This is a genomic window from Plantactinospora sp. ZYX-F-223 (genome assembly GCF_039649625.1).
Classification (GTDB): Bacteria; Actinomycetota; Actinomycetes; order Mycobacteriales; family Micromonosporaceae; genus Plantactinospora.
Genome location: NZ_JBDJAV010000032.1, coordinates 1 through 110,487 on the forward strand (window position 1 = coordinate 1; position 110,487 = coordinate 110,487).

At 73.0% G+C, this 110,487-nt stretch carries 98 protein-coding genes and 4 pseudogenes; 61 read left to right on the forward strand and 41 right to left on the reverse strand.

Annotation, left to right across the window (positions count from 1 at the left end; all coding sequences use genetic code 11):
- Nucleotides 1-1,075 precede the first annotated feature (1,075 nt).
- The 3 genes from AAH979_RS28545 (at nt 1,076) to AAH979_RS28555 (ending at nt 3,824) form a co-directional block, all read left to right on the forward strand.
- Nucleotides 1,076-1,801 (forward strand): cutinase family protein, encoded by a 726-nt coding sequence (locus AAH979_RS28545; RefSeq protein ID WP_346261216.1) that lies wholly within the window; start codon nt 1,076-1,078, stop codon nt 1,799-1,801.
- A 204-nt stretch (nt 1,802-2,005) separates the two neighbouring features.
- Nucleotides 2,006-2,998, forward strand: a complete 993-nt coding sequence (locus tag AAH979_RS28550) for a MerR family transcriptional regulator (RefSeq protein WP_346261217.1) — start codon at nt 2,006-2,008, stop codon at nt 2,996-2,998.
- A 418-nt stretch (nt 2,999-3,416) separates the two neighbouring features.
- Complete coding sequence (locus AAH979_RS28555) at nt 3,417-3,824, forward strand: hypothetical protein (RefSeq protein ID WP_346261218.1); 408 nt, start codon at nt 3,417-3,419, stop codon at nt 3,822-3,824.
- Nucleotides 3,825-4,034: 210 nt separating this feature from the next.
- On the opposite strand, the gene AAH979_RS28560 is transcribed toward AAH979_RS28555, so the two are convergent.
- Complete coding sequence (locus tag AAH979_RS28560) at nt 4,035-4,433, reverse strand: helix-turn-helix domain-containing protein (protein ID WP_346261219.1); 399 nt, start codon at nt 4,431-4,433, stop codon at nt 4,035-4,037.
- A 106-nt stretch (nt 4,434-4,539) separates the two neighbouring features.
- Here AAH979_RS28560 and AAH979_RS28565 point away from each other — a divergent pair, with 106 nt between their 5' ends.
- The gene (locus AAH979_RS28565; RefSeq protein ID WP_346261220.1) at nt 4,540-5,442 is read left to right on the forward strand and encodes an NADP-dependent oxidoreductase; all 903 of its coding nucleotides are present in this window, start codon (nt 4,540-4,542) and stop codon (nt 5,440-5,442) included.
- A gap of 321 nt (nt 5,443-5,763) precedes the next feature.
- Here the strand turns inward: AAH979_RS28565 and AAH979_RS28570 are convergent.
- Nucleotides 5,764-5,943, reverse strand: a pseudogene (locus AAH979_RS28570) (hypothetical protein); the annotation flags it as partial.
- A gap of 609 nt (nt 5,944-6,552) precedes the next feature.
- On the opposite strand from AAH979_RS28570, the gene AAH979_RS28575 reads away from it, so the two are divergent.
- From AAH979_RS28575 to AAH979_RS28605, 7 genes are all read left to right on the forward strand, one after another.
- A complete protein-coding gene (locus tag AAH979_RS28575) occupies nt 6,553-8,151 on the forward strand; it encodes an ABC transporter substrate-binding protein (protein WP_346261221.1) in 1,599 nt (532 codons plus the stop codon).
- Complete coding sequence (locus tag AAH979_RS28580) at nt 8,121-9,149, forward strand: ABC transporter permease (RefSeq protein WP_346261222.1); 1,029 nt, start codon at nt 8,121-8,123, stop codon at nt 9,147-9,149. Before AAH979_RS28575 ends, AAH979_RS28580 begins: the two co-directional genes overlap by 31 nt.
- The gene (locus tag AAH979_RS28585) at nt 9,142-10,026 is read left to right on the forward strand and encodes an ABC transporter permease (protein ID WP_346261223.1); all 885 of its coding nucleotides are present in this window, start codon (nt 9,142-9,144) and stop codon (nt 10,024-10,026) included. Before AAH979_RS28580 ends, AAH979_RS28585 begins: the two co-directional genes overlap by 8 nt.
- Nucleotides 10,023-11,063: an ABC transporter ATP-binding protein gene (locus AAH979_RS28590; RefSeq protein ID WP_346261224.1), complete on the forward strand. Its 1,041-nt coding sequence runs from the start codon at nt 10,023-10,025 to the stop codon at nt 11,061-11,063. Before AAH979_RS28585 ends, AAH979_RS28590 begins: the two co-directional genes overlap by 4 nt.
- Nucleotides 11,060-11,782, forward strand: coding sequence for an ATP-binding cassette domain-containing protein (locus AAH979_RS28595; RefSeq protein WP_346261225.1), 723 nt, complete (start codon nt 11,060-11,062; stop codon nt 11,780-11,782). The genes AAH979_RS28590 and AAH979_RS28595 overlap by 4 nt, the downstream gene beginning before the upstream one ends.
- Before the next feature lie 71 nt (nt 11,783-11,853).
- Nucleotides 11,854-12,669, forward strand: a complete 816-nt coding sequence (locus tag AAH979_RS28600) for a helix-turn-helix domain-containing protein (RefSeq protein WP_346261226.1) — start codon at nt 11,854-11,856, stop codon at nt 12,667-12,669.
- 11 nt (nt 12,670-12,680) lie between these two features.
- Complete coding sequence (locus AAH979_RS28605; RefSeq protein ID WP_346261227.1) at nt 12,681-13,400, forward strand: SDR family oxidoreductase; 720 nt, start codon at nt 12,681-12,683, stop codon at nt 13,398-13,400.
- Nucleotides 13,401-13,427: 27 nt separating this feature from the next.
- Here the strand turns inward: AAH979_RS28605 and AAH979_RS28610 are convergent, their stop codons facing one another.
- Nucleotides 13,428-13,760: an MOSC domain-containing protein gene (locus tag AAH979_RS28610; RefSeq protein WP_346261228.1), complete on the reverse strand. Its 333-nt coding sequence runs from the start codon at nt 13,758-13,760 to the stop codon at nt 13,428-13,430.
- A 431-nt stretch (nt 13,761-14,191) separates the two neighbouring features.
- Here AAH979_RS28610 and AAH979_RS28615 point away from each other — a divergent pair, with 431 nt between their 5' ends.
- A complete protein-coding gene (locus AAH979_RS28615) occupies nt 14,192-15,394 on the forward strand; it encodes a low temperature requirement protein A (RefSeq protein ID WP_346261229.1) in 1,203 nt (400 codons plus the stop codon).
- Between the two features lie 150 nt (nt 15,395-15,544).
- On the forward strand, nt 15,545-16,723 hold the full coding sequence (locus AAH979_RS28620; protein WP_346261230.1) for a PQQ-binding-like beta-propeller repeat protein: 1,179 nt from the start codon (nt 15,545-15,547) through the stop codon (nt 16,721-16,723).
- A gap of 46 nt (nt 16,724-16,769) precedes the next feature.
- Here the strand turns inward: AAH979_RS28620 and AAH979_RS28625 are convergent, their stop codons facing one another.
- Nucleotides 16,770-18,152 (reverse strand): aminotransferase class I/II-fold pyridoxal phosphate-dependent enzyme, encoded by a 1,383-nt coding sequence (locus tag AAH979_RS28625; protein WP_346261231.1) that lies wholly within the window; start codon nt 18,150-18,152, stop codon nt 16,770-16,772.
- A 174-nt stretch (nt 18,153-18,326) separates the two neighbouring features.
- Here AAH979_RS28625 and AAH979_RS28630 point away from each other — a divergent pair, with 174 nt between their 5' ends.
- The 11 genes and pseudogenes from AAH979_RS28630 to AAH979_RS28680 all read left to right on the forward strand — a co-directional run.
- On the forward strand, nt 18,327-19,166 hold the full coding sequence (locus tag AAH979_RS28630; RefSeq protein WP_346261232.1) for a nitrilase-related carbon-nitrogen hydrolase: 840 nt from the start codon (nt 18,327-18,329) through the stop codon (nt 19,164-19,166).
- A gap of 14 nt (nt 19,167-19,180) precedes the next feature.
- Nucleotides 19,181-20,584 carry a dihydropyrimidinase gene (gene hydA, locus AAH979_RS28635; protein ID WP_346261233.1) on the forward strand — a complete coding sequence of 468 codons (1,404 nt, stop codon included), beginning with the start codon at nt 19,181-19,183 and terminating at the stop codon, nt 20,582-20,584.
- Nucleotides 20,585-20,593: 9 nt separating this feature from the next.
- Nucleotides 20,594-22,075: a CoA-acylating methylmalonate-semialdehyde dehydrogenase gene (locus AAH979_RS28640; protein WP_346261234.1), complete on the forward strand. Its 1,482-nt coding sequence runs from the start codon at nt 20,594-20,596 to the stop codon at nt 22,073-22,075.
- A gap of 7 nt (nt 22,076-22,082) precedes the next feature.
- Nucleotides 22,083-23,144, forward strand: coding sequence for a TIGR03842 family LLM class F420-dependent oxidoreductase (locus AAH979_RS28645; protein WP_346261235.1), 1,062 nt, complete (start codon nt 22,083-22,085; stop codon nt 23,142-23,144).
- 7 nt (nt 23,145-23,151) lie between these two features.
- A complete protein-coding gene (locus tag AAH979_RS28650; RefSeq protein WP_346261236.1) occupies nt 23,152-24,033 on the forward strand; it encodes an ABC transporter permease subunit in 882 nt (293 codons plus the stop codon).
- Between the two features lie 5 nt (nt 24,034-24,038).
- Entirely contained in the window at nt 24,039-25,037 is a 999-nt protein-coding gene (locus AAH979_RS28655; protein ID WP_346261305.1) for an ABC transporter ATP-binding protein, read from the forward strand.
- On the forward strand, nt 25,034-25,813 hold the full coding sequence (locus tag AAH979_RS28660; RefSeq protein ID WP_346261237.1) for an ABC transporter permease subunit: 780 nt from the start codon (nt 25,034-25,036) through the stop codon (nt 25,811-25,813). Before AAH979_RS28655 ends, AAH979_RS28660 begins: the two co-directional genes overlap by 4 nt.
- Before the next feature lie 87 nt (nt 25,814-25,900).
- Nucleotides 25,901-27,073 (forward strand): ABC transporter substrate-binding protein, encoded by a 1,173-nt coding sequence (locus AAH979_RS28665; protein ID WP_346261238.1) that lies wholly within the window; start codon nt 25,901-25,903, stop codon nt 27,071-27,073.
- 156 nt (nt 27,074-27,229) lie between these two features.
- A complete protein-coding gene (locus tag AAH979_RS28670; RefSeq protein ID WP_346261239.1) occupies nt 27,230-27,709 on the forward strand; it encodes a cysteine dioxygenase family protein in 480 nt (159 codons plus the stop codon).
- Nucleotides 27,710-27,836: 127 nt separating this feature from the next.
- The gene (locus tag AAH979_RS28675; RefSeq protein ID WP_346261306.1) at nt 27,837-28,268 is read left to right on the forward strand and encodes a rhodanese-like domain-containing protein; all 432 of its coding nucleotides are present in this window, start codon (nt 27,837-27,839) and stop codon (nt 28,266-28,268) included.
- Nucleotides 28,269-28,896: 628 nt separating this feature from the next.
- A pseudogene (locus AAH979_RS28680) lies at nt 28,897-29,172 on the forward strand (winged helix-turn-helix domain-containing protein); the annotation flags it as partial.
- A 97-nt stretch (nt 29,173-29,269) separates the two neighbouring features.
- Here the strand turns inward: AAH979_RS28680 and AAH979_RS28685 are convergent.
- Complete coding sequence (locus AAH979_RS28685) at nt 29,270-30,193, reverse strand: AEC family transporter (protein ID WP_346261240.1); 924 nt, start codon at nt 30,191-30,193, stop codon at nt 29,270-29,272.
- A 193-nt stretch (nt 30,194-30,386) separates the two neighbouring features.
- Here AAH979_RS28685 and AAH979_RS28690 point away from each other — a divergent pair, with 193 nt between their 5' ends.
- A complete protein-coding gene (locus AAH979_RS28690; protein ID WP_346261241.1) occupies nt 30,387-31,010 on the forward strand; it encodes a winged helix-turn-helix domain-containing protein in 624 nt (207 codons plus the stop codon).
- Between the two features lie 39 nt (nt 31,011-31,049).
- On the opposite strand, the gene AAH979_RS28695 is transcribed toward AAH979_RS28690, so the two are convergent.
- The gene (locus AAH979_RS28695; protein WP_346261242.1) at nt 31,050-31,706 is read right to left on the reverse strand and encodes a response regulator transcription factor; all 657 of its coding nucleotides are present in this window, start codon (nt 31,704-31,706) and stop codon (nt 31,050-31,052) included.
- A gap of 1 nt (nt 31,707) precedes the next feature.
- Nucleotides 31,708-33,039, reverse strand: a complete 1,332-nt coding sequence (locus AAH979_RS28700) for a histidine kinase (RefSeq protein ID WP_346261243.1) — start codon at nt 33,037-33,039, stop codon at nt 31,708-31,710.
- A gap of 159 nt (nt 33,040-33,198) precedes the next feature.
- Here AAH979_RS28700 and AAH979_RS28705 point away from each other — a divergent pair, with 159 nt between their 5' ends.
- From AAH979_RS28705 to AAH979_RS28730, 6 genes are all read left to right on the forward strand, one after another.
- On the forward strand, nt 33,199-34,221 hold the full coding sequence (locus AAH979_RS28705) for an ATP-binding cassette domain-containing protein (protein ID WP_346261244.1): 1,023 nt from the start codon (nt 33,199-33,201) through the stop codon (nt 34,219-34,221).
- Between the two features lie 5 nt (nt 34,222-34,226).
- Nucleotides 34,227-35,048, forward strand: coding sequence for an ABC transporter permease subunit (locus AAH979_RS28710; RefSeq protein WP_346261245.1), 822 nt, complete (start codon nt 34,227-34,229; stop codon nt 35,046-35,048).
- A 133-nt stretch (nt 35,049-35,181) separates the two neighbouring features.
- The gene (locus tag AAH979_RS28715) at nt 35,182-35,820 is read left to right on the forward strand and encodes a uridine kinase (protein WP_346261246.1); all 639 of its coding nucleotides are present in this window, start codon (nt 35,182-35,184) and stop codon (nt 35,818-35,820) included.
- Between the two features lie 156 nt (nt 35,821-35,976).
- Nucleotides 35,977-36,375: a TraR/DksA C4-type zinc finger protein gene (locus tag AAH979_RS28720; RefSeq protein ID WP_346261247.1), complete on the forward strand. Its 399-nt coding sequence runs from the start codon at nt 35,977-35,979 to the stop codon at nt 36,373-36,375.
- Nucleotides 36,376-36,472: 97 nt separating this feature from the next.
- Nucleotides 36,473-37,342 (forward strand): DUF72 domain-containing protein, encoded by an 870-nt coding sequence (locus tag AAH979_RS28725; protein ID WP_346261248.1) that lies wholly within the window; start codon nt 36,473-36,475, stop codon nt 37,340-37,342.
- 98 nt (nt 37,343-37,440) lie between these two features.
- Nucleotides 37,441-37,869: a DUF2267 domain-containing protein gene (locus tag AAH979_RS28730; protein ID WP_346261249.1), complete on the forward strand. Its 429-nt coding sequence runs from the start codon at nt 37,441-37,443 to the stop codon at nt 37,867-37,869.
- A gap of 63 nt (nt 37,870-37,932) precedes the next feature.
- Here the strand turns inward: AAH979_RS28730 and AAH979_RS28735 are convergent, their stop codons facing one another.
- Together AAH979_RS28735 and AAH979_RS28740 are read right to left on the reverse strand one after the other, a co-directional pair.
- Nucleotides 37,933-38,682 (reverse strand): DUF72 domain-containing protein, encoded by a 750-nt coding sequence (locus AAH979_RS28735; protein ID WP_346261250.1) that lies wholly within the window; start codon nt 38,680-38,682, stop codon nt 37,933-37,935.
- Nucleotides 38,683-38,875: 193 nt separating this feature from the next.
- Nucleotides 38,876-41,413 carry a glycoside hydrolase family 3 N-terminal domain-containing protein gene (locus AAH979_RS28740; RefSeq protein ID WP_346261251.1) on the reverse strand — a complete coding sequence of 846 codons (2,538 nt, stop codon included), beginning with the start codon at nt 41,411-41,413 and terminating at the stop codon, nt 38,876-38,878.
- Nucleotides 41,414-42,102: 689 nt separating this feature from the next.
- Here AAH979_RS28740 and AAH979_RS28745 point away from each other — a divergent pair.
- Nucleotides 42,103-43,593, forward strand: a complete 1,491-nt coding sequence (locus tag AAH979_RS28745; protein ID WP_346261252.1) for a PQQ-dependent sugar dehydrogenase — start codon at nt 42,103-42,105, stop codon at nt 43,591-43,593.
- A gap of 150 nt (nt 43,594-43,743) precedes the next feature.
- Here the strand turns inward: AAH979_RS28745 and AAH979_RS28750 are convergent, their stop codons facing one another.
- The 4 genes from AAH979_RS28750 to AAH979_RS28765 form a co-directional block, all read right to left on the reverse strand.
- Nucleotides 43,744-45,051, reverse strand: coding sequence for an MFS transporter (locus AAH979_RS28750; RefSeq protein WP_346261253.1), 1,308 nt, complete (start codon nt 45,049-45,051; stop codon nt 43,744-43,746).
- Complete coding sequence (locus tag AAH979_RS28755; protein ID WP_346261254.1) at nt 45,048-45,809, reverse strand: Clp protease N-terminal domain-containing protein; 762 nt, start codon at nt 45,807-45,809, stop codon at nt 45,048-45,050. The genes AAH979_RS28750 and AAH979_RS28755 overlap by 4 nt, the downstream gene beginning before the upstream one ends.
- Before the next feature lie 67 nt (nt 45,810-45,876).
- Nucleotides 45,877-46,353, reverse strand: a complete 477-nt coding sequence (gene rnhA, locus AAH979_RS28760; protein WP_346261255.1) for a ribonuclease HI — start codon at nt 46,351-46,353, stop codon at nt 45,877-45,879.
- A gap of 22 nt (nt 46,354-46,375) precedes the next feature.
- Complete coding sequence (locus tag AAH979_RS28765) at nt 46,376-47,314, reverse strand: ribose-phosphate pyrophosphokinase (RefSeq protein WP_346261256.1); 939 nt, start codon at nt 47,312-47,314, stop codon at nt 46,376-46,378.
- A 268-nt stretch (nt 47,315-47,582) separates the two neighbouring features.
- Between AAH979_RS28765 and AAH979_RS28770 the strand changes: the two genes are divergently transcribed.
- Together AAH979_RS28770 and AAH979_RS28775 are read left to right on the forward strand one after the other, a co-directional pair.
- Nucleotides 47,583-49,274: a cholesterol oxidase substrate-binding domain-containing protein gene (locus AAH979_RS28770; RefSeq protein ID WP_346261257.1), complete on the forward strand. Its 1,692-nt coding sequence runs from the start codon at nt 47,583-47,585 to the stop codon at nt 49,272-49,274.
- Between the two features lie 166 nt (nt 49,275-49,440).
- Entirely contained in the window at nt 49,441-50,112 is a 672-nt protein-coding gene (locus tag AAH979_RS28775; RefSeq protein WP_346261258.1) for a methyltransferase domain-containing protein, read from the forward strand.
- Here the strand turns inward: AAH979_RS28775 and AAH979_RS28780 are convergent.
- The 7 genes from AAH979_RS28780 to AAH979_RS28810 all read right to left on the reverse strand — a co-directional run bounded on the left by AAH979_RS28780 (nt 50,104) and on the right by AAH979_RS28810 (nt 57,344).
- Nucleotides 50,104-50,931 (reverse strand): inositol monophosphatase, encoded by an 828-nt coding sequence (locus tag AAH979_RS28780; RefSeq protein ID WP_346261259.1) that lies wholly within the window; start codon nt 50,929-50,931, stop codon nt 50,104-50,106. The two genes, AAH979_RS28775 and AAH979_RS28780, sit on opposite strands and share 9 nt — an antisense overlap.
- Nucleotides 50,932-51,016: 85 nt before the next feature.
- Nucleotides 51,017-52,486, reverse strand: coding sequence for an NADH-ubiquinone oxidoreductase-F iron-sulfur binding region domain-containing protein (locus tag AAH979_RS28785; protein ID WP_346261260.1), 1,470 nt, complete (start codon nt 52,484-52,486; stop codon nt 51,017-51,019).
- Nucleotides 52,483-54,243, reverse strand: coding sequence for a hypothetical protein (locus AAH979_RS28790; protein ID WP_346261261.1), 1,761 nt, complete (start codon nt 54,241-54,243; stop codon nt 52,483-52,485). The genes AAH979_RS28785 and AAH979_RS28790 overlap by 4 nt, the downstream gene beginning before the upstream one ends.
- Nucleotides 54,244-54,534: 291 nt before the next feature.
- Nucleotides 54,535-54,657 carry a hypothetical protein gene (locus AAH979_RS28795; RefSeq protein WP_318394143.1) on the reverse strand — a complete coding sequence of 41 codons (123 nt, stop codon included), beginning with the start codon at nt 54,655-54,657 and terminating at the stop codon, nt 54,535-54,537.
- Entirely contained in the window at nt 54,654-56,123 is a 1,470-nt protein-coding gene (locus tag AAH979_RS28800; RefSeq protein ID WP_346261307.1) for an OFA family MFS transporter, read from the reverse strand. The genes AAH979_RS28795 and AAH979_RS28800 overlap by 4 nt, the downstream gene beginning before the upstream one ends.
- Before the next feature lie 206 nt (nt 56,124-56,329).
- On the reverse strand, nt 56,330-57,100 hold the full coding sequence (locus AAH979_RS28805; RefSeq protein ID WP_346261262.1) for a Sir2 family NAD-dependent protein deacetylase: 771 nt from the start codon (nt 57,098-57,100) through the stop codon (nt 56,330-56,332).
- Between the two features lie 112 nt (nt 57,101-57,212).
- Nucleotides 57,213-57,344 carry a hypothetical protein gene (locus AAH979_RS28810; protein ID WP_346261263.1) on the reverse strand — a complete coding sequence of 44 codons (132 nt, stop codon included), beginning with the start codon at nt 57,342-57,344 and terminating at the stop codon, nt 57,213-57,215.
- A gap of 311 nt (nt 57,345-57,655) precedes the next feature.
- On the opposite strand from AAH979_RS28810, the gene AAH979_RS28815 reads away from it, so the two are divergent.
- From AAH979_RS28815 to AAH979_RS28850, 8 genes are all read left to right on the forward strand, one after another.
- Nucleotides 57,656-58,456 (forward strand): SDR family oxidoreductase, encoded by an 801-nt coding sequence (locus AAH979_RS28815; RefSeq protein ID WP_346261264.1) that lies wholly within the window; start codon nt 57,656-57,658, stop codon nt 58,454-58,456.
- Nucleotides 58,457-58,632: 176 nt separating this feature from the next.
- Nucleotides 58,633-59,244 carry a dihydrofolate reductase family protein gene (locus AAH979_RS28820; RefSeq protein WP_346261265.1) on the forward strand — a complete coding sequence of 204 codons (612 nt, stop codon included), beginning with the start codon at nt 58,633-58,635 and terminating at the stop codon, nt 59,242-59,244.
- 136 nt (nt 59,245-59,380) lie between these two features.
- Complete coding sequence (locus AAH979_RS28825) at nt 59,381-59,674, forward strand: antibiotic biosynthesis monooxygenase family protein (protein ID WP_346261266.1); 294 nt, start codon at nt 59,381-59,383, stop codon at nt 59,672-59,674.
- 403 nt (nt 59,675-60,077) lie between these two features.
- On the forward strand, nt 60,078-61,583 hold the full coding sequence (gene nagZ / locus AAH979_RS28830; RefSeq protein ID WP_346261267.1) for a beta-N-acetylhexosaminidase: 1,506 nt from the start codon (nt 60,078-60,080) through the stop codon (nt 61,581-61,583).
- Between the two features lie 20 nt (nt 61,584-61,603).
- Nucleotides 61,604-61,762: a hypothetical protein gene (locus AAH979_RS28835; RefSeq protein WP_346261268.1), complete on the forward strand. Its 159-nt coding sequence runs from the start codon at nt 61,604-61,606 to the stop codon at nt 61,760-61,762.
- Complete coding sequence (locus AAH979_RS28840) at nt 61,759-62,229, forward strand: DoxX family membrane protein (protein WP_346261269.1); 471 nt, start codon at nt 61,759-61,761, stop codon at nt 62,227-62,229. The genes AAH979_RS28835 and AAH979_RS28840 overlap by 4 nt, the downstream gene beginning before the upstream one ends.
- 91 nt (nt 62,230-62,320) lie before the next feature.
- A complete protein-coding gene (locus tag AAH979_RS28845; protein WP_346261270.1) occupies nt 62,321-62,815 on the forward strand; it encodes a YbhB/YbcL family Raf kinase inhibitor-like protein in 495 nt (164 codons plus the stop codon).
- A 63-nt stretch (nt 62,816-62,878) separates the two neighbouring features.
- Nucleotides 62,879-63,850 (forward strand): GNAT family N-acetyltransferase, encoded by a 972-nt coding sequence (locus AAH979_RS28850; protein ID WP_346261271.1) that lies wholly within the window; start codon nt 62,879-62,881, stop codon nt 63,848-63,850.
- Between the two features lie 13 nt (nt 63,851-63,863).
- Here the strand turns inward: AAH979_RS28850 and AAH979_RS28855 are convergent, their stop codons facing one another.
- Nucleotides 63,864-65,396 (reverse strand): glycoside hydrolase family 43 protein, encoded by a 1,533-nt coding sequence (locus tag AAH979_RS28855; protein WP_346261272.1) that lies wholly within the window; start codon nt 65,394-65,396, stop codon nt 63,864-63,866.
- A 257-nt stretch (nt 65,397-65,653) separates the two neighbouring features.
- On the opposite strand from AAH979_RS28855, the gene AAH979_RS28860 reads away from it, so the two are divergent.
- The 3 genes from AAH979_RS28860 (at nt 65,654) to AAH979_RS28870 (ending at nt 68,831) form a co-directional block, all read left to right on the forward strand.
- On the forward strand, nt 65,654-66,676 hold the full coding sequence (locus AAH979_RS28860; protein ID WP_346261273.1) for a LacI family DNA-binding transcriptional regulator: 1,023 nt from the start codon (nt 65,654-65,656) through the stop codon (nt 66,674-66,676).
- A gap of 322 nt (nt 66,677-66,998) precedes the next feature.
- Nucleotides 66,999-67,304: a hypothetical protein gene (locus AAH979_RS28865; protein WP_346261274.1), complete on the forward strand. Its 306-nt coding sequence runs from the start codon at nt 66,999-67,001 to the stop codon at nt 67,302-67,304.
- 15 nt (nt 67,305-67,319) lie between these two features.
- Nucleotides 67,320-68,831, forward strand: coding sequence for a cupin domain-containing protein (locus tag AAH979_RS28870; RefSeq protein ID WP_346261275.1), 1,512 nt, complete (start codon nt 67,320-67,322; stop codon nt 68,829-68,831).
- 221 nt (nt 68,832-69,052) lie between these two features.
- Here AAH979_RS28870 and AAH979_RS28875 read toward each other — a convergent pair whose 3' ends face one another.
- From AAH979_RS28875 to AAH979_RS28900, 6 genes and pseudogenes are all read right to left on the reverse strand, one after another.
- Entirely contained in the window at nt 69,053-69,721 is a 669-nt protein-coding gene (locus tag AAH979_RS28875; RefSeq protein ID WP_346261276.1) for a hypothetical protein, read from the reverse strand.
- Nucleotides 69,718-70,413, reverse strand: a pseudogene (locus AAH979_RS28880) (cell division protein FtsK); the annotation flags it as partial. The gene AAH979_RS28875 and the pseudogene AAH979_RS28880, both read right to left, overlap by 4 nt.
- A 216-nt stretch (nt 70,414-70,629) precedes the next feature.
- Nucleotides 70,630-72,582 (reverse strand): annotated as a pseudogene (locus tag AAH979_RS28885) (FtsK/SpoIIIE domain-containing protein); the annotation flags it as partial.
- Nucleotides 72,575-73,441 carry a hypothetical protein gene (locus AAH979_RS28890; RefSeq protein ID WP_346261277.1) on the reverse strand — a complete coding sequence of 289 codons (867 nt, stop codon included), beginning with the start codon at nt 73,439-73,441 and terminating at the stop codon, nt 72,575-72,577. The gene AAH979_RS28890 and the pseudogene AAH979_RS28885, both read right to left, overlap by 8 nt.
- 8 nt (nt 73,442-73,449) lie before the next feature.
- The gene (locus AAH979_RS28895) at nt 73,450-73,710 is read right to left on the reverse strand and encodes a hypothetical protein (RefSeq protein ID WP_107259179.1); all 261 of its coding nucleotides are present in this window, start codon (nt 73,708-73,710) and stop codon (nt 73,450-73,452) included.
- 240 nt (nt 73,711-73,950) lie between these two features.
- Nucleotides 73,951-74,352, reverse strand: coding sequence for a hypothetical protein (locus tag AAH979_RS28900; protein WP_346261278.1), 402 nt, complete (start codon nt 74,350-74,352; stop codon nt 73,951-73,953).
- 112 nt (nt 74,353-74,464) lie between these two features.
- Here AAH979_RS28900 and AAH979_RS28905 point away from each other — a divergent pair, with 112 nt between their 5' ends.
- The 3 genes from AAH979_RS28905 to AAH979_RS28915 all read left to right on the forward strand — a co-directional run bounded on the left by AAH979_RS28905 (nt 74,465) and on the right by AAH979_RS28915 (nt 77,738).
- Nucleotides 74,465-77,035, forward strand: coding sequence for an ATP-dependent Clp protease ATP-binding subunit (locus AAH979_RS28905; protein WP_346261279.1), 2,571 nt, complete (start codon nt 74,465-74,467; stop codon nt 77,033-77,035).
- A 185-nt stretch (nt 77,036-77,220) separates the two neighbouring features.
- Nucleotides 77,221-77,388, forward strand: a complete 168-nt coding sequence (locus AAH979_RS28910) for a hypothetical protein (protein ID WP_346261280.1) — start codon at nt 77,221-77,223, stop codon at nt 77,386-77,388.
- Complete coding sequence (locus AAH979_RS28915; RefSeq protein ID WP_346261281.1) at nt 77,388-77,738, forward strand: DUF3140 domain-containing protein; 351 nt, start codon at nt 77,388-77,390, stop codon at nt 77,736-77,738. Before AAH979_RS28910 ends, AAH979_RS28915 begins: the two co-directional genes overlap by 1 nt.
- Nucleotides 77,739-77,814: 76 nt before the next feature.
- Here AAH979_RS28915 and AAH979_RS28920 read toward each other — a convergent pair whose 3' ends face one another.
- Nucleotides 77,815-78,051 carry a hypothetical protein gene (locus tag AAH979_RS28920; protein ID WP_346261282.1) on the reverse strand — a complete coding sequence of 79 codons (237 nt, stop codon included), beginning with the start codon at nt 78,049-78,051 and terminating at the stop codon, nt 77,815-77,817.
- A 149-nt stretch (nt 78,052-78,200) separates the two neighbouring features.
- On the reverse strand, nt 78,201-79,694 hold the full coding sequence (locus AAH979_RS28925; protein ID WP_346261283.1) for a S1 family peptidase: 1,494 nt from the start codon (nt 79,692-79,694) through the stop codon (nt 78,201-78,203).
- Between the two features lie 443 nt (nt 79,695-80,137).
- Here AAH979_RS28925 and AAH979_RS28930 point away from each other — a divergent pair, with 443 nt between their 5' ends.
- Nucleotides 80,138-81,379, forward strand: a complete 1,242-nt coding sequence (locus AAH979_RS28930; RefSeq protein WP_346261284.1) for an MFS transporter — start codon at nt 80,138-80,140, stop codon at nt 81,377-81,379.
- Nucleotides 81,380-81,401: 22 nt separating this feature from the next.
- Here the strand turns inward: AAH979_RS28930 and AAH979_RS28935 are convergent, their stop codons facing one another.
- From AAH979_RS28935 to AAH979_RS28945, 3 genes are all read right to left on the reverse strand, one after another.
- Complete coding sequence (locus AAH979_RS28935; protein WP_346261285.1) at nt 81,402-82,373, reverse strand: LysR family transcriptional regulator; 972 nt, start codon at nt 82,371-82,373, stop codon at nt 81,402-81,404.
- Nucleotides 82,374-82,467: 94 nt separating this feature from the next.
- Entirely contained in the window at nt 82,468-83,154 is a 687-nt protein-coding gene (locus AAH979_RS28940) for a ThuA domain-containing protein (protein ID WP_346261286.1), read from the reverse strand.
- An 83-nt stretch (nt 83,155-83,237) separates the two neighbouring features.
- Nucleotides 83,238-83,900 carry a hemerythrin domain-containing protein gene (locus tag AAH979_RS28945; RefSeq protein WP_346261287.1) on the reverse strand — a complete coding sequence of 221 codons (663 nt, stop codon included), beginning with the start codon at nt 83,898-83,900 and terminating at the stop codon, nt 83,238-83,240.
- 154 nt (nt 83,901-84,054) lie between these two features.
- On the opposite strand from AAH979_RS28945, the gene AAH979_RS28950 reads away from it, so the two are divergent.
- Nucleotides 84,055-85,383 (forward strand): M20/M25/M40 family metallo-hydrolase, encoded by a 1,329-nt coding sequence (locus AAH979_RS28950; RefSeq protein ID WP_346261288.1) that lies wholly within the window; start codon nt 84,055-84,057, stop codon nt 85,381-85,383.
- Nucleotides 85,384-85,556: 173 nt separating this feature from the next.
- On the forward strand, nt 85,557-86,225 hold the full coding sequence (locus AAH979_RS28955; protein WP_346261289.1) for a hypothetical protein: 669 nt from the start codon (nt 85,557-85,559) through the stop codon (nt 86,223-86,225).
- Between the two features lie 5 nt (nt 86,226-86,230).
- On the opposite strand, the gene AAH979_RS28960 is transcribed toward AAH979_RS28955, so the two are convergent.
- Nucleotides 86,231-86,422: a DUF5703 family protein gene (locus AAH979_RS28960; protein ID WP_203866060.1), complete on the reverse strand. Its 192-nt coding sequence runs from the start codon at nt 86,420-86,422 to the stop codon at nt 86,231-86,233.
- A gap of 97 nt (nt 86,423-86,519) precedes the next feature.
- A complete protein-coding gene (locus AAH979_RS28965) occupies nt 86,520-87,491 on the reverse strand; it encodes an aldo/keto reductase (protein WP_346261290.1) in 972 nt (323 codons plus the stop codon).
- A 180-nt stretch (nt 87,492-87,671) separates the two neighbouring features.
- Between AAH979_RS28965 and AAH979_RS28970 the strand changes: the two genes are divergently transcribed.
- The 6 genes from AAH979_RS28970 (at nt 87,672) to mshC (ending at nt 93,614) form a co-directional block, all read left to right on the forward strand.
- Nucleotides 87,672-88,724 carry an LLM class F420-dependent oxidoreductase gene (locus AAH979_RS28970; protein ID WP_346261291.1) on the forward strand — a complete coding sequence of 351 codons (1,053 nt, stop codon included), beginning with the start codon at nt 87,672-87,674 and terminating at the stop codon, nt 88,722-88,724.
- A 157-nt stretch (nt 88,725-88,881) separates the two neighbouring features.
- Entirely contained in the window at nt 88,882-89,715 is an 834-nt protein-coding gene (locus AAH979_RS28975) for an undecaprenyl-diphosphate phosphatase (RefSeq protein WP_346261292.1), read from the forward strand.
- 111 nt (nt 89,716-89,826) lie between these two features.
- On the forward strand, nt 89,827-90,645 hold the full coding sequence (locus AAH979_RS28980) for a histidine phosphatase family protein (RefSeq protein WP_346261293.1): 819 nt from the start codon (nt 89,827-89,829) through the stop codon (nt 90,643-90,645).
- A 117-nt stretch (nt 90,646-90,762) separates the two neighbouring features.
- On the forward strand, nt 90,763-91,338 hold the full coding sequence (locus tag AAH979_RS28985) for a DUF3090 domain-containing protein (RefSeq protein ID WP_346261294.1): 576 nt from the start codon (nt 90,763-90,765) through the stop codon (nt 91,336-91,338).
- Nucleotides 91,339-91,384: 46 nt separating this feature from the next.
- Nucleotides 91,385-92,188 carry an SCO1664 family protein gene (locus AAH979_RS28990; RefSeq protein ID WP_346261308.1) on the forward strand — a complete coding sequence of 268 codons (804 nt, stop codon included), beginning with the start codon at nt 91,385-91,387 and terminating at the stop codon, nt 92,186-92,188.
- Nucleotides 92,189-92,375: 187 nt separating this feature from the next.
- On the forward strand, nt 92,376-93,614 hold the full coding sequence (mshC, locus tag AAH979_RS28995; RefSeq protein WP_346261295.1) for a cysteine--1-D-myo-inosityl 2-amino-2-deoxy-alpha-D-glucopyranoside ligase: 1,239 nt from the start codon (nt 92,376-92,378) through the stop codon (nt 93,612-93,614).
- 36 nt (nt 93,615-93,650) lie between these two features.
- Here mshC and AAH979_RS29000 read toward each other — a convergent pair whose 3' ends face one another.
- Complete coding sequence (locus AAH979_RS29000; RefSeq protein WP_346261296.1) at nt 93,651-94,442, reverse strand: GntR family transcriptional regulator; 792 nt, start codon at nt 94,440-94,442, stop codon at nt 93,651-93,653.
- Between the two features lie 432 nt (nt 94,443-94,874).
- Nucleotides 94,875-95,744: a PAC2 family protein gene (locus AAH979_RS29005; RefSeq protein ID WP_318397196.1), complete on the reverse strand. Its 870-nt coding sequence runs from the start codon at nt 95,742-95,744 to the stop codon at nt 94,875-94,877.
- A 315-nt stretch (nt 95,745-96,059) separates the two neighbouring features.
- Between AAH979_RS29005 and metH the strand changes: the two genes are divergently transcribed.
- Both metH and AAH979_RS29015 read left to right on the forward strand, forming a co-directional pair.
- Nucleotides 96,060-99,560, forward strand: coding sequence for a methionine synthase (metH, locus tag AAH979_RS29010; protein WP_346261309.1), 3,501 nt, complete (start codon nt 96,060-96,062; stop codon nt 99,558-99,560).
- Nucleotides 99,561-99,695: 135 nt separating this feature from the next.
- Nucleotides 99,696-101,798, forward strand: a complete 2,103-nt coding sequence (locus AAH979_RS29015; protein ID WP_346261297.1) for a LuxR C-terminal-related transcriptional regulator — start codon at nt 99,696-99,698, stop codon at nt 101,796-101,798.
- Nucleotides 101,799-101,844: 46 nt separating this feature from the next.
- On the opposite strand, the gene AAH979_RS29020 is transcribed toward AAH979_RS29015, so the two are convergent.
- Nucleotides 101,845-102,993 carry an oxalate decarboxylase family bicupin gene (locus AAH979_RS29020; RefSeq protein WP_346261298.1) on the reverse strand — a complete coding sequence of 383 codons (1,149 nt, stop codon included), beginning with the start codon at nt 102,991-102,993 and terminating at the stop codon, nt 101,845-101,847.
- Nucleotides 102,990-103,259, reverse strand: a complete 270-nt coding sequence (locus tag AAH979_RS29025; RefSeq protein ID WP_346261299.1) for a hypothetical protein — start codon at nt 103,257-103,259, stop codon at nt 102,990-102,992. The genes AAH979_RS29020 and AAH979_RS29025 overlap by 4 nt, the downstream gene beginning before the upstream one ends.
- A 472-nt stretch (nt 103,260-103,731) precedes the next feature.
- Here AAH979_RS29025 and AAH979_RS29030 point away from each other — a divergent pair, with 472 nt between their 5' ends.
- Nucleotides 103,732-104,475 (forward strand): neutral zinc metallopeptidase, encoded by a 744-nt coding sequence (locus AAH979_RS29030; RefSeq protein ID WP_346261300.1) that lies wholly within the window; start codon nt 103,732-103,734, stop codon nt 104,473-104,475.
- 170 nt (nt 104,476-104,645) lie between these two features.
- Nucleotides 104,646-105,299, forward strand: a complete 654-nt coding sequence (locus AAH979_RS29035) for an HAD family phosphatase (RefSeq protein WP_346261301.1) — start codon at nt 104,646-104,648, stop codon at nt 105,297-105,299.
- A gap of 261 nt (nt 105,300-105,560) precedes the next feature.
- On the opposite strand, the gene AAH979_RS29040 is transcribed toward AAH979_RS29035, so the two are convergent.
- The 3 genes from AAH979_RS29040 to AAH979_RS29050 form a co-directional block, all read right to left on the reverse strand.
- Nucleotides 105,561-108,107, reverse strand: coding sequence for an ABC transporter permease (locus AAH979_RS29040; RefSeq protein ID WP_346261302.1), 2,547 nt, complete (start codon nt 108,105-108,107; stop codon nt 105,561-105,563).
- On the reverse strand, nt 108,107-108,874 hold the full coding sequence (locus AAH979_RS29045; protein ID WP_346261303.1) for an ABC transporter ATP-binding protein: 768 nt from the start codon (nt 108,872-108,874) through the stop codon (nt 108,107-108,109). Before AAH979_RS29045 ends, AAH979_RS29040 begins: the two co-directional genes overlap by 1 nt.
- A 900-nt stretch (nt 108,875-109,774) precedes the next feature.
- A complete protein-coding gene (locus tag AAH979_RS29050; RefSeq protein WP_346261304.1) occupies nt 109,775-110,461 on the reverse strand; it encodes a response regulator transcription factor in 687 nt (228 codons plus the stop codon).
- Nucleotides 110,462-110,487 lie beyond the last annotated feature (26 nt).

Sequence of the window (110,487 nt, forward strand, 5' to 3'; positions counted from 1 at the left end):
GTGCGCCCACCACCGCGCTCCACAGGTCCGTATCCGCCATGGCACCCGCCAGCAACAGCAGCAACAGCGAGGTTGCACCGTGGGCCCCGGCGCAGCCCTGACGGCAGCAGGTTGGCCGGTTTCTCCGGCACCGCCAACGCACCAGCCGCGGACCGATCTCCCACGTCCGCGTCCCCCGCGCGCCGTACCGGCGCGGCGGCTGCGGCACGTCGCCCTCGGCCGGCCGACACCTCCGCGAGTACCCGCGCGACCTCATCCCGGTCCGGTGACCCGCTGAGCCATCGTCCTGTTCGCGCCGCCTCCCCCACGACCTCCTCCACGGCCCACTCCGCGTCGTGAGCGAACAGGGGAAATCGATTCTCACTCACGTTCGAACGCTGAGGCCAGCGAGGTACGGCGCCTCCCGCAACGCTGGTTGTGACAGCGATCGTTGATTGGCCGGCCCCGCGCTCTTGAGCGACAGCAGCGTCCTGATCTGCGAAGGTTCGTTGGCCATCGGCGCGAGGGTTGTTGGCCGTACGCGTCTGGGCGGGTGGCCTGGATGTGTGACGCTCACGATCCCGCGGTGGGCCTGCCATGTCTGATAGACCGGCACGGATCTCCGGTGCGGCTATGCCGGCAGCGAGGGTGGTGTCGTCGTCGTGCGGCGTCTCTCGTTTGTGTATGAATGGTCCGAATCTCGACGATGTGCAGAGCCAACTGCTGTTGGAGGCGGGCTGGTCCAGGCGGTGGACGACCGCACTCCTGGTTGTCCCGCCGATCAGCCCGATGTCGGTGACAGAGCGTGTTGCCGCCGCGACGATCCTGCTGGGACGGCGACTGGCGACCACGGTCGCGCGATCCGACCAGGGCGGAGTTGCGGTGACCCCCGATCCGGGAGTTGCCGGTGGTCGAGGCCGACCGTCCGGTGCGACTCCGGCCAGCCGCAAGGCACACAAAACGCCCGCCGGATGGCACACGACCAGCGCGGATTGTGAAAAGGACCATCGAAAGCGTCCACCCTCTACCCGGGCCTCTATCCTTCCTGCTCCCGGGCCCTTACCCTCATTGACCTGGGAGAAGGAGCTGAGAGAGCATGAACGGAAGCAGAACCCGAACACGCCGGCGGCGGCTGCTGGCGTTCGTGGTCGCCGGCGCGGCCACGGTAGCCGGGCTGGCGGTCGCGTCGCCGACCTACGCCGCCGAGGCGCCCGACAACACCTGCCCGCAAGTGGAGATCATCGGCGCCCGGGGCAGCCTCCAACCTCCCGGCCTCGGCATCATCCTCACGCCGCTGGCCCAGCAGATCACGCAGCAGTTGCCGCAAACCGTCCGTGCCACCGCACTGAACTACCCGGCAACATTGTTCAACTACGCCGCCAGCGTCCGGCAGGGCGTCGCCGAGATCCAGCGGGTCATGGCGGCCACCGCCGCGCAGTGCGCCGACACCCGCTTCGTCCTGATGGGCTACTCGCAGGGCGCCAACGTGATGGGCGATGCGCTGGTCGGCGGCGGTTTCGGTGGCAGCTCGGCACTCACCGCCGACCTCGCCTCCCGGATCTCCTCCGTGCTGCTCTTCGGCGACCCGACGTTCACCGCTGGCGAGTCGTTCAACGTCACCGATGGCCAGGCCTCCGGCATCTTCCCCCGCAGAGCAGGCCAGCTGAACGCGTTCGCCGACCGGATCCAGTCCTACTGCAACGCCAACGACCGGTTCTGCCAGAACGGGACCAGCCTCGCCGCGCACCTGGACTATCGGAGCTTCCTGGGCCAGGCCACCGAGTTCGTCGCAGACCAGGCGGGCGCCGACTTCGGCGGTTGACCCTGCTGGTGGTCGCGGCCCGGATGATCCACCGGCGGTACGTCGAGGTGGCCCCACCACGGTGAACCCCTCGTCACGCGCCGAAGAGCGGGTACGTGATCTTGGAATGGCCGGGCGACCTAGCCTGGGCCGTGACCCGAGATTGCCAGGCGACCTGATTAGGGGCTTGTATCTCAAGCCGCTTGAGATCGCATAGTGGGCGTCGTGGACATGAACGAGCTGTACGCCATCGGGGATGTCGCCCGGCGGACCGGCCTGAGCGTCAGCGCCGTCCGGTACTACGCGGACGCCGGTGTCGTCACGCCGGCCGCCAGCACCCCGGCCGGCCACCGCCGGTACGACGTGTCGGCCATCGCCCGGCTGGAACTGGTCAGGACGCTACGGGAACTCGACGCCAGCCTGGACGAGATCAGGCGGATGCTGGCCGGCGAGGCGACGCTGCGCGAGTTGGCCACCACCCACCTGGCCCTGCTGGACCGGCAGGAGGCACGGCTGCGCAGCCGTCGCGCGGTGCTGTCGGCCATCCTGCGGCAGGACTCCACGGCCGAGCAGGTCACGCTGATGCACAAGCTGGCCGGCATGCCGGACGAGGAGCGCGACCGGCTGATCGACGAGTTCTGGACCGAGGTCTCCACCGGCTGGGAGCCGCCGGAGCGGATGGTCGAGTGGTGGCGGGCGGCCCGGCCTGAGCTGCCCGAGCATCCCACCGCGGCGCAGCTGGAGGCGTGGATCGAGCTGGCCGAGCTGGTCCGGGACACCGAGGTCCGGCAGGCCCTGCGCCGTGAGCTGTACGAGGTGTGCACCACCGGGGCCGGGCCGCTGATGACCTCGTCGCCGATGCTGGACGCCCTGGAGGCGGCCACGCCGATCGGCCAGGCGGTGATGGACGCGGCGCGGGAGCGGGTGCCGCCGGACTCGCTGCGGGGGCGGGAGATCGCCGACCGGTGGATCGGGTGGCTGACCGGCATCTTCGCGACACCGGACAGCCCCGGGATTCCGGACACACCCGAGTTCCGGATCCAGGCGGCCGACCACATGCTGGCGGGCGCGGAGTGGGATCGCACGCCGCCGGAGCCGGAGGGACCGTTCGACCGGTACATGGCGCTGGTCACCGCCGTGAGCAACCTGCCGCCGGAGCGGTTCCCGTTCGAGTGGCTGGCCGCGGCACTGCGCGCGTCCGCCGTACCGGCTCCCTGATTAGCGATACGCGGCTCGGCCGGTTGGCCTACCTAGTCAACGTGGCGCATCGGGCGGACTTTCTGCGCATCGCAGAAGTGACCGGCGAGCATGAGGGCGCTTCGGATCCATCCCTGCTGAATCCGATACAGGGCTTGACTTGAACGACAGGCAGGGCGGCGATTGTGAATGCGAGACAGGGTGTCGGTCAGTGGAACTCGGCTGCGTGATCGGCGGCCCATCGTGCGAAGGTACCGGCTGGTCGCCCGGTGAGGCGTTCGACGTGATCGGTGATGAGGTTCGACTCGGGTCGGTGCAGCGAAGCGGAGATCAACGCTTCCACGAGTGCCGTGGGACGGCCGTCCGCGAGCATGTGTGCTTGCGCGAGCTCGGTGGGAACCGCGTCGAAGCATAGGCGGCGTCCGAGCGCGGACCCGAGTTGAGCGACCTGGTCGGCGCGGTTGAGGAGTTCTGGTCCGGTCAGCAGGTGCGGGCCGTGATCCAGTTGCGTCTGGGGCGCGAGAAGGACGGCGGCGGCCGCGGCCGCGACGTCCCGCTCGTCGACGACAGCTGTGCGCGGAAAGTCGGGGCCTGCGACAACGTCGCCTGCCCGCAGCTGCGCGGCCCAGCCCCGGGCGTTGTGGGGCTTTCCCTACCGGAAGTCGCAGCGGCCATGGCGCCAACGAAGACGGCGGCACAGGCGGTCGTCCGGGCGAAGATCGCCGCGCTCGAGAGCGAGGTCGGCCGTACACAGCAGGCCATCGTGTTTCTCCAGCACACTGTCGAGTGCCGGCATCGCTACCTCGACGACTGCCCGGAATGCGCCACGTTCGTCCGCGAGCCCTGACCAGCGCAGGTCTTCTGCAAAGCCGGCGCCACTCGTTCCCTCTTCTCACGCCGGTCAGCACGGCTCGGCGCATGATCACGTGCGCGGATCGGCCGCGGAGCACGCGCGGCGGCCGGCTGTGCACGGGTCACAGAGCGTGGCGGCGTAGGGCTGGCGCGCGGCGTCCGATCATGCCGACGGGCGGACATGCTGCGCCGTCTCTGAGGAGGTTTAGGGGCGTGCGTCGAATTGGATCCGGGCTTCGAAGACGCGGTCCATGTGCGTCTCCGCCCAGTTCTTGATCGCGATCATGACCGGGAACAGTTCATGGCCGAGCGGGGTGAGCGCGTAGTCGACACGGACCGGCACCGAGGCAGTGACTGTGCGGGTGACCAGGCCGTCGCGTTCCAGCGTCCGCAGGGTCTGGGTGAGCATCTTCTGGCTGACGCCGGCGATGCGGTTGGCGAGCTCGCCGTGCCGCTGCGGGCCGCCGGCGAGCGCTGGGATCACCAGGGCGACCCATTTGTCGGTGAGCCTGCTCAGCAGCTCACGGGTCGGGCAACCTTCCAGGAACGCGTCGTAGTCCCGTTTGGCCTGTTCGCGGCGCTGTGCCGCGGTCGTCGTCGCCATCCTGCCCTCCGCCCGGTGCCCTAGGCACTTCACGGTACCTACTTTCTCACAGTGCCGGTGATTCGTACGGTCATGGTGATCACGAGGTCTCACGAAGGAGACGGCGATGCGAGCAGTCAGCTATGCACAGTTCGGAGGGCCGGAGGTCCTGCACGTGGCCGACGTGCCGGTGCCCGAGCCGGGGCAAGGGCAGGTGCGGGTGCGGGTCGCGGCGTCAGTTGTACATCCGGTCGATCTGATGGTCCGCTCCGGCCGATTCCCGGCCCCGTTACCGACCGGTCTGCCGTACACGCCTGGCTGGGACGTTGCCGGCAGCGTCGACGCGGTCGGCCCATCGGTCGAGGAGCTCACGATCGGCGACGAGGTCATCGGCTTCTCGCCGTGGCTACAAACCACGGTCGGTGCCCACGCGGAGTACGTAGTCCTCGACGCCGCCTGGCTGACCTCCGCGCCTGCCGGCGTCCCCGCCACCGAGGCGGCGACCCTGCCGACCAACGGCCTCGCCGCCGCCCAGGCCCTCGACCTGCTAGCGCTCCCGGCGGGTTCGACCCTGCTCGTCACCGGCGCCGCCGGGCAGGTCGGCGGGTTCGTTCTGGCGCTGGCCCGGGCGACCGGTCTGCACGCCACGGGACTCGCCGGGGCCGACGACCGCGAGTTCGTCGAGTCGCTAGGCGCGGCGTTCCTGTCACGCGCCGACGATCCGACGGGGACGTTCGACGCGGTCATCGACCTGGCGGTGATCGGCCCCTCGCTGCTGGACCTCATCCGGGACAGCGGCGGCTACGTGGCCGCGTCACCCCCGCTTCGCCCGGAGCCGGTGCGGGGAATCCGGACCTTCGCGCTGGAGGTGCTACCGGACGGATCCCGGCTGGGCGAACTGGTCAAACTCGTCACCAGCGGCGACATCCCGCTCCGGGTCGCTGACGTGTACCCCTTCGCCGACGCCGCAGCCGCCCACGACCGGCTGGCCCAAGGCGGCGTCCGCGGCGGCGTGGTGATCGTCCCATGACCCCCAGCCAAACCTCTGTGCCGTCACGATCAACCGACGAGCCCCACGGTGAGTACGCCGCTCCCGCCACGCCTGCTGCACGGCGTGGCGTGGTATGGCGTGGTGTGGTGCGAGCACCTTCACCTGATCGACCGTGAAACACCTCTACTGAGCACATGAAAGCCGTCGCCGGGGTGGACGTTTGCCAGCAGCCTTTGCGCGGCCCGCGCGTCCGAACCCTGACCGGCATCGACGATCAGGCCGCTGTCGAACTCAGGGGAGCCCGTCCGGATCTGCCGCTGTCCGAGCGTTATGGCCACTCCGGCGGCGCGTTCGATTCGATCAGCTCACCGCAGGCCCGTCGAGATCGCCGACCTCCGTGGAGCCCGGCGCGACGTGGACGCGGTAGCCCCACCGCCGTAAGACCTGGGCAATCTTCGCGGCGCCGCCTGGGTTCGCGGAGTGGACATTGATGACGTCGATGTCGAAGGGGCGCTTCTCGAAGGCGGCCGCGGTGATCATGCACCGGGACCCTCATGATCCGCCATCCGGATCTAATGAGTTCTGGGAGTGAGCCATCCGGCAAACTCCTGGTGGGTAGGTAGCCGCCAGCCGGTGAGCACTCGTGCTTCCTGGACGTGGAGTCCTGACCAATCGGCTCGTCTACTTCAACGTGCCGGACGCCAGGCCAGCGCCTCGCCACACGTCACTCTCACGCGGACGGGACACACGCCCCGGACCGTTACCACCAGCCCGCAAGATGCCCACCGCAGACCAAGATGCGATCACCGCACCTGACAACTACGGACCATCGGATGTCTTGCTGCTGCCGCGTTGTGGCGATAGTGCCGGAGGCGTCCGGGTCACCCGCCGGTGCCGGGCTAACCGGGCCGGCAGTCGGCCAGCCGGTTACGCGGACAAGATCACAGGCTTAAAGCCAGTCCTAGGTTGTTGCCAAAGCTTTGCAACTCTGCCACCGTGATCAGCCAAGGGTGTTGCTGACCTGGCACTGCCCGAGCCAGCCGGCTCTGTCAGGTCGTCGGCGCCCGGTCCCAGGCTGTCCGGCGCCGGTGTCGACCACCGTGGCCGGTCGGCCGGTGCGTCCACGTCCGACCTCCGTGGGAGACCTCCGTGATCCGGATCCGTCCGACCGTCCGACGACTGGCGGCGGTGGCCGCCGCCGGTGGCCTGCTCGCCCTCGCGTCCTGCTCGTCATCGACGACGCCCGGCGCGCTCGCGGCCGGTGACACCTTCGTGGTCGCCACCGCCGGTGAACCGGACACGTTGAACCCGGTGCTCAACTACGGTGTCGACGGGGCGTCGCTGATCTTCGACGGGCTGGTCGCCCGGGACGCGCAGAACCGGCTGGTGCCGGGCCTCGCGGCGGAACTGCCGACGGTCTCGGCGGACGGCCGGACGGTGACGGCCAAGCTGCGTGACGGGGTGGTGTTCCACGACGGTACGGCGCTCACCGCCGCCGACGTGGTCTTCACCTACCGGACCGTGCTGGACCCGAAGGTCGACTCGACGCTCCGTTCCGACCTGGAGATGCTGGAGTCGGTCGAGGCACCGGACCCGGACACGGTGGTGTTCCGGCTCCGGTACGCGTACGCGCCGTTCCTGCAACGACTCGCCCTCGGCATCGTACCGGCCAGGGCACTGAGCGGGCAGGACGTCGACAGGGCCGAGTTCAACCGCAGGCCGGTCGGCACCGGCCCGTACCAGATGGAGTCCTGGACCCCCGGTGACCGGCTGGTGCTCACCGCCAACGACCGGTACTTCGACGGCCGGCCGACGAACCGGCGGCTGGTGGTGGCGTTCGTCGCCGACGACAACATCCGGGCCCAGCGGATGCGGGCCGGCGAGTTCGACGTCGCCGAGCTGGCCCCGAAGCTCGCCGCCGGGTTCGACGGCCGCGCCGGCTACCGGGTCGAGCGGGTGCCGACGGCCGACTACCGGGGCGTGATGCTGCCGATGGGCAACCCGGTCACCGCCGACCCGGCGATCCGCCGGGCGCTCAACCTCGCCGTCGACCGGGCCGCGATGGTCGCCGGGGTACTCGGCGGCGCCGGTGAACCGGCCTACGGCCCCGTCCCACCCACGTCGGAATATGCCGAACCGGCCGTCACCGGCAAGCCGACCGCTGATCCGGTTGCCGCCACCGCGCTGCTCGACGCGGCCGGCTGGAGGGCCGGTGCGGGCGGCATCCGGGCCAGGGACGGCCGCCCGGCCCGGTTCACCCTGATGTACCCGGCCAGCGACAGCCTGCGCAAGGAACTGGCGCTGGCGGTGACCGCCGACGCCAAGAAGGTCGGCATCGAGATCACCCCCGAGGGGCTGACCTGGGACGCGATCGACCCGCGGCTCAACTCGGACGCCCTGATCATGGGCTACGGCACCCCGTACGACCCGGACTTCGTCTCCTACAAACTGTTCGGGTCCCGGTTCGCCGGGCAGGGCTACTTCAACCCGGGACACTACAAGTCCACCGTGGTGGACCAGGCGTTGCAGCAGGGCCGGGACCAGTCCGACCCGGCCCAGCGCAAGGCGGCGTACTCGACGTTCCAGAAGCAGCTCGCCGCGGACGTCCCGTGGGTGTACCTCAGCTATCTCCAGCACACCTACGTGCTGCGGGACTCGATCGACGGCGTGGTGCCCCGGGTGGAGCCGCACGAGCACGACGTGGCGAACAGCCTCTGGTGGAACATCAACACCTGGACCCGGCGGTGACCCGGCAACCGACCCGGTGCCGGCTTGCCGGGGCGGGTGCCGTGGTCCGGCGCCGGTTGCTGGTCGCGGTACCGGTGCTCGTCGCCACCAGCATCGGCATGTTCGCGCTCGGCGCGGCCTCCCCGGTCGACCCCGCCAAGCAGTACGCCGGGTCAGCGGCGTTCACCACCACCGAGGAGAACCTGGCGCAGCTCCGGGCCAACTGGGGCGTCGACGCCCCGCTGCCGGTGCAGTACCTGCGCTGGGTCGGCAACCTGCTCCGGGGCGACCTGGGCTGGTCGACGAGCCGGCACGAGGCGGTCGGCTCGGTCATCGCGGCCCGGGCCGGCTGGACGCTGCTGCTGGTCGGTGCGGCGCTCGGCGTCGTACTCGTGGCGAGCCTGCTGCTCGGATCGCTGGCCGCGTACCGGCGCGGTGGGCTCTTCGACCGCGGCCTGCGGGCGGCCGCGTACGCCGTCGGGTCGATGCCGGTGTTCTGGCTCGGCCTGGCCGCGATCGCCCTCTTCGCCCTCGCCCTGGGCTGGTTGCCGGCCGGCGGCCTGACCGACGTGACCGCGACCGGCACCTCGTGGACCGACGTCGCCCACCACCTCGTGCTGCCGATCGGCGCCCTCGCGGTCTCCCAGCTCCCGTGGTTCGTGCTCTTCGTCCGGGACGCGGTCGCCGAGAGCCTCCGCGACGACCATGTGCTCGCCGCCCGGGCCCGGGGACTGCCCGGCCGGACGGTGCTGTTCGGGCACGCGCTACGGACCGCGTTGCTGCCGTTCCTCACCCTGGTCGGCACGCACCTGCCGGAACTCGTCGGCGGTGCGGTACTGGTCGAGACTGTCTTCTCGCTGCCCGGACTCGGCGCGGTCACCGTGCAGGCCGCGCTGGGCAGCGACTTCCCGCTGCTGGCCGCGATCACCCTGCTGACCACCGCCGTGGTGCTGGCCGCGAACCTCGCCGCCGACCTCGGCTACGCCGCCGCCGATCCCCGGGTGCGCCTCGATGGCTGAGCTGACCCGTGCCCGTTTCGGGCTCGCCGGCCGGCGGTCCCGGCTACGGCTGCGTCCCGGCCAGACCGGTGCGGCCGTGGCCGGCACGGTGCTCGTGCTGGCGATCGCCGCCTGCCTGCTCGCACCCCTGCTCTGGCCGCTCGACCAGAGCGCCGTCGCCCTGGACCGTACCCGGCTGGCCCCGTCCTGGACCCATCCGGCCGGCACCGACGACCTCGGCCGCGACGTCGCGCACCGCGCTCTCTACGGGCTGCGGGTCTCGCTGCTGGTCGGCGCGGTCGCCGCGCTGGTCGCCACCGTGATCGGCGGGATCGTCGGTGGGATCGCCGGCACCGTCGGCGGCCGCGTCGACCGGGTACTGATGCGGATCGTGGACACCGTCGCGGCCCTGCCACACCTGCTGCTGGGCATCTTCATCGTCGCGATGCTCCGCCCCAGCCTGGGCGCGGTGATCGCCTCGATCGGGCTCACCCACTGGCTCTCCACCGCCCGGATCGTCCGGTCCGAACTGCTGAGCCTCCGTACCCGGCCGTTCGTGGACGCGGCGATCACCGGGGGTGCGAGCCGGGGCCGGGTGCTGACCCGACACCTGCTGCCGCACGTGCTGCCCCGGCTGGCCCTGGCAATCACGCTGATGATCCCGCACGCCGTCTGGCACGAGACCGCGCTCTCCTTTCTCGGGCTCGGCCTGCCACCGCACCTCGCCTCGCTCGGCAACATGATCAACGACGGCCAGGGATCGCTGCTGGCCGGCGCCTGGTGGGCCAGCCTCGCCCCCGGAGCGGTCATCGTCGTGGTCACCCTGGCCATCGCCGTACTCGCCGCTCGTTGGCGGGACCGGCTCGATCCCCGCGTCCGAGCGGAGTTGCAGCTGTGAAGATCGATCAGAGCATCACCGCCACGCAGACCAAGCCGCCCGCCGACGCCACACGCTTCGCCGGTACCGGGCCGGTGCTCGATGTCGAGGGGCTCACCGTCCGGTTCCGGCTCCGGGACGCGACCGTGCACGCCGTCACCGACCTCACCCTCCGGGTCCACCCCGGCGAGCTGCTGGCCGTCGTCGGCGAGTCCGGCTGCGGCAAGTCCGTGCTCGCCCACGCCCTGCTCGGGCTGCTGCCCCGGAACGCCACCGTCACCGGCCAGGCCCGGCTGCGCCAGCCCGGCGGCGACCCGAGCGGCCCGATCGACCTGGTCGGCTGCGGCGAACGGGTACTCGCCGGACGGGTCCGGGGCCGGCTGGCCGGTCTGGTGCCGCAGAGCCCGGCCACCGCCCTCAACCCGGTGCGTACCGGCCGGCGGCTGATCGAGGAGACGCTCCGGGCCCACCGGCACAGTCGGGCCGAAGCCGCCGGAGCGGCCGAACGTGTCGCCGCCGAGGTCGGCCTCGACATCGCCGACCTGGACCGCTACCCGCACGAACTCTCCGGCGGCATGGCGCAACGCCTGGTCACCGCGCTCGCCCTCGTCCCGGACCCGACCCTGCTGATCGCCGACGAACCCACCAGCGGGCTGGACCGGCCCCTGGTTGACCACACCCTCGACCTGCTGCGCCGCAGGTGCGACAGCGGACAATCCGTCGTGCTGATCACCCACGACCTGGCCGCCGCCGAGCGGGTCGCCGACACCGTCGCGGTGATGTACGCCAGCCGGATCGTCGAACACCTGCCGGCCGGGCGGTTCTTCGCGGCACCCGCCCACCCGTACGGTGTCGCCCTGCTCGACGCGCTGCCGGATCGCGCCTTCCGGGCCGTACCCGGACATCCGCCGATGCTCACCGCCCTGCCGGACGGCTGCGCCTTCGCCGCTCGCTGCCCGTACGCCACCGACGCCTGCCAGCGGCAACCCGGGTTGACGGCGTACGACGCCGGGGCGGTCGCCTGCCACCACCCGCTCTCCGCCGGAGCTCCGTCGTGACCACCGCACCCGCACCCGTACCCGTACCCGCGCAACTCGCCGCGCACGAGGTCACCGCGAGCTACCGGCGGCAGGTGGTGCTCGACCGGGTCAGCCTGTGGATCGACCGAGCTGAGACGGTCGGGCTGCGCGGGCCGTCCGGCGGTGGCAAATCCACCCTGGTCCGGGTACTCGCCCTGCTGCACCGGCCGGATCGTGGACGGGTGACGGTCGACGGCACGCCGGTCACCGGCACCCGGTACGCCGTGCCGGTCGCCGTGCGTACCCGGATCGCCGTGCTCTTCCAGAGCCCGCGCGCCGCCGCCGACCCACGGCTGAGCCTGACCGACCTGATCGCCGAACCGCTCCGGGCCACCCGGCATCCCGACGACGAGATCCGCCGGCGGGTCGCCGAACTCGCCGACCTCGTCGGACTCACCCCCGACCTGCTCGGCCGGCGCCCGCACGCGGTCAGCGACGGGCAGCTCCAGCGCGCCTGCCTCGCCCGCGCCCTCACCCACCGCCCCGACTATCTGCTCTGCGACGAGGCCACCGCCATGCTGGACGCCTCCACCCAGGCACACGTCGCCGCCGTGATCACCGACTACCAGCGGACCCACCGGGCCGGGGTCCTGCTCGTCACACACGACCCGGCGCTGATGAGCCGCTGGGCGGATCGGGTCGTCGAGCTTCCGACGGCGGCGGCCGGAGCCGGCGGGGCGGGGAGGTCCGCCGGCTAGCTGGGGCGGCAGCGGGCAGCATCGACCGGCCCGCAGCAGGTGGTGTGCCCGGTCGGCCATGATGGTGGCTGATGGCCCGGCTGACGCAGATCCATTCGATACCGGCGGAACCACAGTCCGTGGCGTGCGAGACGATCGTCCGGCTCCCGCACCCACGGCTGCGGCACCATGTGCTCGGCTATGCGGGATTCCGGGCCGGAGCGCGGGTCCGGATTCCGCACCGGCTGCTGCCGTTGAGCTACGCCATCCTGTTGGTCGACTTCGCGGAGCCGTACGCCCTGGTCACCGGGGCGCGCCGCACGGCGACGGTGGCCGGGCGGACCGACTGGGCGTACGGGGTGAGCGTCGGGATGACGCCGGCCGGGGTGTCGGCGCTGCTCGGCGTACCGATGCCGGAGCTGGCCGAGGCCACGGTACCGCTGTCGGAGCTGGTCGGCCGGCGCGCCGCCGGGTTGGCCGAGCGGCTGGGCGCGGCACCGGACTGGCCGAGCCGGTTCGCACTCCTCGACCAGGTGCTCACCGGCTGGCTGGCCGGTGCACCGCCCGGGCCGGCGGGCGGGTTGGTCACCGCAGCCTGGTGGCGGCTCTCGCACAGCCCCGAGCGGCTCCGGATCGGCGCGCTGGCCGACCGGCTCGGAGTCAGCCGCCGTTATCTCGAACTCGGCTTCCGCCGCCAGATCGGCCTGTCACCGGCTGCCGTGGCCCGGACCGCTCGGTTCCAACACGCGATCGGGCTCCTCGTCGAGGGTGCGGACCTGGCGGGAACGGCGGCCATCACCGGGTACGCCGACCAGCCGCACTTCACCCGCGAGGTACGCGCGCTCTCCGGCCTCACCCCGACCGCGCTGTGCGCATTTCTTCAAGACCACGCACCTGGATCCGGATAGCGTCCCGACCCATGAGACTGGACGGCAGGACGGCACTGGTCACCGGCGGTTCCCGGGGCATCGGCCGGGCGATCGTGCAACGGCTCGCCGAGGCCGGTGCCCGGGTGGTCTTCACCTACCGGAGCGACCAGGCGGCGGCCGACGACCTCGTCTCCCGGTACGGCGACGTGGTTGCCGTCCGCGCGGACCAGGCGGACCCGGCCAGCCTCGGGTCGATGTTCGTTCCGGTCCGCGATGGCCTGGACATCCTGGTCAACAACGCTGCGATCGTCGCTTCGACGCCGATCGCCGGGATCACGGCCGAGGAGTTCGACCGGGTGATGGCGGTCAACGCGAAGTTTCCGCTGCTGGCGATGCGCGAGGCGGCCACGGTGCTGCGGGACGGCGGCCGGATCGTCAACATCTCCACCCTGAACACCGTGCTGCCGGCACCGGGGCTCGCCCTCTACTGCGCCAGCAAGGCGGCGCTCGAACAGTTCACGGCGGTGGCCGCCCGGGAACTCGGCCCCCGGGGCATCACCGTCAACACCGTCTCGCCCGGCGCCACCGACACCGACATGCTCCGGGCGTCGAACCCGGCCGAGGCGCTGACCCGGACCGCGACCCTCACCGCGCTGGGCCGGCTCGGGCAACCGGAGGACATCGCCGCCGTCGTCGCGTACCTCGCCGGACCGGACGCGCAGTGGATCACCGGGCAGAACATCCGCGCGACCGGCGGCCTGCTGGTCTGAGACCGGCTCTGGCGTGGCCGCGCCAGCTCAGACCCGGTCGAGGGGGCGGTGCGGCTCGGGCGGCAGCTCGACGCTGATCTCGTCGCCGGGGCGGATCTCGCCGCCCTCGCGTACCACGCCCATGATGCCGGCGAGCCGGACCAGGTTGCCGGCCTCGTCACGGTGGACGACCCGCTTGAGCAGCCCGGGCTGGAAGTTGTCGATCTGCGCGCACGGGTTGCGCAGCCCGGTCACCTCGACCACGGCCGCGTCACCGAGCCGGAGCAGCGTGCCGACCGGCAACCCGAGTAGGTCCACGCCCCGGGTGGTGACGTTCTCGCCCATCTCGCCGGCCGCCACCTCGTGGCCCGCTTCGCGCAACTCGTCGTGCAGCTCGGAGTGGATCAGGTGTACCTGCCGAGGTTCGGCTGGGTCGGATCCTGCGCCACCCGGGAGCGGTGCTTGACGGCGACGCCGAGGTGGGTGTCCCTCGTCCCCGGACACCGCCATCCGGGCGGCGGCGTATATGCCGGCTGAGCGTGATACCACCATGTCATCACGATGACTCCGTGGTATCACCCGCAAAACTCTGGTGCCGGCCGTTGCCGGCCGGTCCGCCGCCGGACACGACGCACCGCGTCGCGAGCATTCGACGGGGCGCAGTGCTTTGCGCCTTTCACCCGTTTGGACAAGGTACGTGAACATCGGGGTTAGGATGACCGCGTACTGGCGGACTCCCTGATGCCGGCCTCCGGCACCCCTCGCCCGAGCCATGGCGGGATCCGAGGTTGTCGTCATCAGGACGGATCCCCATGCGGCGCCTCTTCCGATTCCGAACGGCGCCGACCAGCGCCGGAACCGATCGCGCGAGCCCGTTCGAACTCTTCTTCGACCTCGTCTTCGTCTTCGCGCTCACCCAGATCATCGCCTTCATGGGACATCCGCCCAGCTTCACCAGCATGGCGCGGGGAGCGGTGCTCCTGCTGTTGCTGTGGTTTTCGTGGGGGGCGTACATCTGGCTGAGCAACCAGGCCCGAGCCGACGTCGGGCTGATCCGGGCCGGCACGCTGCTGGCAATGGCCGCCCTGTTCGTGGCCGCGCTGGTGATCCCGGACGCGTGGCGCACCGAGGCCGGGTCGATGCGGGCACCGCTGATCCTGGTGATGGCCTACGTGACGCTCCGGGCGGTGCACCTCGGCCTCTACTACCGGGTCGCCGCACACGACCCGGCGGTACGTACCGGACTGCGGGTGCTCGCGATCCCGATCGTCCTCGCCTGGATCCCGCTCGTCCTCGGCGCGCTGTACGGCGGGACCGCCCAGACCCTGCTCTGGGCGGTGTCGTTGCTGGTCGACATCGGTGGCCAACGGCTCTCGCTCGCCGCCTTCGGGGGCTGGCAGCTACGCAATCCCGTTCACTTCAGCGAGCGGCACAACCTGGCGTTGATCATCGCGCTCGGCGAGTCGCTGATCTCCGTCGGCACCGGGGCCGGGACGGCGGTCACGCACCCGCCGGTGCTGGCGGCCGCCCTGCTGGCTCTGCTCGCGACGGTCTGCCTGTGGCGGTTGTACTTCGAGAACGTCGGGCCGGCTGCGGCCCGTGCCCTGGCCGGGGCCCCGCCGCCCGAGCGCGACCGGATCGCCGCCGATGGGTACGGTCTGGCCTACCTGCTGATGATCACCGGAATCATCTACTCGGCGCTCGGGATCGAACAGGTCGTCGCGACGCTGGCGGAGGACCGCTCCGGCGGGTTCGCCGGTGAACCCCTGGACTGGCCGTCGGTCATCGCCCTCTACGGTGGTGCGGCCATCTACCTCGCGGGCCGGCCTCCGTTCCTCTGGGTCGCCGTCCGGTCGGCGCCCCGGGCGCAACTCGGCGCGGTCGGCGTGGCGCTGCTGCTGTTGCCGGCGGGAAGGCACCTGCCCGCGCTGGCCGCGTTCGGCCTGATCGTGGCGTTGCTGGTCGTGGTGACCGGTTACGAACGCGCGTTCTGGCGGCCGGCACCGGAGTCGTGACGTGGATCCCCAGCCCGACACGCTGCTGGCGGTGCTTTGCTGCCGTTCGCCCGTTTGATTGAAGTACGTCATTTCGCGGGTTACCATGACCGGGTAAGTGGTGGCTTACCCGGACTCCGCTTCGTCGTAGCCGACGTGTGCTGGGAATGGGTGGGAAACGTGAACCTCACCGGGATCGACCATCGCCCGAACGGCCCGCCGGTCCTGCCCGGGTCGACCCGTCACCGCCGCTGCGGCACCCTCGCCGGAGCCATGGCGGGAGCCGTCCTCGCGCTGCTGCTCGGTTACCTTCCCGGGGTCCGGCTGGGACTGCCGGGCCGGCCGACCGGCCCCACCGGACCGCAGCTCCGGTGGACCTTCACCGCCGCCGACGAGACCTACGCTGGGCCGGTCGTCGCGGCCGGCACGGTCTATCTCGGCAGCGCCGACGGCACCCTCTACGCGCTCGACGCCGCGACCGGCACCGTCCGCTGGACGCATCCGGTCCCCGAACCGGACACCACCCTGACGATCGCGGACGGCGTCCTCTACCTCGCCGGTTCCGAGCTGCTGTACGCGCTCGACCTCGACACCCACCGGATCCGCTGGAGCTACCGGGTCGGCGGCAGTCTCCGCTCGACACTGAGCGCGGCCGACGGGCTCGTCTACGTCGCCGACCAGCACGGCAGCCTCGGCCCGAGCCTCTACGCGCTGGACCAGGCCACCGGCCAGCTCCGCTGGAGCCGCAACCTGGGCCGCTCGGACGGTACCGGTCCGACGGTGGTGCACGGCGTCGTCTACGTCGGCGGCGACCGTACGCTGTACGCGCTCGACGCGGGTACCGGTGCCGTCCGGTGGAGCTATCCCGGGCTGCCGGGCCCGGTGGGTGCCGCCCCGGTGGTCTCGGAGCGGGCCGTGCACATCACGGCCGCCGCCAGCTACCTGGGGGCCTTCGACCTGTCGGACGGCCGGAAACTGTGGAGCCACGAGTCCGATCTCGTGTCCACCCCGGTCGTCCGGGACGACACCGTCTACGTGCCGTTCGGCACCGGCTGCTGTTTCGATCGCTGGCGTACCAACGCCTATCGGGCGTCGACCGGCGAGTTGCTCTGGTCGACGGCGTTCCACGCGTCCGAGCTGGTCAGCGCCGGTGCGATCCTCTACTCCAGCGCGGCCGGCGACGGCACGGTGTACGCGTTCGATCCGGCGACCGGCCAGGTGGGCTGGCGCTTCGCGGCCGGGGACCGGAACTCGGGAGCGCCCGCCGCGACCGGCGACACGGTCTACGTGGCCGACGGCGAGCAGACCCTCTTCGCGGTCCGGGCCCCACCGCCGCCACCATGGCAGTGAGAGCCACCGCTCGCAGCACCGCCGTACCGCCGCGCCCGGGTACGGTTCAGCGGATGCTGCGGCGCAGCGTACGCAGGCGCCGGCCGCTGGCCCGGTTCGGTCCGCCGGCCGCGTCGGCGAGCAGGTCGGCCAGGTCGTCGAAGCCGTCCCGGACCAACCCGACAGTGAGCCGGACGTGGTCGGTGCCGAGCGGATCGATCTCGAACGGGGTGCCGGGGGCGACCGCGATCCCGTGCGCGGCGAGCGAGAGCATCGCCTGCTGCTGGTCGCGTACCGGAATCCACATGTTGATCCCGTCCGGGGCCGGAGCGTCGACACCCCGGTCGGCCAGCGCGGCGGTGAGCAGGTCGCGGCGGCGGGCGTACTCGCGGCGGGCGCCGGCCAGCACCCGGACCGTCGCCGGATCGGTGAGCAGGTCGAGCAGCACGGCCTGGAGCACCCGGCTGGACCAGCCGGGGCCGAGCAGGCGCCGGTCGGCGACCGAGGCGACCAGCGCGGCCGGCCCGCCGACGGCGGCGAGCCGCAGGTCGGGGCCGTGGCTCTTGGAGAAGCTACGGATGTGCACCACCTGCTCGGGCAGCCACTCGCCGAGCGAGACCGGCGGGGCGGAGGCGATGTCGCCCGCGTGGTCGTCCTCGACCACCACGACCGTGCCGCCCAGCGGGTGCCCGGCGAGCACGCTGGCCAGCTCGGCGGCGCGCTCCGGCGTCATCGAGATGCCGGTCGGGTTGTGCGCCCGGGGCTGGAGCAGCAGCGCCACCGGGGCCCGGTCGAGCCCGGCGGCGAGCGAGGCCGGCGCGATGCCGGACCCGTCCAGCGAGACCGGCACCGGTACCGCACCGACGGTGTCGAGCAGGTCGAGCAGGGGTGGAAAGGCCGGGTTCTCCACGAGTACCCGGTCGCCGAGCCGGACGGCCACTGCGATCAGCCGGTCCAGCGCGTCCAGTGCGCCGTCGACCACGGTGAGCTGCTGCGGTGGAAAGGGCCAGCGGTCCCGGAGTACTACCTCCAGACGGGGCAGCACCGGCTCTTCCAGGTACGAGGTGGTGAGCCGGGTGTCGCCGATCCGGCGCAGCGCGGGCGCCAGGTCCGGCAGCAGGTCGTGATCGGGTACGCCGGTGGAGAAGTCGTGCGGCAGCGTCGCCGGCCTGGCGGTGAGCCGGGCGTACCGGAGGCTCTGCCGGAGCCGGTTGGGTGGCAGCACGAAGGTGCCGGAGCGACCCCGGGTCTGGATCGCGCCGGCGCTGGCCAGCGAGCGCCACGCCTCGCTGACCGTGGTCGGGCTGATCCCCAGTTCCCGGGCGACGGAGCGGACCGTCGGCAACCGGGTGCCGGCCGGCAGCTCGCCGGTACGGACCAGCCGGCTCACCGCCGCGGCGACGCCCCGGGCCGTACGGTCGTCGATCGCACCGGCGATGAGCTGCAGCATGTTACTTCTCCGAAAAAATCAGTAACAAATTGGCCATTGTCCGCCCCGACTTGTGTCACTAAAGTCCTACGCCATCCGGTCGGAAAATCAAAGGTCACACAAGGTCATCGCAAGGTCAGCAGGCTCTCCACCGACGAGCACCACCAGCGGGCACGGTGCCGAGGAGGTTCGACCATGGCAGAGATCATTCGCGCGGCCCTGGTGCAGACGAACTGGACCGGCGACAAGGAATCGATGATCAAGGCGCACGAGGAGTACGCCCGGCAGGCCGCCGCACAGGGCGCCAAGGTCATCTGTTTCCAGGAGCTGTTCTACGGCCCGTACTTCTGCCAGGTGCAGGACCAGGGCTACTACGCGTACGCCGAGTCGATCCCCGGGCCGACCACGGAGCGGTTCGCCGCGCTCGCCGCCGAACTCGGCATGGTGATGGTGCTGCCGATGTACGAGCAGGAGCAGCCCGGCGTGCTCTACAACACCGCCGCGGTGGTCGACGCCGACGGCAGATATCTCGGCAAATACCGGAAGACGCACATCCCGCAGGTGAAGGGGTTCTGGGAGAAGTTCTACTTCCGCCCCGGAAATCTCGGATATCCGATCTTCGACACCGCCGTGGGCCGGATCGGCGTCTACATCTGCTACGACCGGCACTTCCCGGAGGGGTGGCGGGCGCTCGGCCTGGCCGGCGCCACCGTGGTGTTCAACCCGTCGGCGACCAGCCGGGGCCTGTCGGCGTACCTGTGGAAGCTGGAGCAGCCGGCCTCGGCGGTGGCGAACGAGTATTTCGTCGGCGCGATCAACCGGGTCGGGGTGGAGGACCTCGGCGACAACGACTTCTACGGCACGTCGTACTTCGTGGACCCGGAGGGGCAGTTCGTCGGGGAGGTCGGCGACGACCACGCCCCGGAACTGATCGTCCGGGACCTCGACCTGGGCCTGCTCGCCGAGGTACGCGACCGGTGGGCCTTCTACCGGGACCGCCGCCCGGACGCGTACGGCGGCCTCGTCCAGCCCTGAACAGGAGGCACGCCATGGCACTGCTGGTCAGTGGGGGCACCGTCGTCGGGGCGACCGGCACGCATGCCGCCGACATCCTGGTCGACGGCGAGACCATCGTCGCGCTCTTCGCACCCGGGCGGGCGCCGGACGGCGACCACCAGGTCGTCGACGCCACCGGGAAGTACGTCATCCCCGGCGGGATCGACGCGCACACCCACATGGAACTGCCGTTCGGCGGCACCAACGCCTCCGACACCTTCGACACCGGCACCCGGGCGGCCGCGTACGGCGGCACCACCACCATCGTCGACTTCGCGGTGCAGCGCACCGGCGAGGTGGTGCAGGACGGGCTGGCCGCCTGGCACGCCAAGGCCGACGGCAACTGCCACGTCGACTACGCGTTCCACATGATCCTCGGCGGGGTCGACGACGACGCGCTCAAGGCGATGGACATGCTCGTCGCCGACGAGGGGATCAGCAGCTTCAAGCTCTTCATGGCGTACCCGGGGGTGTTCTACTCGGACGACGGACAGATCCTCCGGGCGATGCAGCGGGCCCGGGAGAGCGGCGCCATGATCATGATGCACGCCGAGAACGGCATCGCGATCGACGTACTCGTGCAGCAGGCCCTCGCCCGGGGCGAGACCGACCCGATCCACCACGGCCTGACCCGGCCGGAGGCCCTGGAGGCGGAGGCGACGCACCGGGCGATCCGGCTCGCCGAGGTGGCCCGGGACTGCCCGCTCTACATCGTGCACCTGAGCGCCAGCCAGGCCCTGGCCCAGGTCGCGGCGGCCCGGCACGCCGGCCGGAACGTCTTCGCCGAGACCTGCCCGCAGTACCTCTACCTGACCCTGGAGGACCAGCTCGGCGCACCGGGCTTCGAGGGCGCCAAGTGGGTCTGCTCGACGCCGCTGCGCAGCAAGCACGAGTCGCACCACCGCGACCTCTGGCAGGGGCTGCGCAGCAACGACCTGGCGGTGGTCTCCACCGACCACTGCCCGTTCTGCTTCAAGGACCAGAAGGAGCTGGGGCTCGGCGACTTCTCCAAGATCCCGAACGGGATCGGCGGGGTGGAACACCGGGTCGATCTGCTCTACCAGGGCGTGGTGGACGGCAAGCTGACCCTGGCGCGCTGGGTGGAGACGATCGCCACCACCCCGGCCCGGATGTTCGGGCTCTATCCCCGCAAGGGGGTGCTCGCCCCCGGCTCCGACGCCGACATCGTCGTCTACGACCCGGCCGGCCGGACCAGCATCGGCGTCGGTACCCACCACATGAACATGGACCACTCGGCGTACGAGGGCTACGAGATCGCCGGCCGGGTCGACACCGTGATCAGCCGGGGCAGCGTACTGGTCGCCGACGGGGCGTACCACGGGCGGCGCGGGCACGGGCGCTACCTGCGGCGCGGACTGTCGACCTACCTGAACTGAGGTGGCGTGATGCGGGAGATCCCACACTGGATCGACGGGGCCGAGGTCGCCGGCACCGGGGACCGGTGGCTGCCGGTCTACGACCCGGCGACCGGAGAACGGCAGGCCGTGGTGGTCGCCGCCACCGACGCCGAGGTACGCGCCGCGGTCCGCTCCGCCGCCGCCGCGCAACCGGCCTGGCGGGCGGCGTCGCTGTCCCGGCGCGCCGAGGTGATGTTCCGGTTCCGCGACCTGGTGGACGCCAACCGGAAGGAGATCGCCACCCTGCTCTCCGCCGAGCACGGCAAGACGGTGGCCGACGCGGCCGGCGAGCTGGCCCGGGGTCTGGAGAACGTCGAGTTCGCGGCCGGCGCCCCGCACCTGCTCAAGGGCGGCTACAGCGAGCAGGCCGCGACCGGGGTGGACGTCTATTCGATCCGGCAGCCGCTCGGGGTGGTCGCCGGGATCACCCCGTTCAACTTCCCGGCCATGGTGCCGATGTGGATGTTCTGTACCGCGCTGGTCGCCGGCAACACCTTCGTGCTCAAGCCGAGCGAGAAGGACCCGAGCGTCTCGCTGCTCCTGGCCGACCTGCTGCGCCGGGCCGGGCTGCCGGACGGGGCGTTCAACGTCGTCCAGGGTGACCGGTCGGCGGTCGAGGCGCTGATCGCCGACCCGGACGTGGCCGCGCTCTCCTTCGTCGGCTCCACCCCGGTCGCCAGGTCGATCTACACCGCCGGCACCGCCGCCGGCAAGCGGGTGCAGGCGCTCGGCGGGGCCAAGAACCACATGGTGGTGCTGCCGGACGCCGACGTCGGGGCCGCGGCCGACGCCGCCGTCTCGGCCGGGTTCGGGTCGGCCGGGGAGCGCTGCATGGCCGTCTCGGTGGTGGTCGCGGTCGGCGCGGTCGCCGACCCGCTGGTCGAGGCGATCTCGGAGCGGATGGCGCGGATCCGGGTCGGCCCGGCCAGCGACCCGGACGCCGAGATGGGGCCGCTGATCACCGGCGAGCACCGGGACCGGGTGCGGGCCTACCTGGACCGGCCCGGCGGCCGGGTGGTGGTGGACGGCCGGGCGTTGCCGGCCGCCGACGGGCCCGGGTTCTTCCTCGGCCCGTCCCTGGTGGACCACGTCGCGACCGACTCCGGCTACTACCTCGACGAGATCTTCGGGCCGGTGCTGTCGGTGGTCCGGGTGGACAGCTACGCCGAGGCCCTTGCACTGGTGAATTCCAACGAGTACGGCAACGGCACCGCGATCTTCACCCGGGACGGCGGCGCGGCCCGGCGGTTCCAGTACGACGTGGTCTGCGGGATGGTCGGGATCAACGTGCCGATCCCGGTGCCGGTCGCCTACTACAGCTTCGGCGGCTGGAAGTCGTCGCTCTTCGGCGACCTGCACATGTACGGCCCCGAGGGGCTGGCCTTCTACACCAGGACAAAGGTGGTCACCTCGCGCTGGCCCGATCCGGCCTCAAGCGGAGTCGACCTCGGCTTCCCGAGGGTGCGGTGAGCGGCTGATGGACATCGGGGTGGTCTTCCAGTGCGACCCGCCGGCCCGCGAGGTGGTGGCGCTGGCGAAGCGGGCCGAGGCGGCCGGCTTCAGCCACGTCTGGACGTTCGACTCGCACCTGCTCTGGCAGGAGCCGTTCGTGATCTACTCGCAGATCCTCGCCGAGACCGAACGGGTGACGGTCGGCCCGATGGTCACCAACCCGGGCACCCGGGACTGGACCGTCACCGCCTCCCTCTTCGCCACCCTCAACGAGATGTACGGCAACCGTACGGTCTGCGGGATCGGCCGGGGCGACTCGGCACTGCGTACCCTCGGCTATCCGCCGACCACCATCGGGGAGCTGCGGGACTGCGTGACGGTGATCCGGGAGCTGGCGCACGGCCGGACCGCCGACTACCGGGGGCGGCAGGTGCGCTTCCCGTGGGTCTCCGGTGGGGCGCTGGAGATGTGGATCGCCGCGTACGGGCCCCGGGCGCTGGCGCTGGCCGGCGAGGTCGGCGACGGCTACATCCTGCAACTCGCCGACCCGGACATCGCGGCCTGGATGATCGGCACGGTCCGGCGGGCCGCCGAACGGGCCGGCCGGGACCCGGCGGCGATCACGTTCTGCGTCGCCGCACCCGCCTATGTCGGTGCCGACCTGGCGCACCAGCGCGACCAGTGCCGGTGGTTCGGCGGGATGGTCGGCAACCACGTCGCCGACATCGTCGCCCGGTACGGCGCCGGCGGCTCGGGTGCGGTGCCGAGAGCGCTGACCGACTACATCGCCGGGCGGCGCGGCTACGACTACGCCGAGCACGGCCGGGCCGGCAACACCCACACCGACTTCGTACCGGACGAGATCGTCGACCGGTTCTGCCTGCTCGGGCCGGTCTCGGCACACCTGGAGAAGCTGGCCGCGCTGCGGGAACTCGGCGTCGACCAGTTCGCCGTCTATCTCCAGCACGACGACAAGGAACACACCCTGGCCGCGTACGGCGAGTCGGTGATCCCGGCGCTGGCCGGGGCGCCGCCGCGGGCACCGGCACCCCGGACCGGTCCCGACGTGCCGGCGACGGCGGGCTGAGCGCGGCATGCCGGCGAGTGGCGGTTGGCGGGGCCGGGGCCGGGTGGTCGCCGGCACGCTCGGTGCGACGCTGCTCGGCGTACTGCTCTGGGAGGGTTACAAGGCGGTCGGCGATCCGGACGGCACGACGCTGTTCGGGGTACGGCTGCTGCCCCGGGCCGACGACGGGGCCATGCCGCACGTCGCCGAGATCCTCGGCCGGTTCGCCGATCCCGAACTGGCCGGTGGCGAGCCGGTCGGCCTGGTGGTGCTGCGGGCCGCCGCGTTCACCCTGCGCGCCGTGGCGGCCGGCTTCGCCGTGGCGGTGCTGGTCGGCGCCGTACTGGCGGTGCTGATGCAGCGGTTCCGGGTCGCCGAGCGGGGCCTGCTGCCGTACGTGGTCCTCTCCCAGACCGTGCCACTGATCGCGCTGGCCCCGGTGATCGCCGGCTGGGGCGGGCAGTTCAGCATCGGTTCCCGCCCGTGGCAGCCGTGGATGTCCGTGGCGACCATCGCGGCGTACCTGGCGTTCTTCCCGATCGCGGTGGGGCTGCTGCGCGGACTCCAGTCCCCGGCCCCGATCGCCGAGGAGCTGATGCGCAGCTACGCGGCCGGCTGGTGGCGCACGCTGGTGAAACTGCGGCTGCCGGCGGCCCGACCCTACCTCTTCCCGGCGCTGCGGCTGGCCGGCGCGGCGGCGGTGGTCGGCGCGGTGGTCGGGGAGATCTCCACCGGTACCCGGGGCGGCATCGGCCGGCTGGTCGTCGAGTACGCCCGGGAGGCGACCACCGACCCGGCCAAGGTCTACACCGCACTGCTCGGTGCGGCGCTGCTCGGGCTGGTCGTGGCCGGCGCGGTCGGCCTCGCGGAACTGCTGTTGTCCCCCCGACGAAGGGCCTCGACGCGGTGACGGAGATGGAGACCGGTGCGGTGACCGATCGGGCGCCCGAGGCGGTGACCGACCGGGCCGAGACCGAGGCGGTGGTCGACCGGCGGGCCGAGGCGGTGACCGATCGGGTGGTGGCGTCGACCGGCGGCCCGACCCCGGGCGGTCGCGCCGGGCGGCCGGTCGCATCCGGCCCGGCCGTCGAGCTGGCCGGGGTGACGAAGGTGTTCAACGCCGGCCGCCCGGACGAGGTCACCGCGCTCGACGGCGTCGACCTGACGGTCGGCCGGGGCGAGTTCGTCAGCCTGATCGGGCCGTCCGGCTGCGGCAAGTCCACCCTGCTCCGGCTGGTGGCCGACCTGGTGCCGCCGACCGGCGGGACGGTACGGGTGGCGGACCGGTCGGCCCGGCAGGCCCGGCGGGACCTGGCCTACGGCATCGCGTTCCAGCAGGCCGGGCTGCTGGACTGGCGGACGGTGGCCCGCAACGTGGAGCTGCCGCTGGAGCTGCGCGGCCTGTCCCGGCGGGACCGGCAGGCCAAGGCGCGGGAGATGCTGGAACTGGTCGGGCTGGCCGACTTCGCCGGACACTATCCGGACCAGCTCTCCGGCGGCATGCAGCAGCGGGTGGCGATCGCCCGCGCGCTCGCGGTGGACCCACCGCTGCTGCTGATGGACGAGCCGTTCGGGGCGCTGGACGAGATGACCCGGGAACGGTTGCAGGACGAACTGCTGCGGATCTGCGCCCGCAAGGGCACCAGTACGGTCTTCGTCACCCACTCGATCCCGGAGGCGGTCTACCTGTCGGACCGGGTGGTGGTGATGTCCGCCCGGCCCGGCCGGATCGTCGAGATCGTCGGGGTGGAGCTGGGGGAGCGGACCGAGGCGACCCGGCAGTCGGCGGCGTTCTTCGCCGGCATCACCCGGGTCCGGCAGGCGCTGCGGGGCACGCCGGGGTCAGCCCCACCAGCGCCAGGGTCAGCCCCGCCGATGGGCGCGGACCCTGCTGCCGCCGGAGCACCGGCATGACCGGCGGCGCCGCCAGGCTGGTCCGGTCCGCCTGGCCGCCGCTGCTCTTCGGGGTACTCGGGCTGGTGCTCTGGGAGCTGACGGTCACCCTCGGCCGGGTGGCTCCGTTCCTGCTGCCGGCGCCGTCCCGGATCGGCGTCGAGTTCTGGGACAACCGGGTCACCATCTGGCAGGTCGGACTGGCCAGCGGCGGCAACGCCGGGATCGGGCTGCTCCTGGGCGCGCTGGCCGCACTCGGCGCCGCCATGCTGGCCAGCCGGTTCGGCTTCCTGGCCGAGGTGTCGCTGCCGGTCGCGGCGGCGCTGAACGCGCTGCCGATCATCGCGCTGGCCCCGATCCTGAACAACATGTTCTCCTCGACCAGCAGCATCCCGCGCCGGCTGGTGGTGGCGATCGTGGTCTTCTTCCCGGTCTTCCTCAACACGCTGCGCGGGCTGGCCGAGGTCAATCCGGTGCACCGGGAGCTGATGGCCAGCTACGCGGCCGGTGGTTGGGCTTTCACCCGGCTGGTCCGGCTGCCCAGGGCGCTGCCGTTCGTCTTCACCGGACTGCGGCAGGCCGCCTCGCTCTCGGTGATCGCCGCCGTGGTGGCCGAGTACTTCGGCGGGCGGCAGGACGGGCTCGGTTCCCGGATCACCTCGGCCGCCTCGTACACCGCGTACCCGCGCGCCTGGGCCTTCGTGCTCGGGGCCTGCGTACTCGGTCTCGTCTTCTATCTCGCCGCCCTCGGCCTGGAACGCCTCGCGATGCCCTGGCGCGCGCGGCGGCCGGGCTGAGTCCCGACCCGCCTGGCCCTCGCCCGCCCGGCGCAGCCCGACCCCGGGGCCGACCGGCTCCGAACGGAGTTCACCGCTGGAGGAACGATGCGAACATCGGCACGTCTGCTTCCGGGTTTCGGCGGCCACCTCGGCCGCGGCCTCGTCGCCGGAATACTGACCGTCGCCCTGTTGACCGGCTGCGGCACGGCGGACACCGCCGGCACCCCGCGCACCGGGGCGGGCGGGACCACCAAGGTCCGCCTGCAGTTGCAGTGGTTCGTCCAGGCCCAGTTCGCCGGCTTCATCGCCGCCGCCGACCAGGGCTTCTACGCCGAGCAGGGCCTGGACGTGCAGATCCTGGAGGGCGGCGTCGACATCGTGCCGCAGACCGTGCTGGCCCAGGGGCAGGCCGACTTCGCGGTGGCCTGGGTGCCGAAGGCGCTCGCCTCCCGGGAGCAGGGCGCCGGGATCACCCAGATCGCGCAGATCTTCCAGCGGTCCGGGACCTACCAGGTCAGCTTCGCCGACAAGAAGATCGCCTCGCCCGCCGACCTGCGGGGCAAGAAGGTCGGCAACTGGGGGTTCGGCAACGAGTTCGAACTCTTCGCCGCGATGACCAGGGCCGGGCTCGACCCGGGCCGGGACGTCACGCTGGTGCAGCAGCAGTTCGACATGCAGGCGCTGCTGCGCGGCGACATCGACGCCGCCCAGGCGATGAGCTACAACGAGTACGCCCAACTGCTGGAGGCGAAGGACCCGAGGACCGGCCAGCTCTACCGGCCGGAGGCGTTCACCGTGCTCGACTGGAACACGGTCGGCACGGCGATGCTCCAGGACGCGGTCTGGGCCAGCAGCGAGCGGCTGTCGAACGACAAGGCGTACCAGGAAACCGCGACGAAGTTCCTGGCCGGCACCCTGAAGGGGTGGATCTACTGCCGGGACAACGTGCCGCACTGCCGTGACCTGGTGGTGAAGCGGGGCTCCAAACTGGGTGCCAGTCACCAACTGTGGCAGGCGAACGAGGTCAACAAGCTGGTCTGGCCGTCGCCGGGCGGGATCGGGGTGGTCGACGAGGCGGCCTGGAACGCCACCGTCGACCTGGCGCTGACCACCCGCAACCAGGACGGCAAGACGGTGCTGTCCAAGCGGGCGGAGCCGACCGCGTACACCAACGACCACGTCCGGGCGGCGCTGGACCACCTCCGGGCGGCCGGCCTCGACGTGACCGGCACCGGGTACGAGCCGATCACGGTCACCCTGAACGAGGGCGGCGCCTGAGCGGACACCTCGGCGCTCGGGGTGGCTTCTCCGGTCGGTGGTCCACCGGGCGGGGCACTCCGGGTGCCGATCGGGGCTTGTGGTAAAACCTACTAAGCAGATAGGTTTTATGGGCTACTCTCACCGGTAGTCGAACACGTGCCCAGAGGACCGAAAATGATCTCCATTTCTTCGAACCCGTTGACCGGGCCGGACCCGCTGGCCGTCGCCCGCCGGTACGCGGCGGACGCGGCCGGCCCGGCCGGCTGGCCGGTGCCGCTGCGCTTCGATCCGGTCGCGCGCTGGTACCACCGCCTGGCCAGCGCCACCGACCACGAGGTGTGGCTGCTCACCTGGCTGCCCGGCCAGCACACGGACCTGCACGACCATGGCGGATCCGCCGGCGCCTTCCTGGTCGCCGCCGGAACGCTGGTCGAGGAGACCGTGGCGCGCGGCCGGCTCCGCCCCCGCCAGCTCGGCACCGGCACCGGCCGCCGGTTTGGTGCCCGGCACGTGCACCGGGTGGCCAACAACGGCGACCGACCCGCGGTGAGCGTGCACGTCTACCGTCCCGCGCTGCGCAGCATGACCCGCTACCGGCTCGACGGCGGGCGGCTGCGGGTCGCGGACGTCGCCGAGGCGGGAGTCGCCTGGTGACCGGGTGCGGCATCCGGTGCGGGTTCGGGGCCCGACACGACGGAAGGACAGCACGGTGAACCTGACCAACCTCCGGGAGCCGGTCGACGGCTGTCGTCGAGCGCAGGCCCCGGCCGGTTCGCGGAGTATCGACGAGATCCTCGCCGCCGCCCGGGCGCGGCTGCGCCGCCTGGAACCGGAGGCGGGGCATCTCGCCGCCCGCGCCGGTGCGGTGCTGGTGGACATCCGCCCGGCCGCCCAGCGGGCCGCCACCGGATCGGTCCCCGGCGCGCTGGTGGTGGAGCGGAACGTCCTCGAGTGGCGGTTCGACCCGCGCAGCTCCGCCCGGCTCCCGCTCGCCGACCGGTACGACCTGCCGGTCATCGTCTTCTGCCAGGAGGGCTACACGTCGTCACTGGCCGCCGCCGCGCTCCAGGATCTCGGCCTGCACCGGGCCACCGACATCGTCGGCGGATTCGTCGCCTGGCGCGGGCTCGGGCTGCCCGCCTTCGGGCCGACCGACGTCTACGCCCAACCCGATCTCGCCCTGCCGGTGATCCCCCGGCGGGCGCTCACCTGACCCGCGCGCCACCGCACGCGGGCGGACCGGACCAACGTCCCACGAAGGAGTTCCCATGTCGGTCGTCGCCATCCACCCGCGTACGCCGTCACCGGCCGGACCGGGCCGGGCCGCCTCGGCCCGGCGCCGGTCGCCGGCTGCCGAGACCGCGCCGGTCATCCGGGTCACCGTCGACCTCCCGCTGGTCGGCGGGCGGGTCACCCCGGAGCTGGCCCTGCTGCTGGGACTGGTCCGGGAACTGCGCGACCAGGGCGCCGACGTGGCGACCGAGACCCACCTGCCGGGCCGGGCCGGCACCGATCCCGGCCTGCCAGACCCGGTGCTGCCTGACCTGCCGGACTCGCTGCTGGCCGACGGTGCCACCTCGGTGCTGCCCGGTGTCGCCGGGTCAGCGTTGCCCGATCTCGCCGGGTCGGTGCTGCCCGGCGTCGCTGGATCGGGCCTGCCGGGCCTGCCGGGCCTGCCGGAGCCGGTCCTGGCCGGTGTCGTCGATCCGGCCTCCGGGGTCGCCGAGTCGGCCCACGCGGCGGACTCCGGGGCCGGGACGACCGGTCCGGGCGGCGCCGCCGGGTCGGCGACCGGTCCGGGCGGCGCCGGTACCGGGGCGCTGCGGGTGCTCACCGGGCCCCGGGTGGTGCTCCAGGGCGGGCGACCCGTCCCGTTCACCCGGCTGGAGTTCGACCTCCTGGTCTTCCTCGCCCGCAACCCTCGCCGGGTGTTCACCCGGTTGCAGTTGCTCAGCAACGTCTGGGGGTACGAGCACGCCGTCGCCCGCACCGTCGACGTGCACGTACGCCGGCTGCGGGCCAAGGTGGCCCGGTCGGTGCCGCTGGTGACCACCGTGCACGGGGTCGGCTACCGGCTCGCCGACGACGCCCCGGTACGGATCGACGACGGTGCCTGACCGACGGGGTGCGGGGCTGGGAGCGGTGGAGTCCGGAAGCGCCGGCTCCGGTCCGGCGGTCAGGGCGGCTGCGGTCCGGCGGTCAGGGCGGCTGCGGTCAGCCCAGCAGGGCGGCGATCGCGGCGAGTGAGACGGCGGCGGCGATGGTAGAGAGCACCACGACGTCCCGGGCGTGCGACTGGGCCTGCCGGTAGTGGGTGGCGAAGACGAAGACGTTCTGCGCGGTCGGCAGGGCCGAGGTGACCACGGCGGCCAGTAGGGCCGGCCCGGTCAGGCCCAGCGCGTACCGGGCGATCAGGTACGCCACCACGGGTTGCACGACGATCTTGAGGGTCACCGCGACGTACCGCTGCGCGGCGCCGGGGCCGACCGCCAGGGGGCGACTTCCGGGCAGCGACATGCCGAGCGCGATCAGGGCCAGCGGGACGGCGGCCGAACCGACCAGGTCGAACGGGCGCAGCAGTTCGGCCGGTGGCTGCCAGCCGGAGACCGAGACCAGCAACCCGCCGGCCGAACCCAGCATGATCGGGTTTCGGGCCGGCAGTAGCGCCAACCGGCGTACGGACAGGCCCCGGTCGGTGGTGGTGGCGTCCAGCACCCCGAGTGCCAGGGGGGCCGCCACCAGCACCTGGAAGATCAGCACCGGGGCGACGAAGGAGACGTCGCCCAGCACGTACGCGGCGACCGGCAGCCCGAGGTTGGCCGCGTTGACGTACGACGCGGACATTGCCCCGACGGTCGACTCGCCGACCGGGCGGCGCCAGCCGAAGCGCGCGACGAGGAGATAGGCCGCCGCTACGATCAGGGTGCTCAGCACGAACGCGGCCAGCGCCGGGGTGAACAGATCGGCCACTGTGGACCGGGCCAGGGTGCCGAAGAGCAGCGCGGGCGTGGCGATCAGGAAGACCAGCCGGGCGATCACCGCGGTGCCGTGCGGGCCGAGCAGGTCGTGCCGGCCGACGAGGTAGCCGACCAGGGTGACCGACCAGATCACCGCGAACCCTGTCACCACACCCCGCATGTTGACCATCCTGCCGGGTGTGCGGGGCGCGGCGTGATCTGGTACTAAGAGCGAGCAAGTGATTCCGGTGAGTTTGTCGATTGTCACATTCATGCATCGTCGTGTCCCCTTGACCCTCGCCCCGGTGGCCGGAAGCATCGAGGCAGCGGCGGTTCGGGCCGTGGGGGAACACCCGTTGCAGCCAAGGAGGACCATGTCGGTCAGCCCCGCCTCGTCGCGTACCGGGTGGCACAGCGCCCAGCCGGTCGGCCCCGGTCGACCGCCCGGAGCGTCCCGCCGGCCCGCCGGGTCGACCGCACCGACGCCGACGCTGACGGTGACGCTATCCATCCCGCTCGTCGGCAACGAGGAGGTCCTGACGGCACCGGCCCGTCGGCTGCTCGAAGCCGCCCGCGAGCTGGTGGAACAGGGCGAGGCGACGATCACCGGTGGGTTCGCTGGCCAGGCGGAGCGCCGCGCCGACGCCGCCGTGCCGCGCACTCCGGCCCGGCCGGTCACCGCCACCGCCACCGGCGCGTCGGAGCTGCACATCCTCGCGGCGTCCCGGTCCGTGCTGCTCGGCGGCGAGCCGCTGCCGCTCACCCGGCTGGAGTTCGACCTGCTGATGCATCTGGTCGCGCATCCCCGGCGGGTCTTCACCCGGCTCCAGTTGCTCACCGCGGTCTGGGGCTACGAGCACACCGGGGTACGCACCGTCGACGTGCACATCCGGCGACTGCGCGGCAAGGTCGGCGACGTACCGTTGATCACCACCGTCTACGGGGTCGGCTACCGGCTGGCCGACGACGCGGTGGTGACCATCGACCGCAGCGCCTGACCTGTCGACCGTCACCCCTGGCCTACCCCGGGCGAGTCGTCAACTCCACGGGGTAGGTCCGGCGTCGCGGGCCAGCAGGGCCGCCTGCACCCGGTTCGTGCAGTCCAGTTTCGCCAGGATCCGGCTCACGTAGGTCTTGATGGTCATCTCGCTCATCCGCAGCCGCCGACCCACCTCCGCGTTGGGCAGGCCCTCGGCGACCAGGCACAGGATCTCCGACTCGCGTGCGGTCAGCACCGCCAGCCGGTCCCGCGCCTGCCGCCGGCGCCCCGCCGGTTCCGGCGCGACCATGCCGAGCAGCAGCCGGGTCACCGCGGGGGAGAGGTAGGCGTCTCCATCGTGTGCGGCCCGTACCGCGCGGATCAGCTCCTCCGGCGTGCAGTTCTTCAGCACGAACCCGGCCACCCGGGCATGCACCGCCCGCAGCACGTTCGGCTCCGCCCCGAACGAGGTCAGCACCACCACCCGGAGTCCGGGCACCCGCCGGTTGAGTTCGTCGACCGCGTCGAGCCCGTCCAGTACCGGCATCCGGATGTCGAGCAGCGCCACGTCGGCCCGGTGCCGCAGCGCCGCGTCGACCGCCGCCCCGCCGTCCGCCGCCTCAGCGACCACCTCGATGTCGCCGGCCGATTCCAGCACCGTGCGGATGCCGGCCCTGATCAGTGGCTCGTCGTCGGCGAGCAGCACCCTGATCACGTCACCGCACTCCCAGCAGCATGCTCGCCGGCATCGCCACGAACATCACGGCCGCGGTGGTGATCCCCAGGGCCAGGGTACGGATCCCGGCCGGAGCGGGTGGCTCCGCGCTCTCCCCGCCCGGCTCCGCGGCGGGCAGCATCGCGAGGAGTCGCCAGCACCGCCCGCCGCCGTCCGGATGGGCGGGATCGCCGGGCTCGACGATCCGGTACGCCACGAATCCGCCCGCCTGGTCGGCACGTTCCCGCAACCCGGCCAGCCCGTGCCCGACCAGCCCCGGCCGGTGGCCGTCGACCTTACCGCCGCCGGTGCCGGCGTCGACGGCGCCGCCGCTGTCGGCGGTGCGTCCTGGGGCGGTGCGTCCTGGGGCGGTGGGCGTCGCGGGGCGGTCGGGCAGCGGGTTGTCCAGGGTGAGCAGCAGCGCGTCCGGCTCCCACCGGAGCCGTACCGTGACCGGCTGGCCGGGGGCGTGCTTGAGCGCGTTCGTCAGCCCCTCCTCGACCACCCGGTACGCCGCCCGCCCGGCCGCACTCCTCAGCGGGCGCGGAGTTCCCTCCTCGCGCAGGGTCACCGGCGTCCCGGCCGCGCGGAACTCCGCCACCAGCGGGCCGATCCGCTCCGGGCCCGGCGACCGCTGATCGGTGCCATGCCCGCCGCGCAGCGCACCGACCAGCTCGTAGAGCTCGTCCAGGGCGCCGCGCGCGGCCCCCGCGAGCTGCCGCACCGCCTGCCGCTGCACCGGCGGCAGCTCCGCCACCTCCAGCGCGGCGGCCTGCACCGAGACCAGGCTGAGCCGGTGACCGAGCGAGTCGTGCATGTCCCGGGCGATCCGCAGCCGCTCCCGGAGCTGCTCCTGCTCGGCGAGCAGCTCCCGTTCCCGCCGGAGCTGCCGGTTGTGCCGGTCGAGGGTGGAGACGAGCCGCTCGTGCTGGGCAAGGTATCGGCCGACCAGCACCGGCAGCGCCGCGAAGACCAGGTACGTGGAGATCAGGTTCGGGATCGTCCGGGGGTCCGCCGGTGCGCTCACCAGATGTACGGCGAGCGCGCCGGTCAGCGCCCCGCCCAGCATGACGGCCCGGGTACGGTCCAGCGACTCCCGCCCCGCCTGGTAGGCGGCCCAGAGCAGCAGCACGTACCCGCCGTCGGAGAGCGCGACGAGCAGCAGCGCGCCCATCAGCGCGGCGACCGGAGCCCGGTGGCGTACCGCGATGACCAGCGCCACCAGCCCGGCGTGCCCGGCGACGTCCCACGGTGACGCCCCGTTCCGGGCTCCGGCCAGCAGCAACGCGGTCTCCGCCAGCAGTACGACAACGGGCAGCAGGTGTCGGCGCATGCCAGCAGGTTACGTCCGTCGGTCACCCACCGGCACCGGCCGCCGACTCCGGCACCGCCGACCCCGGCACCCGACCGGCGTGGCCCGTCGACATTGGTGGCCGGGGTCGACGACTTTCGAGGACTGTTCCGGCGACCCGAACTGCCTAGCGTGGCGGGCGTGATCGACGTGTGCAATCTCAGCAAGCGCTACGGCAGAACCGTCGCGGTCGACGGGATCTCCTTCACCGTCCGGCCCGGACAGGTGACCGGCTTCCTCGGACCGAACGGCGCCGGCAAGTCGACGACGATGCGGATGATGCTCGGTCTCGACCGCCCGAGTGCCGGGCAGGTGCTGATCGACGGCCGGAGCTACCCGGAGCAGGCCGCACCGCTGCGCTCGGTCGGCGCGTTGCTGGAGGCCCGGTCCGCGCATCCGGGACGGCGGGCGTACCACCATCTGCTCTGGTTGGCGCAGAGCAACCGGATCCCGCGCTCCCGGGTCGCCGAGGTGCTGTCGCTGGTCGGTCTGCAGAGCGTGGCGAGACGGCGGGTCGGCGGCTTCTCGCTCGGCATGGTCCAGCGGCTCGGCATCGCCGCCGCGCTGCTCGGCGACCCGCCGGTGCTGCTCTTCGACGAACCGGTCAACGGGCTCGACCCCGAGGGCATCCGGTGGATCCGGGAGTTGATGCGCGGGCTCGCCGCCGAGGGGCGGGCGGTCTTCGTCTCCAGCCACCTGATGAGCGAGATGGCGCTGACCGCGGACCACCTGGTGGTGATCGGGCAGGGCCGCCTGCTCGCCGACACCGGGATGCGCGAGTTCGTCGAGGCGAACTCCGGCACGGCGGTACGGATCCGGACTCCGGAGCCGGAGCGGCTGCGGGGCGTACTGGTGGCCGCCGGCATCCGGGTCGAGGCGGAGCCGGACGGGACGCTGCTGGCGTACGACAGCGAGGCCGCCCGGATCGGGGAGCTGGTCGCGGCCAACCGGCTGACCGTGCACGAGGTCGGCGTGCAGCGGGCCTCCCTGGAGGAGGCGTTCATGCGGCTCACCGCGACGGCGGTGCCCTACCGGGCCGGCGGCGACCGGCCGGCGGACGCCGACCGGGGCGCGACCGGGGACCGGCGGGCGGAGGGCAGGCCGGACGTGGACGGTGGTAGGCGGATGCCTGGTGGCCGGCGGATGGACGGGGGAGAGCGGTGAGTGCGGTGACGGAAACCAGCGTGCCGACCGGCGGGCCGGCGCGGGACCGGGCCGCCCAGCCCTGGCTCGGTGCGGTGCTGCGGGCCGAGCTGACGAAGATCCGGACCGTCCGGTCGACGGTCTGGACCCTGCTGCCGACCTTCGTCGTCGGCGTCGGCATGAGCCTGCTGGCCGGGCTCAGCTTCGGGTCGCGGCCACCGGAACGGACAGCCGGCTTCGACCCGCTCTTTCCCGCCTTCTACGGCCTGACGCTCGGCCAACTCGCCCTGGTGGTGTTCGGGGTGCTGGTGATGGCGAGCGAATACAGCTCGGGCACGATCCGGGCCACCCTGGTCGCGGTACCGCGCCGGGGCCGCTGCTACGCCGGCAAGGTGCTCGGCACCGCGCTGCTGGCCAGCGCGGTCGCGGTACCCACCGTGCTGGTCGGCTTCTTCGTCGCCCAGGCCGCGCTCGGCCGGTACGGCGTCGGGCTCGGCGCGGACGGCGCGGTGACCGCCGTGATCGGTGGCTGCCTGCACCTGGTCCTGCTCTGCCTCTTCGCGCTCGGGGTGGCGGCGATGCTGCGCAGCCCGGTACGCGCACTGGCGGTACTGCTGCCGGTCTTCTTCCTCGGCTCGCAGGGGCTCGGCAACATCCCCGGACTGCGTACCGTCACCCAGTACCTGCCGGACCAGACCAGTTGGGTGATCCTGCACCTCGCCGGGCCGCAGGACGAGGGCCGGTGGGTCCGGGACTACGGACCGTGGACCGGGATCGGCATCCTCGTGCTCTGGACCGCCGCCTCGCTGCTCGGCGGCTACCTCGTGCTGCGCCGTCGCGACGCCTGACCGGGGCGCCGGCCGGCGGGCGTGCTACTCCGGCGCGCACCCGGGCGGTCCCGCCGCCCGACCACCGGCGGATCCGCCGCGACCACGGCCCCCGCGCGGTCGGCGCCGCTCCGGGCCGGGGCAGGATGGTCGGATGAGGGTCCGCCCGATCACCCCGGAACTGCTGGTGCAGGAGTTGGCCGACCGGCTGGCCGGCGAGCGTGCCGGCGGCTGGCTGCGGGTGGCGGTCGACGGGCCGCCGGCCGCCGAGCCGGGCCGGCTCGCCGCCGCGCTGGTCGACCCGCTGCGGGTCCGGGGCCGCCCGGCGGTACGCGTCGACGCGGCGGACTTCCTCCGGCCGGCGTCGCTCCGCTACGAGCAGGGCCGCACCAACCCGGACGCGTACTACCTAGGCTGGCTCGACGAGGCCGGGATGCGCCGGGAGGTGCTCGACCCCGCCGGCCCGGCCGGTTCGGGGCGGATCCTGCCGACGCTGTGGAACGCCGAGACCGACCGGGCCACCCGGGCGGACTACGTCACGCTGCCGCCCGGCGGCGTGGTACTGGTGAGCGGGCCGCTGCTGCTCGGCGGCGGCCTCCCGTTCGACCTGGCGGTCCACCTGGTGCTCTCGCCCGGTGCGCTGGCCCGGCGTACGCCCCCGGCGCAGCGCTGGACCCTGCCGGCATTCGTCCGGTACGCCGAGGAGGTCGGGCCGGCGTCCTTCGCCGACGTGGTGGTCCGGTTGGACGATCCCCGGCACCCGGCGCTGGTCGAGTCGGAGAGCGTCCGCTGACCGCTCGGCACGGCCGGCCAGGGCCGACGGCGGGGCGGGAAATCGGCGGTTTGCCGGCGACGGCGGTGGGGTAATCGCGCTGCTCATGACGGAGCGACCCGGACAATACCGTCCAGGACCGCAGATCCGTACCTTCGACGGAAAGGCAGGCAGCGCATGCTCGTCAATGAGGCAATCGGTACTCGCCGCTCGGCGGCCGACAGCGACCAGATCCGCCGTGCCCTGCAGGCCCGCTACGACGAGCTGACCGTCGAATACGACGAGGCGTTGGCGCAGAGCCAGGTGCTGCGACTGGTGGAGGTCGGCGACACGGCCGGCGACGACCAGGCGGACAGCGGCACGAAGACGGCCGAGCGGGACACCGCACAGTCGCTGCTGCGGACCATCCTTGACCGACGGGCCCAGTTCGAGCACGCGCTCAGCCGGCTGGCCGAGGGGACGTACGGCTGGTGCGAGGGTTGCGGCGACTCGATCCCGGTGGAACGGCTGGAGATCTTCCCCTCCGCGACCACCTGCGTCACCTGCAAGCAGTCCCGGGAACGCCGGGCGGCCTGACCGGACCCGACCGACGACGGAGGTGGACCGCGCCCGGCCCGTCCGCTCCGACCGCGCCCGGCTTGCCCGCCCAGGCCGGGGCGGGTGAACTGGAGTCATGGGTGAGATCAAGGTCGGCACGGCCTCCTGGACCGATCGGACGCTGCTGGAATCGGGCTGGTATCCGGCGGGCGCGGACACTCCGGAACGGCGGCTGGGCTACTACGCCGAGCGGTTTCCGCTGGTCGAGGTCGACGCCACCTACTACTCGCCGCCCGCCGAGCGGACCGCCGAACTGTGGGTGGGGCGCACCCCGGCCGGGTTCACCTTCAACGTGAAGGCGTTCAGCCTGCTCACCGGGCATCCGACCCGGGTTTCCGCGCTCTACAAGGACCTGCGGCCGGAGACGGAGAAGAAGAACGTCTACCCGGGTGACCTGCCGGCGCAGGCGTACGAGGAGGTGTGGACGCGCTTCCTCTCCGCGCTGGAGCCGCTGGCCGAGGCGGGCAAACTCGGCGCGCTGCTGTTCCAGTTCCCGCCGTGGTTCACCATCCGCCGGGACAACAAGCAGTACCTGCTGGAGGTGCGGCGGCGCTGCGGCCCGCTGCGGCCGGTCTTCGAGTTCCGGCACGCCTCCTGGTTCGCCGACGGCAACCGGGAGGAGACGCTGGAGTTCCTCCGCAAGCACGAGCTGGCGTACGTCTCGGTCGACATGCCGCAGGGCCACCGTTCGTCGGTGCCGCCGGTGCTGGCCGCCACCGCCGACCTGGCGGTGGTCCGGTTCCACGGGCACAGCGACAAGTGGACCAGCAAGGACATCTACCAGAAGTTCGGCTACCACTACTCCGAGCGGGAGCTGGCGGACTGGGCGCCCAAGCTGCGCGAACTCTCCGGCGAAACCGCCGAGACGCACGTCTTGTTCAACAACTGCTACCGCGACTACGCCCAGACGAACGCCGAGAAGCTCCGCGACCTCCTGTCGGCGTAGCCAGCCGGAATCACCCGCCCCGGGTGAGCGGGGCTCACCCGCACCCCGGGGAGCATGGCAAGGGTGGCCAGTAGCCGAGACGGGACGGGGGATCAGTCGTGACGAACAATTCGTACTCGGCCTTCGAGACATCGATAGACAAGACCAACCTCATCCTCAAGGACATCGAGCAGGCGTACGGGTGGCCGAAGGAACGCCGGAACCAGTCGTACGCGGCGCTGCGGACCGTACTGCACCTGCTGCGGGACCGGTTGCCGGTGCAGGAGAGCGCGCACTTCGCGGCCCAGTTGCCGTTGCTGGTGCGCGGGCTCTACTTCGACGGCTGGGACCCGAGCGTCGTCCCGATCAAGCTGAATCGGGAGGAGTTCCTCTTCGAGGTACGCGCCGGCTTCCCGTTCGACGTCGAGGGCGGCCCGGCGACCGTGGTCAACACGGTGCTGAACGCGCTGCGGCGGCACGTCACCGACGGCGAGTGGGACGACGTCAAGTCGAGCATGCCGAAGGATCTCGTCAAGATCATGCCGTAGTCCGGCGTACCGCCTGCCCAGGTGGCGGTGCCGGGCGGGCGACCGCCGGTCGGTCGGGACGTGTCACGGCGTCCGGCTGACCGGTACGCCCCGGCGGCGGGCGAGTGCGGCCAGCGCACCGGCGTCGACGATCGCGGCCCCGCCCGGGTCGTTGTTGAAGAAGACGAAGACCGGTTCGTCGCCGGGGAAGGCCGCGGCGATCCGGTCCAGCCAGGAGCGCAGCGCGGACCGGCCGTACCGGGGGCGGGGTTCGGCACGGCCCTCGTGCAGCCGCAGGTAACCGAAGTCGGCGGTACGCCACAGCGGCGTCACCGGCCGGCCGCCCCGGTCCGCCCAGCAGAGCGCGGCGCCGTACCGTTCCAGCACCCGCCGGGTCCGGTCGGTCCACCAGGATGGATGCCGGGGCTCCACGGTGACCCGTACGCCGGACGGAAACCGGGACAGCACCTCGGCCAGCGCGGAGAGGTCGGCGGGAAGGTTCGGCGGCAGTTGCAGCAGCACCGGACCGAGCCGGTCACCGAGCGCGGTGGCCCGGTCGAGGAACCGGGTGACGGGTTCGGCCGGCTCCCGCAGCCGCTTGATGTGCGTCAGGTAGCGGCTCATCTTCACCGCGACGCAGAAGTCGTCCGGGGTACGGGCGCGCCAGCCGGCGAAGACGTCCCGTTCGGGCAGCCGGTAAAAGGCGTTGTTCACCTCGACCGTGCCGAACCGTTCGGCGTAGTGCTCGAGCCAGCGTCGCTGCGGCAGGCCGGTCGGATAGAACCGGTCCCGCCAGTCGCGGTACTGCCACCCCGAGGTGCCGACGAGGATCACCCCGGTCAGTATGCCCGCTCGACCGGCCGGGCACCCGTCGGGCGACCGTCAGGCCGACCGGGCCCGGCGCCCCAACCGCCGACCATCGGGGCGCCGGGCGGCTGGTCACTGAACCTTCAACCTGGACAGCGCGGCGCGGGCGCCCCGACTTCCGCCTTCGGCCACGCGGACCGCGAGGGGAGGTTGAAGAGGCTCAGTGCAGCGTCACCTCGGCGATGAGCTGTCGGCGGTGGTCCACCCGCCGCTCGGGGCCGGTCAGCCGGACCGGGACGGTGTGCCGGTGGTCGGCGCTGGAGGCGGAGAGCCGCAGCTCAAGGTCACCGGGTTCGACCACCCGGTGACCGAGTCGACCGGTGAACGAGGAGAGGTCGGCGTGCACCCGGAAGTCCACCTGCCGGGTCTGTCCCGGGTCCAGCGGCACCCGGGCATAGCCGATCAGCCGGACCACCGGGCGGGTCACCTGGGCCACCGGATCGTGCAGGTAGAGCTGCACCACCTCGGTGCCGTGCCGGTCGCCGTCGTTGCGGACCGAGACCGAGACGGTGACGGCACCGTCGGTCGGCACCTGCACCGGCCGTTCCGCGACCGGCACCGCACCCTCCACCCGCACCTCCGGCCAGCTGAACCTGGTGTACGACAGGCCGTGGCCGAACGGGAAGAGCGGGGTCGGGTCGACGCTGCTGACCTCGGTCTTCTGGCCTAGCACCGGGTTGAGGTAGCTGCTCGGCTGGCCGCCCGGGTTGCGCGGCATTCCGACCGGCAGCCGGCCGGACGGGCACACCGCCCCGCTGAGCACCCGCGCCACCGCCGGCCCGCCCTCCTCGCCGGGGAAGAACGCCTGCACCACGGCGGCGAGCCGGTCGACCGAGTCGCCGAGTGCGTACGGGCGGCCGGCGAGCAGCACCAGCACCACCGGGGTTCCGGTGTCCAGCAGCGCTGCCAGCAGCTCCGCCTGGGCGCCGGGCAGCCGCAGGTCGTCGGTGTCGCAGCCCTCGCCGGAGGTACCTCTGCCGAAGAGTCCGGCCCGGTCGCCGAGTACCGCCACGCAGACGTCCGCCTCGGTGGCCATCGCCACGGCCGCACTGATCGCCTCGGCCTCGGCCGGGCCGTCGACGGTGCCGCCGGGCGCGTACTTGATGGGGGTCTCCGGCAGCTCGGCCCGGAGCGCGGCGAGCAGCGTCCGGATCTCGACTCCGTCCGGCAGCTCCGGATGCTGGCTGCCGACGTGGCCGGGGAAGGTGTAGCAGCCCAGCATCCCGGCGACGTCGTCGGCGAGTGGCCCGACCATGGCGATCCGGCTCTCCGGGCGTAGCGGCAACGCCCCGGAGTTCGCCAGCAGCACCACCGACTCCTCGGCGAGTTCCCGGGCCAGCGCCCGGCTGGCCGGCGGGTCGAGGTCGACGGAGCCCTCGACGATGCCCGGCGCGTCGCCGTTGCTCCGTTCGGCGATCGCGGCGAGTGCCGGCGGCACCGTCGACCACTCGGCGTCGAGCAGGCCGAGTTCGCACTTCTGCCGCAGGACCCGGGTCACCGCCCGGTCGATCAGGCCCTCCGGTACGGTGCCGGCGCGGACCGCGTCGATCAGCGGGCTGCCGTAGCAGTGCGCCGACGGCAACTCGACGTCCACCCCGGCGGCCAGCGCCAGTGCCGCCGCCTCGCCCAGGTCGGCCGCGACGTTGTGCAGCCGTTGCAGGAAGCTGATTCCGAAGTAGTCGGAAACGACGGTGCCGGTGAAGTCCCAGTCGTCCCGGAGCAGCCGGGTGAGCAGTTCCGGGTCGGCGGCCGGCGGGACGCCGTCGATCTCGTTGTAGGCGTGCATCACCGATCTGGCGCCGCCGTCCCGCAAGGCCATCTCGAAGGGCGGGAGGAGCACGTCGGCCAGCTCCCGGGGGCCGGCGCCGACCGGCCCGTGGTTGCGGCCCGCCCGGGAGGCCGAGTATCCGACGAGGTGCTTCAGGGTGGCGACCACGCCGGCGGACTCCAGGCCCCGGACGTACGCGGTGGCGACGGTGGCGACCAGGTAGGGGTCCTCGCCGATCGACTCCTCGCAGCGCCCCCAGCGCAGGTCCCGGATCACGTCGAGCACCGGGGCCAACCCCTGGTGCACGCCGAGCATCCGCATCGCCGAGCCGATCTGCCCGGCCATCCGCTCGACCAGCTCCGGGTCGAAGGTCGCGCCCCAGGCCAGCGGGGTGGGATAGACGGTCGCCTTCCAGGTCATGATGCCGGTCAGGCACTCCTCGTGCGCGATCGCCGGGATGCCGAACCGGTTGGCGGCGACGATCTCCTCCTGCATCCGGGCCAGTGCCCGGGCGCCGAGGGCGGGGTCGACGGGCGCGGTGCCGAACGCCCGGGTGATCTGGCCCAGGCCGGCGCTGATCAGTCCGCGCCAGTCGGGGGCCTCGCTGGCCATCTCGTGCTGGTGCGGCGCCAGGTCCTCACCGGTGGCGTCGCCACCCACCCAGACGCCGTAGAGCTGCGCTATCTTTTCCTCGAGCGAGAGTCGGGCGACCAGGTCGTCGACCCGCTGTGCGACGGGCAGCCGCGGGTCCTGCCAGCGGGGCGGGGCGTCGGGAGCGGGGCTGTCGCTGGGTGCTGCGTCCGCCGGGACGGTTGTGGTAGCGGTGAGCTGTCCGTCGTGCGGATGCCCATCGTGCACCCCCGTGACCTCAAGCCGCTCGACGTCGGTGGTTGTCCGACTGGTGTCGGCGGCGTTGCGGTTGCTGCTCACGGGCAGCCTCCTGTCGCTTGTTGCTGGCCTCTTCCAGAGCCGCCCGCATGTCGAAGTGAGGTTGGACGCGGGCGCGCACGTACTTCCGACATGTTTCCGGAAAGTCGGGCCCGCGTCGAGAGGCTACTTAGGCCGAAAGTAGCCCGCAAGTTTCCGGCCGGCGCAATCCTTGACCGTTCGTTCACAGCGTCGTAGCGTGCGCCGCATCACAGCGAATTATCGGACTGGCGCCGAAAGTTTGCGGATCGTTCGGCTCTGCCGGCGCGGTGGGACACCGGCCGTCACGGGCCGCGCGGGCCCGCGCCCGACGGATGGAAGGGACGGTGACTCATGCGACGGCCTCGGGACCAACAGAACGGTATCCCACCGGCGGGGCAGGTCGAGCGTGATGATCATCTCTGGTCCGCCGGGCGGCGGGCGGCGGGTTTCGTGCTCGCGCAGGGGGCCGGGGAAGTGGGGGCCCGGTCCGACCGGACCGCCACCCGGTGGGGTGCGGTCGCACCCGGGTGAAGGGCGGGCGGGGGAACCCGCCGAGGACGCGGGCGGGCCGGCCGGGCGGGGACCGGCTCGTCCGCCCTCGGCAGAGCTGATCTAGACCGCGCCCGGGCACCGGTGATACATTGACGGACATCTCTGTATCGTCGGGCGGCCGTGCCCGGGGAAGAGGTTGGTCCGCCTGGAGGTGCGGCATGAGGAGTAGTCGGCTTCTCGTCATGGGTGCGGCGCTCGGCGTCGTGCTCGGCGGCGCCGGGTTCGCCGTCGCCGACACGACATCGGCACCGGGCGGCGGGGTGGGGGTGCTGGCCGCCGGCGAGTTCGACTTCAGCCGGCCGCAGACCGTCGCCACCAACCTCCAGGCGCCCTGGGGGATGGCCTTCCTGCCGGACGGCAGCGCGCTGGTCGCCGAGCGGGACACCGCCCGGGTCGTGCAGATCCGCCCGGGGCAGACTCCGCAGCAGGTCGCCACCATCTCCGGTGTTTCGCCCGGCGGCGAGGCCGGGCTGCTCGGCCTGGCCGTCTCGCCGAGCTACGCCAGCGACCGCTACGTGTACGCCTACTTCACCTCGGCCAGCGACAACCGCATCGTCCGGTTCCGGCTGGACGCGCCGCAGACCCAGACGCCGATCCTCACCGGACTGGCCCGGGCGAACTTCCACGACGGCGGCCGGATCGCCTTCGGCCCGGACGGCATGCTCTACGCCGGCGTCGGCGACGCGGGCCAGACCGCCAACTCGCAGAACCCGTCCAGCCGCAACGGCAAGATCCTGCGGATGCGGCCGGACGGCAGCGCCCCGCCGGACAACCCGACCGCCGGCTCCCTGGTCTACAGCCTCGGCCACCGCAACGTGCAGGGGCTCGCCTGGGACGCCCAGGGCCGGCTCTACGCCAGCGAGTTCGGGCAGAACACCTGGGACGAGGTCAACTACATCGTCCCCGGCGGCAACTACGGGTGGCCGACGGTGGAGGGTCAGGGCAACGACCCGCGGTTCCGCAACCCGATCGTCACCTGGTCGACCGCCGAGGCCTCGCCGAGCGGTGCCGCGATCGACGGCAACATGCTCTTCGTCGCCGCACTGCGCGGCACCCGGCTCTGGCAGGTGCCGCTGAACGGCAGCGGCGGGGTGGCCGGCAGCCCGACCGCCCAGCTCACCGGCCAGTACGGCCGGCTGCGTACCGTCGAACGCGCCCCGGACGGCTCGCTCTGGGTGGCCACCAGCAACCGGGACGGCCGCGGCACGCCGGCCGCCACCGACGACCGGATCCTGCGCTTCCTGCCGGTCGGCGCGACCCCGGGGCCCACCGCCACCACCCGGCCGCCCACCTCCTCGCCGACGCCGAGCGTGCCGCCGACCAGCACCCCGCCGCCGAGCGGCACCGCCTGCACCGCGAGCTACCGGCAGATCAACCAGTGGCAGGGCGGCTTCCAGGGCGAGGTGACGGTGCGCAACAACGGCACCAGCACGCTGAACGGCTGGACGGTGCGGTGGACCTTCGCCAGCGGGCAGACGATCGGCCAGCTCTGGAACGGCACGCTGACCGCGAGCGGATCGTCGGTGACGGTCCGGAACGTGAGCTGGAACGGCACGCTCGGCGCCAACGGGTCGGCCACGTTCGGCTTCCAGGGCTCGTGGACCGGGACCAACACCCCGCCCAGCGACCTGACCTGCACCAGTCCCTGACTGGGTGTGGTCGACGGTGGCCGGGTGTCCGGCCACCGTCCGACCGGTCAGCGTCCCGGTGCGGCTGCGCGGGTATTCGGCGCCCCGGGACAAAGCTTGCCGGACCTCGGGTGCGATCACCTGCGGACGAGTAACCAATCCCCGAGATGTTCAGCCCGAGGCGGGATCGGCGGTCCGGGCCGGTACGAGTTCCGGACGCGGCACCCGGATCGGGGTCAGCGTGCCGGCGGCGGCGATGCCGAGGCAGGTCAGTCCGGCGGCGAGGCAGACCGGTGCGGTGCCGTACCGGGCCACCGCCCCGGTCAGCACGGCCGCGCCGAGCGGGCCGAGCGCGGAGTGCAGGGTCCAGAACGCCGAGGTCACCCGGCCGAGCAGATGATCCGGGGTGACCTGCTGGCGCAGCGACATCGAACAGATCCCGGCGAGGCTGGTCCCGAACGTGTACGCGGCGACCAGCAGGGCCAGTGCCGGTACGTCCCGGGTCAGTCCGGCACCGGCGACGGCCAGCCCGCCCAGCGCGTACGCCCCGATCCAGCAGGTGCCGAAGCCCAGCGACCGGCGTACCGGCGCGACCAGCAGCGCGGCCACGATGGTGCCCCCGGCCGCGGCGGCGAGGACGTGCCCGACGGTGCCGTCGGAGCCGCCGAGGTCGTGCTTGACGTGATAGATGAAGACGTCGGTCAGCCCGATGGTGAGAAAGGTCAGGAACGACAGCAGGACCGTCAACGTGCGCAGCACCGGGTGCCGCCAGAGGAACCGGATCCCGACCAGCAGGTCCGACCAGCCGGTCCGGCCGGCCCGGGCCCCGGGAGTCGGCCCGGAGTCGAGTACGTCCGCCGCGGCGTCCCCGGCCCGGTGCGTCGGCTGGCTGCGGAACCGGACGAAGCAGAGGCCGAGCGCGGAGAGGGCGAAGGTGCCGGCATCGACGGCGAGCGCGGCGGTCGGCCCGACGGCCGAGGAGAGCAGCCCGGCCAGTACCGGACCGATGATCCCGGCCGCCGCGTACGTCGCGTAGAGCTGGCCGTTCGCCCGGGTGATCCGGGCCGGACCGACCAGCGCCGGCACGGCGGCGACGTAGCCGACCTGGAACACCATTCCCGCGGCGGCGCAGGCCGGCGCGACCAGGTAGAGCAGCCAGAGCTGCGGTGCGAAGAACCAGATCACCGGGATGCTGGCGTACCCGGCGGCCCGGAACAGGTCGCAGCCGAGCAGCAGGAGCCGCCGGTCCACCCGGTCGACCAGGTGGCCGGCGAAGATTCCCGCTGCCACCGACGCCGCCCCGACCAGCCCGGTCAGCAGGCCCATCCGGGCCACCGAGCCGGTCGCGTGCAACACCAGCAGCGGTACGGCGAGCAGCGAGAACGAGTCGCCCAGCGCGGAGAGCGCCTGACCCGTCCAGAACAGCGGGAAGTCGCGGCTGCGCCAGAGCGTCCCGGCGCCCGGTGTCCCGGTGCTCACCTGCCGGAACTGGCCGACCGGGACATGTCCCGCAGCGTGTCGACGATCCACTCCTCGGCCCGGTCCCGGGTCACGCCCAGTCCGGTCAGGATCCGGGCGCCCGGCTCGGTCGGGGCGGCCAGCAGTCCGAGCAGGATGTGTTCGGTGCCGACGTAGTTGTGCCCGAGCCGCAGCGCCTCGGCGAAGGTGCGGTCCCGTACCCGCTTGGCGCCAGCGGAGAACGGCAGGTGCTCCGCCGCCTCCGGCGGCCCGACCGGATCGTCGGATGCCGCGGCTCCGGGCTCGGCGGCGCGGACGCCGGCCCGGATCGCCTCGGCGGAGACGCCCAGTGCCGTGAGTGCCCGGCCGGCCAGGCCGTCGGGTTCGTGCAGGATACCGAGGAGCAGGTGTGCGGTGCCGACCTCGGCGCTGCCGGCGTCCCGGGCCTCCGCCTGGGCCTGCGTCACCACGTTGCGGGCCCGGTCGGTGAACCGGGCGAAGGCGCTGGCCGGAATCTGCTCGTCCTGGTCGGACCGCCGGGTCACGAAGCGCTTCTGCACGGCCTGCTTGCTGACCCCCATGCTCTGGCCGATGTCGGTCCAGGAGGCACCGGAACGGCGGGCCTGGTCGACGAAGTGCCCGATCAGGTGGTCGGCGAGGTCGCCGAGGTACTCGCCGACCAGTACCGCGTCGGTGAGCCGTTCCAGGGCGTCCCCGGTGGGGTGCTGGCGGTGGACGTACGCGATGAGGTCGTCGAGGCGGACCGGCAGTCGTTCCATGCGTCAACCGTAGGTTGACGATCCGTCATCCGTCAACCTACGGTTGACCGGCCCGGTGTTGCGCGGGTCAGGCTGGTACGACCGACGGGCGCCCCCGCCCGCCGGTGGCCTCCCGCATGCCCCGGACGGCGAGCTGGTCGGCCCGCTCGTTCTCCGGATGCCCGGCATGCCCCTTGACCCAGTGCCACCGCACCTGGTGGCGGGCGGCGGCAGCCTCCAGCCGTTGCCACAGGTCGGCGTTCTTGACCGGCTGCTTCGCGGCGGTCTGCCAGCCGTTGCGCTTCCAGTTCGGCAGCCACTTGGTGATGCCGTCCCGGACGTAGGTGCTGTCGACGTAGATCTGCACCGTCACCGGCCGGGTCAGGCTCTCCAGGGCCTGGATCGCCGCCATCAGCTCCATCCGGTTGTTGGTGGTGGCCACCGCCTCGCCGCCGTGGAGTTCCTTCTCCACCGTCCCGTACCGCAGCACGGCGCCCCAGCCGCCGGGACCGGGATTGCCGCTGCACGCACCATCGGTGTAGATCTGCACGACCTGCTCTGTCACCCGGGCAACATACCCTGCCGGGTCAGCCGAACAGGGCGCTGACCGACTCCCCGTTGTGGATCCGGCGCATCGCCTCGGCCAGCGCCGGGGCGACGGAGAGCACGGTCAGCTTGTCGGTGCGGTCCCGCGCCGGGATCGGCACCGTGTTGGTGCAGACGATCTCGGCGATGTCCGGCTCCGCGGAGAGCCGGCGCAGCGCCGCCGAGGCGAACAGGCCGTGCGTGCAGGCCACCCGTACGCTGCGCACCTTCTGCTCGCGCAGCCGGTCGAGCAGCTCGAACACCGTGCTGCCCTTGGCGATCTCGTCGTCGAGCACGATGACGTCCCGGTCGACCACGTCGCCGATCACCGTGCTGATCACCACTTTGTCGTCGGAGAACCGCTGCTTGGCCCCGGCCGCCACCGGCACCTTCAGCATCCGGGCGAACGCGGCCGCCTGCTTGGCGTTACCGAGGTCCGGCGAGACCACCACCGTGTCGGTGAGGTCGTACCCCCGGAAGTGCGTCGCCAGCTCGCGCAGCGCGTGCAGGTGGTCGACCGGGATGCTGAAGAAGCCGTGCACCTGCGGCGAGTGCAGGGTCACGGCCAGAATCCGGCTGGCGCCGGCGGTGGTGAGCAGGTCGGCGACCAGCCGCCCGCCGATCGAGATGCGCGGGGCGTCCTTCTTGTCGCTCCGGGCGTACGCGTAGTGCGGCATCACCACCGTGATCCGGCCCGCCGAGGCGCCCCGGGCCGCGTCCAGCATCAGCAGCAGCTCCACCAGGTGCTCCTGCACCGGCGGCACCAGCGGCTGGATCAGGAAGACGTCCCGCTCCCGGCAGTTCGCCTGCAACTGCACCTCGAGGCAGTCGTTGGCGAACCGGGAGATCCGGGTCGGGAGCAGGGGGACGCCGAGGTGGTGGCAGATCTCGGTGGCCAGCTCGGGGTGGGCACTGCCGGAGAAGACCGCGATGTCACGCACGGGGCCACTCTAGTGAAACGGCGACCCGGCGGCCGGTGCCGGGCGTGGCGTGCCGGGCCCGGTTCCCGCCGGCTCGCTGGCTGCCGGGTTGGCGGTGATCTGCCGCCGTTGACGGCGGTGTGCCGGCGTTGTCGCTTTGCTCGGCGACCCCCATTTGTCCGCCCGACCGAGTTCCGTCGAGCGGCCCCGGGGTAAGGCGCGATCATTTCGCGCCGGCAACGATCTTTTCGCGGCCGGCGTCGACCTTGTCCGAGCAGAGGGGAACGAGATGGCTCTCACCCGACGCGGCTTCCTCGAAGCGTCCGCCGTGACGGCACTGGGCACACTGTGGACGCCGGGGGACCGCCCGGCACCGCCGGACTTTCCGGCGGAGGTACCCGTCGAGCGCGCGGCGTACCGCAACTGGGCCGGCGAGATCGAGGCCGACGGCGTCTGGACCTGTACCCCCCGGACGGCGGCCGACGTGGTGACCGTGACCAACTGGGCGTACCGGAACGGCTACTCGGTGCGGGCCCGGGGCTACCGGCACACCTGGGCACCGCTGACCGTACCGGTCGACGGTGCCGCCGACCGGACCATCCTGGTGGACACCACCCGGCACCTGACCGCGATGGCGGTGCTCTCCACCGCGCCCGCGGCGGTACGCGTGCAGGCCGGTGCCTCGATGGAGGACTTCCTCGCGTTCCTGGAGGAGCACGGGCTCGGCGTGACCAACACCCCCGCCCCCGGCGACCTGAGCGTCGGCGGGGTGCTGGCGATCAACGGCCACGGCACCAGCGTGCCGGCCGACGGCGAGACGCTGGCACCCGGGCACACCTACGGGTCGCTGAGCAACCTCATCCTGTCGCTCACCGCCGTGGTCTGGGACGCGGCGGCCGGCGGCTACGCGCTGCGCACCTTCGACCGCTCGGATCCGGACTGTACGGCGCTGCTCACCCACGTCGGCCGGGCGTTCGTCACCGAGGTGACGATGCGGGTCGGGGCCAACCAGAACCTCCGGTGCGTCAGCCGGGTCGACATCCCCGCGTCGGAACTGTTCGCCGCCCCGGGCACCGGCGGCCGTACCCTGGCCAGTCACGTCGCGGCGGCCGGGCGGGTCGAGGCGATCTGGTTCGCCTTCACCGACAACCCGTGGCTCAAGGTCTGGAGCGTCAGCCCGACCCGGCCGCTGACCTCCCGCCCGGTGGTCACCCCGTACAACTACGTCTTCTCCGACAACGTCCCGGAGCCGGTCTCCGAGCTGGCCGAGCAACTGCTGACCGGGGCGTGGGCGCTGACCCCGACGTTCGGGCAGGTGCAGTACACCACCGCCGCCGCCGGGCTGACCGGCACGCTCGCCACCGACCTGTGGGGGCCGTCGAAGAACCTGCTGCTCTACGTCAAGCCGACCACGCTGCGGGAGACCGCCAACGGGTACGCGGTGCACACCAACCGGGGCTCGATCCAGCGGGTGGTACACGAGTTCGCCCGGTTCTACCAGCGGCAGTTGGCCGGGTACCAGGCCCGGGGGGAGTTCCCGGTCACCGGCCAGGTGGAGATCCGGGTCGCCGGGCTGGACCGGGCCGCCGACGTCGGCGTACCCGGGGCGGAGCCGCCGGCGCTCTCCGCGGCCCGGCCCCGGGCCGACCACCCGGAGTGGGACACCGTGGTCTGGTTCGACGTGCTGACCTTCCCGACCGCGCCCCGGGCGCACGCCTTCTACCGGGAGATGGAGAGCTTCTTCTTCACCAACTACACCGGCTCGTACGCGGGCAGCCGGGTCGAGTGGTCGAAGGGCTGGGGCTACACCGACTCCGCCGCCTGGGCCGACCCGACCATGCTGACCCGGACGGTGCCGGACTCCTACCGGCACGCGCCCGACCCGACCTGGGACCGGGCGGTGGCGGAGCTGAACGGCTACGACCCGCACCGGGTGTTCAGCAACGCCTTCCTCGAAGTGCTGCTGCCCGGCACGCCCTGATCCGCTCACCCGCTGATCCGACGGCCGGCCGGGCACCCGGCCGACCGTCCCCATCCGGGCCTGCTGCCCCGGTTCGCCTGCGCCCTGAGCGAACACGGCTGGCCCGGCACCAGTGTGTGATGCGGAAATGGAGCCGGAACCGTGCAGCCGACCGGGGGAGGAACCGATGCGTGGTGGCGCGGCGTACGACGAGATCGCCGACTGGTACGAGACGGAGTTCCTGTCCCGGCGCACCGTTGCCGACGACGATCTGGAGATCGGCCGGACCCTGCGTCTGTTGCTGGGCCCCGGCGAGGGACCCTGCCTGGAGCTCGGCTGCGGCACCGGCGTGTACGCCGACGCGGTCCGCGCCCTCGGCCGGACGCCGCTCGGGGTCGACCTCTCGGCCGGCATGCTCCGGTACGCCCGCGGCCGCCTGCCGATCGTGCGGGGCGACGCCACCCGGCTGCCGGTCCGGGACGGTGCGCTGCCGGCGGTCGTCGCGGTGATGGTGCACACCGACATGCCCGGATATCCGGCGGTGCTCCGGGAGGCGGCCCGGGTGCTGGCCCCCGGCGGGACCTTCGTGCACGTCGGCGTCCACCCGTGTTTCTGCGGCGGTTTCGCCGACCGCGCCGACCGGGACGCGGTGCTGATCCGCCCCGGTTACCGGGACAGCAGCTGGACGAAGGAGTCCTGGACCGACCAGGGGATCCGGGACAAGGTCGGCGCGACGCACCGTCCGCTGGCCGAACTGCTGCACATGTTCCTGGACGCCGGGCTGGCCTTCGAACGGTTCGCCGAGGGCGGCGCACCCACCCCGATCGTCTTCGCCGTCCGGGCCCGCCGGTCAGGCTGAACCGGTCGCCGGCCCGGGCCGGCCGGCGCCGCCGAGCTGGCGCAGCGCGGCGTCGTGCAGTGCCGGGGTCCGGGCGAAGAGCGACGGTCCGGCGGCCGGCCGGGACCGCCCGTCGAATCCGCTGTACCGGCCACCGGCCTCGGTCACGATCAGGGAGGTGGCGGCGAAGTCCCAGACCTGCCCCCGGGTCTGCACCGCGAGGTCCAGCTCGCCCCGGGCCACCAGCAGCGCGGCGTGGGTACGCCACGAGGCCGGCGTGGTGACCGCCCGGAGCGGGGCGATCATCTCGCGTTCGGCCGGGTAGACCTGCTCGTCCGGCGGTACCACCCCGAGCCGGCTGCCGGGCAGCGGGTCGGCCGCGCCGGATCCGCCGGAGCGGAGGAGCCGTTCTCCGGTCACCTCGGTCCCGGAGATCTCCGCCTGGTAGGCACCGGCGCCACGCCGGGCCCACCAGATCGTCCGCTGTGCCGGCAGCGCGGCCACCCCGACGACGATCTCGCCGGCCTCCTCCAGCGCGACGAGCACCTGCCAGCGGTCGTCCCCGGCGACGAACTGGGCCGTACCGTCGATCGGGTCGACGATCCAGCGCCGGGCGGCCCGCCCGGTCTGCCCGACCTCCTCGCCCAGGATCGCGTCGTCGGGCCGCGCCCCGGCCAGTACCTCCCGGATGGTGGCCTCGACGGCCCGGTCGGCCTCGGTCACCACGCTGCCGTCCGCCTTGCGCTCCCGGTCGAGCCGGCCGAGGTCGGCGACGTACCGGAGGGCGACGGCGGCACCGGTCAGCGCGGCCCGCCGGGCCAGGAGAAGATCGTCTTCCATGGACCCATCCTCGCCCGTGCCGCTGTCCGGTACGCGGCCGGGTGGCGAGGACAGCCGGAAGGGGGCCTTCCGGGCCGGTGAACGATCAGCCGTTGACCGGGGTCATCCGCAGGGCCAGGGCCGGGCACATCCGTACCGCCTTGCGGGCGCCCCCCTCCAACCAGGTCGGCACCGGGGTGGACGGGAACGACGGGAAGCCGTTGGAGTCCAGCCGGACGAACTCCGGCACCACGCTGGCGCAGAGCCCGTGCCCGTCACAGCGGGACCAGTCCACCACCAGCTTCGAGGTCGGGGCGTCGGCCGCGTTGGGCAGCCCGAGGATGCCCTTCACCTTCTTGCCGCAGGTGCCCCGGGCGGCGTGCGCCTCCAGGTCCTCGGTGAAGATCTCCAGTGCCGAGGTGGCGAACCGCGCCGTGCCGTCGGGGTGGCTGCACGCGCCGCGGCCCTTCACCGCACCGGCCGCCGCCCGGACCACCTCGGCGGCGGCGCTGCCGCCGACGATCAGGTCCAGCGACCGGGCCAGGTCCGGCAGGCCGAGCCGGCACGGCCCGCACTGCCCGGCGGACTCACCGGCCAGGTAGGTGACGACCTGGGCGGCCTCGCCGAGCGGGCACACCTCGGCGCTCAGCGGCATGATGATGCCGGCGCCGAGCGCGCCGCCGACCTTGGCGAAACCGGCCCGGGACACCTCGGCGGTGGCGGCACCCTCCGCGCTGATCCACTTGCCGTGGTAACCGCCGGTGAGCACGCCCGGTCCCTCCGGCGTCTCGCAGAGTTCCAGCACGTCCCGCAGTGGAATGCCGGTCGGGCACTCCACCACCGCCGGCCGTCCCGCGGCGCCGGTCACGGTGAGCAGCACCGTGCCGGGCTCGTCGGCGGTGCCGACCGTGCCGTACTCGTACGGGCCGAGCCGGGCCGCCAGGGCGAGCTGGGCGTAGGTCTCGGCGTTGGAGAGCAGCGTCGGCAGGCCGCCCACCCCGGTGTCGCTGGCCCGCACCTTGCGCCCCGGCGGGATGTGCGCCTCGCCGTTGATCCCGCGCACCAGGGCGCCGCCCTCGCCGGAGATGAACCGGTGCGGCACGGTGACGATGCCGGTGCGTACCGGCATCCGGCGCTCGGCCAGCGCGGCGGTCAACGACGCCTCGCCGATGCCGTCGTCGGCGACGCCGATGACGATCTCGTCGGCGTCCAGGGCGTAGGCGGCGATCGCGGCTCCGTCCAGGATCAGGTGCGGTGCGCGGGTGAGCAGCGCCTTGTCCTTCCAGGCGCCGGGCTCGCCCTCGGTCGCGTTCACCACCACGACGGTCGGCAGGTCCTGGCGATCCGCCGACTCCAGCACCGCCCGGAACTTGCGGGCGAACGGGAAGCCGGCGCCACCCTTGCCCTTCAGCTCGATTCCCTCGACCAGCCGGAGCAGGCCCTTTGGGGAGAGCGGGTTGACGGCACCGTGCACCATCTCGTGCGCGGCCAGATCGAGCCGGCCGAACTCGTCGAACCCGGCGGTGAGCCGGGGTTCGCCGAAGCAGGCGACCGGGGGTACGGCGGTCAGACTCACCGCGCTTCACCTTTCAGACTGGTCCAGTACGCGCCCTCCTCGGCCGCCTCGTCCGAGTCGTCCCCGCGCCGGGAGGACCGGCTGGGCGGCTCGTCGGACCTGCGGGACCGGCGGGTGGCGAGGTCGATCAGGGCAGGCTTGTCGTCGTCGTCATCGTCGTCGTCCGCCCGGGCGACGAGGTTGGGCTCGTACCGGGCGGCCCGGCCCCACTCCGCGGTGCTCTCCTCGGCGTCGTCGCCGCCGCGCGCCCGGCTGTGCCGTCCGGAACGGTCGGCCGGTTCCTCGTCGGCGGCCCGCCGTCGCCGGCCCGCCCGGGTGGCACTGGTCGACGTCGGCTCGTCCTCGGGCTCCCGCCACGACCGCCGCCCCGACCCGTCGGTGTCCCGGCGCGACCGCCGGCTCTCGCCGGGCTCGTCGCGGCCGGTGCCGGCCGGCGTGTCGTCCCAGGCGCGCGGCCGGCGGTACATCGCGTCGTCCTCGCCGCCCCGTGGACGCTCCCACGGGTCTCCTGGCCCGTCGGCGGCCCAGCGCCGTGGGCTGTCCCAGGGCACCTCGGCGTCGGTGAGGTCGCCGTCGGAGTCCGCGCCGGCCGACATGCTGCCGGGCGGCGGCACCTCGGGCACCGCGAACCGGTCGGACCGGCCCCGGGGCGCGTGGGTGCTGTCCAGCTCTCCGGCCAGGGCCCAGGCGTCGATCGCCGCCTCCGAACCGCCGCGCAGGTCGGAGAGGCTCTCCCGGCGACGCCGGCCGCCGCCCTGGGTGTCGTCCATCCGGCCGCCGTAGGTGTCCCGGTCGTCGCGGGCGGACCTGCTCCCCGGCTCGCCGCGCCGCCCGCTCAGGGTGTCCGGGTCGTCCCAGCGGTTGCTCCGGCCGCCGCGCCGGCCGGCGAAGGTGTCGTCCTCCCACCGGCTGCGCCGGCTCCGGCCGCTGTCCCGGCCCGGGGAGTTGGCCCGGCTGGCCCGGATCTCGTCGGCGGTCCGGCGCTTGGCCGGCGCCATCGAACTGGTCCGGCCGATCGGACCCGGCTTACCCGGCTTGCCCGGCCGTCCCGGCTTGCCGGGCCGGCCGACCGGCGACAGCGCGCCGGTGGTCTGGCCCTGCTCGGCACGCTTGCGCCCGAGCGTGACCGAGAGTCGGACACCCAGCAGCGCCAGTACGAGAGCCACGCAGAGCAGATAACTGAGGGTGACCCAGGTGGCCGCGGCCCGACCGGCCTGGAGCCCGTGCACCAGCGCGATCGGCCAGGCGGCGTACGAGATGCTGTGCAGCGTCCGCCACAGCCACGGCTTGCCGACTCCGGCGAACCGGGCCCGGACCAGACCGGTCCAGAGCACCGCCACCATCATCGCCCCGGCTATGGTGCCCAGCCCGACGTAGACGTTGGCGCCGTTGACGAACGGCAGCAGCGCCTTGTCCGGGCTGATGTGCCCGGCCGCGATCTTCGTCAGCACGTGCAGCACCAGGCAGAAGACCGCGATGATGCCGAGTGACCGGTGGGCCGACTGGAGCAGTACCCGGTGCCGGATCAGCAGGACGATCCGGTCGGTCGCCACCAGACCGACCATCACGGTCAGGCTCAGCGACACCAGGGTGGCCGGCCCGGCGAAGAACGTCATGTAGACGAACATGTAGGCGTTGATCAGCCCACCGATCGGGCTCAGCATCGCCGCCGCCCACGCCGCCGCCAGTGCCGAGACGACGAGCACCGCTACCGCACCCTGCGGCTTGGGTGTGCTTCCCCGGCTGGTGAAGCTCATGGGGACGCTGGCACGCTGCATCTGTCTCGTCCGGGCCATCTGCTCCTCGATCTTCCGCCTCGGCGCCCACCACCGCGCCCCGCCTGCCCGCTCGTCGCGCGACGAGCACGGCCGCCCATTGTGCCCCGTCCTGATCGCGCCACTTTGGGCGGAGTCGTACCGCCGCGCGTCGCTCGACGGCGGTCCGACCCACATCAGGTACGGGAAAACGGGCCGGGGGGATGAGTCCCGTGCCGATTATGTTTCACGATCGGTGGAGTTGGCTGCCCCCCGGGGGTGGGCAATCCGGGGTCAACCGGTGAAGAGTTTCGCCGCGGTGATGACGGTCTGTACGACGCCGTACCCGAGGAGTGCGGCGACCAGCAGCCACGAGATCCAGAGTCGGCCGGACTGGTTGTTCGGTTGCCCGGTCATCGGGTGGTGCTCCTCTCGGTCCCGGTCGCCTCGGCGGCCGTGGCGGCGTCGGGGGTGTCGGACCGCTCACCCGCTGTGGTGTCCGGAACCGGCGTCACCGCCGTCCGGGCCGGCTCGTGGAAGCGGTCCGGTACCGGCCGGATCAGCAGGTTCGCCACGAACCCGATGGCCAGTACACCGACCATGGTGAACAGTGCCGGCCGGTAGGCGGAGGCGGTGAGGGTACCCGGCTTGCCCTGTGCGTCCAGGAAGCCGTTGATGATCAGGGGACCGGCGATCCCCGCCGCCGACCAGGCGGTCAGCAACCGGCCGTGGATGGCGCCGACCTGGTAGGTGCCGAACAGGTCCCGCAGGTACGCCGGCACGGTGGCGAAGCCGCCGCCGTAGAAGGAGAGGATGACGCAGGCCAGCAGGACGAAGAGCGCGGTCGCGGTGGAGCCGACCAGGGCGAGCAGGGCGTACAGCACCATGCCGACGCCCAGGTAGACCAGGTAGATCGGCTTGCGCCCGATCACGTCCGAGGTGGACGACCAGACGAACCGGCCGGCCATGTTGAACAGTGACAGCAGCCCGACGAAGCCGCCGGCCGCCGCGATGGTGACGCTGGAGGTGCCGCCGTCCCGGAAGAAGTCCTGGATCATCGGGCTGGCCTGTTCCAGGATCCCGATCCCGGCGGTGACGTTGCAGAACAGCACGACCCAGAGCAGCCAGAACGACCGGGTCCGGATCGCGTTCGACGCCGAGACGTTCGCCGTGGTCACCAGGGGCTTGACGGCCACCGTACCCGGATCGAAGCCGGCGGGGCGCCAGCCCGGCGCCGGCACCCGGACGTTGACCACTCCGAACATCATGATCGCGAAGTAGCCGACGCCCAGCGTGACGAAGAGCCCGACCAGGGCGCCGCCGGAGGCGACCGAGGCGGAGTTGGCCGGGTCGTAGCCGGAGTCGTAGAGCGAGAGCAGTTGCCGGGAGAGCGGGCTGGCCAGCATCGCGCCGCCGCCGAAGCCCATGATCGCTAGACCGGTGGCCAGCCCGGGGCGGTCCGGGAACCACTTGATCAGTGTCGAGACCGGCGAGATGTAGCCGATGCCGAGGCCGATGCCGCCGAGGAAGCCGTAGCCGAGGTAGACCAGCCAGAGCTGCCCGGTCGCGATGCCGAGCGCGCCGACCAGGAACCCGGCGCTCCAGAAGCAGGCGGAGACGAACATCGCCTTGCGCGGCCCGTTCGACTCCACCCAGGTCCCGCCGAGCGCCGCCGAGAGGCCGAGCATCACGATGGCGATGCTGAAGATCACCCCGATCGCGGTCTGGCTCGCGTCGAAGTGCGCGATCAGGGAGTTCTTGTAGACACTCGTCGCGTACGCCTGACCGATGCACAGGTGCACGGAGAGTGCCGCCGGTGGTATCAGCCAGCGACTGTATCCCGGTGGGGCGACGGTGTGCTGGTGGTCGAGTGCGGACATCAGCGACACGGCGTACCTCGCTTGCGGGCAGGGCGGGCGTGGCGCGGTACTCCGGATGGGTCGTCCCGGGTCGACGCCGGCCACGGTGGCTTTGCTCTTCGCCCGGAACCTAGCCCCCGGTGCGCGCCGCCTTGATCATCGATGCCTCACCGATCGGCGGGCGGTCGATCGGCTGAGACGAACGGTAGTTCGTATACCGTACGCGGTCGTCAGCCCGCCCGGACGGTGGCGGTGAGCGCGGCGGCGATCCGGGGCAGCGCGCTGCCGATCGGCTCCCGGATCACCTCGTCGGCCAGGTCGTCGTAGGGGGTCGGGTCCCGGTTGACGATCACCAGCCGGGCACCGGCCCCCACCGCGAGCCGGCACAGCGAGGCGGCCGGCTCGACCAACAGCGAACTGCCGACCGCGAGCATCAGCTGACTCGCCGCCGCGATCCGCTTGGCCTGGTCGAGCGTGTCCGGATCGAGGTACTGGCCGAACAGCACGACCGCGAGTCGGAGGATGCCCCCGCAGTCCCGGCACGGCGGATCGGCCTCGCCGGCCGCCACCCGGTCCAGGGTCGCCCGCGCGCCGGACCGTGCCCGGCAGCCGGTGCAGACCACCGAGCGCATGCTGCCGTGCAGCTCCAGCACCTTGCGGGCGGCGATCCCGGTCATCTGGTGCAGGCCGTCGACGTTCTGGGTCAGGATCCGCACCGCGAGGCCGGCCCGGTCCAGCTCGGCCAGCGCGTGGTGCGCGGCGTTCGGCTCGGCCCGCCAGGCGGCGTGGCCCAGATAGGTCCGCCAGAACCGGGCCCGCACCTGCGGGTCGGCCATGAAGCGGTCGTGGGTGAACGCGTCCGCGAGCTTCGGGTCCCGGGTCCAGACCCCGTCCGGGCCCCGGTAGTCGGGCACCCCCGAGTCGGTGGAGATGCCGGCCCCGGTCAGCACCGCCACCCGGCGTACGTCCCGGGCCCACCCGGGGATCTCCACGTCCTCCATGGCGGCCAATCGTAGGTAGCGGCGCCGGCCGGAGCGACAGGTTATCGGCGGGCAGACCCGGCGACCGTCGCGGGCCCTTCCGGCCGCGAAGCCACCCCGGAACCGGGGACCCTCAGGCGATCATGCCCGTCCCGAGGACCTCGACGTCGTCGTAGGCGTACTCCAACCGGTCGGTCACGCTCGCCACGCCCGGCACCGCGTACCCGAGCCGTACCGTGATCTGCGCGGTGCTGCGCCGGTCCACGGGCCGCGCAGCGAGACCACGCCGTCCCGGACGGCGACCCGGATCACGCCCTCCTCGATGGACAGCATCCGGCGCAGTACGTCGTCGACGCGCTCTTCGCCCAGGCCGGGGTGATCCGACACCTGGGGATTCGGCCGGATCTGGGCGAGCCTGCCGATCGTGCGGCGGCAGCCCTGACGCCACGACGCCCCTCCGGCGGGTACCACCGGCGGGTGGTGCCCGCCGCGCCGCCGCGCGGGTACGGCACTACGGTCGGATCTGTAGTGATACGTGCCGGTCCTCCCGGACCGCTCACATTATTGGGGAGCCTCATGACCGTGCAGATCGACCTGACCGGCAGGACCGCGCTGGTGACCGGATCGACCCAGGGCATCGGTGCCGCCATCGCCACCGGGCTGGCCAGAGCCGGCGCGCGGGTGGCGGTCAACGGTCGTACTCCCGACAGCGTCGCGCGGGCCGCGACCGCGCTGCGGGCCGAGGTGTCGGACGCCGAGGTGGTCGAGGTCCCGGCCGACGTGGCCACCGACGACGGCACGGCGCGGACCCTCGAACTGCTGCCCGCCGTCGACATCCTGGTCAACAACCTGGGCATCTTCGGGGCCCGCCCGGCGCTGGAGATCGACGACCAGGAGTGGCGGCGCTACTTCGAGGTCAACGTGCTGGCCGCGGTACGGCTGACCCGGAGCTACCTGCCCGGGATGATCGAACGCGGCTGGGGACGGGTGCAGTACATCGCCAGCGACTCGGCGGTGGCCATCCCGGCCGAGATGATCCACTACGGGGTCTCCAAGACGGCGCTGCTCGGCGTCTCCCGGGGGTTCGCCAAGGCCGCCGCCGGGACCGGCGTGACGGTCAACTCGGTGATCGCCGGCCCGACCCACACCGGCGGGGTGGAGGACTTCGTCTACCAGCTCGTCGACCGGAACCTGTCGTGGGCCGAGGCGCAGCGCGAGTTCATGCGGCTGCACCGGCCGCAGTCCCTGCTCCAGCGGCTGATCGAGCCCGCCGAGATCGCCAACATGGTCAGCTACCTGGCTTCGCCGCTCGCCTCGGCCACCACCGGCGCGGCCGTCCGGGTCGACGGCGGCTACGTCGACGCGATCGTCCCGTAGTACGCCGGCGCGCACGGCTGCCGCAGACGGTTCGGTGCGTGCCGACCAGTACCGCCGACAAGACTTGTGGTCTTGACAAGAGAAGTTGTCGGTGTGAGAGTTGCTGGCGGAAGCGAGAACGCGACGACAACGACGGTCCGCCGCACGGCCGGGGGACCCGATCGAGAGGACCGACAATGCGGAAGCTGGTCGTGAGCACGTTCCTGACCCTCGACGGAGTCATGCAGGCCCCGGGCGGCCCCGGCGAAGACGACGACAACGGCTTCACACACGGCGGCTGGATGGTCAACTATTGGGACGACCAGGTGGCCGAGGCGATGGACGACCTGATGGGCAAGCCGTTCGACCTGGTACTCGGGCGCAGGACCTACGACATCTTCGCCTCGTACTGGCCGCACGCCTCCGAGGAGGACGGCGCCGCGCCGCTCAACCGCGCCACCAAGTACGTCGCCTCCCGGGGGCGCCCCACGCTGAGCTGGGACAGGTCCGTGCTGATCGAGGGCGACGTGGCCGAGGGCGTCACCGCACTCAAGCAGCAGGACGGGCCCGAGTTGCAGGTGCACGGCAGCGGCGACCTGATCCAGACGCTGCTGCGGCACAACCTGGTCGACGAGTTCCGGCTGCTGGTCTTCCCGGTCGTCCTCGGCTCGGGCAAGCGGCTCTTCGCCGACGGTACCGTCCCGGCCGGCTTGAAGCTGGTGCGGAGCACGGTCTCCGCAAACGGGGCGGTGATCGGCAGGTACGAGCCGGCCGGCGAGGTCGTCATCGGCTCGTTCGGGCAGGGCTAGACAGGGAAAGGATGGCTCTCGGCCCCACACCCCGGCCGGACGGGGCCGATCCGGGGGCGGGTCTCGGTGCCGATGGTGTGTCAGCCAGGATGGCCATCGGCATCGAGACCCGGCGCCGTCACGAAGGGAGGTCGCGATGACCGAACTGCTCGTCGTCGCCCACTGGACGATCTCTGCCGGTGCGGAGGAGAAGGTCCGCGCACTGCTGCCCAGGTTCATCGAGGCGAGTCGCGCCGAGCCGGGATGTATCTCCTTCGTGGGTTACCAGCAGTTGGACCACGACCGCACCATCGTGCTGCTCGAACGGTACGCGTCCCGCGAGGCGTTCGAGGCGCACCGCGACACGCCGCACTTCAAGGGGCTCGCCCTCGAACAGATCGTGCCGTGCCTGGAGCGCCGCGTCGTCGAGACGTACGACGTACCCGGATAGCACCCCGACCGTGGCCCGGGCCCGGCTGCCCGGAGCTGTCCGCCCACCCTGTCAGACAGGGGCTCGACGGACCGGCGGGCGAGGAGGCAGGGGTGCGGATCGAGGTGGCCGAGCCTGCCAGGATGTAAGCGGAACTGTTCCAAACGCCCGCAAAGCCCTGACCAAGCTCGACAGCGTCGTCTCCCGGATCCACCATGGACTGGTGTCAGGGGAACGGGCTGAAGTCCCGAGATCGGTACAGTGTCAGTTCCAGAACTGATGGTTAGGCCAGCTTCCGATCGAGCCGAGCGAATGTGACGTTGGGTAACGCGAGTCGACCGAGCTGGACACGGCGGGGTACACGCTGCCCCGGCCGAAGAGGACGTGCCATACAGCCCGGGCCGGAAGGCAGAGGGGGCATTCGGTGAACGACATCACGCGCCTTGCCAGCACGGTGTTGCAGCCTGGTTTCGACGGGATCAGCCTGCCGGACTGGCTGCGCCGCGCGCTCGGTGCCGGGCTCGGCGGAGTTCTGCTGTGGGACCGCAACGTCGCCACGCCCGCCCAGGTGACCGGGTTGACCGCAGCGGTACACGCGGAGAACCCGCACGCGCTGGTCGCCGTCGATGAGGAAGGCGGCGACGTGACCCGTCTGGAGTCCACGACGGGCAGTTCGTGGCCGAGCCATGCGGCGCTCGGAGTGGTGGATGACGTCGGGCTGACCCGGGCGGTGGCCGGCGGAATCGGCCGCGACCTGTCCGCCGGCGGTATCGACCTGAACTACGCCCCGGTCGCCGACGTTAACAGTAACCCTGACAACCCGGTTATCGGCGTCCGGTCGTTTGGCGCAGACCCGCATCTGGTGGCGGCGCACACCGCCGCCTTCGTCGCCGGGATGCAAGCGTGGGGCGTGGCCGCCTGCGCCAAGCACTTCCCCGGGCACGGCGACACCAGCGTCGACTCCCATCGGGGCCTACCGGTGGTCGACGCCGATACCGACGCACTCGCCGCCGGCGCCCTGGTGCCGTTCCGCGCCGCGATCGCGGCAGGCGTACGTGCCGTGATGTCCGCCCACATCGTGCTGCCTGCGTTGGACAGCGTGCCGGCGACGTTGAGCCGGCGGGTTCTTACGGGACTACTGCGTGAGGAGTTGGGATTCGACGGGCTGGTGGTCACCGATGCTGTTGAGATGGCCGCGATCAAGAAAACGTACGGGCTGGCGGAGGGAGCGGTACGAGCACTGGCCGCCGGCGCGGACGTGGTGTGCATCGGCGGATGGCGTGACGCGCAGACCACCCTGACCCGGCTAACCGAGGCGATCGAGGCCGCGGTCCGTAACGGACGGCTTACCGAGGATCGGCTCGCCGAGGCCGCCAGGCGGGTTCGCCAGGTCGCGGAGTGGACGGCGCGCGGACGTACGAGCGGTCCCTCGGCCGGACGTGATGATCGCGCCGCCGGGCTCGCCGCCGCCCGCCGGGCACTACGTGTCACCGGCGTCCCGACGCCGCTGCCGGCCGCGCCCCATGTCATCGAGCTGTCCCCGCGAATGAACGCACAGGTCGGACGCCACACCGGGTGGAGAATGACGGCAGCCCTGACCGGACTCCTGCCGGGCACGGTCGGGCGGCGGTGGGACGGACCTCCCTCCAACCTCGCCGCGACCGTAGCCGAGGCGGCCGGCCGGCCACTGGTCATCGCGGTCCGCGACGCCCACCGGCACGGCTGGATCGCGGCGGCGGTGCACGACCTGCTGCGCACCCGCCCCGACGCCATGGTGGTGGAGATGGGTCTGCCACACAGCGACGTGCCGGACTGCCGTACCCATATCGCCACCTACGGCGCCGCAGCAGTGTCCAGCCTGGCGGCAGCCGAGGTCCTCGCCGGTCGCCGAGGCGACACGGTCCAGCCGGTGGACACCGGCTCAATCTGACCGCTGTAGTGGTCCGCCGCTTGCTCACGCCGGTGCAGGCCCGGGCCGACGACCCGATCGAGGTCGCCCGGGACCTGCTGGCACAGCACGCCTCCGACTCCGGGGTACCCGGTGTGCGGGCGGGCTATCCGGGTAGGTGTGCCCGGACAGCGGTACCGGCAGAGCGGAGCGACCGATGAACGTGTCCCATCTTCCGCTGCGCCTCGCGATCGGCGCGTTCGTGCTGAACTCGGGCGTTTCCAAGTGGAACCTCCAGGGCGAGGAGGCGGCGGGCATGCACGGGATGGCGGTTGGGGCGATCCCGCCGATCAAGCGGGTCCCGCCGGAGCAGTTCGCCCGGCTCATGGCCGGCACCGAGGTGGCCCTCGGCGCCGCCCTGCTGCTCCCGGTCGTCCCGTCCGCGCTGGTCGGGCTGGGCCTGCTCGGCTTCGGCGGCAGCCTGATGCGGCTGTACTGGGCGACGCCCGGCATGCACGAGCCCGGCAGCCCCCGCCCGACCCAGCAGGGCGTGCCGATCGCCAAGGACAGTTGGCTGATCGGGGCCGGCCTCACCCTGCTCCTCGACGACCTGCTCGACCGGGCGGCCGGCAAGCGTCGGGGTCTCGGGCGGCAGATCGCACGCCGGTGCGGCAAGCGTCGCGGCTGACCGCGCGGCGACCCGGCCGGCGGCTGTTTCGGCCGGCCCACTGCGGGTACGCCCGGAAGCAGACGAGCGGCACCACCGGCGTCATCGGCCGGTGGCGGCCGGAGAGATCCCGAACCGGGAGGAGGGCGACGCCATGGCCGGGATCCTGATGCGCAGCCGCGCCTTCAACGACCACGACCGGCTGCCGGACCGGTTCTCCCGGGACGGCGGCAACATCTCGCCGCCACTGGAGTGGTCGGAGGTGCCGGAGGAGGCGACCGAGCTGATCCTGCTGGTCGAGGACCGGGACGCCGGGCGGACGCCGTTCCTGCACTGGCTGGTGACCGGGATCGAGGCGACCTCCGGCGGTGTCGACGAGGGCCAGACCCCGCCGGGCGGCCGGGTCTGGGCCAACGGCTTCGGCACGACCGGCTGGGGTGGCCCGCACCCGCCGATGAACGACGACCCGCACCGGTACTTCTTCCGGCTCTACGCCGTGAACCGGCCGCTGGAACTGCCCGGCGCGCCGCAGGCGCCGGACGTGCACGACGCGGTGCGGCAACTGGAACTGGCCAGCGGCAACATGGTCGGCACCTTCGCCCGCTGACCCTCGGCCCGCTGGCGGGAAAATCGGCGGCGCGGGACGGCCGACCGGGGTTAGATGCTCGACATGCCACTGCCCCCCGGCTGGTCCGTGCGCCGGCCCGGCCTCGACGACGTGCCGGCGATCCTCGCCGTCGTGCACGCCAGCGACATCGCGGCGCTCGGACACCCCGACTTCAGCGCCGACGACGTACGCGAGGTGTTGACCGCACCCGACCTCGACCTGGCCCGGGACACCTGGCTCGCGCTCGACCCGGACGGCGAGGTGCGCGGCTGGTCCTACCTGGAGGACTCCAACCGGGGGCCCCGGGAGACGGTCGAGGTCTACGTGCACCCGGAGCTGGGGCTGCCGGCCCAGGTGCCGCTGCTGAGAATGCAGCTCGCCCGCTCCGCGGAGCGGGCCGCCGAGTTTGGCCTCGCCGCGATGACCGTACGGGCGCTCGCGCTGCCCACCGAGGAACGCTGGATCGGCGTACTCCGCGACGCCGGCTTCGAGTTCGTCAAGCGGTACGCCCGGATGCGTCGGCCGCTGGCCGGGGTGGCCGCCGAGCCGCCGCCCCCGCCGCCGGGGGTGCTGGTCCGGCCGGTCCGGTCGACGGACGACGCCGAGCTGCGCACCTTCCACCGGATCCTGGACTCGGCCTTCCGGGACACCCCGGACTACCAGCCGGCCAGCTATGAACAGTGGCGGGCCCAGGTGGCCGCGCTGCCCAGCGTCGCCTGGGACGAGTGGTTCGTCGCCGAGGTGGCCGGCGAGCCGGTCGGCATCCTCCAGTCCGCCGACCAGACCCTCGACCAGAACGAGGGCTGGGTGAAGCAGCTGGCGGTGCTGCGGGAACACCGGCGGCGGGGCGTCGGCGCGGCGCTTCTGGCCCGGGCCTTCGCCTGTTACGCCGGCAAGGGCCGGGAGTACGCCGGGCTCGGCGTCGACCTGAGCAACCCGATCGGTCCGGTCCGGCTCTACCAGTCGGTGGGGATGAGCCCGCTCTACGAGGCGGTCGTCTTCGAACGGACGGTCGCCGCCGCCGGCACCGGGTAGGAACGTCGGTGGCTCAGGCGTCGACGAGGTCGTCGTCGACCACCTCGGCCCGGTCCAGCGAGGCCAGGACCCGGTAGTCGTACCAGTCGACCCCGATGGCGTCGGCGGTCGCGTAGCAGCCGATCACCCGCCCGGTGAAGCCGCCGGCGACCTCGGTGGAGAGGTATCGCCCGTCGAGTTCGGCGAGGACAACGAACTCGCCGCCCGGCGCCTCGTAGCCGAGCCGCACCACGTCCGGCTCCTGCCGGGGGTGGTCCATGCCCGGCCCCGAGGCCCAGGTCTCGACGCGCAGCACCACCGGGCCGGTGACCGGGCGGCTGCCGATCCGCTGGCACAGCGGTCCGATCCGGGCCCGTACCCAGACCTCGCCGCCGCCCAGCTCGACCGCGTAGTGGTGCGCCTCGTCGAGGCGTACCGCCAGGCCGCCCCGGCCGATGCCGGGGTCGACCAGGGCGCGCACCCGGACGTCGTGCTGCTCCTGCCGGCGGCCGACGAAGGTCACCGTCGGCTCGTCGAGCGAGCCGCCCCGGGCCCGCAGGGTCAGCCAGCCGGGGCGCTCGATCAGCGAGACGTCCTCCGGCGGACGGCACCGGACCGAGATCCACCGCGGATGCAGCTCGGTGGTGTCGAAGTCGTCCCGCGCCGGTGCGGCACCCACCGGCGCGGGGGACGGGGCGGTGGTACGCGGCACCGTGCCGATCGGCCCGACCACCGGCCAGCCGTCGGACCAGGTGACCGGGGCGAGGAAGGTCTCCCGGCCGAGTACGTGCCAGCCGGGCGTGCCGCCCCGGGCGCGTACCCCGAGGAAGACCAGCCACCACGAGCCGTCCGCGGCCCGCACCAGGTCGCCGTGCCCGGTGTTCTGGACCGGGTGGTCGGTGCTGCGGTGGCTGAGGATCGGGTTGGCCGGGCACGGCTCGAACGGACCGTCCGGGGCCGGGCCCCGGGCCACCGAGATGCCGTGCCCGCGTTCGGTGCCACCCTCGGCGATCAGCAGATACCAGATGCCGTCGACCTGGTAGAGGTGCGGTGCCTCCGGGGCTTGCGCACCGGGGGTGCCGGACCAGATCCGCTGCGGCCGGCTCAACACCGTCCCCCGGAGCGGGTCGATCCGCAGTTGGTCGATGCCGGCGATGGTGCACCAGCAGGTGCCGTCGTCGTCCCAGGCCAGGTCGGGGTCGATGCCGAGCACGTCGGGCAGGTGCACCGGCTCCGACCAGCGACCGGCGGGATCCTCGGCAGTGACCAGCAGGGTGCCGCCGTGCGGGACGTTCGAGGTGATCAGCCAGAACCGGCCGTCGTGGTGCCGCAGGGTGGGCGCATAGACCCCGCCGGAGGAGGGGGTGCCGGGCGGCAGGACGAGCTGGCTGGGCCGGTCGAGGACGTTGCCGAGCTGGGTCCAGTTCACCAGGTCCCGGCTGTGGAAGATCGGAACGCCCGGGAAGTATTCAAAGCTCGAACAGGCCAGGTAGTAGTCGTCGCCGACCCGGCAGACGCTCGGGTCCGGGTGGAAGCCGGGGATGACCGGGTCGCCGGGGATCGCCATCAGGAATCGATCACCGTCTGGGCACCGGCCGTCCGAGCTGGAGGGATCGTGGTCGCGGCGGAACGGGGCATGGACGATCCTCTCCGGCGTAAACTTTCCGGAATTGTTCCGTAACTCGTTCGGAACGTTATGGCCCACCGTGCGGTCAGTCAACCCCGGAACCTGCGGCAAAATACTGGGAGGGCGCGCGACCGACGCCGGTGCACCCGCGAAAGTGTTTCGGTCGTAGGCTGGAGCCTCAACGAAGGAGCTGCCTCGTGACGGTCGACGAAGGACGCAGGATCACGATCACCGCCATCGCCCAGGAGGCGGGCGTGTCGGTGCCGACGGTCTCCCGGGTACTCAACGGCCGCAACGACGTGGCGCCGCAGACCCGGGAACGGGTGGAGGAACTCCTCCGCCGGCACGGCTACCGCCGACGGGCCACCCGACCGAGGGCCGGGGCGAGCCTGATCGACCTCATCTTCAACGACCTGGACAGCCCCTGGGCGGTCGAGATCATCCGAGGGGTGGAGGATGTCGCGCACGCCTCCGGGGTCGGCACGGTGGTCTCGGCGATCCACCGCCGGTCGACGTCGACCCGGCAGTGGTTGCAGAATCTGCGTACCCGGGCCACCGACGGGGTGATCCTGGTCGCCAGCGACCTCGCCCCGCCGGTGCACGCCGAGCTGCGCCGGCTGAACGTGCCGATGGTGCTGGTCGACCCCGCCGGCGTGCCGAACCTCGACATCCCCACCATCGGCGCGACGAACTGGGCCGGCGGGCTGCGCGCCACCGAGCACCTGCTCTCGCTCGGCCACCGCCGGATCGGCTTCATCGCCGGCCCGCCGCGACTGCTGTGCAGCCGGGCCCGGCTCGACGGCTACCGGGCCGCCCTGGACGCCGCCGGCATCCCGTTGCGCGACGAGCTGATCGTGCCCGGCGACTTCTACCACGAGTCCGGCTACTCCGGCGGCGCCGCGCTGCTCGACCTCGACGAGCCGCCGACGGCGATCTTCGCCTCCAGCGACCAGATGGCGTTCGGGGCGTACGAGGCGGTCCGGCGGCGCGGTCTGCGGGTACCCGACGACGTCAGCGTGGTCGGCTTCGACGACCTGCCGGAGGCGCGCTGGGCGTCGCCCCCGCTCACCACCGTGCGCCAGCCGCTGGCCGAGATGGGGCTGCTGGCCGCCCGGACGGTGCTTCGGCTGGCCGGCGGCGAGCCGCTGGACACGCCCCGGGTCGAGCTCTCCACCGACCTGGTGGTCCGGGACAGCTCGGCGCCGTACGCCCGGAAGTGATCTACCCGGACGGTTCCCGGTGCCTGCCGGACGAACTTCCGGGAGATTTCCGGTAGAAGCCGGGGTGGCCTGTCGAGACATTTCGGGGCGGCGGTGCGCGCCGGGCATGCGTCGGCATCGCCTGCCGTTGCCGGGCAGGCACTTTGCCCCGAACCGCGCCACCTGCCGTACCGGCTGACCGCCAGCGGTCCGCTGGGTCGCGAGTCACCCGCGCACGGGAGCGGACCGGTTTGCCGGGTTAGAGGTGATCGGGGGCGGGGTACCACCACCCGCGTAGCGACGCCCGGCCGCGCGGCGGGGCGCTGACCCGAGGGAGCACCCGATGAGACTCGACGACGACGACATCCGGACCACGGGCGGCGGCGGTGGGGAGGGGCCGGCCGACGGCGGGGCCAACCCGCTGGGCCGGGACGGTGGCGCCGACGGTGCCGCCGAAGGCCCGGCCGACGCCGGAGCCACCCGGGGGCAGCACGACGGCGGTGCGGACGGCAGTGCCGAGGGTCCGGCCGACGGCGGCGCGACCCCGGGGCAGCACGACGGTGGGGCCGACGGCAGTGCCGAGGGTCCGGCCGACGCGGGCGCGGTACCCGGGCAGCAGGACGGCGGCGCCGACAGCGCCGCCCGCTAGCACTGGCCACCGGCGATGACCGAGTACGACGGGTCGACCGGCACGGTCGCGCCGGAGTGCCGGCCGGACGCTTCCCCGGCGGAGGCTTCCCGGGCGGACCCTTCCCGGGCGGACCTGCCCGACGCGCCGCCCACCGAGCGGCCGAGCCCCGGCGGGTCGGTCACCGGCGCGCCCACCGCGCCACCTGGACCGGTGGCGCTGGCCGTTGCCGCCCCGGATCCGGCGACCGGGGCGGGCGGCGACGGTCGCCCGGCCCGGTCCACCGGCCCGGTGGGGCGGACCGGCCCGCTGGGCCGATCGGCCCTGGCCCGCTGCGTGGCGGTCGAGCCGGCGAAGTTCGCCGCCGCGTACTGGGGACGGGCCGCACTGCTCTCCCGGGCGGCCGAACTGGGCAACCCGGACGGCTTCCGGGACCTGCTCAGCCCGTCCGACGCCGACGAACTGCTCAGTCGGCGCGGACTGCGTACGCCGTTCCTGCGGGTTGCCAAGAACGGGCAGGTGCTGCCGACCGGGCAGTACACCGGCGGCGGCGGGGCCGGGGCGGAGATCACCGACCAGGTGCTCGACGAGCGGATCCTCGCGCTCTACGCCGACGGCGCCACCCTGGTACTCCAGGGACTGCACCGGACCTGGCCGCCACTGATCGACTTTACCCGCGAGCTGGGCCTGCACCTCGGCCAGCCGCTGCAGGTGAACGCCTATCTGACGCCGCCGGGAAACCAGGGCTTCGCCACCCACTACGACACGCACGACGTCTTCGTGCTCCAGGTCGACGGGCACAAGCACTGGCAGGTCCACGAGCCGGTGCTGCCCGACCCGCTGGAGCGGCAGCCGTGGGGCGGCCGGGCCGACGAGGTCGCCGCGGTCGCCGAGGGCCCGCCCGCGCTGGACGTGGTGCTGGGGCCCGGTGACGCGCTCTACCTGCCCCGGGGATGGCTGCACAGCGCCCGGGCACAGGACGAGAGCAGCCTGCACCTGACCGTCGGCGTCCGGGCCCTCACCCGGTACGCCATCGTCGAGACGCTGCTGGAACTGGCCGCCGAGGATCCGCGCCTGCGCGCCACGCTGCCGTTCCGGATGGACGTGGCCGAGGTCGACCAGGTCGAGCCAGAGCTGACCGAGACCGTCGAGGCGCTACGGGACTGGCTGCTGCGCGCCGACCCGGGCGCGGTCGCCGCCCGGCTGCGCGCCCGGGCCTGGCCAGCTGCCCGACCGGCGCCGATCCGGCCGCTCGCCCAGGCGGCGGCGATCACCGCGCTGGACGCCGACAGCCGGCTCGCCCCCCGGGACGGCCTGCGCTGGCAGTTGACGGCCCAGCCGGCCGGCGACGACGGTGGCCCGGGCCGGGTGGTGCTGTCGCTCTTCGACCGCACGGTGACCTTCCCGGCCCAGTGCGCGCTGGCGGTCCGGGCGTTCCTCTCCGGCGGGGTGCACCGGGTCGGCGACCTCCCCGGGCTGGACGACGACGCCGACCGGATCGTGCTGGCCCGGCGCCTGCTCCGCGAGGCGGTCGCGGTTCCGGCCTGAGCCGAGGGCAGCACTGGGACTCTGTCGCGCGGCACTGGGACTCTGTCGCGCGGCGTCAGCGGGGCAGGGCGCCTGCTCCGCGACGCGGTCGCGGTTCCGGCCTGAGCCGAGGGCAGCACCGCGACTCTGTCGCGGCGGCGTCGGGGGCGCACGCCGCCTGCTCCGCGACGCGGTCGCGGTCCCGGCCCGACGGCCGCTGCCCGGCCCCGACGGCGAGCGGGTCAGCGGAGCAGGCCGAACAGGGCCCCGGTGGTGACCAGCCCGGCGACCACCACGACCAGCGCGGACCGTACGTCCAGGCCGGCGTGCCGCCGGTCGGCGAGTACCCGGGCCGGTGCCAGCCCGACGACCGGGCCGAGCAGCGTCACCAGCAGCCCGAGTACCGGCATCGCCACCGCCAGGTCGCCGCCGTACCGGTCACCGGCGGCCCGGGCGGCCAGCCCGAGGGCGTACGCGGCGGCCGCGCCGAGCACTCCGAAGAGCGCCAGCAGCGGTCGGGTCGCCGGCGGCAGCTCACCCGGTTTCCGGGCCCGGTCCAGCAGCTCCCGGACCCCGTCGAGCAGCGCCTCGACGTCGGCCGGTGCGCCGTTGCGCGGCACCGGTGGCTCGCCGATCCGCCGGTCCGCCGCACCGAGCTGGCCGCGCAGGATGCTCCACAGGTGAACCGACTCGGCCTCGGTACGGTCCACCTCCTGCTGGGCCGCCGCCACCTCCGCCTCGGCCCGGCGCACCGCCTGCTCCGCGTCGCGTACCGCCCGCTCGGCGGCGGCGCACTGGCGCTCGTACCAGCCGTTCGCCTCGGTACGCTCCGCCTCGGCCCGGCCGGTCAGTTCGGCGAGCCGCCGGATCGCCCGGGCGTAGCTGACCTCCCGTTCCAGGTCGCCGCTCATCGGTACGGTCCATAGGGGATGATCACTTGACCGGTCCGGTGCACCGAGCGGTCGAAGAAGAGCCCGCGCCACGGCCGGGGGTACCAGTCCGGCCCCCCGCCGGCCCCGGGGTAGAGCGCCGAGGTCAGCTCCGCACCCTGCACGTCGAGCGCGACCCAGGCGCCGATCTGGTCGGTACGCGACGCCGGCCCGCCGAGGTCCGCTCGCAGCCGGGCCACCCCCCGCCACCAGGCCAGGGTGTGGGTACGCCGCTCCGGCCCGTTGTGCAGCACGTGCCGCAGGTGGTCCAGGCCGGACCGCCGCCCGATGGTGGTGCCGAGCTGGCCGGCGGCCGCGTCGACGGCATAGAGCAGCAGGTAGTGCGGCTCGCCCGGGGTGCCGCCGGAGCCCAGCCCGTCGGCCGTCTCGGCCATCAGCTCGCCGATGTCGTCCTCGGAGTACCAGGCGGCGTCGGTGCCGAGCGCCTCGTAGAGCGCCCGGGCGGCGGTGTCGGCGTCCGGGTCCAGGCAGGCGATGGAGAACCGGGCGGTGCCGGGCCGGTGCTGGCGGCGCAGCGACCGGGCCGCCGCGTCCAGCACCGCGCAGGCCTCGTCCACCCCGGTGCCCAGCACGGCCAGGTTCCGGCCCGGTGCCCGGGGCAGCCGCATCCCGGCCGAGCGCGCCTGCACGTCGATGATCTCGCCGAGCAGCGCCACCGGCCCCCGGGCGCCGCCGCCGGTCCGCTCCGCACCGCCGGGCCGGTCCCCGCCGGTCCGCTCCGCACCGCCGGGCCGGTCCCCGCCGGCCTGGGCCGGTGTGCCGCCGTTCGGCGCGGCGCTCCGCTCCGGCCCGACCCCGTCCGGCCAGATCGCCCCGCCGGCCGCGCGGTCCCGGGGACTGCCCACCGGGGCTGGCTCGCCCGGCGGGCGCAGCGCGACGAAGTCCGGTGCCTCGTCCAGCCGGGGGATCGCGTCGCCGTCGAAGAGCCGGGCCGGGGCCGCATCCGGCGGGCGCATCCGCCACAGCCGGTGCTGGAGGTCGCTCCAGGTACCCCAGTCGCTGGCCGCCGGGATCCGGGCCACCTGGTTGCCCTCGGACATCCCCGACTCGGCGTTGACGATGGCGTGGTGCCGGGGCAGCACCTGCGCGGCGTCGTTGCGCTCGGCCAGGATGCGCAGCGCCTTGGGCAGCGCGATCCGCAGGGTGAACTGGGCGACCAGCGCCGGCCGGCCCCACAGCGCCTCGATACCCCGGACGTCCTGCGAGGCCAGCACCAGGTGGATCCCCTGGGAGCGGCCCCGCCGGGCCAGATCCTCCAGCAGGTCGGCCGCCTCCCGGGCCACCGCGTCCCGGCCGGCCAGCAGCATCTGGAACTCGTCGACCACCGCGACGATCCTCGGCCAGCGACCGGTCGGGTCCACCGCGCGCAGCTCGGCCAGCTTGGTCACCTCGTGCCGCTTGGCCGCGTCCGCCCGGCGGCGCAGCTCCTCGGCGAGGAACCGCAGCAGGGCCAGCCCGAACTCCCGGTCGGTGTTGACGTTGATCCCGACCAGCCGCATGTGCGGCAGCCAGCTTGGGTCGCGGCGACCCTGGGCGAACCGGGCGAACGACACCCCCTCCTTGAAGTCCAGCAGGTAGAACTCCAGCTCTGCGGGGGAGTACCGGGCGGCGAGCGAGCCGATCCAGGCGAAGATCAGGTTGGTCTTGCCGGTACCGGACGGGCCGCCGATCAGCGCGTGCGGCGGGTAGTCGCCGAGGGTCAGCGTTACCGGCCGGCCGTGCGGACCGTCCCCGATCGGCGCGACGAGACCGGCGGCCGAGTCCTCCCGCCACATCTCGTCGGCCGACGGGAGCAGGTCGGTGAAGGGCGTCGGTGGCGGGCCGGCGTTGACCCGGGTCGCCACCTCCCGGCAGGTCTCGGTGACCAGTGCGGCCGGCGGGGCCGGGTCGGGGCGTACCGGTAGCTCGGGGCAGCCGGTCAGCCGGGCGGTGCCGCCGTCGACCACCACCCGGTGCACGTCCGGCTCGTCGGGCAGCTCGATGCCGCGTACCACCAGGTGCACGCCGCAGGCGGCGCCGGTCCGGGCCACCCGGTCGAGCTGGCCCCGCTCGTGCCGGGACAGTTCGTCGCCGCCGAGCAGCACCGCGATCCGCCACGGCTCGGGGCGCCGGCCGGTGGCCGCGGCCAGCTCGCGCAGCGAGGCGTACTCGCCGGCCAGCACGGTCTCGTTGATCCGGCGGATCTGGTCGACGAGGTCGTCGAGGAGCCGGGCCAGCCCGCCCGGCCCGACGAAGGTGAGCAGCCCGGCGGTGGAGAGCGGGGCGAAGCCGGCCAGCCCGCCACCGAGGTGCTCCGGGTCGTAGCCGACCAGCCGGAGCGCGCCCGGATCGGCCCGGCCCAGGGCCCGGAGCAGCAGCGCGGCGACCACCGCGTCGCAGCCGCCCCGATCGGCCCCGGACAGGTGTACGTGGCCGGCGTCGAGCAGCGGCACCAGCGCCGGTACGGGCACGCTGCCGGGCAGCCGTACGGTGCCGATCCGCAGCGGTCCCGGTGCCTCGCCCCGGAGCACCGGGCTGGGCTGCCAGCCCGTCCACTCCGTACTGGCGGCACCGGGTGCCTCCCGGGCGGCGGCCTCGGCAGCCCGGGCGGCGAGCCGGTCGATCTCCGCCCCGTACCGGTCCGAGAGCTCGGCGACCCGGCGGTCCCGTTCCGCACCGACCCGGCCGGGAACCCGGGCGGCCGCCTCCCGGATCCGGCGCAGCCGGTCCTGTGCGGTACCAAGTTCGGTCCGCGCCGCCGTGAGCCGGGCCCGGGACGCGCCCAGCGCGTGCGACAGCATGGTGCGGACCCGGTCGACAAGCTGGGTCCGTAGGTCAGGCATGGGTGTCCCGGGGTGCGCGAGCGGTGACGGGGCGCTGGTCGAGGCCGAGGCGGCGCATCAGCAGTCCGGTGAGGACCCCGGCGGCGACCGCCGGGTCGGCCGGATGCGGCTGCTCGACCGGTTCCTTCGGTGGCGGCATCCGGCAGACCCGACTGAGCAGCGTGTCGAGCACTCCCGGCGGCAGGTTGGGCACCAGGTCCCGCACCTGTCCGGTGACCTCCCGGCGCAGTCTCGGCAGGTCCGCTGCCCGGGGCGGATGGCCGAGCAGTTCGGCGGCCAGGTCCCGGAGCATCGGCGGGGCGACCGACGCGAGTCCCAGCCCGACGTTCGCCTCGACCGCGCGCAGTTCGGTGTGCAGCCGGGTCCGGTCGCCGGAGCGGACGCCGCTGGTCACCCGGCGGAGCAGCTCCTCCGGGTCGGTGATCTCGGGGTCCGGCTTGGGCGCCGGGGTGTCCCGCCGGTCGAACAGCTCGGCCACCCGGACCGACCACCAGCCGCCGGTCCGGGCGGGAGCGGCCCGCCGGACCGGGCCGGACGGGTCCGCCGGGCCCCGGGCGCCGGGGCGGGCGGGCGGGCGCTCCGGGCCGGCGGCGGGCGGTCCGTCCCGGCCCAGCCCGATCGCGGCCAGGTACGTCGCGAACTGGTCCTGGGCGAGCCGCAGCGCGTGCCCGGCCGTCTCCAGGTGCTCGGTGGCGGCCGACAGTTCCGGTACGCCCATCGGGTCGGCCGACTCCTGCCGGACCCAGCGCAGCCGCTCGGAGGCGAGTTTCAGGTGGTCGAGTGCCTTGATCACCAGCTCGACCGGCAGTTCGTCGGACGCGGCCCGCACCCGGGCGCCCAGCTCCTCGATGATGGACATCCGCTGCTCTACAGCGTCGAGACGTAGAGCTGGGCGTGTTCGACGGCGGCGAGCGTCGCGGCGAGGCACTCCTCCAATTCCTGGGCGGCCTGCGAGAGCGACGCCTGCGCGGCGTCGACAGTGGAGTGTCCACTTCCCTCCAGCGCTCCGGCCAGGGTCTGCTGCGCCTCGGCGAGCTTGTCGCTGGCGGCCTGCACCGCGGCCTGGCCGTCGCCGATCTGCTGGAGTGCGGCATCGATGGCCGCTTTCAGCTCGGCGACACTCGCCACGACGAAACCTCCTGGGGGCGGGGAGGGCTCTAATTAGAGCTTATCCCGATCGGCGCTCTGCGGCGCCCTGGGCGTTTGCTGCCCGGCTGTCCGTTCCCAGGTGGTCCCGTCGACGTCGGCCATACGGCAGGCTTCCTCCCACTTTGTGCCACCGCACGACTACTCAGTCGGATCTCCGACAGTTGTCTGGCGGCACCCGGGAAAGGCCAGCTCAATCCTGCAACTTCCAGGCTGACGGGGTCAGTTCTCCGGCACCCGGTCCAGCGGCTCGGTGAGCCAGCGCGGTCCGCGTACCTCGGCACCCAGGGCGGTGATGCGGGCCCGCAGCGCCCGGTCGGCGGTGACCACCAGGCAGCCCCGGCCGGCCGCCTCCGCCTCGACCAGGCCCACGATGGCGTCGTCGCCGGAGCCCTCCGCCGCCACCACCCGGATGCCCTCGGCCGGCCCCACCCGGCGGGCCACGCCCTCCACCACCAGCACCACCTCGACCGGCGGGGCCAGCCCGGGCAGGCCGAGCCGGGCGAGGACCGCCAGCCGGTCCCGCAACCGTGCGGTGGCCGCGGCGCGGTCCCGCCACCAGCCGTCCGGGCGGGACCCCACCACGTTGGCGGCGTCCACGACGAGGAGAGGTTCGGCTGCCATCCGCCCAGCCTGCCATCCCCGCCACCCGGCCTGTGGTTACGCCGCGTTTGTCGGGCCTTCCGCCGGGTAGCCGAGGTGACGCCAGTGCCCGCGCCCGTGAGGGGGACATGAGATGACGCAGGGACCCGGCGACTTCGGCCCCGATCCGTGGGACGAGTTCCTGGCCCGGTACTTCGGCCGGGGAGAAAGCCGCCGGCAGGGGCAGCGGGTGGACATCACCAGGCTGATGACCGCGGACGCCCGGGAGCTGCTCGCGGACGCGGCGCGCCGGGCGGCCCAGGCCAACAGCAGCGATCTGGACACCGACCACCTGCTCTGGGCGGCCCTGCAACGGGAGCCGCTGCGGGACCTGATCAGCCGGGCCGGCGCCGACCCGGAGGCGCTGCTCGGCGCGCTCGGCGGCGAGCAGCGGGTGGACCGGCCGGCCAAGCACGGCCAGGTGCCGTCCAACATGTCGCTCACCCCGGCGGCCAAGCGGGCACTGCTCGACGCACACCAGCTCTCCCGGGCGATGGGCGCCTCCTACATCGGGCCGGAGCACATCCTGATGGCCCTGCCGCTGAACCCGGAGTCGCCGGCCGGCCGGATGCTGGCGGCGGGCCGGATCCAGCCGCAGTCGTTGCAGGCGGCCAGCGCCAGCGGCGGCGGCAACGGCGGTGCCAAGCCGGACCGGGGCACCCCGACCCTCGACCAGTACGGCCAGGACCTCACCGACCTGGCCCGGGCCGACGAGATCGACCCGGTGATCGGCCGGATGGACGAGATCGAACAGGCGGTGGAGATCCTGTCCCGGCGTACCAAGAACAACCCGGTGCTGATCGGCGAGGCCGGGGTGGGCAAGACCGCGATCGTCGAGGGACTCGCCGAGCGGATCTGCGACGGGGACGTGCCGCAGACGCTGATCGGCAAGCGGGTGGTCCAGCTCGACCTCGCCCGGCTGGTCGCCGGCACCCGCTACCGGGGCGACTTCGAGGAACGGCTGAAGAAGGTGATCGACGAGATCCGGGCGCACGGCGACGAGCTGATCATCTTCCTCGACGAGCTGCACACCCTGGTCGGCGCGGGCGGTGCCGGCGCCGAGGGCGGGATGGACGCCGGCAACATGCTCAAGCCGGCGCTGGCCCGCGGCGACATGCGGGTGATCGGCGCCACCACGCTGAACGAGTACCGCCGCAACATCGAGAAGGACGCCGCGCTGGCCCGGCGGTTCCAGCCGGTGCTGGTGCCGGAGCCCACAGTGGACGACACCGTCACCATCCTGCGCGGGCTGCGGGACCGCTACGAGGCGCACCACCAGGTCCGGTTCACCGACGAGGCGCTGGTCGCCGCCGCCGAACTCTCCGACCGGTACGTCACCGACCGGTTCCTGCCGGACAAGGCGATCGACCTGATCGACCAGGCCGGTGCCCGGGTGCGGCTGCGTACCCGGACGCCCGCCGGCGACGTGCGGGAACTGGAGCGGGAACTGGAGGAGGTACGCCGGGAGAAGGACCAGGCCGTCGCCGACGAGCAGTACGAGCGCGCCTCCGAGCTGCGTGACCACCTGCGCGAGGTACGCGAGCGGCTGCACGTGGCGAGCGGCAACGGCGACCAGCCGGCGGTCCCCGAGGTGGGGACGCAGGAGATCGCCGAGGTGGTCTCCCGGGCCACCGGAATTCCGGTCAGCCAGCTCACCGAGGAGGAGCGGGACCGGCTGCTGCGGTTGGAGGGGTACCTGCACGAGCGGGTGGTCGGCCAGGACGACGCGGTCAGCGCGGTCGCCGAGGCGGTACGGCGGTCCCGTACCGGGCTGGCCGACCCGGACCGGCCGATGGGCAGCTTCCTCTTCCTCGGCCCGACCGGGGTGGGCAAGACCGAGCTGGCCCGGGCGCTGGCCGAGGCGCTCTTCGGCGACCAGGACCGGATGGTCCGGCTGGACATGAGCGAGTTCCAGGAGCGGCACACGGTGAGCCGGCTGGTCGGCGCCCCGCCCGGCTACGTCGGGTACGAGGAGGCCGGGCAGCTCACCGAGGCGGTCCGGCGCCGCCCGTACGCGGTGGTGCTGCTCGACGAGATCGAGAAGGCGCACCCGGACGTCTTCAACATCCTGTTGCAGGTACTCGACGACGGGCGGCTCACCGACAGCCAGGGCCGGACGGTGAACTTCCGGAACAGCGTACTGATCATGACCAGTAACCTCGGCTCCGAGCTGATCACCGGTGCCCAGCGCAGTGTCGGCTTCGGCGGCGGTGCGGGCAACCCCGCCGACGACGAGAACAGCGAGCTGCGGGACCGGCTGATGCGCCGGTTGCAGGAGCAGTTCCGCCCCGAGTTCCTGAACCGGATCGACGAGGTGATCATCTTCCGCCGGCTGGAGTCGGAGCAGCTCCGGCAGATCACCGAACTGCTGCTGAACGAGACCCGCCGTCGGCTCCGTGCCCAGGACATCGAGGTCGAGTTCACCACCGAGGGAGTGGACTGGATCGCCGAGCACGGCTACGAGCCGCAGTTCGGCGCCCGGCCGCTGCGCCGGACGATCCAGCGGGAGGTCGACAACCGGCTCTCCCGGATGCTGCTGGACGGGACCGTGGAACCGAGGCAACGGATCACGGTCGGCGCCAGGGACGGCGAGTTGACCTTCGACGTGTCGGCTGGGGAGCGGCCCGGCGGGCGCAGCCCGGCCACCGCCACGCACGGCCGATGAGCCGGCGGCCGCCCGGCGGCCCGCCCGGGACGCGGACATACCGGACCAGCGGGCCCGGCCGGGGAGCGCGCCCGCCCGCCGGGGGTCCGGGATCCTCGCCCGCCGGATACGCGGGGACCGCCGCGGACCCGGATCTGCCGGCACGACCTGCCCGGTGGGAGCCGGGACGAGAGGAGGGGAGCGGCGTGAGCCAGCCCGAGGAGAACCGCGAGAAGAGCGCGAAGACCGACGCCGTACTGCGGCCGCCGGCCGCCGCCGCAGGCCCGGCGCGCCCCCGGCCACCGCAGCGGAACCGGAACCGTACCGAGGAGGAGCCGGCCCGGCCCGAGTCGCCGCCGGCGGAGGAGGCGTGATGGCCCGGCAGCAACGGGTGGAGCCGGAGGTGGAGCAGTTGTGGCAGGACTTCCACAGCTGCGTCAACGTCACCTCCGAGCAGCTCCGCAGCTGGCTGCTCACCCAGGGCTCCGGGGAGGAGGCGTTCGGCGCCGACCCGGATCTCGGGCTGCCGGAGCCGGGCCGGCAGATCCTCGCCATCCTGGGCAAGCGCAAGGTCGACCTGACCGACGGCGACATCCAGCTCATGCGGGAGACGGTCGCCGAGATCCAGGACCTGATCGACACCCGGCCACCCGCCGGCGCGACCGACCAGGACTGGCGGCGGGCCCTGCTCGACCTCGGCCACGACCCGCTGATCGAGCGGTAGCCGGGGCTGCACCGCGACCATCCCCGTCCGGCCCGTCCGTGCGCACGCGCCGCGAACGGGCCGGACGGGGATCGGTTCAGGCGCCGCCGATGCTCGGGACGTTCAGCCCGGCGGCGTCGGCGGCGTCGGTCCGCTCGGTACGCAGCGCCTCCTCCCGGGCCAGCAGCGCCGCGTACTCGGCGATGTCCTCGGGGCTCGGCAGCGCCGGTACCCGGCGCAGGAAGGCCTCGACGTCGCGGGAGGCGGCGGTGTGCGCGGCGGCGACCCGGCGTACCGTCTCCCGGTCGTCCTCGGGCGGGATCATGTCGGTCATGCCGGTACCGGTACCCGCTTGCGGCCGGTTCGCACCGGTCGGCGTCGAGGTACCTGCGCCGGGCCGCGCCGCCGGGCTCCCCGCGTGGCGCGCGCGGGGAGCCCGGGGCGGTCGAGCGGATACGCCGGGTGGCGGAACCGGTCCGCCGGTCAGGGCGCGGTGGCGCCGAGGGTGTAGCTGCCAGACCCGCTGTACGCGTCGACGGCGTACCGGTAGTACCCGGCCGTGCCGCTGTACGAGGTCGTCTCGTCCGGCCCGGGTGAGGTGCCCTGGGCCACGGTCACCCAGGAGCTGCCGTTCCACCGTTGCAGGTAGAGGTCGAAGTCCACTCCGGACGGTCCGTCGAGGCAGCCGCGGTGGGTGCCGGACCGGGTCGTCTGGTAGTAGCTGCCGTTCGGCTGGTACTGCACCCCGCCGGCGGGCAGCGAGCCGCTGAAGGTGCTGGCGTAGCCGGTGCAGGTACCGGTGGGCGGCGGCTCACCGGGCCCGCCCCCGCTGGTACGCAGGGTCAGCCCGTACACCGAGAGGATCTCGTTGACCGGCTGGAAGTAGGTGGTGCCACCGGACGAGCAGTTGCCCGAGCCGCCGGAGGTGACGCCCTGGGCCTGCTGGCCGGAGAGCCACGAGCCGCCCGAGTCACCCGGCTCGGCGCAGGCGTTGGTCCGGGTCAGGCCGCTCACCGAGCCCTCCGCGTAGTTGACGGTCTGGTTCTTCGCCTGCACCGTGCCGCACCGCCAGCCGGTCGTCGAGCCGGACCGGCAGATCGCCGCGCCGACCGCGGACTCGGTCGAGCCGGCGACCGTCACGTTGCCGCCCGCGTAGTCGTTGACCCACGGCTGCGGGGTCCAGTTGGTGTTGGTCTGCACCCAGGCGTAGTCGTTGCCCGGGAAGGACGAGCCCCGGAAGGTGCCCTGGGCGACCTGGTTGTAGCCCTGGGTCGCGGTACCGGTCCGGCCGCAGTGCCCGGCCGTGACGAAACCGCCGGTGACGGAGAAGCCGACCGAGCAGCGGCCGCCCATGTAGTAGGCGTCGCCGCCCCGGACGTCGTAGTAGAGCCGGGGCGCCTCGGTGGTGGCGACGATCCGTACCGCCGTGGCGTCCACCCCGCTGGCCGCGACGAACGCCGTGGCGGCCGCCGTACCGCCGCTGGCCAGCACCACGACGCTGTTGGTGGGCGCGTCGACGTACCAGCCGGGTACCGACCGGGCCGGCGCCAAGGCGGCGGCCCGGTCCAGTCCGGACTTGACCCCGTCGAGCTGGGCGGCGCTGCGGGCGACCAGCTTCGGCTGGGCACCGGCGGCGGTCACCCGGGCGGCCTGGGCGCGGTCGGTGATCGCCACCACCAGGTCACCGGCCGGCGAGATCCAGCCGCCGCCGTACGCCCGGCCGAGCGACTTGCGCAGCCCGGCGTCGGCCCGGCTGGCCTGGTCGTCCCGGCTGATCCTGGTCCGGGCCTGCGCGGCGGTGAGTCCGAGGTCGCGCTGCATCGCGGTGAGCATCTCGGGGGTGGCGGCCTCGGCGGTGACCGGGGCGGTGTCCCGGGTGCCGTTGTCCGGCGCCGCGGCGGCGGGTGGGGCCACGGTGCCGAGGATGCCCACCGGCAGCAGGGTCACCGCTGCCAGTGTGCCGAGTCTTCGCTTCATCCGGAGTCTCCTTACGGAACGGAAGTTCGGTGGGGGAGGGGAACCGGCAGCCGCGCATCGGCCAGCCTCCCTGCCCCGGGGGCAGGGAGGCGGTGGCGAGTGGCACGGGAGCGGTCGAGCCGCGGGCAGCAGCAGGGCCGATCGGCCCGTGCGCCGTCCGGCCCGGAACCGGACGGCACACGGTGGCCGGTGCCCCGCCGACCGGGGGTCAGCCCCGCGGGCCGCGGCGATGTCGACGGTCGCCTCGGTACCAGCGGTTCTGGGTCGGGCAGGGCACGGTTAAGGTAACCGGCCACAATCGACCGAGGTATATCCCGGCTAGCTCATACCGCCCCCGCCAGCCGGCCGAACGGATCTTCCGCGCTGCGGCGGCGCCTCGTAATCTTGTTCGTCCGGTCGAGCCGTCGATCAGCACCGCACCGCACCGTCGCCGAGGAGCCGTCTTGCCCGTCACCCGACCCGCCCGGCGGCCGGTGGTCCTGCTGGCGTACGCCGCGTTCGTCCTGGTCGGCCTGAGCGCCGGGGTCGGCGGGGTACTCTTGCCGGCCCAGATCGACGACTACGGGGTGGACAAGGCGACCATCGGGATCACCTTCTTCACCTTCTCGGCCGGCTTCCTGCTGGCCGGGATCACCACCGGCGGCCTGATCGACCGTCTCGGCACCCGGGCCGCGCTGGCGGTCGGCGGCGGCGCCTTCGTCCTCGCCGGCCTCTACACGGCGCTCCGCCCGCCGTTCCTCGCCTTCGTGGCCGTGCAGGTGGTGGCCGGCTACGGCATCGGGGTACTGGAGTCGGTGCTCAACGCCCACCTCAGCGAACTGACCGGGGCGACGACCCTGCTGAACCGGCTGCACGCGTTCTTCGGCGTCGGGGCGCTGCTGGCACCCGCGCTGGCCGCCTGGATGCTCCGCTCGCTGCCGTGGACGGCGGTCTGGCTGGTACTCGCCCTGGCCGGCCTGCCGCTGGTCGTCGGCTTCCTGCTGGCGTACCCGAAACGTCGGGGCCCGGACGACGGCGGCCCCACCGCCGCCGGTGGCGCTGCGGCGGTCGGCGGGCCGCCGCCCGGCGAAGCGGGTGTGCCCGGCCGGCCCGGAAACGGCGGGCTGCTGGTCGCGGCGCTGCGGCAGCCGGCGGTGGTGTTGGCGGCGGTGTTCCTCGCCGTCTACGTCGGACTCGAGATCAGCGTCGGCAACTGGGGCTTCAGCCTGCTGGTCGGCGGCTACGACCAGTCGGAGGTACTGGCCGGCTACGCGGTCAGCGGCTACTGGCTGGGCCTGACCGCCGGACGCTTCCTGATCAGCCCGCTGGCCACCCGGGCCGGGCTGACCCCGGCCGCCACCAGCGCCGGCTGCCTGGTCGGGGTGACCGTCAGCGCCGTACTCGCCTGGGCGGTGCCGGTCGCGGCGGTGGCCAGCGTCGCGCTGGTGCTGCTCGGGTTCTTCCTCGGGCCGCTCTTCCCGACCGCGATGGCGATGGTGCCGCGGTTGACGGCCAGCCGCCTGGTGCCGACCGCGATCGGCGTGCTGAACGGGGTGTCGGTGATCGGCGGGGCGGTCTTCCCCTGGCTGGCCGGCGCCATCGCCCAGGGCGTCGGGGTGTGGACCCTGCTGCCGTTCGCCGTCGTCCTGGCGGTCGGCCAGCTCGCGATCTGGTGGCGACTGGCCCGACGGGTCCCCGCCGGCTGACCGCGCCGGATGGGGGCGGCGGTCAGGCGGCGGCCAGGTCCTGCGGGCCGAAGTTCGGGTTCCGGGCCAACCAGGCGAGGTAGTTCGGGTTGCGGGACAGCGAGTCGGTGTACGCGGCGATGGCGTGCCCGAGCACCCGGTCGGCGATGCCGGCCGCCGGGGCGTCCGGGTGCCAGCCGAGCAGCAGCCGCCAGCGCAGCGGGGTGTGCGCCAGCGGCCGGGTGACCAGCCCGGAGACTGGCCGGAAGGTGGCCTGGGCGAGCGCGATCGCCTCACCCGCCTCGACCAGGTCGATGCAGCTACGGATGTCGGTCTCGTAGATCTTCGCCGGGGTGAAGCCGGCCCGGGCGCAGGCCGCCACGAAGCAGTCGGCGAAGCAGCCGTCGCCGGGTGCCGCCGCCCAGCGTTCCCCGGCGAGCGCCGCCAGGTGCACCTCGTCGTGCGCGGCCAGCGGATGCGCCTCCGGCAGCAGCACGAAGACCGCGTCCACCGCCACGGCCCGCCAGGTCAGCCCGAACTCCGCCGACGGTACGGCGTCTCCGCAGACCCCGGAGAGCACGAAATCGAGCCGGCCGCTGAGTACCATCTGGGCCAGCTCGTCCACCGACCACGAGGCGTGGGTGCTGATCTGCGCGTGCGGCTGGTCGGCGGCGAGCCGGTGCACCAGTCCACCGAGGATCGGACTGTTCACCCCGCCGAACCGGAACCGGGTCATCGTGGTGCCGGTACCGGCCAGCCGGGCCGCCTCGTCCTGCAAACCCTTCATCGCGGGCAGCAGCACCCGAGCCCGGGCCAGCACCAGCTCGCCCAGCGCGGTCGGTCGGGCGCCGCGTCGGTCCCGCTCGAACAGCGGGCCGCCGAGAGTCCGCTCGATGCGCTGGAGCTGTGCGGTGAGCGCGGGCTGTGCCAGGCCCAGAGTCGAGGCCGCCTTCGTCACGCTGCCCGTCTCCGCGATCGCGCAGACCACCTTGAGGTGCCGCAGCTCCAGGTTCATAGCGTGACGGTAGGACCCGAAAGGGATTCACGGCTAGACCTTTGACTAGTGAAAGATCCCCCAAAGGAAACCCAAACTGCGACCGAACGGACACCTAAATCTGACGGGCGGCCCAGAGCAGCCCTCGTTCGGTGATCGTCCGGATCGCCGGCAGGGTCAGGTCGTCGAGCTTGTGGCCGACCGTCGAGACGAAGACCCGGCCGGCACCCCAGGATCTGGTCCACACCGCCGGCAGGGTGACCGACCGGTCCCACGGCGTACGCTCCGCCGCCCCGGCCCCCTGCTGCGCCGCCGGTTCCGGGTCGAAGGTGACCGTCGCGAGTACGTCGTTGAGCGGGTCGGTCAGCACCCAGTACTTCTCGGTGTGCAGCCGTACCGTCCCGATGTCCCGGACGATCGGGTGGTCGGCCCGCTCCGGCAGCACCGTCAGCTCGTGGTCGAGGAAGCCCGGCGGATGGTGCACGAAGACCCCGCCGGTGAGCTGGTGGTACGCGTTGTGGTGGAAGGCGCCGACGATCCCGCCGTGCCAACCGGCGAACCCGGTCCCGGCCCGGACCGCCGCGACCAGTCCGGCCGCCTGCTCGTCGCTGATCGTCCCGATCGACCAGCACTGCACCACCAGGTCGGCGGCGGCCATCCGGTCCGGGTCGGCATACACGGCCAGGTCGTCGTGGACCTCGACGGTGAAACCCGCGTCCCGCAGGAACGGGAGGAACACCTCCGTCGCGGCCACCGGGACGTGTCCCTCCCAGCCACCCCGGACCACCAGCGCGTCTCGCACCGCCAAACCTCCGTCCCACCACGCACCTCGGCCCGGCGCGGGTCCGCACCGGGCCGAGCAGGATCATGTCATCCCGCCGGCGTTCAGGTCGCCGCCGGCGGAGTGGCCGCAGTCGGCGACGGCGGCGTCAGGTCGTCGAGGTACGTCGGCCGGCCGCTCACCGCGTCGCGTACCTTGTCGACCACGCCGAGCGCGGGTTCGACCACCCGGTTCCACGGCGGTGTCGCCGGGGCGTCCGGGTGCGGCCGGGTCGGCGCGGCCTCCTCGGCGATCTCCACCCGGTTGCCGAGCCGGATCAGGTCGGCGGCACTGGCCGCGGCCCGCAGCGCCGGGAAGATCTCCGTCGACGCGGTCGACGCGTGCCGGCGCAGTTGCCCGGTGACCTCGTTGGCGAGTTCGGCGAAGCGGGGCTCGGTCGGCGTGACCTGCGCGAGTTCCCGCAGCGTACGCAACATGTCGGTGTCCGCCGCGATCTCCCGGTCGGCCAGCGGCCCACCCTCGGGCAGCGCACTTCGCACGGTCGGGTAGAGGTACTGCTCCTCGCCGGAGAGGTGCCGGGCGACGGTCGCGGTCAGCACCTCGGCGACCTCGCTGCGCCGCTCCGGTGCGGTGTCGTCGGTCAGCTCGCCGCAGAGCGCCACGATCTGGTCGTGTTCCTCGGCGAGCAGTTCCACCATGCTGCGCCCGCCGGGCCGGTAGTCCTCGTCGTCACCGGTCGGGGGCAGCGGCGGCAGTGGCACGCTCACGATTGGCCTCCTCACTGTGGTCCGCCGATCCGGCCGGTCCATCGACCGGCGCTGCTCCGCGGACATCCGCAGGTACCCTCCGGTCCAGATGGCGAAACCCGACACCGGGTGGGGGCGGGACGCACCGGGCCGCTCGGCTGGTATGAAGAACCGCATGAGTAGCCAGCCCGCGTCCACCCACCCGAGCGCCGCCGACGAGGTCGTCGACCTGTGCCGGGACCTGCTCCGGATCGACAGCAGCAACACCGGGGACCCCGAGACCACCGTCGGTGAACGGGCCGCCGCGGAGTACGTGGCGGCCAAGCTCGCCGAGGTCGGCGTGGAGTCGCAACTTCGCGAGTCCGCCCCCGGCCGGACCAGCCTGGTCGCCCGGATCCCCGGCACCGACCCGGGCCGGGGCGCGCTGCTGGTGCACGGGCACCTGGACGTCGTACCGGCCGACGCGGGCGAGTGGTCGGTGCACCCGTTCTCCGGCGAGATCGCCGACGGCTACCTCTGGGGCCGGGGCGCCATCGACATGAAGGACTTCGACGCGATGGTGCTCGCGGTGGTCCGCGACTGGCAGCGCACCGGGGTACGCCCACCCCGCGACCTGGTGCTGGCCTTCACCGCCGACGAGGAGGCCGGTGGCGAGTACGGCGCGCACTTCCTGGTCGACCGGCACCCCGAACTGCTGGAGGGCGCCACCGAGGCGATCGGCGAGGTGGGCGGCTTCTCCTACACGGTCAGCCCGGACCTGCGGCTCTATCTCATCGAGACCGCCGAGAAGGGCCTGGAGTGGCTGCGGCTGCACGCCCGGGGCCGCCCCGGGCACGGCTCGATGGTGCACGACGACAACGCCGTCACCGCGCTGGCCGAGGCGGTGGCCCGGGTCGGCCGGCACCGCTTCCCGATCGTGGTGACTCCGACCGTCCGGGCGTTCCTGGAGCAGGTCTCCGAGGCGCTCGGCATCGACCTCGACCCGAACGACCCGGAGCTGGCGATCGCCAAGCTGGGGCCGATCGCCAACCTGATCGGCGCGACGATCCGGAACACCGCCAACCCGACCCGGCTGGCCGCCGGCTACAAGGACAACGTGATCCCCAGCCGGGCCAGCGCCACCATCGACTGCCGGAGCCTGCCCGGCCAGTCCGAGCTGCTGATGGAGCAGCTCCGCGAGGTGATCGGGCCGGACATCGAGATCGAGCACGTCCAGCGGCAGCCGGCGATCGAGACCAGCTTCGACGGCGACCTGGTGGACGCGATGGCGGCGGCGCTGCGGGCCGAGGACCCGGGCGCCCGGCCGGTGCCGTACATGCTCTCCGGCGGCACCGACGCCAAGGCGTTCGCCAAGCTCGGCATCCGCTGCTTCGGCTTCGCGCCGCTGCGGCTGCCGGCCGACCTGAACTTTTCCGCGCTCTTCCACGGCATCGACGAGCGGGTGCCGGTCGACGGACTACAGTTCGGCGTGCGGGTGCTCGACCGGTTCCTCCGGCAGAGCTGACCGTCCGCCTGGCACATCCGGCGGCACTCGTCTACGGTTCCCCGGTTGATCCATCTACTTCCGGTTCCACCTATTCTCGGTCCGTCAATCCCGGCCCGCGTCGGCGCATCGAATTCCCGCCCGCGCCGCGGTCGGCGGGCTGGCGACATCGCAGCGAAGGGACAGGCCACACCATGACCGACCAGCACGCCGAGCTGGACGCCGCCCTGGAACGGGTCATCGAGACCGCCCGGGCGCACCTCGCCGCCGTCCGGGCCGCCGAGGGCCGGATCGACGACGATGCCGTGTGGCAGGCGTACGTCGAGCTCAACAACGCGTCGTACGAGTACGACGAGCAACTGCTCGACGCCTTCGGCGAGGTCACGCCGTGGGACGTGGAGGCGATCGATCCGGACGAGGCGGACGAGCGCTTCGGGGTGGGCCTGGGCGGTGCCGACGGCTCCGAGCCGAGCGACCCGCACCCGCTGGTCCTCTCCGTACGCCACCGGCGCGACTACCGGGTGCCGAGCGTCGCCGCCCTGCTCCGGGTGGCCCAGGCCGCCCGGCGGGCCGCCGTACCGGACGAGGAGGAGGCGCCGGCGGTGGAGGGTGTCGGCGAGGCGGTGCTGGAGCTGCTACAGACCGGGGACGGGTCGCTCGGCGCCCTGGACATCCCCGAACTGGACCCGCTGGACGGCGTCGTGATGGTCAGCGAGGTGTCCGTCCCGCTCGACCTGGAGTCCTTCGACGACGAGGACAGCAGCGGACCGTTCACGCCGGGGGCCGACGACCGGCTCGTCGGTCGGCTGGACGAGCACCCGTTCCTGTCGGACGCCGACGAGGAGTCCGAGCGGGCCCGGTAAGAGGTTCAGTAGGAGAGGCCCGGTTGCGACTGATTGACCACGCGACGCCGCAGCACCACCTGCCGCGTACCGTCACGGAACAGTCGCACCCGGGCCAGCTCCCAGCCGGAGAACTCGGCTTGGATCGCCAATTGCGCCGTTGCGGTCATCCGGTCGACATTCGGTGGTAACCGCAATGGCGCGTATTCGTAGTCCATGTCCTCTATCCTGCCCACCCTCGCAGGGCGACACCAGTCCTTCCCCGGGTGAGCCGCGCGGTGTCCACCTCCGGGGTCGGCTGTCCGCTTTCCGGGGTCAGCTATCCCGTTCCGGGTAGCCGACCGGGACGGCCGAGACGTCGTCGAGGGCCCGGGTGATCTCCAGCGGCAGGGTCATCCGCTCCACCTGGAGCGCGCCGAGCAGTTGACCGACGGTGCGGGCGCCGAGGATCGGGGCGACCACCCCCGGCCGGTCCCGCACCCAGGCCAGCGCCACCTCCAGCGGCGACACCCCGAGCCCGCCGGCCGCGGTGGCCACCGCCTCCACGATGCTGGAGCAGCGCGGCTCCAGATAGCGGGCGACGAAGGGTTCGAAGTGCGCCGAGGCGGCCCGGGAGTCGGCCGGGCGGCCGTGCCGGTACTTCCCGGTCAGCACCCCGCGCCCCAACGGCGACCAGGGCAGTACGCCGAGCCCGAGCCCCTCGCAGGCGGGCAGCAGCTCCCGCTCGATGCCGCGCTCCAGGAGCGAGTACTCCACCTGGGCGGCGACCACCGGGGCCCGGCCGGGAAAGGCGGCCTGCCAGGTGGCGGCCTGCGCGGTCTGCCAGCCGGAGAAGTTGGAGACGCCGACGTACCGGACCCGGCCGCTGTGCACCGCGTGGTCCAGCGCGGCCAGCGTCTCCTCCAGTGGGGTGGCCGGGTCGTAGCCGTGCACCTGCCACAGGTCGACGTGGTCCGTGCCGAGCCGGCGCAGTGAGGCGTCCAGGGTGCGCAGCAGATGGCCCCGGGAGGTGTCCCGGCGGCGGCCGGCGCCCGGTCGCAGCCCCGCCTTGGTGGCGATCAGCAGGTCGTCGCGGGGCACCAGCGTGCCGAGCAGCGAGCCGATCACCGCCTCGGCGTCACCGTCGCTGTAGACGTCGGCCGTGTCGACGAGGTTGCCCCCGGCATCCAGGTAACTCTTCAGTTGGGCGGCAGCGTCGTCCGCATCGGTGTCCCGACCCCAGGTCATGGTGCCGAGCGCGAGCCGGGAAACCGCCAGCCCGCTTCGGCCGAGCGGTCGCTGTTGCATGGTTGAACCTTATTCAGAACATCGCTCCGCCGATATCCTCGCTCCCACCATCCCGCTCCGGGGCGACTGGTACAAAGCCGACGTCCGGGCACGGGTCCGGCATCGGCGGGTCAGCGGAGGGCGTTCGGGGGTCATTGCGTACCCTGATGCGACTTGCGGATGGATGGGGGAGAAGAACCAGTGCGACTCGGGCTCAGCCTCGGATACCAGACCGCGTGGAGCACTCCGGCGGACCATCTTGCCCTCGCTCGCGAGGCGGACCGGCTCGGCTATTCGGTGGTCTGGGCGGCGGAGGCGTACGGCTCGGACTCGCCCAGCATGCTGGCCTGGCTGGCCGGCCAGACCGAGCGGATCGACGTCGGCTCGGCGGTGATGCAGATCCCGGCGCGCAGCCCGGCGGCCACCGCGATGACCGCCGCCACCATCGACGCGCTCTCCGGCGGCCGGTTCCGGCTCGGTCTCGGCGTCTCCGGCCCGCAGGTCTCCGAGGGCTGGCACGGGGTGCGGTTCGCCAAGCCGCTGGCCCGGACCCGGGAGTACGTCGACATCGTCAAGCTGGCCATCGCCCGCAAGCCGGTGGAGTACGACGGCGCGCACTACCGCCTGCCGCTGCCGGACGGCCCCGGCAAGGCGCTCCGGCTCGGCTTCCACCCGCCCCGCGAGGAGATCCCGATCTACCTTGCCGCGGTCGGCCCGAAGAACCTCGAACTGGCCGGTGAGATCGCCGACGGCTGGCTGGCGATCTTCTTTGCCCCGGACTTCGCCGCCGAGCAGCTCGGCACCGTCGCCGCCGGCCGGGCCAGGGCCGGCAAGGAACTCGCCGGCTTCGACGTGGTGCCCAGCGTGCCGGTGGTGGTCGGCGACGACGTCGCGAGCTGCGCCGAGCTGGTCCGCTGGTACGCGGCGCTCTACGTCGGCGGGATGGGCAGCCGGGAGCAGAACTTCTACAACCAGCTCGCCACCCGGATGGGCTACGGCGACGCCGCCCGCGAGGTGCAGGACCTCTACCTGGCCAAGCGGCAGCGCGACGCGGCCGCGGCCGTACCCCTGGAGTTCATCGACCGGACGTCCCTGCTCGGCCCCAAGGAGCGGATCGCCGACCGGATGCGCGAGTACGCGGCGGCCGGGGTCACCACGCTCTCGGTGACCCTCTTCGTCGCCGACGCGGACAGCGGCATCCAGACCCTGCGTACCTGCGCCGAGGCGCTGGATCTCGCCGGGGTCGGCGAGTGAACCTCTTTCCACCTGAACCGCGCGGCGCTCGCGCACGGCACCCGATCTTGCGGTCCATCGGACCGCAAGGGGAGGTGGAAGAAGGTTCAGTGAGCGGGCGGGGACACCGGAGGCCGGCGGGCGACGGGCGGGGTACGGCGATGAGCGGGGTGCGCGGGTGAGCTGGATCGAGGCAATCGTCCTGGGAATCGTCCAGGGCCTCACCGAGTTCCTGCCGGTGAGTTCGTCCGGACACCTGCGGATCACCTCGGCGATCTTCTTCGACCAGGACGCCGGGGCGTCGTTCACCGCGGTCACCCAGCTCGGCACCGAGGCCGCCGTGCTGCTCTACTTCGCCAAGGACATCTGGCGGATCACCCGGGTCTGGGTGGTCGGGATCTGGGACAAGTCGGTCCGGTCGAGTCTCGACTACCGGATGGGCTGGTACGTGATCATCGGCTCGATCCCGATCGGCGTCTTCGGCTACCTGTTCAAGGACCAGATCCGCACCGCTGCCCGGAACCTGTGGCTGGTCGCCACCACGTTGATCGTCTTCGCGTTCGTGCTGGCCTTCGCCGAGTACTGGGGCCGGCAGACCCGGCGGATCGAGAACTTCACCCTCCGCGACGGCATCGTGATGGGCTTCGCCCAGGCGATGGCGCTGATCCCCGGGGTGTCCCGGTCCGGCGGCACGCTGACCGCCGGGCTCTTCCTCAACCTGACCCGCGAGGCGGCGGCCCGGTACTCCTTCCTGCTGGCCATCCCGGCGGTGGTGATGTCCGGGATCTTCAGCCTGCCGGACGTCTTCGACACCTCCGGCGGCGGTTCGATCCCCACCCCGGCACAGATGATCGTGGCCACGGTGATCGCCTTCGGCGTCGGGTACGCCGCCATCGCCTGGCTGCTGCGCTATGTCGCACACCACACCCTCTACGTCTTCGTGCTCTACCGGGTGGCGCTGGGCAGCCTGGTCCTGGCCCTGCTGCTGACCGGCACGATCAGCGCGACCTGACCCTCGCCCGCCACGGGGCGCCGGCCGCCACCGCGCGGCGCCCGGCGGGCGGCGACCGGTAGACCGGCGGCTCGCGCCGGCGCCCCGACGGACGGAACGTAGGGTGTGGTCGTGGCGACCCTTCTGCTCCTCCGGCACGGCCGGACCACGGCGAACGCCGACGGCGGCCTGGCCGGACGGCAACCCGTCGAACTCGACGACACCGGCCGGGCCCAGGCGGCGGCGGTGGGCGGCCGGCTCCGGGCGATCCCGCTGGCGGCGGTGGTGACCAGCCCGCTGATCCGGTGCCGGCAGACCCTGGAGCTGGCGCTGCCCGACGCCGCACCGGTGGTCGAGGAGGGGCTGGTCGAGTGCGACTACGGCACCTGGCAGGGCCAGCCGCTGAAGAAGCTGGCCAAGGATCCACTGTGGCAGGTGGTGCAGCAGCACCCGAGCGCCGCGGTCTTTCCGGACGGGGAGTCGATGGCCGGGATGGCGGCCCGGGCGGTCGAGGCGGTACGCCGCTGGGACGCCCGGATCACCGCCGAGCACGGGCCGGAGGCGGTCTGGCTGGCGTGCAGCCACGGTGACGTGATCAAGGCGATCGTGGCGGACGCGATGGGCGTACATCTGGACCAGTTCCAGCGGATCGTGGCGGATCCGGGCTCGGTGACCGGAATCCGCTACACCCCGGTCCGCCCGTTCGTGCTGCGGCTCAACGACACCGGCGGCGACCTGACCAGCCTGGTCCCGCCGCCCCCCACCCGGCGCGGCCGCTCCCGTGCGGTCGCCTCGGACGCGGCGGTCGGCGGCGGCGTGGGCGCGGCCGGCGCCGGATCGGCGCCCCCGGACGGCGCCGCCACCCGCTCCCGGGCGGCCTCCCCGGATGCGGCCGGTGGGCTGGGGGCGCCCGGCGCCGGGGCGGGCGCGGCCGACGGGCGGAAACGGTGACCGGCCGGCCCGGTCAGATCGACCCGGGCGGTGGCCCGCCGCGACCGGATCGGGGCGTACGGTGATTCGGGTCGGTGGGCTGCGCGGTGTGGTATCCGGCCGGATAGGGTCGTGGGTATGACCCACCAGGTGCACGCATTCGAGCCGCCCGAGCGGTTCGTCGCCGGAACTGTGGGTCCGCCGGGTGAGCGGACGTTCTTCCTCCAGGCGCGCGGCGGAGGCCGGCTGGTCAGCGTCGCGCTGGAGAAGGTCCAGGTCTCGCTGCTGGCCGAGAAGCTGGAGGAGCTGCTGACCGAGGCGCACCGGCGGTTCGGCGTCGAGCTGCCCGAGCCGCCCCCGGTCACCTCGGACAACGAGCCGCTGGACACGCCGGTCGACGAGGAGTTCCGGGTCGGCACCCTCGGCCTGGCCTTCGACGTCGACACCGCCACGGTGGTGATCGAGGCGATCGCGGCCGGGGAGGCCGAGGCGGAGGTCGAGCTCGGCGGCGAGGAAGAGGTCGACGAGGAGGACGAGCAGCCGGACGACGACCTCGACCGGCTGCGGGTCCGGTTGACCCCACAGGCGGCCCGCGAGTTCATCGAGCGGGCCCGCCGGGTGGTGGCGGCGGGCCGGCCGCCGTGCCCGCTCTGCGGTCAGCCGCTCGACCCGGCCGGGCACCTCTGTCCCCGACACAACGGCTACCACCGGTGACCGTCGCACTGCTGCGGCCGGGACCGGCCCGGTGACCTCTTCCGAACTGCGACCCGTGCTGGACGAGAGCGACGCCCTGCGCCTCCTGCACGGGGGCGAATTCGAGCTGGAGGGTCGGTTGGTCGACGCCTCCAACACGACCCTGCGCGGGTTCCTGACCCTGGACGGGGTCACCGCCCGCTGCGTCTACAAGCCGATCCGGGGTGAGCGCCCGCTCTGGGATTTTCCCGACGGCACCCTGGCCGGTCGGGAGGTCTCCGCCTACCTGCTGTCCCGGGCCACCGGGTGGGACCTGGTCCCGCCGACGGTGCTCCGGGACGGCCCGCTCGGCCCCGGCGCCTGCCAGCTCTGGATCGACGAGCCGGAGCAGGCCGAGCCGCTGGTCGGGTTCGTACCGGCCCGGAGCCTGCCGGCCCGGTGGTTCCGGGTCGCGGCCGCCCGGGACGACGACGGCGCCCCGTACGCCCTCGCGCACGCCGACGACCCCCGGCTGGCCCGGCTCGCCGTACTCGATGCGGTGATCAACAACGCGGACCGCAAGGGCGGGCACGTGCTCGTCGGGCCGGACGACCGGATCTACGGCGTCGACCACGGGGTCTGCTTCCACTTCGAGGACAAGCTCCGGACGGTGCTCTGGGGCTGGTCCCGGCGGGACCTGCCGCCGGACGCGCTGGAGATGCTGACCGGACTGGCCCGGGAGCTGGCCGGCCCGCTGGGGGAGAGCCTGGCCGAGCACCTGACCATCGGCGAGGTCGCCGCGCTGGCGCGCCGGGTCGACCGGCTGCTGGCGACGGCCCGGTTTCCGGAGCCCTCCGAGGAGTGGCCGGCCATCCCCTGGCCGCCGATCTGAACCCCGTCCGGCACCCTGCCGCCCCCGACGCCGGCCGCTGACGTCCCCGACGCCAGCGCCTGCCGCCCCCGACGCCGGCCGCTGACGTCTCAGGCCCGCTCCGGGCCGTCCGGGCGGTCCTGTCGATCTGATCACCCCGCCCGGCGGGCCGGGGTTCGAGTCCGCCCGGCTGACTAGGCTGGTGACCATGGAAACCTGGATGGGTCACGAGATTCCGCGGCTGCCGGGCAGGGGACCGCAGCTCGCTCTGTACGACTCGGCGCGCCGCGGCGTGCACCCGACCCGCCCCTCCGGGCCGGCGACGATGTACGTCTGCGGGATCACCCCGTACGACGCGACCCATCTGGGGCACGCCGCCACGATGATCGCCTTCGACGTCGTACAGCGGGTGTGGCGGGACGGCGGCCATCCGGTCAGCTACGTGCAGAACGTCACCGACATCGACGACCCGCTGCTGGAGCGCGCCGAGCGGGACGGCGAGGACTGGGTGGTCCTGGCGATGCGGGAGACTGCGCTGTTCCGGGAGGACATGGAGGCGCTGCGGATGATCCCGCCCGCCCACTACGTCGGCGCTGTCGAGTCGATCCCGGCGATCGCGGAGAAGGTCCGGGTGCTGCTGGACGACGGTGCGGCGTACCGGCTCGACGACGGCACCGGGGACGTCTACTTCGACGTCTCCGCCGCGCCCCGGTTCGGTTACGAGTCCAACCTCTCCCGGGAGGAGATGCTCGGCTACTTCGCCGAGCGGGGCGGCGATCCGGACCGAGCCGGCAAGCGGGACCCGCTCGACCCGCTGCTCTGGCGCGGCGGTCGGGACGGCGAGCCGGCCTGGGAGGGCGGCCCGCTCGGCCCCGGCCGGCCGGGCTGGCACATCGAGTGCGCGGTGATCGCGATGGCGCTGCTCGGGGACACCATCGACGTCCAGGGCGGCGGCAACGACCTGCTCTTTCCGCACCACGAGTGTTCGGCGGCGCACGCCGAGCGGCTGACCGGGGCGGAGCCGTTCGCCGGGCACTACGTACACGCCGGGATGATCGGCTTGGACGGCGAGAAGATGTCGAAGTCGAAGGGGAACCTGGTCTTCGTCTCCCGGCTCCGGGCCGACCACGTGGACCCGATGGCGGTCCGGCTGGCGCTGCTCGCCGGCCACTACCGCAGCGACCGGGAGTGGACCGACGATCTGCTCAAGGAGGGTACGAAGCGGCTGGCCCGGTGGCGGGAGGCCGCCGCCGCGCCGTCCGGGCCCGCCGGCCCGGACCTGCTGGCCGGGGTACGCGAGCGGCTCGCCGACGACCTGGACACGCCGGGCGCGTTGGCCCTGGTGGACCGCTGGGCGGAGGCCGCGCTGTCCCGGTCCGGTGCCGATCCGGCCGCGCCGGACCTGATGGCCGCCACCGTCGACGCCCTGCTCGGCATCAAGCTCTGACGTCCTCTCCGCCCTGAACGGAGGTGGGGGCGCGGCTCAGCCGAGTACCAGTCCCGGGTCCGGGTCGGCCTCCGGCGCCGGGCCGGGGACCTGGTACCGCTCGGTCAGCGTGGTCATCGGACCGGGCCAGGTCGCCTGGGCCACCTCGATCGGCCGGTGACTGGCGTCGTAGGCGACGTGCAGCAGGTGCAGCACGGGTGTGTCCGGCCGGATCTGGAGGATCTCCGCCTCTTCCCGGCTCGGCTGCCGGGCGCTGATCTGGTCGGTCGCCGACACGTAGCGCCGGCCGATCGCCTCCTCGGCCTCCTGGTAGAGCGGCCGGCCGTACGCCTCCATCCGCTCCAGACTGGTGCCGGCGGCGTCGGCGGTGCGGAACCAGGAGGCGCCGACCTCCACCGGCACCTCCTCGGTGCGTACCAGGTGCCGCCGGACGATCAGTTCGGTGCCGTCGGGCACCCCGAAGGCGTCGGCCACCTCGGGTGGGGCCGGTGCCCGGCCCACCTGCACCAACTGCTGCCGGTACCGGGCGGCCAGGTCGGCGTGGTAACCCCGGTGGCCGCCGTACCGGCCCCGGGAGAGCCGGTTGAGCCGGCGTCGGGTGCCCCGGACGTACGTGCCGGAACCCGGCTTGGTGATCAGCACCCCCTCCACCCGGAGCTGGTCGATGGCGCGCTGCACGGTCTGCTTGGCCACCCCGAACATCTCGGCGATGGCCGGGATGGACGGCAGCCGCTCACCGGCCGCCCAGTCACCGGCCCGGATCCGCGCTCGCAACTGCGCGGCGATCTGTCGGTGGGGAAACTCGGCCGCTCCCGGGTTGATCTGCACCGCTGCTCCCGTCCAGGTCTCGATCCCACAAGAACGCTAGGTTCCTAGGATGCCGTACGGGGTGTGCGCCGGGCAACCGGAACGGAGGCAACTGCGGAAAGCGAGTCCTCGTTCGGGCCGGCCACCGTCAGCGCCGACACCCGCCTGCGGCACCGCTTCCGCCGGGCACACCGCTGCTCACCTGGACGCCAGAGGCGCTACCACCCTTCGGGTAGCGCCTCTGGCGTCCAGGTCGACATGGCAGCCATCCGGGAGCGCCGGAGGCGGGGGCTGGGCGGTGGGTAGGTAGGGTGCGGCACCGCGCGCGGTGTGGTGGTCAGCCGGGGACGCCACGGGTGGAAGCGGGACGGTGTCGCGGGCGGGCGTCACCCGTCCGGGCTGGCCACGCCGGAGTGGCCGGCCCGGTGGCGCTGCCGGCGCGGCAACCCGGGTCTACCAGGAGCCGGCGGTGGGGCCGGCCGAGCCGCCGCGACGGCGCAGGTACTTCTCGAACTCCTGGGCGATCTCGTCGCCGGTCAGCGGCTGGATGCCGGCGTCGCCGACCCGTTCCTCCAGTTCGCGGACGTACTCGCCGAGTTCGGCGTCCTGCTCGGCGGCGGTGCGGACCCGCTGCTCCCACTCGGCGGCCTCCTCGGCCAGGTCCGACATCGGGACGGGCAGGTCGAGCACCTCCTCGACCCGGTGCAGCAGGGCCAGCGTCGCCTTCGGGCAGGGCGGGTTGTTGGCGTAGTGCGGCACGTGCACCCAGAACGACACGGCGTCGACCTCGGCCCGGGTGGCCGCGTCGTGCAGCACCCCGACGATCCCGGTCGGGCCGTCGTAGCGGGTCGGGGTGAGCTGGTAGCGCTCGGCGGCGTCCTTGTCCGAGGCGCTGCCGCTGATCGGCAGCGGCCGGGTGTACGGCACGTCGGCCAGCAGCGCGCCGAGCAGCACGATCCGGTTGATCTCCAAGCTGTGGCAGAGCTCCAGCACCTGCTCGCAGAAGGTGCGCCAGCGCATGCTCGGCTCGATGCCCCGGATCAGCACCACGTCCCGGTCGGTACCGTCCGGGCTGGCCCTCATGAACCGGGTGGTCGGCCACTCGACCCGGCGGGTCTCGCCGTCGGCCATCGTGATCGTCGGTCGGCTCACCTGGAAGTCGTAGAACTCCTCGGGGTCGAGTTCGGTGATCTGGCGTGCCTGCCACACCTGTTCGAGGTGTTCGACCGCCGCGGTGGAGGCGTCGGCCGCATCGTTCCAGCCCTCGAAGGCCGCGATCGCGACCGGCGAGCGCAGTACGGGCAGCCCGTCGAACTCGGTCACGCCCTACCCCCAGCGTGCGTGCCACGGCCGAGCCGGGCGGTCCGGTGCCGTCCGGTCGTGCCCGCGATGTGCCTGGTGCTGCCGTCCCTGTTGTCCCTCACGTCCGTCAGCCTACGTCCCTGACTCGGATGCGGCCCGCCGGCCGCGCCGGCTCGGTTGCCGGGGGCACGCTCCGGGTGGTCGGCCGCCATCGGGTCGGCCCGGACATCCGGGACGGAAGGGGCGATTGTCCGACCGGCCTATGTTGCGGAACGCTACGCCTACAACGGGTCGCCGGAACGACGTCAGGGCTAGCCTGGAGCCGTGCCGACTCCGCTGCGTGACGCGCTCGGCGACCGGGTGCTGGTCGCCGACGGTGCGATGGGGACGATGTTGCAGGCGGCCGAGCTGAGCCTGGACGACTTCGAGGGCCACGAGGGGTGCAACGAGATACTCAACGTGACCCGCCCCGACGTCGTCCGGCGGGTCCACGAGGCGTACCTCGCCGCCGGGGCGGACTGTGTCGAGACGAACACCTTCGGCACCAACCTCTCCGCCCTGCGCGAGTACGGCATCGAGGACCGGATCACCGAGCTGGCCGAGGCCGGCGCCCGGCTGGCCCGGCAGGCCGCCGACGCGGCGGGCACCCCGGAGCGGCCCCGGTACGTACTCGGCGCGATGGGGCCGGGGACCAAGCTGCCGACGCTGGGACACCTGGGCTACCGGGAGCTGCGCGACGCGTACCAGCGCAACGCGGCCGGACTGGTCGCCGGCGGGGTGGACGGGCTGATCGTGGAGACCTGCCAGGACCTGCTCCAGGTCAAGGCGGCGGTGGTCGGTGCCCGCCGGGCGCTGGCCGAGGCGGGCCGGGAACTGCCGGTGATCTGCCACGTCACGGTCGAGACCACCGGGACGATGCTGCTGGGCAGCGAGATCGGCGCGGCGCTGACCGCGCTGGAGCCGCTCGGCATCGACCTGATCGGCCTCAACTGCGCCACCGGGCCGGCCGAGATGACCGAGCATCTGCGCTACCTGGCCCGGCACGCCCGGATCCCGCTGTCGGTGATGCCGAACGCCGGCCTGCCGGAGTTGACCGCCGACGGGGCCCGCTATCCGCTGACCCCGGAGGAGTTGGCGGACGCGCTGGCGGGGTTCGTAGCAGGCTACGGCCTGTCCCTGGTCGGCGGCTGCTGCGGTACCACTCCGGAGCACATCCGGGCGGTGGTGGACCGGCTGGATGGCGCGGTGGCGCGGCCCCGGACGCCGGAGCCGGAGCCCGGGGTGGCGAGCCTCTACCACCAGGTGCCGTTCGCCCAGGACGCCAGCGTGCTGATGGTCGGTGAGCGCACCAACGCCAACGGCTCCAAGGCGTTCCGGGAGGCGATGCTGGCCGGGGACTGGCAGGCGTGTGTGGAGATCGCCCGGAGCCAGGCCCGGGACGGGTCGCACCTGCTCGACCTCTGCGTCGACTACGTCGGCCGGGACGGCGTACGCGACATGCGGGAGATCGCCGGCCGGTTCGCCACCGCCTCCACCCTGCCGATCATGCTGGACTCGACCGAGCCGGCGGTGATCGAGGCCGGGCTGGAGATGCTCGGCGGCCGGTGCGTGGTCAACTCGGTGAACTTCGAGGACGGCGACGGCCCCGACTCCCGGTACGCCCGGGTGCTGCCGCTGGTCCGCGAGCACGGTGCCGCGGTGGTGGCACTGACGATCGACGAGGAGGGGCAGGCCCGGACGGCCGAGTGGAAGGTACGGGTGGCGTCCCGGCTGGTCGACGACCTCACCGGCCGGTGGGGGATCGACGTGCGGGACATCCTGGTCGACTGCCTCACCTTCCCGATCGCCACCGGCCAGGAGGAGACCCGCCGGGACGGCATCGAGACGATCGAGGCGATCCGGGAGATCGCCCGCCGCTATCCCGGGGTCAACTTCACGCTCGGCATCTCGAACGTCTCGTTCGGGCTGAACCCGGCGGCCCGGCAGGTGCTCAACTCGGTCTTCCTGCACGAGTGCGTGCAGGCCGGCCTGACCAGCGCCATCGTGCACGCCAGCAAGATCCTGCCGATGGCCAGGATCCCGGACGAGCAGCGCGAGGCGGCGCTCGACCTGGTCTACGACCGGCGCCGGTCCGGCCACGACCCGGTGCAGCGGTTCATCGAACTCTTCGAGGGGGTGGACGCGGCCTCGGCCCGGGCCAGCCGGGCGGAGGAGCTGGCGGCGCTGCCGGTCGACGAGCGGCTGAAGCGGCGGATCGTCGACGGCGAGCGCAACGGGCTGGAGGCCGACCTCGACGAGGCGCTGACCAGCCGGCCGGCGCTGACCATCATCAACGAACTGCTGCTGGACGGGATGAAGGTGGTCGGCGAGCTGTTCGGCGCCGGCCAGATGCAGTTGCCGTTCGTGCTCCAGTCGGCCGAGGTGATGAAGGCCGCGGTGGGCCATCTCGAACCGCACATGGAGAAGTCCGACGACGGCGGCAAGGGCCGCATCGTGCTCGCCACCGTCAAGGGCGACGTGCACGACATCGGCAAGAACCTGGTCGACATCATCCTGTCCAACAACGGCTACGAGGTGGTCAACCTCGGGATCAAGCAGCCGGTCGCGGCGATCCTGGAGGCCGCCGAGGAGCATGCCGTGGACGCCATCGGGATGTCCGGCCTGCTGGTGAAGAGCACCGTGGTGATGAAGGAGAACCTGGCCGAGATGGCGTCCCGGGGGGTCGCCGGGCGCTGGCCGGTGCTGCTCGGCGGTGCGGCGCTGACCCGGTCGTACGTCGAGGACGACCTCCGGTCGACCTACCCGGGCGAGGTGCACTACGCCCGGGACGCCTTCGAGGGACTGTCCCTGATGGACCGGCTGATGGCGGCGAAGCGCGGCGGTGCCCCGGTGGTGGACGCCGAGCGGGAGGCGGCACTGGCCGCCCGGCGGGCCCGCCGGGACCGGCAGCGGGCCCGGGGCACGGTGGCGCTGCCGGACCTCTCCGACGACTCGGTCCGCTCCGACGTGGCGACCGACGTCGCGGTGCCGGCGCCGCCGTTCCTGGGCACCCGGGTCGTCAAGGGCATCCCGCTGGCCGACTACGCGGCCCTGCTCGACGAGCGGGCGACGTTCCTCGGCCAGTGGGGGCTGCGCGGGTCGCGCGGCGGGACCGGGCCGAGCTACGAGGAACTGGTGGAGACCGAGGGCCGGCCCCGGCTGCGCTCCTGGCTCGACCGGCTCGCCGCCGACCGGGTACTGGAGGCGGCGGTGGTCTACGGCTACTTCCCGGCCTACTCCGACGGCAACGACCTGGTGCTGCTCGACGAGCGGGGCGCCACCGAACGGGCCCGGTTCAGCTTCCCCCGGCAGCGGCAGGAGCGCCGGCTCTGCCTCGCCGACTTCTTCCGGCCCCGGGGCGACCAGCTCGACGTCGTCGCGCTGCAACTGGTCACCGTCGGGCAGCCGATCAGCGAGTACGCCGCGAAGCTCTTCGCCGGTGACGAGTACCGGGACTACCTGGAGGTGCACGGGCTGTCGGTGCAGCTCACCGAGGCTCTCGCCGAGTACTGGCACCGCCGGATCCGGGCCGAGCTGACCCTGCCCGACGGCCGTACCGTGGCCGACGACGACCCGGACGACCTCGCCGGGCTGTTGCGTACCGACTACCGGGGCTGCCGGTACGCGTTCGGTTATCCGGCCTGCCCGGACCTGGAGGACCGGGCGAAGCTGGTCGAGCTGCTCGGCGCGGAGCGGATCGGGGTCCGGCTCTCCGAGGAGTTCCAGCTCGTGCCGGAGCAGGCGACCGACGCCATCGTGGTGCACCATCCGGAGGCCAGCTACTTCAACGCCCGGTAACCGGCGGAGGTAGCCCGGTAACCGGCGGAGGTAATTGCCGGCGAACTCCGGCGCGGTCGGGAACGCCGTGGATAGCCTCCGGATGGAGACCGAATCCGTCTCGTGCCCGGTCACGGTCGCCGCCGAGGGGGTGCCATGGCCACGTCGTTCACGCTGGACCGGCCGGGCGGGCCGGCGGCGGACGGGCTACCGGTCGCCTCCGCCGCCCAGCGGTGGATCCTCCGGGCGGTGGCGATCTGCGACGACCCGTGCCAGATCTGGTTCGTGGAGCGGATGACCGACCGGTCCGGTCCGGGGCTGCACGACGACGTCGAGGCGCTGATCGCCCGGGGTGCGCTCGTGGACTCGCCCGGCGGTCTGCGGCCCGGCTCGGTCGAGCTGCGCGATGCCGTACGCCGGGGAATCCCGCCGTCGTTGCTGGCCGCGCTGCACAACCGGGCGGCCGGCGTACTGGCCGACGGGGCGCGCGCGGCAGCCGCCGCCGAGCACCTGCTCCGGGTGCTGGAGGTGGCCGGGCGGGTCGACGTACCCCTGGTCTCCCGGCTGGTCGCCGATCCGGCGGTCGATCCGTCGACGGCGGCCGATCTGCTGCTGGCAGCCCGGGCCGGTCAGGATCCCGCGCTCGGTCCGGAGCTGCGCCGGGACTGGGCGCTGGCTGCGGTTGACCACCTGATGCTGGCCGGCCGGATCGAGCCGGCGCTGGCGATCCTCGGCGACGAGATCGCGGCCGATCGGGCCGGGGCCGGATACCGGGCGTTGCTGCTCGGCCGGCTCGGCGCCTGGTACGCCACCGGCCGGCCGTCGCTGGCCTTCGACTACCTGGACCGGGCCCTGGCCCAGCCCGACCTGCTGCCCGGGCACCGGAGCTGGCTGCTGAGCACGCTGGCGGCGGTGGCGGGCCGGCTCGGTCGGCCGGATCTGGAGTCGCTGCTGGCGGCGGCGGACCGGGCCCACGCCGACGCGCCGAGCCCGGACGGCGAGATCCGGTTGGCGCTGGCCCGGGCCGGCAATGCGCTGGCCGGCGGGGATCTGCCGGCCGCCCGGCAGGTGCTCGGCCAGGTCGACCCGAGCGCGCCGGCGGCCCGGGCCCAGGCCGCCTTCCTGCGGGCCGAACGGATCGCCTGCCAGCTCGCCTGCGGCGAGTACGACGAGGCCGGCACGGCACTGCGGTTCGCGGAGGTGGATCTGGGCAGCCTGGGCGGGGCGGCCCAGCCGATGCTGGCGGCGCTGGACTGCCGGCTCCGGGTGGCCGCGGGTGAACTTCCGGAGGCGTCGGCCCGGGCCGGCCTGGCGTTGCGGCGCTGTCCCGCCGGCCAGCTCGCCGACGAGGTCCACGCCGAGCTGCTGGCGGTACGGGTGGAGGTGGCGTTCCGGCAGGGCGAGCCGGAGACCGCCCGCGAGCTGCTGGCCGGCGTCGAGCCGCCGATGGATTGGCCTGACGCCGTGGCGTGGGTACGGCTGGCCGGCGCCGCCGCCTTCGACCCGGAGCCCGGCCGGCACGCCGGGTTGCTCCGGGCGGCCGTCGACACGCTGGCCCGGTCGGTACGCCCCCTGCTGCTGGTCCCGCAGCAGGCGCCGGCGCTGACCCGGGCCGCGTCGCTGCTCGGCGACCCGCACCGGGCGCGGCAGCTCGCCGACCAGCTGGTCCGGATCGCGGAGCGGGTGGACAGCGGACTGTGGTGGGGCGTCGCGCAGCACGTCGCCGGGCTGGTGGAGCAGGATCCGGTGCTGCTCCGCAGCGCGGTGGGGCAGTTGCGTACCACCTCGGCCCGGCCGGCGTTGGCCGACGCGCTGCACGACCTGGCCGGTACGCCCGGCACCGGGCGGGCGGAGGCCCGGCGGGCGGCCGAGGAGGCCGCCGCGCTGTTCGGCCGGCTCGGTGCGACCGGTGACCAGGAGCGGGCGGTCCGCCGCGGGCGAGCCCTGGTGGCGTCGGAGCGCCGGCACCGGGCCGGCCGGCACGGCGCCGGGTTCGGCGCGTTGACCGCCGCCGAGACCCGGGTCGCCGAACTGCTGGCCGGCGGGGCGACGAAGCAGCAGGCGGCGGCGAGCCTGTTCGTCTCCTTCCACACCGTCGACGCCCAGCTCCGGGCGGTGTACGCGAAACTGGGCGTGCGGAACCGGCTGGAACTGGCCCGGTTGTGGGCCGCCCGGGAGGACCGGACCCGGCCCACCCCGGCAGGACCCGAGCCGGCCGGGCCCGTTCCGGCGCCGGGCGAGCCGGTGGGGCGCGACTGATCCGGCCGGTGCGACCCGGGCGGGTCCGGTGCGGTGCTGCCCCGGATCAGGAGGCGATCGGCCGCTTCGTCCGCGGGATCGACTCGACCAGCGAGCGGGGCAGGTTGAGGGTGTCGGCGGCGACCTGCGGCGGGGTGTTCGCCATCCACTGGGCCAGCGAGATGTCCTCGAACCGTGGGTTGCGGAACATCTCCAGGAACACCAGCGGCTCGCTGCCGGTGTTCTCGATGTAGTGGCCGTACGCGAACGGCACGTAGCCGACGTCGCCGGACCGGTAGTCGAAGGTCCGGTTCACGCCGGAACCGGCGAAGACCCCCATCCGGCCGGAACCGGAGATGTAGTACTGCCACTCGTCGTCGGTGGGATGCCAGTGCAGTTCGCGCATCGCGCCGGGCTCGATCTCCACCAGTGCCGCGCAGATGGTGGTGGAGGCGGCGAAGTTCGTCACGTCGGCGATCCGTACCGTGCCGCCGTCGAAGCGCTCGGGTGCTTGGGCGTGCAACCGGTGCTTGAAGGTACGCGGCACGTCCCCGGTGGGGCTGATCACCCGGTCCGAGTCGAGCGGGGGCGGTACCTGCCCCCGGAAGATGTACTTCTCCTTCTCCGGCAGGTCGGCGAGCTGCTCCGTACGCCAGCCGAAGTTCTTCGCGATCACCTCCTTCGGGGTGTGCGCGAAGAAGTCGCTGATCAGGAAGGTGCCGTTCTCCGAGAAGGCGCCGTCGTCGAAGACGAGCAGGAACTCCACCCCGTCGTCGAGAGCCTGAATGTGGTGCGGCACCCCCTTCGGGAAGAACCACAGATCGCCCTGGGAGACGTCGTCGAGGAAGTTGCGCCCCTCCTGGTCGACCGCGCCGATCCGGCAGCTTCCGGCCAGCACGTACGCCCACTCGGCCTGCTTGTGCCAGTGCAGCTCGCGGTAGGCGCCCGGTTCGAGGGCCATGTCGACCCCGGAGAGGGTGCTGGCGATCGGCAACTCGCGCTGGGTCACCTCGCGGGTCCAGCCGCCCTCCTCGATCCGGGTGTGCGCGTTGGAGAACGAGAACCTCAGGTTGGGCACCGTGCCCCGGTCGGTTGGTGGCGGTACCAGCAAATCCGGGTTCTGCCGGTCCAGCCCGACGTTTCGAGGTCCGACGTCGAGGCCGCCCGCGGTACCGCGTTTCGGCTCGGGCAGGTCGTCGCGCGACGTTCGGCTCATACCAGTTCTTCCCTTCGTCGACTGATTTCCGGTGGTCGGATCCGATGCACGTGCTCGTGTTGCGGCGGCCGCGGGGTGGCCGCGCCGAGCAGGAGCGTCCGGACCAGCCGGGATCCGCCGTGCAGCCCGACGGCGGCCGGGATGGCGAAGCAGGTCAGGGCCAGCACCAGCACTGTCCAGAGTGGTGCGCCGGTCAGCGCGGCACCGACGGTCAGTACGGTGAGGGCGCCGAGGTTGCGCCGGGTCCGGCCCAGCGGAACGGTCATGGGACTCCTCTCGGATGGTCGCGCGGTCGCTCCCGGCCTGCGGCGGGGGGCGTGGCCGCCGCTCGGCACCGGACGGGAGTGCGGCGGGCCGCGCCGAGCGTGGCGGCCACGGCGCCGGCGGTGGCCGCGATCCTGGGCGGGGCTCCGGCGGCCGGCTCAGTCGCCGGCGGTTGCGGCCCGGTCGGTTGCGGTCCGGTCGGTTGTGGCCCGTCCCGACAGGGCGTTGGTTGTCGTCACGCCTCCGGTCTAGCCGGGAACCGCGGCGACAATCTCACGTGATCGCGGGAAATGCGGCTCGGCGCGGCGCGGCGCGGCGCACGGGCCGGCCGGTGCACGGGGGCCGGCGCACTCCGCATACCTGGTACCGCGCCGCCGCATACTTGTGGCGGGTCTCCGGCCGCTCACCGGGCGGGGTTTGGCCCGGTGCCCACCCTGGGAAGTGTTCTGGTCCGTCGACCCGTGGGAGGCCGCGATGCGTCCGTTGCGCCGTACCGACCGGTTCTGGCCGCCGCTCGCGCTGATCGTGACGCTGGTCGTCGCGGGCGCCTGCTTCGCCGGGGGGACGGGCGAGGACGATCCGTCGGTGCCGGGCGATCAGGGAACGCCCGCCGCGAGCGGCAGCGCCGGGGCCGGGGCCGACGGCACCATGAGTGTGGACGAGTTCGAGCGCGACATCGAAGGTGCGGTGCGGGTCGCCGAGGAGTACTGGACGGGGCGGTTCGAGGCGGCAGGGGAGCGGTTCCGACCGATCCGCCGGATCGTCACCTACCAACGAGACGGCGAGGTCGACTGTGCCGGCCAGGTACTGCCGCGCAACAACGCCGTCTACTGCTCGGCGGGCGACTTCATCGCGTACGACGTCAACTGGGCGGTCGCCGCGTTCCGGCAGGTCGGCGACGCGTTCCTGTACTACCTGCTCGGGCACGAGTACGCGCACGGCGTGCAGGTGCGGCTCGGCATCCGGTACGACTTCACCATCCAGCAGGAGTTGCAGGCCGACTGCATGGCCGGGGCGTACCTCGGGGACTCCGTGCGGGCCCGGGCGTTGACGATCGAGGACGGCGACCTCGACGAGCTGGGCGCCGGGCTGCGGGCGGTCGCCGACGAGCCTGGCCAGCCCTGGTTCGCCGAGGGAGCGCACGGGACCGCGCAGCAGCGCACCGACGCGTTCTTCGCCGGCTACCAGCGCTCGCTGGACGCCTGCGACCTCGGCTGAGCGACCGGCCGGCCAGACCGGTGAGGCGCCCGGCCCGGCCGGCCCGGCTGAGGCATCCGCCACACTTCCGGGCCGGTACCGGGAGATCATCCACCCGCGTTGGCAGGATCGGACCCGGCAGCTCGCGTCCGATCCGGGAGGAAGCCCTGAACAGCCAGCATCTCGCCGCAGTGCTCTTCGACATGGACGGCACGCTGGTGGACAGCGAGCGGTTGTGGGACATCGGGCTCCAGGAACTCGCCGCGCACTACGGCGGCACGCTCTCCGAGGCGGCCCGGCTCGCCATGGTCGGCACCGACATGGCCGTCTCGATGGAGATCCTGCACACCGACCTGGGCCAGCCGTGGCGGGACCCGGCGGTCAGCGCCGCCTGGGTCGACCGCCGGGTCGGCGAGCTGTTCCTGACCGACCTGAAGTGGCGGCCCGGGGCGCTGGCCCTGGTGACCGCGGTACGCGCCGCCGCGGTACCGGCCGCGCTGGTCACCTCCACCCGGCGCGCGGTGGTGGAGATCGCATTGGAGACGCTCGGCCGGGACACCTTCGACGTGGTGGTCTGCGGTGACGAGGTGGCCGCCACCAAGCCGGACCCGGAGCCGTACCTGACGGCGGCCCGGCTGCTGGACGTGCCGATCTCCCGCTGCGTGGCGATCGAGGACTCGCCGGCCGGGGTGGCCAGTGCGCTCGCCGCCGGAGCCGCCGTACTCGCCGTGCCGCACGCGGTGCCGATCGACCCGGCCGACGGGGTACGCCTGCTGGAGACGCTGACCGAAGTCGACCTGGACCTGCTCTCCGGCCTGCTCTCCCCGCTCGACCTGCCCCGCTGACCACGCGCTGAGCCGGTGCCCCGGGCGCCGCCACGGCTTTCGACCCGCCGGGCACCGTAGCCGGAACCCGGCCGGGCGGCGCCCGGGTCCGGGACGCGGCCAGCGGCGTCCAGCAACGGAACGTGGCCGGGGCCGGCGTCCAGCAACCGAACGCCGCCGGCGGCGGCGTACAGGAACGGAAACGCGGCCGGGGGCGGCGCCCGTCCCGACGCCGCCCCCGGCCCTGCTGCCCACGGACCCCCACGGCCGCAGGCCGGCCCGCTACTCGTGCGCGATCGCGCCGAGCACGTTCAGCCGAGCGGCGCGGATCGCCGGCAGCACCGCCGCGATCACCCCGACCACGGCCGCCAGGCCGAGGAAGACGCCCATCTCGGTCCACGGCAGCACCAGGTTGGTGATGCCGTCCTCGCGTAGCGCCCGGACCACGGCGGCGCCGAGCCCGGTGCCGACCGCCACCCCGAGCAGGGCACCGAAGACCGAGATCACCACCGCCTCGACGGTGATCATCCGCATGGTCTGACTCCGCCGCAGGCCGATGGCCCGCAGCAGACCCAGCTCCCGGGTCCGCTCCAGCACCGACAGCGCGAGCGTGTTCACGATGCCGAGTACGGCGATCACGATCGCCAGCGCCAGCAGGATCTGAATCATCGTCAGCAGACCGTCGAGCTGGCCGGCCTGCTGCTCGATGAAGTCGGCCCGGTCGGCTACCGACACCTCGGGGCTGTCCGCGAGCAGCGTCTCGACCCGCGGCATCACCTCGTCGACCGAGGCGCCCGGCGCCAGCTTCAGGTACGCCTGCGTCGGCTGCGGCACCGCGAAGTTCGCCGCCGCCGAGGCCGGAACGACGAACCCGCCGAACAGGTCGGACTCGGCGTAGATGCCGCTCACCGTGTAGGTCCGGGCATCGCCCCGGGACAACTGCACCGGCAGGGTGTCCCCGACCGACAGGCCCCGGTCCTTCGCGGTCTTCGAGTCGACCATGAGCTGGTTGGGGCCGAGCGAGTCGATGCTGCCGGCGGTCGGGGTGGCCCGGTAGATCTCCCGCAGCGCGGGCACGCTGCTGGTCGCGGTGATCCAGCCCTGCTTGCCGCCGATGACCGCGCGGTCGCCGTACAGGCCGGCCACCATGGCCACGCCGGGTAGCTCGGCGGCCTGGTCCAGCACCGCCGGGTCGAAGCTCGGCGGCCGGGGGCCGGTCTGCGCCCCGGAGATCACCAGCTCGGCCTGGATGGTGTCCTCGGCCAGCGCCGTGATGCTGCTCTTGGCCGAGTCGAGGATCACCGTCACGCCGGTGACCAGGGCGATGCCGACCATCAGCGCGGCGGCGGTGATCGCGGTACGGCGCGGGTTGCGGCCCGAGTTCAACCGGCCCAGCTTGCCCGGCACCGACCAGGAGAAGAGCCGGCCGAGCAGCCCGACCACCGGTCGGCTGATCAGCGGGGTCAACAGGGCCACCCCGACGAAGGAGAGCAGCACGCCGCCGAGGATGGTCAGCAGGGTGTTGCCCCCGGTGCCGCTGAGGCCGAGCGCCATCAGGGTGCCGCCGAGCGCGGCCACCACCGCGCCGGCGGCCGAGATCTTCGTCAGCGGCCGGTCCGGCGTCGCCACGTCCTGCATGGCGGCCACCGGCGGGATCCGGGCGGCCCGCATCGCCGGAAGTACCGCCGCGATGACCGTGACGACCAGGCCGACCGCGAAGGAGCTGATCACCGCGGCCGGTGGTACGCCCAACCCGGCCAGTTGCAGCCCACCGGCGGTCTGCCCGAAGACGTACGCCAGCAAGGCGCCCACGCCGATCCCGGCGCCGAGCCCGAGTACCGAGGCGACCAGGCCGATCGCGACGGCCTCGACCAGGACCGAGCCGATCACCTGGCGGCGGCCGGCGCCGATCGCCCGGAGCAGCGCGAGTTCCCTGGTGCGCTGGGCGACGATGATCGAGAACGTGTTCAGGATCAGGAAGATGCCGACGAAGAGGGCCACCCCGGCGAAGCCGAGCAGGATGTTGTTGAAGAAGGCGAGCCCCTCCTTCAGCCCGGCAGAGGCGTCCTCGGAGAGCTGCTCGCCGGTCTTGACCACGTAGCCGTCGCCGAGGGCGCCGGCGATGTCGTCGCGCAGCTTCGCCGGGTCGACCCCGTCGGCCGCCTTGACGCTGAGCTCGGAGAAGACGCCGGGCTGGCCCAGCATCAGCTCCTGGGCGACCCGTTCGGTGAACGCGACCTCCTGGGCGCCGCCGAGGCTGTCCCGGTCACCGCTGTAGCCGTAGATGCCGACCACGGTGAACTCGCGCTTCGGCTGCAGGGTCAGGATGCCGACCCGGTCGCCGACGGCGAGCTTGGCCGCCTTGGCCACCCCCGCGTTGACGACCACCTCGTTGTCGGCGGTGGGGCCCCGGCCCTCGCGCAGTTGGACCTGACCGCTCTCGCCGGTCCAGTTGGAGCCGATCTGGGGCGGGCCGACGGAGGTCAGCACCTTGCCGTTGCTGCCGATCACCCGGGCGCCGTCGGCTGCGGCCACCCCGGTGGCGCTGGCCACCCCGGGCACCTTACGAACCTGCTCCAGAGTGCTGGCCGGGAAGGTGGCGGCGACCTCCATTCCCTCCATCTCGCTGACGTCGATCTTCGGCTTGGCGCTGACGCCGACGTCGGTGCCGGCGTACGCGTCGCTGAAGACGGTGTCGAAGGACCGGCCCAGGGTGTCGGTGAGGACGAAGGCGCCGGAGACGAACATCACGCCGAGCACGACGGCCAGGCCGGAGAGAACCAGCCGGACCTTGCGGGCGAGCAGGCTCTTCAGGGTCGCGCGCAGCATCAGAGCCCCGCCTCGGCGAGCCCGTCGAGCTTCTTCATGGTGTCCAGCACGGTCTCCGGGGTCGGTTCGATGAGTTCGGAGACGATCTGGCCGTCGGCGAGGAAGATCACCCGGCCGGCGTAGGAGGCGGCCACCGGGTCGTGCGTGACCATCACGATGGTCTGCTGGTATTCCGCGACGGAGCGGCGCAGGAAGCCGAGCACCTCGGCGCCGGCCCGGGAGTCCAGGTTGCCGGTCGGCTCGTCGGCGAAGATCACCTCGGGACGGGAGGCGAGTGCCCGGGCACAGGCGACCCGCTGCTGCTGCCCGCCGGAGAGCTGGGCCGGGCGGTGCCCCAACCGGTCCCGCAGCCCGACGGTGTCGATGACGGTGTCGAGCCATTCCGTGTCGGGTTTACGACCGGCGATCGAGAGCGGCAGCAGGATGTTTTCCAGCGCGGTCAAGGTGGGCAGCAGGTTGAACTGCTGGAAGATGAAACCGACCTTGTCCCGGCGCAGTTTGGTGAGACCCGCATCACCGAGTCCGGTTACGGCGGTGTCGCCGATATGGATCGTCCCCCGGGTTACCGAGTCGAGGCCGGCGAGGCAGTGCATCAGGGTGGACTTGCCGGATCCGGACGGTCCCATGATGGCGGTGAACCGGGCCCTTTCGAATTCCGCATTCACGCCGCGCAGCGCGACGACCTGTGCCTCCCCGCTGCCGTACACCTTCCACACGTCGTTGGCCCGGGCGGCCATCTGGGCACCTCGAGCTACCGTCGCGGTCACTTTCATCTCCCCCTAGACATTCTTGGTCCGGCCGGACCACCTGGTCCGACCGGCAGCATCCATCCTCGGCGACCCGGGCAACCCCGGCGTCCGTCCCGCGACGGAGTTCGACGCGGAAAATTCGCTGCGGGTGCGCCCTGATACCGAATCAGGGTTGCCCCTGACTGGTATGTGTCGGAGCCGTCAACTCCGCCGGTGTCGGCATCCCGGCGGGCCGGGGCTACGACTCGCCGGCGTTCGCCGATCTCGTTCGTGGTCCGGATCGGCTCGGCATTTCACGGTCCGATTCCTCATCGGGCGGATACGTTTGGTTGCGGCCCCACTGTCCGGCTCCGGCTGCCGGATCTCGGGACGGGTCGTATCAGTGTGTCATGATCCGCTTGCGCTGTGCGTCGATCGCCGGAACGTCGATCCGGTCCGCTCCGCTGCCCCCGTCGTCGCGGTCATGTCGTCCCCTCCGTCCGCCCGGGCGGCGGAACCTCCGCCACCCTCGCCGTACCTGAGGAAAACGGTAGCCGCGGGAAGCCGGCGGGCCGTCGTGCGCCGGGATGGTCTTCGGGTACGCCCCCGTGCCCCGGGCCGGTCCTCCGGCTGGACGACTCCACGGCCGGCGGGTCGTACGCCCTCCGGGCCGTCGGGCCTACTCCTCCAGGGTGGTACGCCGCCCGCCGACTACGCCTGCCGGACGGCCCCACCCGGAGCACGACTCAGGGTTGGTCGGCCGGGCCGTCGGGACCGTCGGCGGGCGTGCGCGACCGACCTCGGGACGGTGAACGGGTGTCGGGGGTTCGGGACGACACCGGCGTCGGGGCGGCGGCCGGTCGGTCGATCGAGCTGGGCTCCGCTCGCGGGGACGGCACCTTCACGAGCCGATCAAGCGGAACGGCCGTGGCGGCACCGTCACGCGCCGGGCCGGACCAGCCCGGTCTCGTAGGCCAGCACCACCGCCTGGACCCGGTCGCGGAGGCCGAGCTTGGTCAGCACGTGCCCGACGTGGGTCTTGATGGTCGTCTCGCTGACCGACAGCACCCGGGCGATCTCCGCGTTGGAGAGCCCCCGGGCCACCTGGACCAGCACCTCACGCTCCCGCTCGGTGAGCACGCCGATCGCCTTGGGCGGGGTGGCGTCCGGGTCGGGCAGGGTCTCGGCGAACCGGTCCAGCAGCCGCTTGAGGATCCGGGGCGCCACCACCGCCTCGCCGGCGGCGACGGTGCGGATGGCGGTGACCAGGTCCTCGGCGGGTACGTCCTTGGCCAGGAAGCCGCTCGCCCCGGCCCGGAGCGCGCCGACGACGTACTCGTCGAGGTCGAAGGTGGTCAGGATGAGCACCCGGACCGGCAGCCGGGCGTCGATGATCGCCCGGGTGGCGGCGACCCCGTCCATCCGGGGCATCCGGATGTCCATCAGCACCACGTCGGGGAGCAGACGTCGGGACAGGTCGACCGCCTCGACGCCGTCCCCGGCCTCGCCGACGATGTCCAGGTCGTCCTCCGCGCCCAGCACCATCCGGAATCCGGTACGCAGCAGCGGCTGGTCGTCGGCGAGCAGGACGCGTACCGGCCGGCCGGAGTCCCTGCCGTCACTCATGCCGGCACTCCGCTTCGCTGCGTGCC

Coding starts and splice junctions, on each gene's coding strand:
- AAH979_RS28670 (WP_346261239.1), top strand. CDS start 27,230: ATGATCTCCATTTCTTCGAACCCGTTGACCGGGCCGGACCCGCTGGCC.
- AAH979_RS28890 (WP_346261277.1), bottom strand. CDS start 73,441: ATGTCCATCATCGAGGAGCTGGGCGCCCGGGTGCGGGCCGCGTCCGAC.
- AAH979_RS28645 (WP_346261235.1), top strand. CDS start 22,083: ATGGACATCGGGGTGGTCTTCCAGTGCGACCCGCCGGCCCGCGAGGTG.
- AAH979_RS28545 (WP_346261216.1), top strand. CDS start 1,076: ATGAACGGAAGCAGAACCCGAACACGCCGGCGGCGGCTGCTGGCGTTC.
- AAH979_RS28955 (WP_346261289.1), top strand. CDS start 85,557: ATGACCGACCAGCACGCCGAGCTGGACGCCGCCCTGGAACGGGTCATC.
- hydA (WP_346261233.1), top strand. CDS start 19,181: ATGGCACTGCTGGTCAGTGGGGGCACCGTCGTCGGGGCGACCGGCACG.
- AAH979_RS28795 (WP_318394143.1), bottom strand. CDS start 54,657: ATGACCGGGCAACCGAACAACCAGTCCGGCCGACTCTGGATCTCGTGG.
- AAH979_RS28650 (WP_346261236.1), top strand. CDS start 23,152: ATGCCGGCGAGTGGCGGTTGGCGGGGCCGGGGCCGGGTGGTCGCCGGC.
- AAH979_RS28790 (WP_346261261.1), bottom strand. CDS start 54,243: ATGAGCTTCACCAGCCGGGGAAGCACACCCAAGCCGCAGGGTGCGGTA.
- AAH979_RS28560 (WP_346261219.1), bottom strand. CDS start 4,433: ATGGCGACGACGACCGCGGCACAGCGCCGCGAACAGGCCAAACGGGAC.
- AAH979_RS28690 (WP_346261241.1), top strand. CDS start 30,387: ATGTCGGTCAGCCCCGCCTCGTCGCGTACCGGGTGGCACAGCGCCCAG.
- AAH979_RS28700 (WP_346261243.1), bottom strand. CDS start 33,039: ATGCGCCGACACCTGCTGCCCGTTGTCGTACTGCTGGCGGAGACCGCG.
- AAH979_RS28985 (WP_346261294.1), top strand. CDS start 90,763: ATGACCCACCAGGTGCACGCATTCGAGCCGCCCGAGCGGTTCGTCGCC.
- AAH979_RS28715 (WP_346261246.1), top strand. CDS start 35,182: ATGAGGGTCCGCCCGATCACCCCGGAACTGCTGGTGCAGGAGTTGGCC.
- AAH979_RS28745 (WP_346261252.1), top strand. CDS start 42,103: ATGAGGAGTAGTCGGCTTCTCGTCATGGGTGCGGCGCTCGGCGTCGTG.
- AAH979_RS29020 (WP_346261298.1), bottom strand. CDS start 102,993: ATGAGCCGAACGTCGCGCGACGACCTGCCCGAGCCGAAACGCGGTACC.
- AAH979_RS28865 (WP_346261274.1), top strand. CDS start 66,999: ATGAGACTCGACGACGACGACATCCGGACCACGGGCGGCGGCGGTGGG.
- AAH979_RS28615 (WP_346261229.1), top strand. CDS start 14,192: ATGCGGCGCCTCTTCCGATTCCGAACGGCGCCGACCAGCGCCGGAACC.
- AAH979_RS28915 (WP_346261281.1), top strand. CDS start 77,388: ATGGCCCGGCAGCAACGGGTGGAGCCGGAGGTGGAGCAGTTGTGGCAG.
- AAH979_RS29040 (WP_346261302.1), bottom strand. CDS start 108,107: ATGCTGCGCGCGACCCTGAAGAGCCTGCTCGCCCGCAAGGTCCGGCTG.
- AAH979_RS28935 (WP_346261285.1), bottom strand. CDS start 82,373: ATGAACCTGGAGCTGCGGCACCTCAAGGTGGTCTGCGCGATCGCGGAG.
- AAH979_RS28960 (WP_203866060.1), bottom strand. CDS start 86,422: ATGGACTACGAATACGCGCCATTGCGGTTACCACCGAATGTCGACCGG.
- AAH979_RS28875 (WP_346261276.1), bottom strand. CDS start 69,721: ATGAGCGGCGACCTGGAACGGGAGGTCAGCTACGCCCGGGCGATCCGG.
- AAH979_RS28840 (WP_346261269.1), top strand. CDS start 61,759: ATGAACGTGTCCCATCTTCCGCTGCGCCTCGCGATCGGCGCGTTCGTG.
- AAH979_RS28820 (WP_346261265.1), top strand. CDS start 58,633: ATGCGGAAGCTGGTCGTGAGCACGTTCCTGACCCTCGACGGAGTCATG.
- AAH979_RS29025 (WP_346261299.1), bottom strand. CDS start 103,259: ATGACCGTTCCGCTGGGCCGGACCCGGCGCAACCTCGGCGCCCTCACC.
- AAH979_RS28825 (WP_346261266.1), top strand. CDS start 59,381: ATGACCGAACTGCTCGTCGTCGCCCACTGGACGATCTCTGCCGGTGCG.
- AAH979_RS29050 (WP_346261304.1), bottom strand. CDS start 110,461: ATGAGTGACGGCAGGGACTCCGGCCGGCCGGTACGCGTCCTGCTCGCC.
- AAH979_RS28600 (WP_346261226.1), top strand. CDS start 11,854: ATGGCCCGGCTGACGCAGATCCATTCGATACCGGCGGAACCACAGTCC.
- AAH979_RS28855 (WP_346261272.1), bottom strand. CDS start 65,396: ATGGCGATCCCCGGCGACCCGGTCATCCCCGGCTTCCACCCGGACCCG.
- mshC (WP_346261295.1), top strand. CDS start 92,376: ATGGAAACCTGGATGGGTCACGAGATTCCGCGGCTGCCGGGCAGGGGA.
- AAH979_RS28900 (WP_346261278.1), bottom strand. CDS start 74,352: ATGGCAGCCGAACCTCTCCTCGTCGTGGACGCCGCCAACGTGGTGGGG.
- AAH979_RS28925 (WP_346261283.1), bottom strand. CDS start 79,694: ATGAAGCGAAGACTCGGCACACTGGCAGCGGTGACCCTGCTGCCGGTG.
- AAH979_RS28585 (WP_346261223.1), top strand. CDS start 9,142: ATGGCTGAGCTGACCCGTGCCCGTTTCGGGCTCGCCGGCCGGCGGTCC.
- AAH979_RS28685 (WP_346261240.1), bottom strand. CDS start 30,193: ATGCGGGGTGTGGTGACAGGGTTCGCGGTGATCTGGTCGGTCACCCTG.
- AAH979_RS29030 (WP_346261300.1), top strand. CDS start 103,732: ATGCGTCCGTTGCGCCGTACCGACCGGTTCTGGCCGCCGCTCGCGCTG.
- AAH979_RS28905 (WP_346261279.1), top strand. CDS start 74,465: ATGACGCAGGGACCCGGCGACTTCGGCCCCGATCCGTGGGACGAGTTC.
- AAH979_RS28770 (WP_346261257.1), top strand. CDS start 47,583: ATGGCTCTCACCCGACGCGGCTTCCTCGAAGCGTCCGCCGTGACGGCA.
- AAH979_RS28660 (WP_346261237.1), top strand. CDS start 25,034: ATGACCGGCGGCGCCGCCAGGCTGGTCCGGTCCGCCTGGCCGCCGCTG.
- AAH979_RS28850 (WP_346261271.1), top strand. CDS start 62,879: ATGCCACTGCCCCCCGGCTGGTCCGTGCGCCGGCCCGGCCTCGACGAC.
- AAH979_RS28625 (WP_346261231.1), bottom strand. CDS start 18,152: ATGCTGCAGCTCATCGCCGGTGCGATCGACGACCGTACGGCCCGGGGC.
- AAH979_RS28755 (WP_346261254.1), bottom strand. CDS start 45,809: ATGGAACGACTGCCGGTCCGCCTCGACGACCTCATCGCGTACGTCCAC.
- AAH979_RS28870 (WP_346261275.1), top strand. CDS start 67,320: ATGACCGAGTACGACGGGTCGACCGGCACGGTCGCGCCGGAGTGCCGG.
- AAH979_RS29015 (WP_346261297.1), top strand. CDS start 99,696: ATGGCCACGTCGTTCACGCTGGACCGGCCGGGCGGGCCGGCGGCGGAC.
- AAH979_RS28805 (WP_346261262.1), bottom strand. CDS start 57,100: ATGGAGGACGTGGAGATCCCCGGGTGGGCCCGGGACGTACGCCGGGTG.
- AAH979_RS28720 (WP_346261247.1), top strand. CDS start 35,977: ATGCTCGTCAATGAGGCAATCGGTACTCGCCGCTCGGCGGCCGACAGC.
- AAH979_RS28655 (WP_346261305.1), top strand. CDS start 24,039: ATGGAGACCGGTGCGGTGACCGATCGGGCGCCCGAGGCGGTGACCGAC.
- AAH979_RS28780 (WP_346261259.1), bottom strand. CDS start 50,931: ATGGAAGACGATCTTCTCCTGGCCCGGCGGGCCGCGCTGACCGGTGCC.
- AAH979_RS28665 (WP_346261238.1), top strand. CDS start 25,901: ATGCGAACATCGGCACGTCTGCTTCCGGGTTTCGGCGGCCACCTCGGC.
- AAH979_RS28950 (WP_346261288.1), top strand. CDS start 84,055: ATGAGTAGCCAGCCCGCGTCCACCCACCCGAGCGCCGCCGACGAGGTC.
- AAH979_RS28920 (WP_346261282.1), bottom strand. CDS start 78,051: ATGACCGACATGATCCCGCCCGAGGACGACCGGGAGACGGTACGCCGG.
- AAH979_RS28815 (WP_346261264.1), top strand. CDS start 57,656: ATGACCGTGCAGATCGACCTGACCGGCAGGACCGCGCTGGTGACCGGA.
- AAH979_RS28565 (WP_346261220.1), top strand. CDS start 4,540: ATGCGAGCAGTCAGCTATGCACAGTTCGGAGGGCCGGAGGTCCTGCAC.
- AAH979_RS28640 (WP_346261234.1), top strand. CDS start 20,594: ATGCGGGAGATCCCACACTGGATCGACGGGGCCGAGGTCGCCGGCACC.
- AAH979_RS28965 (WP_346261290.1), bottom strand. CDS start 87,491: ATGCAACAGCGACCGCTCGGCCGAAGCGGGCTGGCGGTTTCCCGGCTC.
- AAH979_RS28725 (WP_346261248.1), top strand. CDS start 36,473: ATGGGTGAGATCAAGGTCGGCACGGCCTCCTGGACCGATCGGACGCTG.
- AAH979_RS28630 (WP_346261232.1), top strand. CDS start 18,327: ATGGCAGAGATCATTCGCGCGGCCCTGGTGCAGACGAACTGGACCGGC.
- AAH979_RS28605 (WP_346261227.1), top strand. CDS start 12,681: ATGAGACTGGACGGCAGGACGGCACTGGTCACCGGCGGTTCCCGGGGC.
- AAH979_RS28775 (WP_346261258.1), top strand. CDS start 49,441: ATGCGTGGTGGCGCGGCGTACGACGAGATCGCCGACTGGTACGAGACG.